Genomic DNA, 110,795 nt, shown 5'->3' on the forward strand with positions numbered 1-110,795 from the left:
ATGTTGCAACCACCCCTAGAAACCGCCGTGTGGCGGGGGAGTTTCGGCTGGTCAGGCCGCCGCCGCGACTTCCGCCTTCGCGCGCTTGTCCTGCCTGCGGATCCACCACAAGGCCGGTCCGGCCACCAGCCACGTGAAGAACACGAAACTCCCCAGCGGCAGCAACGTGTTCGTCGCCGAGCGGCCGGCCACCCGGGCCAGTTCCGGGTCCGATGCGTCGTACTCGATGCGGACCAGCTGGCCCGCCGCCAGCCCGTCCGGGTACAGCACGCCGTTCGCCGGGCTGTGGACGATGCCGTCCGGGGTTTCGAAGTGGATGATCGTGCGGTCGAACGCCACCGAGTCGACCGTGGCCGTCGCCGTGCCGAGCTGGGCCGAGATCGCGCCGTCGTTGCGGATCGCCGCGAACAGCAGGCACACACACATCACGGTGAGGAGCGAGGCGACGCCGAGGGTGATCCACCACCCGGCGCGCCTCGCCCGCTCACCTCTCGTGCTCACGCCGCGAGCGTAGCGGTCCCGCCTACCCCGCGTGTGCCGCGGCGAGGAACCGGTGGTTCGCCTGGATCTGGTCGTACGAGTGCGGCTTCACGGAAGCCGAGCGGGCCGACAAAGACGACACAGCGCCGTTCGGGCCCACCGCGGGCTTGCCCGCCGTGTACAGCCAGGTCTGGAACAGGTCGTGCAGCGGCTTGCCCGAGATCTTCTCCGCCAGCGCGATGAACTCGAGGATCCGGCCGTCCTTCCCGCCCTTCTGCACCTGCCACGCCTGCAAAATGGCGAAGAACGCCTGGTCACCCACGGCCGTCCGCAGCGCCTGGAGCGTCAGCGCACCCCGGTCGTACACGGCGTTGTCGAACTGGTTGTCCGCGCCCGGGTCGGCCGGGACGAGCTTCCACAGGTCGCCGTCGGCCGGGTTCGAGTCGTACGTGTACTGCGCCAGCTCGGCGACCGTGCCCTCGCCTTCGTGCTCCGACCACAGCCACTCCGCGTAGGACGCGAAGCCCTCGTTCAGCCAGATGTCGCTCCAGCGGCCGAGCGAGACGTTGTCGCCGAACCACTGGTGGGCGTTCTCGTGCGCGATCAACGTCGTGTTCGAGCCCGCGCGGAAGTTGCGGACGCCGTACGTCGGCCGGGTCTGGTTCTCCAGGGAGAAGCCGATGCCGCTGGTCACGACGCCACCCTCGGCCTCGAACGGGTACGGCCCGAACTGCGTCGCCAGGAACTCGTCGATCTCCGGCGTCCGCTCGACACTGGCCTTCGCCGCGTACAGCGAGTCGCCGAGGTCGGCGCCGTACGCCGTGATGAACGGCTTGCCGTCGGGCGTCGCGGACTCGACGACCTCGTACTTGCCCACGATGAACGACGTCAGGTACGTGGCCTGCGGCTTCGTGCTGCGCCACTGCCAGCGCGTCCAGCCCGCACGGCTCTTCGTCTTGCGGACGAGGGTGCCGTTGGAGATGGCCGCGTTGTCGTCCGGCGCCTCGATGGAGACGTCGTAGGTGGCCTTGTCGGTCGGGTGGTCGTTGGCCGGGAACCACCACGCCGAGCTCTGCGGCTCGTCGATGCCGAGGGCGCCGAAGGAGCCCTTCTTCCACGCGTTGAGGCCGTCCACCGTCTCGGTCGACGGCGTGTCCGCGTAAGCGACGACGACGGTCGCGGTCTGGCCCTTGAGCAGCGGCTGAGCCGGGGTGACGACGAGCTCGCCGTTGCCGGTCTGGTTCGTGAACTGCGCCGGCCGGTTGTTCACCCGCACGCTCGACGCCTTCAGCGCGAAGTCCAGGTCGAACCGCGAGAGGTCCTGCGTGGCGGTGAGCAGCAGCGTCGTCGTGCCCGACAGGAGGTCGGTCGCGGGCCGGTAGGTCAGCCGGATGTCGTAGTGGAGCACGTCCGTGCCGCCGTTGCCGGCGTTCGGGTAGTAGGGGTCGCCGACGCCGGGGGCGCCGGGCGAGGGCGCCGCGCTCGCGGTGCCGGCGAGCAGCACCGAGACGACGCCGGCCGCGAGCGCACCGAAGCCGGTGCGCGTTCTTGCACGCATTCGATTTCCTCCTGCAGGAGTGAGAAGCAGCGCGCTCGAACGTAGCCAGGGCAGCCGGACACAGGAACAGCCAAAGGGAGGTTTCTTGCCTACTGGGATTCCACCCGGAAAGCGGTTGACGTCAGACCGCGGAGACGGCCGAAGACACCGCCGCGCGCAGGCGGGCGTGCAGGTCGCGGTGCCGAGAACGGTCCACCCGCACCTCCACCACCCGCAGCCCCGGCGCGGGCGCCAGCGCCGCCCGGAACTCCGTGAGGGTCTCCGCGACGACGTGCGGGACGCGGTAGCCCGCGCACAGGGCGCCCAGGTCGGCGCCGTGCGGGGTGCCGAAGACGCGCTCGAAGCTCGCCGCGTGCTCCGGCGCTCCCTGCTCGAGCAGGGAGAAGATGCCGCCGCCGTCGTCGTTGAGGATGACGATGGTCAGATCCGGTCGCTGCTCGGCGGGCCCGGTGAGCAGGCCCGACGCGTCGTGCAGGAACGTCAGGTCGCCCAGCAGCGCGTACGACGGGCCGCGGTGCACGTACGCGGCGCCGATGGCGGTCGAGACCGTGCCGTCGATGCCCGCCACACCGCGGTTGCGGTGCACGAGGACGTCCGGACGCAGCCGTCCGGCCAGCGCGACGTCGCGGGTCGGGTTGGACGAGCCGACCACCAGCAGCGAGTCCGGCGGCAGGGCGTCCACCAGCTCGGTGGCCACGCGCAACCCGCTCGGCCACGCCTCCCCGGCCAGCAGCTCGGCGACCGCCGAGGACGCCGCCGCGTCGGCCCGGCGCCAGCTCGCGAGCCACTCCGGGTCGGCGGGCTTGGTCGGCTCGTCGAACCACTGCCCGACCTGCCGGACGTTGTGCGCGGGCGCCGGCCAGTCCGAGTCCGGGCGCACCAGCAGCACCTCGACCGAGGCGTCCGAGAGCACGTTCTGGATCTGCCGGAACACCGTCGGGCGGCCGAGGCAGAGCACCTGCTCCGGCTTGTGCTTCCCGATGAACTCCTCGACGCCGAGCAGCCACGCGCCGGACGAGATCGCCGTGCCGCCGGACAGCCCGAGGCCGCCGGTCTCCGACACGACCGGCCAGCCGTGCTGCTCGGCCCACTCGCTGGCCGCCTGGACGCCGGTGTCGCACGCGATGACCAGGCCGTGGCGCGCCGAAGGCACCACGAACGACGGCAGCGCGCCGAAGTCCGGCAGCTCGGTCCAGCGGGAGCCGTCGGCGCGGCCGTCGAGTGATTCGTACCATTCGTCGTCGTCGTCGAGATCGGGCACGAGCGGCTCGCGGAACGGGATGTTCAGGTGCACCGGCCCGCAGCGCCACTCGCCGTACGCGGCGTTCCAGGCCCGGCAGATCTGGCTGCGCCAGTACGAGTTCTGCCCGGCCCGCCGCTCGGCGACGGCCAGCTCGTCGAAGTAGCGGACGGCGTCGCCGTAGAGCTGGTGCTGGTCGATGACCTGCGACGCGCCGGCCGCGCGCAGCTCGGGCGGCCGGTCGGCGGTCATCACGATCAGCGGGACGCCGGCCCGGTCGGCCTCGAGGACGGCGGGGTGGAAGTTCGCGGCCGCGGTGCCGGAGGTGCAGAGCACGGCCACCGGGCGGCCGGTGCGCGCGGCGATGCCGAGCGCCAGGAAGGCGGCGCCGCGCTCGTCGATCCGGACGTGGAGCTGCAGCTTCCCGGCGGCCGCGGCGTCGTACAGCGCGATCGACAGCGGCGCGTTGCGGGAACCGGGGCAAAGGACGACGTGGGAAACGGTGTTGCGGACGAGTTCGTCGACGATGACCCTGGCCTGCGCGGTGGAAGGGTTCACCGGCACGCCCCTGGTACGCCGGCAGCGTTTGATGCCGCCTCCGCGGGAGGGAGTACGTCGGCGGTGTTCATGTCCACACGTCCTATCCTCGCAAACGTGGATGACGCCCGAGTTTCCGAGCTGTTCGATCCGGCCGCGTGGACCGAGGTCGAAGGTTTCGCCTTCACCGACATCACCTACCACTGCTCCGCCGAGAGCCGGGGCGGCAAACGCGTCGTGCGCATCGCGTTCGACCGTCCCGAGGTCCGCAACGCCTTCCGGCCGCACACCGTCGACGAGCTCTACCGGGCGCTGGACCACGCCCGGATGAGCGCCGACGTCGGCTGTGTCCTGCTCACCGGGAACGGCCCCTCGCCCAAGGACGGCGGGTGGGCGTTCTGCTCCGGTGGTGACCAGCGTATTCGCGGACGGTCCGGGTATCAGTACGCGAGCGGGGAGACCTCCGACACGGTGGACCCCGCGCGGGCCGGCCGGCTGCACATCCTCGAGTGCCAGCGGCTCATCCGGTTCATGCCGAAACCGGTGATCGCGGTGGTGCCGGGCTGGGCCGCGGGTGGCGGGCACTCCCTGCACGTCGTGTGCGATCTCACGCTCGCCTCGGCCGAGCACGCGAAGTTCAAGCAGACCGACGCCGACGTCGGCTCGTTCGACGGTGGCTACGGCTCGGCCTACCTGGCGAAGATGGTCGGCCAGAAGTTCGCCCGGGAAATCTTCTTCCTCGGCCGCGAGTACTCCGCCGAGCAGATGCACCAGATGGGCGCGGTCAACGCCGTCGTCCCGCACGCGGACCTGGAAAAAGAGGCCCTGACCTGGGCGTGGGAGATCACCCGCAAGTCGCCGACGGCGCAGCGGATGCTGAAGTACGCGTTCAACCTCACCGACGACGGCCTGGTCGGCCAGCAGCTGTTCGCCGGCGAGACCACCCGGCTGGCGTACATGCAGGACGAAGCCGTCGAAGGCCGCGACGCGTTCCTCCAGAAGCGCGACCCCGACTTCAAGGACGTCCCCTATTACTACTGAGCTGCGCCCTCTCCACCTCGACGGTTCTCCCGAGGCGCTGGACACGCTGAAGAGGGCCGTCGCGGACGCGCTGGCCGGCGGCCCGGCCGTGCTGCCGTTCACCGATCCCGCGCTGCGCGACGCGATGGCCCCGGACGAGCCCGCCGAGCCGGGCACCGCCGTGGTCATCGCCACTTCCGGCTCGACCGGCGCACCCAAGGGCGTGCTGCTGTCGGCCCGCGCGCTGACCGCGTCGGCCGAGGCCACCCACGCCCGGCTCGGCGGTCCCGGGCACTGGCTGCTGGCCACCCCGGCGCACTACATCGGGGGGCTGCAGGTGCTCGTCCGGTCGCAGCTGGCGGGCACCGAGCCGGCCGTCCTGACCGGCACCGGCTTCCGGCCGGACGACTTCGCCGCCGCGGCCGCGACGCTGAAGGGCACTCGCCGGTACACCGCGCTGGTGCCGACCCAGCTGGTCCGCCTGCTCGACGACGGCGGCGCGGGCCTGGCCGCGGCGAAGACGTTCGACGCGATCGTGGTCGGCGCGGCGGCGACGTCCCCGTCCCTGCGGGAGCGCGCCGCCGACGCCGGCGTGCGGATCGTGCCCGCGTACGGGATGAGCGAGACGGCGAGCGGCTGCGTCTACGACGGCTTCCCCCTCGACGGCGTCCGCGTCGACGTCTCCGGCGACCGGATCCGCATCGCGGGCGACGTCCTCGCGCACGGCTACCGGCGGCGGCCGGACCTGACGGCCGAGGCCTTCCGCGACGGCTGGTTCACCACGTCCGACCGCGGGATCCGGCACGAAGACGGCCGGCTGGAGGTGCTCGGCCGGGCCGACGACATGATCAACACCGGCGGCGTGAAGGTCTCGGCGGCCGCGATCGAGCGGTGCCTCTGCGCGCAGCCGGGCGTGCGAGACGCGTGCGTCGTCGGCCTGCCGGACCCGGAGTGGGGCGAGGCCGTGGTGGCGCTCGTCGTGTCCTCCGGCGAGCCCGGTGACCTGCGGGCCGCGGTCCGGGCGGAGCTGGGGCCCGCGTCGACGCCGAAGCGCGTCGAGTTCACCGGCGCGCTGCCCCTGCGCGGACCTGGGAAGATCGACCGGGCGGCGGTGAAGGCCCGGCTCCAGCCGGGATCGAGCGGCTGAATGGCGGCACTTCGTTGACTTTCACGGGGTGCGCCCGGTTGGCTACCCACCATGACGCGCCTGATTCGCACCGCCTTGATCAGCACCGCCGTCGCCCTGGGGGTCCTCCTTCCCGCGGGGACGGCCCTGGCCGACGGTCCCACCGTGGACCCGAACAGCGGCTCGCTCGTCCTGCAGCAACCGACGACCGACTGACCTCGCCGGCCCCGGAGAAAGCGTCCGGGCTCCTGCCCGGCTACTGATCGACATGGCGTTGAATGGCGCCATGGCGAGCTTGAGCGAGTGGATCGAAGGGGCCCGGCCGCGGACGCTGCCCAACGCGGTGGCGCCGGTGGTGGCGGGCGCCGGCGCGGCGATCGCGCTGGACGCGTTCTCCTGGTGGCGTTCGGTGCTGGCGCTGCTGGTCTCCCTCTCGCTGATCGTCGGCGTCAACTACGCCAACGACTACTCCGACGGCATCCGCGGCACGGACGAAAACCGCGTCGGGCCGCTGCGGCTGGTCGGCTCCGGCGTCGCCGCGCCGAAGGCCGTGCTGGCCGCCGCGCTGGTCTCCCTGGGCCTCGCCGGGGTGCTGGGGCTGGTCCTGGTGGCCGTCAGCGGCCACTGGTGGCTGCTCGCGATGGGCGCGCTGTGCATCCTCGGCGCGTGGTTCTACACCGGCGGCAAGAAGCCCTACGGCTACTACGGCTTCGGCGAGATCGCGGTCTTCGTGTTCTTCGGCCTGGCCGGCGTCCTCGGCACGGTGTACGTCCAAGCGGACCGGGTGAGCTGGCCGGCGCTGGCGTGCGCGATCGCGGTCGGCTGCTTCTCGACGGCGGTCCTGACGGCCAACAACCTGCGTGACATCCCGACCGACATCGAGGCGGGCAAGCGCACCCTGGCCACCCGCCTGGGCGACAAGGGCACGCGACGGCTCTACCTGGTGCTGGTGACGGTGCCGGTCCTGGTGAGCTTGGCCCTGGCGGCCACCGACTACCGGCTGACGCTGCTGGCCGGCCTGACCGTCGGCCTGCTGCTCCCGGCGATCGGCGCGGTCCACGGCGGGAAGACCGGGCGCGAGCTGATCCCCGCCCTGCGCGACACCGGCTTCGCCATGCTCGCCTGGGCCGTGTCCACCGCGGTCCTGATGAACCTCTAGCTCTCCGGGACGAACTTCCCGGTCGTCAGGAACTCCTCGAACAACGCCGTGTGCGGCGCGAGGTCCAAGCCCTGCTTCGCGACCCACTCGTCGTTGTAGTAGGTGTGCGCGTACCGCTCGCCGCCGTCGCACAGCAGCGTGACGATGCTGCCCGCCTGGCCGTCCTCGACCATGCGCGAGATGAGCCGGAACGCGCCGTAGAGGTTGGTGCCGGTCGAGCCGCCCGCCCAGTGGCCGGTCCGCTCGCGGAGCAGCCGGATGGCCGCCAGCGAGCCCGCGTCGGGGATCCGGAACATCTCGTCGATGACGCCGGGGACGAACGACGGCTCGCACCGCGGGCGTCCGATCCCCTCGATCCGCGACGGCATGCCGGTGGCGTAGTCCAGGGCTCCGGTCTCCCAGGCGCCGTAGAACGACGAGTTCTCCGGGTCGACGACGCAGACCTTCGTCGTGTGCCGCTTGTAGCGGACGTACCGGCCGAAGGTCGCGCTCGTACCGCCGGTGCCGGCGCCGACGACGATCCACGTCGGGATCGGGTGGCGCTCCGAACGCATCTGCGCGAAGACCGACTCGGCGATGTTGTTGTTGCCGCGCCAGTCCGTCGCGCGCTCGGCGTAGGTGAACTGGTCGAGGTAGTGCCCACCGCATTCCGCCGCGAGCCGCTCCGCCTCGGGGTACATCGCCGGGGCCGCGTCGACGAAGTGGCATTCGCCACCGTAGAACTCGATGAGCGCGACCTTCTCCTGCGACGTGCGCCGCGGCACGACGGTGATGAACCGCAGCCCGAGCATCCGCGCGAAGTAGGCCTCGGACACCGCGGTCGACCCGCTGGAGGCCTCGACCAGCACGGTGTCCGGGCCGATCTGGCCGTTGACCAGCCCGTAGAGGAACAGCGACCGGGCCAGCCGGTGCTTCAGGGAGCCGGTCGGGTGGACGGACTCGTCCTTCAGGTACAGGTCGATGCCCCACTCCGGGGGCAGCGGGAAGACGTGCAGGTGCGTGTCGGCGCTGCGGTTGGCGTCGGCCTCGATGATCCGGACGGCCTCGCGGACCCAGCTGCGGCTGTGCAGGCGGCTCATTCCGGCTGACCGGCCGCGTCGCCGCGCAGCTGCGCGCGCAGCTCGGCACGGGCGCGGGCCCGCTTCTCGTTGCGCTTCGCCAGCCCGGCGGTCACGCGGGCGTTGAGGCCGCGGAAGAGCAGCAGGCCGAGCGGCAGCCCGACGACCAGGCCGATGAGCAGAGCGACCAGCAGCGGCACGGTCGCCAGCGTCAGCGCCCACGCGATCACCGCGACCAGCACGAACCGCGCCAGGAGGTACAGCGTCAGGTCACGGGCCAGGTTCGGGGCCTTCTCGTCGCTCACATCAACGCAGGCTACGCCCCGCCTTGCCGGTCCCTCTGCAGCCCCGCGTTGTTCGGCCGGCCTTCGAAGCGCGTCGAGAGCACCACGGTGGTGTTCGTCCGCCCGACGCCGGGAATGCGGCGGAGCCTGCCGAGGGTCCGCTCCAGCTCGTCGACGGTCGGCACGCGCACCTTGACGACGAACGCCTCGTCCCCGGCCACCGCGTAGCAGCTCTCGACCTCGTCGAGCTCGGCGAGCGCGTCGGCGACGTCGTCCTCCGTGGCGGTGTCGGTCGGGTGGATGCTGACGAGGGCGGTGACGCCGAGGCCGACCGAGCTGGGGTCGACGACCGCGTGGTAGCCGGTGATCACGCCGGCCGCTTCCAGCTTGCCCACCCGCTCGTGCACCGAGGACGCGGACAACCCGACGGCTCGTCCGAGGTCCGCGTAAGTGGCCCGTCCGTTGATGCGCAACGCTGCGATGATCTTCCGGTCCAACTGATCCACAGGATCACTCTATGCGGTCGGACAATCCCCCATTGGCACCACGCCCCACGCCCGGTACCGCGCCGAGATGGCGTCCTGGCACGTCACGTCACCGCACAGTGGTTGCTGACGCCAAACAACGTGTCCGTTTTGACCTTTAAGGGCTCTTTACTCGCGGACAACCGTTCGAGTACCCGACGGGTGAAGTGCAACGATTGCCGTGTTGGCTACCCCGGCGCGACGAGCAGAAGGGCTCGGACGCCTCCGGTATAGCAGTGAGTTCGTTAAGGAGGCGGAAAATGACCGCGACGATGGGCGGACGCCTGCTCACCCCTGGCGAGGTGGCAGCGCTGTTCCGAGTGGACCCCAAGACGGTGACCCGGTGGGCGACCGCGGGCCGGATCGGCTCGATCCGCACCCCCGGCGGACACCGGCGGTTCCGGGAGTCCGAGGTGAACGAGCTCCTCGCCGAGCTGACCACCGACGCGAGCGAACCGGCGCGCAACGCCTGAACCATCTCCGGCGCGGGGCCGTGTCGGGTACGGGGGAACCACCCCGTCCCGCACGGCCCCTCGTGTATTGCCGACCCGGCTTGAGCCCATCACACGGCCGGAGAGGTTAACCTCGGGGGACTGGCAGCCATACGGAAGGATCCGGCATGCTCGCTCTGCTCGCGGCGGTCGGCGCGCTGGTCGTCGCCCTGCTCCTGTGGCGGTCGTTCGCCGGCCAGCGGATCGGGGTCCCGTCGACCGCCCGCCGCGCGCCCCTCGCCCCGGACGACGACCCCGACTTCCTGCGCCAGCTGGCCGAACAGCAGCGCAAGCGCCGGGACGAAGACCTCTAGGCAGTCCTTTACCTTCACCGCCGGCTCGTGAGTGAGAAACGGTGTTCTAACACTGTTTCTCACTCACGACCGGTCAGCGGTAGCCCTGGGAGAGCGGGGTCGCGAAGCCGTCGGCGACGGTCGCCGCCAGGTCCAGCAGGGCCAGGCGGGTTTCGCCGGACAGGCGGTCCAGCTCGATCTCGGCGCCTTCCTCCAGGTGCGGGTCGAACGGCACCTTGCACACCGCCCTGACCTTCGCGCCGAAGTGCGCCGACAGCTTGTCGAGGTCGACCGAGCCACCCTTGGGCCGGACCGAGTTGATCACCGCCACCGAGCGTTTCACCAGCTCGCCGTAGCCGTGGGCTTCGAGCCAGTCCAGCGTCGCCGAAGCGCTGCGGGCGCCGTCGACCGAACCGGACGACACCACGACCAGCGCGTCCGCGACGTCCAGGACGCCCTTCATCGCCGAGTGCATCAGCCCGGTCCCGCAGTCGGTGAGCACGATGTTGTAGAAGTGCTCCAGCAGGTTGATCGTGCGCCGGTAGTCGCCCTCGGAGAAGGCCTCCGACACGGCCGGGTCCTGCTCGCTGGCCAGGATCTCCAGCCGGCTCGAGCCCTGGGACGTGTAGGACCGGACGTCGCTGTAGCGCGTGATGCGGGCCGCGTCGCGCAGCAGGTGGCGGACCGTCGCGGTGGTCTCCAGCGGGATCTTCTGCGACAGCGTGCCGCGGTCCGGGTTGGCGTCCACGGCGACGACGCGGTCGCCGCGCAGGGACGCGAACGTCGAGCCCAGCGTCGTCGTCACGGTGGTCTTGCCGACGCCGCCCTTCAGCGACAGCATCGCGATCTTGTAGCACCCGCGCAGCGGCTGGTTGACGCGCGCGATGAGCTCGCGGCGCTGGGTGTCCGCCGGGCTCTCCCCGGGGTTGACCAGCTTCCCGGTGCCGACGTAGAGCGCCTTGCGCCAGCCGGACTGCGGTGGCCGCTTGGTCTGCTTGACCAGGTGCGCGGTCGACAGGTCATGGCCGTGGCCGGGCTGCTGCGGCGCCGCGTGGCGGCCGCCCTGGGGCTGCGGCAAACCCGACGGCTGCTGAGGCTGCTGCGGGTACTGCGCCTGCGCGTACTGCTGGGCCGGGTCGTACTGGGGCTGCAGCGGCGGCAGGTTCTGGTCGTAGCCGTAGGGCATCTGGTGCGGACCGGACACGGCGGGGTTGGGCACCTGGTGCGGGCCCGAAACCGCCGGGTTGGGCGGCGGCGCCACCGCCTGCGTGGGCTGCAAGTCGTACGCGCCCGACGTCTCGGGGTGCGGGTGCGAGTCCGTCCGGTCGTCGGCGAACAGCCCCGGCTGCTGCGGGGCAGCGGCCTGGTCGGGGTGGCCAGGAGCCGATTCTTCGCTGGGTCCGGTCACCGGTGAAAACCTCCGCGCGCTCCGCCTGACACATCAGTCCCCCGATGTCGACGGTAGTCGGCGGACGCGCGCGATGCTCAGCCCACCCCGGCGTAGGAGTGCAGGCCGACCGAGACGAGGTTCACGAAGAACAGGTTGAAGATCATCGCCGCGAACCCGACGATGTTGATGACCGCGGCCCGCGCCCCGCGCCACCCCGCGGTCGCCCGTGAGTGCAGGTAGGCCGCGTAGACCACCCAGGCGATGAACGCGCAGGTCTCCTTGGGGTCCCAGCCCCAGAACCGGCCCCACGCCGACTCGGCCCAGACGGCGCCGCAGAGCACGCCGAAGGTGAACACCGGGAAGGCGAAGATGGTGGTCCGGTAGGCGATCCGGTCGAGGACCTCGGCCGCGGGCAGCTTCGAGGCGAACCGGGCGAACTTCGTGGCGTCCTTTTCGTAGGCCGCGCGGAACAGGAAGAGCACGCTCGCGACACCCGGCACGAGGAAGACGCCGGAGCCGATGATGGCCGCCGAGACGTGGATGACCAGCCAGTACGACTGCAGCGCGGGCTGCACCGGCGCCGCGATCGTGTACAGCAGCGTGCCGTTGATGAACATCAGGATCACGACGGGCAGCAGCAGGAAGCCGGTGAGGTGCCGGACCGGGAACTTCGTCATCACGACGATCCAGGTGACCACCGCGATGAAGGTGACGGCCATGCCGTACTCGTACATGTTGCCCCACGGCGCGCGGTGCACGGCGAGCCCGCGCAGCACGATCGCCGACAGCTGCAGCAGCGCGCCGAGCACGAGCAGCGCCGCGCCCATCCGGCCGATCCGCTCGGGGCGGCCGACCTCGCGCTGCGCGGCCGGGACCTCCTCGACCGGCGGCCCGCCGGCGCCGACGAGCTCGCGCGCCCGCAGCTTGGCGCGCTCGGTCGCGAGCCTGCCCTTGGCGCCGAAGCCCTGCTCGATCAGGGTGAACATCAGCGCGACGACGTAGATCGCCGCGGCGGTGGTGTACAGCCAGTCGCTGTAGGTCGACAGCGTCTCGTTGATCGGCATGCCTCAGCCCTTCTGCCCACTGATCAGGCGTTCGCTGACCCGGTGGAACTCTTCGCCGTACCCGGCCTGGTCGGTGCGGGCCAGCCCGGCGACCTCGATCACGGTACCCGGCTCGTCTTCGGTTCCCGGCTTCACCCGCACCCACAGCCGACGGCGCTTGACCAGCAGGGACGCGCCGAGGCCGACGAACATCGCGACGGCGAAACCGAGCACGAACCCCTGCGTCGGGTCGTGGGAGACCTGCAGCGACACCCACTGGCCGACGCCGTCGAAGCGGACCTTCGTGCCGTCGTCGAGCTTGATCTCCTGGCCGACCTTCAGGTTCTCGCGGGCGATCTTCTTCAGCCTGCCGTCGTCGACGAGCGACTGGTCGACCTCGAACACGGACTGGCCGCGCCCGGCGTCGAGGCCGAGGTCACCCCGCAGGATGTCGACGGCGACGGCGGGGTCGTCCGGCTCGGGCGCCGACGACGTCAGGACGTTCCCGTGCAGGAAGGCGGTCGGCGCGAAGAGGCCGGTGACGGCCAGCTGGCGGGTCCGCCGCTGCACCTCGTCGGTGATGCCGGGCTGGTCGAACTTCGTCGCGCCTTCGGCGAGCATCGTGCTCGGGTCGACCGTGCGCCACTGGGTGTTCAGCGTCCGCCGGGTGCCGTCCGGGAAGGTGACCGTGAACTTCGGCGAGTAGCCGTGGCCGAGCAGGTAGACGCGGTCGCCGGCGGTGCGCAGCGGCGAGTTGACCTCGAGGCCGTACGGGCGCCAGGTGTTCGTCTCGAGGTCCTGGCCGGACTGGTACTCGATGTTCGAGTGGTAGTAGTCGGGCTGGCCGGACTGGGTGTAGCGCGCGGTGAAGTCGTTCACCTTCACGCAGAACGGGTCGAGGTCGGTGCCGTCGACGCGCAGGCCCGCGTTGAAGGAGTCGTAGTTGTAGATGCCCGCGTTGCAGAACGTGCTGCCGTCGGCCTGGACGATGACCTGGCCCTCGTAGCCGTAGAGCTTGCCGAGGGCGAAGAACACGATCAGGCCGAGCATGCTGAAGTGGAAGATCAGGTTGCCGGTCTCGCGGAGGAAGCCGCGTTCGGCGGAGATCGTGCGGACACCGCCGTCCTCTTCGCGCTCGATGCGGCGCCAGCCGGAGAGCTGCTTGTGGACGGCGGCGATCTCGGCGGCAGCGTCTGACACGTCGGCCTTGCCGCGGCCGAGCCGGTAGTGCGGCATCCGGGACAGGTTGCGCGGCGTCAGCACCGGCTTGGCGCGCATCGCCCGGACGTACTCGAAGCTGCGCGGGGTCAGGCACCCGATGAGCGAGATCATCAGCAGCAGGTAGATCGCCGAGAACCAGATGCTGGAGTAGACGTCGTAGAACTCGAGCTTGTCGAGCAGGGTCCCCCACCAGCCGTGGGCGGCGATGTAGTCGTCGACCTTGGGGGCGTTGAGCTTCCGCTGCGGCAGGAGCGCGCCGGGCAGGGCGGCCAGGGCGAGCAGGAACAGCAGGACGAGCGCGGTCCGCATCGACGTCAGGCCGCGCCAGGTGTTGCGCAGGAAGGCGAAGGTGCGCTTGGCGGGCGTCGGGCCCTGCGGTGCCTTGGGCGGCGCTTCGGTGGTCGTCACAGCGGCAGCCTCAGGTCGACGGCGAGTTCGTTGCGGAGCCAGCCCATCAGATCGCCCCAGACGCCGGTGACCAGCAGGAGGCCGACGATCAGCAGCAGCACGCCGCCGAAGATCTGCACCTGGCGGCCGTGCCGGCGGACCCAGTCGGTGGCGCGCACGGCCCACCGGGCGCCGAGGGCGATGAGCAGGAACGGCAGCCCGAGGCCGAGGCAGTAGACGGCGATCAGCACGTACCCGCGAACCTCGGCACCGCCGGTCGCGCTGGCCAGGGTGGTGACGGCCGACAGCGTCGGGCCGATGCAGGGCGTCCAGCCGAGCCCGAAGATGGCGCCGAGCAGCGGGGCACCCCAGATGCCGCCGCGCGGGACGCGGTGGGAGCGGACCTCGCGCTGCAGGCCGGGGATCCAGCCGAGGAACACCAGCGCCATGGCGATGGTGAGCACGCCGCCGAGGCGCTGCAGCAGGTCCTGGTTGAGGGTGAGGGTGGCAGTCAGCCAGACGAGGGTGCCGAACGTGCCGACGAAGACGACGGTGAACCCGAGCACGAACAGCAGGGCGGCCCCGACGACGGCCCACCGGCCCTTCTTGCGCCCCTCGTCGGCCCGGACGGCCGGAGCATCCGCACCGACGAGCGCGGCGAGGTACGCGAGGTACCCCGGCACGAGCGGCACGACGCACGGCGAGGCGAAGGAGATGGCGCCGGCCAGCAGTGCGACGCCCGCGGCGAGCAGCAGCGGTCCGGAGATCGCCAGCTCGGTCACGGAGTTCACCCCGTTGAGGGTAGGCAGTGAGGTCCTGGTGAGAACGCCGGGGCCGCTTCACAGGACCTCGGTCACAGCAGATCAGGACCTTGGTCCTGGTGGTACCCGCCACCCCGAAGCCGGATTGTGACTACGGCCGGAGCACCGCGTCAAGGCGGGAAAGCGTGCCTTGACCCGGCACTACCGGCCGTGTTTCGGCTTCGTATCGGGGTGGGGGAGGGTCTGGGTGGAGTGCTGGTCATGCCATCAGCCTGCCGGTTTTGTCCCCGGTCGCGTTCAGGCTTCCGCGTTCAGCCGCTGCGTCACCGGGAGCAGGTCCTGGGCCAGCACCGGCCGCAGGAACACCGCCGCCACGCGGTGCTGTTTGTCCAGCACGATCGTCGACGGGATGATGTTCCGCGGGTAGCCCGTCAGCTTGAGCAGGACCCGGCCGTCCGGGTCGTAGATCGACGGGTACGTCAGCCCGCGGTCCCGGACGAAGTCCTGGGCCACGTCCCGCGCCGGGTCGCGGACGTCGATGCCCACCACCTGGACGCCGGTCGCCTGCTTCGCCAGCGACTCCATCTCCGGGGCCTCCGTGCGGCACGGGCCGCACCACTGGCCCCACAGGTTGAGCACCACGACCTTGCCGGGGAAGTCCGCCAGCGACAGCTGCTTGCCCTCGGTCATCAGGTCTTCGCCCGCCAGGACCGGGGCCGTCTGGCGCTGGGCGACGTCGTAGGTGATGTCGACCTTGCCGCCCGGGGAGACGAAGCTGAAGCTGCTCCCCTGCACCACCGCGTCCTTGCCCGCGCTGCACCCGGCCAGCGCCAGCACGGCGAGGACCGCCCAGACCAGCCTCATGCCCCGGTCACCTTCGGGTCCGTGGCGCCCGCGGGCTCGCTGTAGACGATCTCCCGCAGCTCGTCGCCGTCGAACACCAGCGACGTCAGCGACGCCAGCGAGCACTGGCGGCGCCGGGGGTCGTGCCACAGGCGCTTGCCCTCGAGGAACCGCCGCAACGTCCAGATCGGCAGCTGGTGCGACACGCACAGCGCCTCGTGACCGACCGCCGCCTCGCGGGCCCGGTGGACCGCGCCCAGCATCCGGTGCGCGATCTCGAGGTACGGCTCGCCCCACGACGGCTTGAACGGGTTGACCAGCTTCGGCCAGTGGCGCGGCTCCCGCAGCGCGCCGTCGCCGACCGCCACGTGCAGGCCCTCGAACTGGTTGCCCGCCTCGATCAGGCCCTCGTCGGTCGCGATGTCGAGCCGGTGCGCCGCGGCGATCGGCGCCGCCGTCTCCTGGGCCCGCTGCAGCGGCGACGCCACGACGTGCACGAGGTCGTGGCCCGCGACGGCCTCGGCGACCGTCAGCGCCTGCCGCTGCCCGCGCTCGGAGAGCCGGTAGCCCGGCAGACGGCCGTACAGGACCTTCTCGGGGTTGTGCACTTCGCCGTGACGCAGCATGTGGACGACGGTGGTCACTGGACGGCTCCAGCCGCCGCGCGCGCCGCCGCGGGCAGGGCCGCTTCGATCACCGAGAACGCTTCGTCGTCCATCGCCGCGTTGACGAACCAAGCCTCGTACGCGCTCGGGGGCGCGTACACGCCTCCGTCGAGCAACGCGTGGAAGAACGGCGGGAACCGCCACGTCTCGGACGCCTGTGCGCCGGCGTAGTCGCGTACGGGCTCTTCGCCGAAGAACACGCTCACCAAGTTGCCCGCGTACTGGACGTTGTGCGCAACGCCGGCTTCGCTCAAAGCGGCGCGGAAGAGGTTGCCGAGGCGCTTCGCGTTGGCGTCGAGAGCCGCGTACACGGCGTGGTCGGCCGCGCGCAGCGTCGCCAGGCCCGCGGCCACCGCGACGGGGTTCCCGGAGAGCGTCCCGGCCTGGTAGACCGGCCCACCCGGGGCGAGCTTGGCCATCACGTCGGCGCGGCCGCCGAAGGCCGCCGCCGGCAAGCCACCGGACATCACCTTGCCGAACGTGTAGAGGTCGCCGGCCACGCCTTCGAGGCCGAACCAGCCCGCGGCCGAGACACGGAAGCCGGTCATCACCTCGTCCATGATCAGCAGCGCGCCGTGCTCGTGGGCGATCTCACGCAGGCCCGCGTTGAAGCCGTCGGCCGGCGCGACCGCGCCCATGTTGCCCGCCGCCGCCTCGGTGATCACCGCGGCGATCTCCCCCGGATTGTCCACAAAGGACTTCCGGACGGCGTCGAGGTCGTTGTAGGGCAGCACCAGCGTGTCGGCGGCCTGCGCCCCGGTGACACCCGGCGACGTCGGCAGCCCGAGCGTCGCGACGCCGGAGCCGGCCTGGGCGAGCAGCGCGTCGACGTGACCGTGGTAACACCCGGCGAACTTCACGATCTTCGACCGGCCGGTGAACCCCCTGGCCAGCCGGATCGCGCTCATCGTGGCCTCGGTGCCCGAGTTGACCAGCCGCACCTGCTCGACCGGCTCGACGCGGCCGATGATCTCCTCGGCCAGCTCGACCTCGCCGATGGTCGGCGTGCCGAACGAAAGCCCGGACGTCGCCGCCGCGCGCGCCGCCTCGACGACCGCCGGGTGCGCGTGGCCCAGGATCATCGGCCCCCACGACGACACCAGGTCGACGTAGCGGTTGCCGTCGGCGTCCCACAGGTGCGGGCCCTCGCCGCGGACCATGAACCGCGGGGTGCCGCCGACCGAGTTGAACGCCCGGACCGGCGAGTTCACCCCGCCCGGGGTGGCCGCCTTCGCGCGTTCGAACCATGCCTTGGACTGCTCGGTTCCACTGTTCACGGGGTTCAGTCTCGCAAACCCGCCTAGGATGGCGGGACGCCGCCCGGGGAGGGGAACAGCCGGTGACCGAACGCGTGCCGCACCGCAACCCGTGGCTGATGCTGGCCGGCTTCCTGGGCGTCGTCGCCGTGGTCGCGGTGGTCGGCGCACTGGCCGCGACGTCGGCGAAGGACGTCTACGCCCGCCTCGAACAGCCGCCGTGGGCGCCACCCGCGGCCGTGTTCGGTCCGGTGTGGACCGTGTTGTACGTCATGATCGCGGTGTCCGGCTGGCTGTACTGGCGCACCGACGGCGAGACGCGCGGGTTCGCCGCGTACGGCATCGGCCTGCTGTTCAACCTGCTCTGGACGCCGCTGTTCTTCGAAGGCGGCGCGGCGCGGGTGGCGCTGGCCGACATCGTGGTGCTGGACGTCGTGGTGGTCGTGACGATCGTCCTGTTCGCCCGCCGGTCGAAGCTCGCCGCCGCGTTGCTGGTGCCCTACCTGGGCTGGATCCTCTACGCGACGGCGCTCAACACCGCGGTCGTCGTGCTCAACTAGCGCGCGGCCTGCTGGGTGATGGCCTGCGCGGTCACCGTGCCGTCGTCGCCCGCCTGGCCCTGGACGACGACCGTCGCGCCCGGCTTGAGGTCCGACAGCTTGCCCGGCTGGGTCACCCCGACCGTCGTGGAGTCCGATGTGGACACCTTGACGTCGGTGCCCTGCGCGGTCTTCACGTACACCGTGGTGCCGTCGACGTGGTCCACCGTGCCGGTGGTCCCGCGGCCGCCGCGGAATCCGCCACCCTGCTGACCGGTGCTGGCCTGCTGGCCACCTTGGGTACCACCGGCCTGCCGCGCGGGCGTCGACGGCGAAGACGAGCCGAACGCCGCGTGCGTCCAGGCGCCGCCGGCGAACGCGATCGCGAGGACGACGAGCCCGGCGAGCACCACCGTGGTGCGCGAAAACGGCTTCGCGGCGTAGCGCATTTCGGCGTTCAGGTCACCGTCGACCGCCGGGCTGGCGATGATGTCCTCGGCGTTCGGCGGGGTCGTGGTGGACGAAGACATGCGAAGACTCCTTATTCGTGACGCAAGGCGTCGATCGGCCGCAGCTTGGCGGCGCGGTTGGCCGGGAAGCTGCCGAAGAACAGCCCGATCAGGGCGGAGACCGCGAAGGCGAGCAGGATCGACGAGGGCACCACGACGGGTTTGATCCCGGAGATGGTGAACCGGCTGCCGATCAGCCCGATCGCGACGCCGAGCAGCCCGCCGAACAGGCTGAGCATGGTCGCTTCGGCGAGGAACTGGCCGAGGATGGCCGAGCGCGGGGCGCCGATCGCCTTGCGGATGCCGATTTCGCGGATCCGCTCGGTCACCGTGACGAGCATGATGTTGGTGACGCCGATGCCGCCGACGAGCAGGGAGATCGCCGCCACCGCCGCCAGGAGCACGGTGAACGTCTCGGTCGCCGACGTCCTGGTCGCCAGGAGCTGCTCGGAGTTCTGGACCTGGTAGTCGGGGGTGCCGCCGAGCCGGATGCCGTGGCGGGCGTTCAGGATCGCGGTGATCTCGGACTGGGCCAGCGAGACGGAGTCCGCGCTGGTGGCCTGGACGGCGATCTGGCTGAGGCTGCCATAGCCGGACAGGGAGTTCTGGACCGCCGAGATCGGCGCGATGGCGACGTCGTCGGCGTTCTGCAGCCCGGTGCTGCCCTTGGCCTGCAGCACCCCGATGACGGTGAACTGGATGCTGTTGAGCAGCACGTTCTTGCCGACGGGCTCGGCCGTGCCGAAGATCGACTGCGCGGTCGTCGGGCCGAGCACGACGACCTTCCGCGCGGCGGTGACGTCCTCGCCGGTGAACAGCTGCCCGTCGGCGATTTCCCGGTTGGTGGTGGTGAAGTAGGCCGGCTCGGTGCCCGCGACGCTGGAGATGTCGTACGACGTCTGCCCGTAGGTCGCGGTCGCCGTCGTGTTGACCACGGGAGAAGCGGCCTTGACGTCGGGGGCGCCGACGGGGTCGACGAGCGCGTGGGCGTCCTGCACGGTCAGCGGCCGCGCCGACGCGCCCTGCCCGCCGCCGCGTGCCGGGGAGACGTTGACGACGTTGGTGCCGAGGCCCTGGATGCTGGCCGCGATGGCCGCGGACGCGCCGTTGCCCACCGCGACCAGCAGGATCACCGCGGCGACGCCGATGGTGATGCCGAGGGTGGTGAGGGCCGAGCGCAGCTTGTTCGCGGTGAGGCCGCGGACGGCGAAGCGCAGGATTTCCAGCAGGTTCACGAGACCGCCCCCACCGCGCGCGTCACTTCGTCCGAGACGATCAGGCCGTCGTCCACCCGCACCACGCGGTGCGCGTGTTCGGCGACCTCGTCCTCGTGCGTGATGACGACGATGGTGCGGCCGAGGGCGTTGAGCCGGTCGAACACGCCGAGGACGTCCTCGGTGCTGCGCCGGTCGAGGTTGCCCGTCGGCTCGTCGGCGAGCAGCATCGCCGGGCCGGTGACCAGGGCTCGCGCCACGGCGACGCGCTGGATCTGGCCGCCCGAAAGCTCGCTCGGCAGGTGCTTGGCCCGGTCGGACAGCCCGACCATCTCCAGTGCCGCGAGCGCGCGACGGCGGCGCTCCGACCGGCGGAGTCCACTGTAGACGAGTGGCAGCTCTACATTGGACAGAGCGGACGTCCGGGGCACGAGGTTGAACGACTGGAAGATGAAGCCGATCTTCCGGTTGCGCAGCAACGCCAATTGCCGTTCGTTCAGCTTGCCGACGCCGAAGCCGTCCAGGAGGTACTGGCCCGACGTCGGGACGTCGAGGCAGCCCAGCATGTTCAGCAGCGTCGACTTGCCCGAGCCGGACGCGCCCATGATCGCGACGTACTCGCCGGGCCACACGGTGAGTTCGACGCCGCGCAGCGCGTGCACCGCCGTCTCGCCGGCCCCGTAGGTCTTGCGCAGTCCGGAGACCGCGATCACCGGGTTCATCCGCGCCCGCCGAAGCCACCGCCGGTGCCCGTGCCGCGCTGGCCGCCGCCCGGGAACCCGCCGGTCCCGCCGCCGGGGAAGCCACCAGTCCCACCCGTGCCGCCCGTGCGGTTGTTCCCCCCGCCGGTGCCGGTCGTGGCCGTCGCGGTGAGCACGACGTTCTCGCCCTCGGTCAGCCCGGAGGTGATCTGGACCGTCGATTCGCCGCGGAGGCCGACCTGCACCTGGCGCGTGACGTTCTGGCCGTTCTCCTGCACGGTGACGAGGTTGGTGCTGCCCACCGTCTGCACGGCCGCGGCCGGCACGCTCAGCGCGTCCTGCGCCTCGGCCACGGTGATCACGACGCTCGCCGACTGGCCGGGCCGCAGCCCGTCCGGCGGGGACGTCAGTGCCAGCTGCGCACCGTAGGAAACGACGCTGCCGCTCGTCGTCGGGGTCAGGTTGATGCTCGAAACGGTCGCCTGGACTGGCTTGTCCGGCAGCGCGTTGAGCGTCACGGTCGCCTTCTGGCCGGCCTTGACCTTGCTGACGTCGATCTCCGCGACCGAGGTGTTGACGACCAGGCCGGTCAGGTTCGTGATGGTGATGAACCCGCTGCCGGAGCTGCTGCTCGACGACGCGGCGGCGCTGGAGTTCGACGACGAGCCCTGGCCGCCCTGGCCGCTGCCGCTGGAGGACGACTGGGAGCTGCTGCTCGACGAGCCGCTGGAGGACTGCTGCCCGACGGCACCGTTGATCGCGGTGACCGTGCCGGCGCCGGGCGCGTAGAGCGTCGTGTTGTCGAGCGCCTGCTGCGCGGTCTGGACGTCGAGCTGGGCCTGGTCCAGTTTCGCCTGTGCCGAGGTGACGTTGTTCGCCGCGGTCTGCGCGCTGTTCTGGCTGTTCTGGCTGTTCTGGTTGTTCTGCCCCGTGGCCGGGGTGGCTTCGGCCGTCTCGGCGGTGTCCAGGGCGTCCTGGGCGACCGCCAGGTTCGCCTTCGCGACTTGAAGCTGCTTCGCCGCCTGCGTGCTGTCGACGGTGGCCAGCTTCTGCCCGGCACTGACGACATCGCCGACCTTGACGTCGATCGACGTGACCTTGCCGGCCGTCGCGAAGTTCGCCGCGCCGGTGTAGCTGCTGGCGAGGGTGCCGGCGGCGGAGACCGTCTCGGTGACCGTCGCCCGGCGGACCGGGGTGCTGCGCGACTGCGCCTGCGCCGAGCTCGGCGCGGGACTGAACGCCTGGTATATCCCGAATCCCGCCCCGGCCAGCAGTACGACCAGAGCACCGTTGATCACCCATGCCTTCGAGGCACGCACGCGCGTCATGCGGCAACCTTCGTGCCGCTGTTTAGCAATTGACTGTTCGTTACCTGTGCGTCAGCTGTGTATCAGTCCCTGGCTTTGAGGCCCCGCGCACGCACCGCGAGCAGGACCTGACGCACCGCGTCGACCAGCAGCAACGCGGCCACCGTGCCGATCCCGATGGCCGCCGCGAGCAGGCCGCCGAAGTACCGGTGCGACTCGAGCAACGCGCCGTCTTCGGTCCGGGTGACCACGACGGCGGCGGCGTTGTGCCAGCACGCGGAGGCCGCCCAGCCGGCGAGGACGGCGAACACGACCTCCACGACGGCGACCAGCGTCCGCCACGGCTTGTGCAGCCGCGCGCGCGGGCCGGGTTCGTCCGGCGGCCAGAGCTCGGCCCCGGTGGGCTGCGGAAGGTCGATCACGGCGACGATTTTCTCATGCTTCACGCGGTGTCGCCCGGACGAGCCGGTCCAGCGCGTCCCGCAGGGCTTCGACGTCCTTCGCCCACGCGAGCACCACCGTGTCGTCGGCCAGCTTCACCGGCAGGGAGTCGTACTTGCGCGGCACCGACCAGCCGCCGCCGAGCACCCGCGCGCCGACCGGCGTGCCGACGTCGGTCACCGAAGCGATCTGGTCGGCGGGCACCTTCTCCCGGCCCTGCCGCAGCTGCGTCGTGGTGACTTCCAGCGACAGGAACCGGCGCCGCGCGTACACCCAGGGCACGGTGATCACGCACAGCCCGAACCCGACCATCAACCAGCCCACGACGTGGACCGGGCCACCCGTGACGAGCTCCGCCAGCGCGCCGGCCAGTGCGAACACCGGCCCCCACACGATGGCGGCCCAGCTCACGCCGGACTCGGCGTAGAGCCGGTCGCTCACAGCTTCTTGACCGCCTTCGGGAAGTAGTCCGTCACCGACGGCAGGTACATCAGGACCAGCGCGATGACCAGCAGCAGCGTCGCGATGATCGAGGGCACGCTGTAGAAGATGCCCAGCTGGAACAGCACGCAGGCGACCGCGAAGCCGGTCAGCACCGTGCGGGCCGAGCGGGTGCCTTCGCGGGCCTTGTAGGCGAACAGCGCGATGAGCAGCGCGAACACGACCGACCCGCCGAGCAGCAGCCAGAACGCCGTCGTGGCGCCGTGGGCCATCGCGGCCTCGTCGATCTTCTGGCCGCGTTCCCGGCTCTGCCGGATCAGCGCGTCGATCAGCTGCTGCTTGATGGCCAGGGTGAACACCTGGCCGCCGATCAGCACGGCGCCGCCCGCCAGCCACAGCCAGAACGAAGCCCGCACCGCACCGGGCGGGTCGACCTTGGGCGCCGGCTGGCCCGGCAGCAGCGGGTCCGGTGAACGTCCCATTTTGCGCCGTTCGTCGTCGGTGAGCCCGCTGAGATCCTCGGTGTCCTTGTCCGCCACGCGGTGACTCTAGCCGGTCAGTCCAGCCAGCCAGCGGCCTCGGCGGCCCAGTACGTGAGGATCAGGTCGGCGCCCGCCCGGCGGATCGAGGTGAGCACCTCGAGGACCGTCCGCTCGCGGTCCAGCCAGCCGTTCGCCGCGGCGGCCTCGACCATCGCGTACTCGCCCGAGATGTTGTACGCGGCCACCGGCACCGGGGAGATGTCCGCGGCCGCCTTGATGACGTCCAGATAGGACAGCGCGGGTTTGACCATGATCATGTCCGCGCCTTCGGCGAGGTCCAGCTCGATCTCGCGCAGCGCCTCGCGGCCGTTGCCCGGGTCCTGCTGGTAGGTCTTGCGGTCACCCTTGAGCTGCGAGTCGACGGCCTCGCGGAAGGGGCCGTAGAACGCGCTGGCGTACTTCGCGGAGTACGCGAGGATCGCCGCGTCCTTGTGCCCGACCTCGTCGAGCGCCCGGCGGATGACGCCGATCTGGCCGTCCATCATCCCGCTCGGCCCGAGCACGTGCGCCCCGGCTTCGACCTGCGCGATGGCCATCTGGGCGTAGATCCGCAGGGTGGCGTCGTTGTCGACCGCGCCGTCGGCGTCGAGGACGCCGCAGTGGCCGTGGTCGGTGAACTCGTCGAGGCAAGTGTCGGCCATCAGCACGGTGGCGTCGCCCAGCTCCTGCCGCAGGTCGCGCAGGGCGACGTTGAGGATGCCGTTCTCGTCGACCGCCCCGGAGCCCTCGGCGTCACGCGTGGCCGGGATGCCGAACAGCATGAGCCCGCCGACCCCGGCGTTGACCGCGTCGACGGCTGCCTTCCGCAGGGTGTCCCGGGTGTGCTGCACGACGCCCGGCATGCTCGAAATCGGCCGGGGCGCATCGAGCCCTTCGCCGACGAACATCGGGAGGATCAGCTGGCGTGGCCGCAGCGTCGTTTCACCCACCAGCCTGCGCATGGCCGGGGTGGTGCGAAGCCTGCGGGGACGATGCTCGGGGAACACCCTTCCACGTTACTCCCGCGGCTTTCGCCGCAGTTCCGCAAGGGTGCTCAGCGGCGCTTCCGGTCGGTGAGTGACCGCGACTCGACCAGCAGGGCCGAAGCGCCCCAATGTGGCGTTGGGTGCGTTGGACGCACCCAATGTGGCGTTCGGTGCGTTGGACGCACCGAACGCCACATTGGGGCGCTTGGGGACTTAGGAGCGGCGGGCCCGCTTCGCCTTGCGCGGCGGCGGCAGCGCACCCTCGGCGCGCAGCCGGGCGGCGTGCTCGGCGAGCGCGTCCACCAGGTGCGGGACGTCGGCCTTCTCCGGCTGGACGTCGACCCGGAGCCCGAACTCCACCGCGGTCTCGGCGGTCTTCGGGCCGATGCACGCGACCAGCGTGCGGGTGTGCGGCTTGCCGGCGATGCCGACCAGGTTCCGCACGGTCGAGGACGAGGTGAAGCAAACCGCGTCGAAGCCGCCGGTCTTGATCATCTCGCGGGTCTCGGCGGGCGGCGGGGCGGCCCGGACGGTCCGGTAGGCCGTCACGTCGTCGATCTCCCAGCCGCGCTCGCGCAGGCCCGCCGACAGCGTCTCGGTGGCGATGTCCGCCCGCGGCAGCAGCACGCGGTCGACCGGGTCGAGGACGTCGTCGTACGGCGGGAACTCGGCCAGCAGGCCCTCGGACGACTGCTCGCCGGACGGGACCAGCTCCGGAATGATGCCGAACGAACGCACCTTCGCCGCGGTCGACTCACCCACACAGGCGATCTTGACGCCGGAGAACGCGCGGGCGTCCAGGCCGAACTCCTCGAACTTCTCCCACACCGCGCGGACCGCGTTGGTGGACGTGAAGACGATCCACTGGTAGCGGCCGTCGACCAGGCCCTTGACCGAACGCTCCATCTGCGCCGGGCTGCGGGGCGGCTCGACCGAGATGGTCGGGACCTCGTGTGACGTCGCGCCGTGGCCACGCAGGCGCTCGGCCATCTCGCCCGCCTGCTCCTTGGTGCGCGGCACCAGGACCTTCCAGCCATAGAGCGCCCGCGACTCCCACCACGACAGCTTCGAGCGCTGCCCGGCGGCCTGGCCGATCGTGACGATCAGCGGCCCGACGAGCTCGCCGGCGTCGTTCGCGACCTTCTCGAGCGTGGTGTCGAGGGTGCGCTGGGTGTTGATGGTGCCGTTCGCGGTGACCGCGACCGGGGTGGCGGCCGGCACGCCGTTGCCGGTGAGCGCCGACGCGGCCTCGGCCAGGTGCGCCGACGTCGCGTGCAGCACCAGCGGGCCGGGCGCGGCGGCCAGCGCCGCCCAGTCGACGTCCCCGCGGACGTCGACCTCGGTGTGCGTACCGCCCAGCGCGACGCCGGCGTACGCCGGGACGGCCGCGGCCGGGGAGACACCCGGGATGACGTCGAACACGGCGCTCGTGCGCGCGACGGCCTGGACCTCGGCCACCACGGCCGGGGTGGTCAGCGGGTCGCCCGCGATCAGCCGCAGCACCAGCCGGCCGGCCTTGGCCTCGGTGGTGAGGTCCTTGGCGACCTCGGTGGCCTCGCCGACGGCCGGCCGGACCTCGGCGCCCTCGGCGGCCATGGCCAGCACGGCCTGTGGCACGTCGGGGTCGGTCACCACGACCTCGGCCTTGGCGAGCAGTTCCTGGGCACGGACCGTGAGCAGGCCGGCGTCGCCGGGCCCGGAGCCCACGAACGCTACGCGCCCGGTGGTCTTTCGCGCGGGGGTCATCTGTGCGTTTCTCCTCTTGCGGCGTCCGTGCGCGGTCGCACGGACGCAGGTCTCCTACGTCTTCGAAAGCGCTCGCGAGAGCGCTACTGAGCGGGGCCGGAGAGGGCTCCGGCTCCGAGGTCCAGCAGCTCGGCGGCCAGGTCCTTGCCCAGCTGGGCGGCCTGGTCCTTGTCGGCCAGTGCGATGGCCCGGACCATGTCCACCGCACCTTCCTCGCCCTCGACCGCGGCGGTGCCGCGCAGCGAGATCCGTTCCACGACCTTGCCCTCGGCGTCGAGATCTTCGACGATCTCGGCGAGCGCGCCCACCGGCGCGCTGCACCCCGCCTCGAGCGCGGCCAGCAGGGCCCGCTCGGCCGTCACCGCGGCCCGCGTGCCCTCGTCGTCCAAAGTGGACCGGAGCAGCTGCTCGAGGTCCACGTCGGCGGCCCGGCACTCCACCGCCAGCGCACCCTGCGCGGGCGCGGGCAGCATCTGGATCGGGTCGAGGGTCTCGGTGATCGCCTCGACCAGTCCGACCCTGGCCAGTCCGGCACGCGCCAGCACCACGGCATCGAGCTCGCCGTCGGTCACCTTGCGCATGCGGGTGTCGATATTGCCGCGAATCGGCACGATTTCCAAACCGAGGCCCAGCGCGCGCAGCTGCGCGGTGCGCCGCGCGGCGCCCGTGCCCACCGTCGAACCCGGCGGCAGCTCGCCCAGGGTGAGCCCGTCACGCGCGATCAGCGCGTCCCGCGGGTCCTCGCGCGGCGGCACCGCGGCCAGCGTGATGCCCGGCTCCGGCGCGGTCGGCAGGTCCTTGTACGAGTGGACGATGACGTCGACCTCGTTGCGCAGCAAGGCTTCCCGCAGCGCGGAGGTGAACACGCCGACGCCGATCGTCGCGATCGGCGCGAGCGACTTGTCGCCGGGCGTGGTCACCTTGACGATCTCGACCTCGACGCCGGTGGCGCGCAGGGCGTCGGCGACGGTCCCGGTCTGGGTGAGCGCGAGCTTCGAACCGCGCGTGCCCATGCGAATGACTCTGGTCACTACTACTTCTTCTCCGGTGGGGGCTTCGGGCTCGCCACCGCGGCGGGGGCCTGCGGGTCGAGGCAGAACAACTCTCGCAACGCGTTCGCGTAGTCGGTGTCGGCCGTCTCGGCGGCCAGCTGCTTGACCCGCACCGTCGGCGCGTGCAGCAGCTTGTCGACCACCCGGCGGACCGTGCGGCCGACCTCTTCGCGAACGCCGGCGTCGAGTTCGGGCAGGCGGTTGTCGAGCCGCAGCAGCTCGGCGTCAACGACCTCGGCCGCGCGGCGGCGCAGCGCGGTCACGGTCGGCGTCACCTCGGCGCTGCGCTGCCCGGCGAGGTAGTCGCGCACCTCGTCGAGGACGATCCCGGTCGCCTTGGCGGTCTGGCGCTCGGTGGTCGGCGTGCCCGCCTCCCGCATCCGGCGCTGGATGGTGGCCAGGTCGACCACCCGGACGCCGGCCAGCTCGCCGACCGCCGGGTCGACGTCGCGCGGCAGGCCGAGGTCGCAGACGACCAGGTCACGGCCACGCCGGGGCAGCACCTGGTCCGGGCCGAAGACGGCGTCCTGCGCGCCGGTGCAGCAGATCACGATGTCGGCGTCGCGGACCGCCTCGACGACCCCGGACAGCGGGACCGCGCGGGCAGGCACGCCCTGCTCGGTGACGTTCGCGGCGAGCCGCCGGGCGCGGGCGTCGGTGCGGTTGGCCACGGTGATCTCGCCGATCCCGGCCTTGCGCAGCTGAGACGCGCTCAGCGCGCCCATCGAGCCGGCGCCGACGATGACGGCGTGCTTGCCGGTGACGTCACCGGCCGCGGCGAGCGCTTCGGACACGACCGACGCGCCGAGGGCGTCGAGACCGGTCTCGGTGTGGACGCGCTTGCCGACGCGCAGCGTGGTCTGGATCAGCTCGTGGAGCGTGCGGCCGACGGTGCCGACCTCGCGCGCGGTGGCATAGGCGGACCGCACCTGGCCGAGGATCTGCGTCTCGCCGACGACCATCGAGTCCAGGCCCGAGGCGACCGAGAAGAGGTGCTCGACGGCGGCACCGGCGTAGTGCACGTACAGGCTGTCGTAGAGCTCGGCGGGTTCCATGCCGGCCTGCCGGGCCAGCACCTCGGAGACGTCGCCCAGGCCGCCGTGGAAGGTCTCGACGACCGCGTAGACCTCGATGCGGTTGCACGTCGAGACGAGCATGACCTCACTGATGTGCTCGGCCTGCTGCAGCTCGTCGAGCACCTTGCCGATCTCGGGCGCGGGGACCGCGACGCGCTCCAGCGTGCTCAGCTCTGCGCTTCTGTGCGAGAGCCCGACCGCCAAAACGCTCATGAGCGCACCACCATTTCCCGTCCGCCGTCCGGACCCGTGCCGTTCCGCCTGCCCTTGCCATTCTGGGCGGGTGAACCACCGGTCGATAATCCGGAATTGCCCTGATTACCGGCGGCCGGTGCTTCACTGTCCGCCCGGCGGGCCACATGGAACGAGAGTATCTGCAGCTCGACGGCCAAATCCACTTTGCGGACCTCGATGTGAGCAGGAACCTGCAGCACGACGGGAGCAAAGTTGAGGATGCACTGGACACCGCCCGCGACCAGGCGGTCACACACCGACTGCGCCGCGGTGGGCGGGGTGGCGATCACGCCGATGGAGATGCCGCGCTCGGCGCAGATCCGCGGGATGTCGTCCATGTGCGACACCGGGAGGCCGCCGACCGGCACGCCGATCAGGTCCGGGTCCAGGTCGAACAGCGCTTCGACCGGGAAGCCGCGCCCCGGGAAGCCGCCGTAGTTGGCCAGCGCGTGACCGAGGTTGCCGATCCCGACCACGGCGACCTTGTGCTGGCGGGTCAGGCCGAGGATGCGCTCGATCTGGCTGACCAGGACGCCGACCTCGTAACCGACGCCGCGGGTGCCGTACGAACCGAGGTACGAGAGGTCTTTGCGCAGTTTCGCGGAATTGACGCCGGCGGCCTGCGACAGCTCTTCGCTCGAAACGGTCGTCGCACCCTGTTCGGACATTCCGGACAGGACACGAAGGTAGACGGCGAGCCGGGCGACCGCCGCCTCCGGGATCGACTTCGCCCGCACGGCCTCGGGGGCGTCACCGTTGGTCCCGGCGGGTACGGCGGGCATTTCCGCGGTCGGCGCGTTGTCGGCGTCCGGGGTGTCCTGACGGCGGGACCGTCGTGGCGGCCGGCCGGCGGAGTCCGCTCCGTCGCGCCTCCCCCGCTGTGTCACCACGCCGTTGTCTCCTGCCCGCTGTGCGTCTGGCGGCCATCGCCACGGCCGTTCGGAACTGTGTCTTGACCCAGGACCCGGAGTCCGGTTCGATACCGGCCGCCCCGGAGGCGATGGCCCTACGGTAGACCACTTGTGAACGCGCGCACAAAGTCACTGGTCGGAGGCGGTTCCGGGGCACCGGGAGGCAGCGTCGATCACGACACGGCGTCAGAATCCTTGCCCGCCAGGCACTTCCGCCGTCTCAGCCGGAGTTGGTGCCCGGCGTGAGCACCTTCCCGATCACGAACAGGGTGGCGTTCTTCGTCGGGATGTTGCCGCAGAGGACCGGCACGCCGTTGACGGTCAGGGTCCCGCCGGACCCGCCAAACCCCAGCGGGCCCCCGCCGCTGTCGCGGGTTCCCGCCCCGCCCGCGCGTTCGAGGCCCGCGGCGTCGAAACGCTGGTAGAGCACGTGGTAGTTGAGGACCGGCACCCGGCGGGCGGACAGCCCGGCCGCCGCGAAAGCCTCGTCCACGGGCGCGAAGACGGTGACGTCCGGCGCGGCGTCGAACGGGTCGGCGAGGTTGGCCGCCCCGACCGCCTCGACCCAGCCGCCGAGGAGGCCGCTCGCCGCGGCCGCGCGGACGACCGGCAGGCCCGCCATGGCCGCCAGCCTGCCGCGAAAGCCGTCACAGCCCGGCCCGAAGACGCCGGGACCGGTGGCGGCCGCCGTCGTCGTCACCGGGGCGGGCGGCGTGATCGAGGTCGCGCCCGGCCCGGTCGTCGCGGCGCCGGCGTGGTCGCCGTTGCTGCAGGCGGAGAGGGCCAGCGCAGCGGCCGCGCACAGGCCCGCGCAACGGGAGATTCGGCTCATCCGGCGATCTTCGCGGACGGTTTCCGGGTTCTCGCCCGGTCTCACCGGATCGAGCGACGGCGGCTGCGGCCGGAGATGTCATGAACGACTCTTTCCTGTCGTCGGACGACAGGAAAGAGTCGTTCATGACGTTCGGGCGTGTCAGTGGGCGTCGAGGGTGACCGAGTGCCAGCCGGTGGCGCCGTCGGGCACCGGGTCCGCGCGGTTCTCCGTCTGCGTGTAGCCGTCCCGATCGGTGGCCCGGACGAACGCCTGGTGCGTCCCCTTCGGCACGTCGAGCTCGATCCACCACATCCGCCAGGTGTCCTTGCTCACGTCGGCCGAGAGCGTCGCTTCCCGCCACTCCCCCTGGTCCAGCCGGACCTCGACCTTCGCGATGCCGGTGTGCTGGGCCCAGGCGGTGCCGGCCAGCCGGACCTTGCCCGCGGTGACGCCGGCGAACCCCTTCGGCGTGTCGATCCGGGACTCGGTCTTGATCGGCGCCTGCTCGGCCCAGCCCCGGCTGAGCCAGTACGCCTGCCGCGCGTCCCACTTGGTGAATTCGAGCGATTCGACCCACTTGGTGGCCGACACGTAGCCGTACAGGCCGGGGATGACGATCCGCGCCGGGAAGCCGTGCTCGACCGGCAGCGGCTCGCCGTTCATCCCGATCGCCAGCATCGCGCCGCGGGCCGGGTCGAGCGCGACGTTCGCCGGGGTGCCGCACGTCCAGCCGTCGGTGCTGGTGGCGAACATCTGCTCGGCGCCGGCCTGCACGCCGGCCTGGTCGAGGAGGTCGACGAGGTCGACGCCCAGCCAGGTCGCGTTCGAGATCAGCGGGCCGCCCACCTCGTTGGAGACGCAGGTCAGCGTCACCCGGCGTTCGACGAGCGGCCGGTTGCGGATGTCGGCGTAGGAGAAGGTGACCTCGCGGTCGACCATGCCGTGGATCTTCAGGCTCCAGTCCTCGGCGCGGATCTGCGGCACGACCAGCGCGGTGTCGATGCGGTAGAAGTCCGGGTTCGGCGTGAGGAACGGCGGCGAGCCGAGCTTCGCGAAGTCGGCGTCCGCGGGCAGCGGCGGCGCGGTGCGCGCGGGGACGAGCGGCCCCACGGCGGCCCGGGAGTCCTCGGCGTTCGCGCTGGTGCCCGCCACCTGGCCGACGACGGCCGCGACGCCCGAGCCCGCGGCGACCCCGACGCCGGCGCGCAGGAACTTCCGCCGGTCGAAGCCCCGTTCGGGCACGGCTTCGACGGGCAGCGCGGTCCGGTGCAGGAAGGTGAGCACGGCGAGCCCGGCGACCAGGGCGGCGACCGGCGCGAGCAGGGCGACCTGCCCGAGGTCGGTGCGCACGTACACGGCGGCGACCCCGGCGGCGCCGAGCAGGAAGACGAGCACCTGCCCGGCCCGGGGCGTCCGGCGCGACAGCTGCCCGGCCAGCAGCGCGAGGAGGACCAGCACCACGGCCAGCCCGAGCTTCAGCACGGGCTTGTCCCAGGTGCCCAGCGTCCGCTCGGCCCACTTCACGACGGAAGTCGGGCTGTGGTCGATGACGTAGTTGGCCACGGCGATGAACGGAGACGCCGTGTAGCCGACGAACCCGGCGACCAGGTGCCCGACGCCGAGGGCGGCGGCCAGCGCCAGCAGTCCGATCAAAGTCGCGATCGGAAGCGAAAGCCTTCTCGGCGCCTCGGGCGGCGCGTCCTGCAAGGTGCTCACATCTCCATCTTCGGAGCGCACGCCCGTCCGGGTGCCCCGACACGGCTTACGGACGTGTTACGGCTGGGGCGCACACGCCACGAACGTCATGAACGACTCTTTCCTGTCATCGGATGACAGGAAAGAGTCGTTCATGACATCGGCGGCACCGGCTCAGGCGAGCGCGCGGCGCAGCCGGTCCTCTTCGACGCGCCAGTAGCCGTGCTCGGCGCCGTCCACCAGGATCACCGGGACGCGATCGCCGTACTCGGCGCGCCACTCCGGGTCCGTGTCGACGTCCTCGGCCGTCCAGGGGACGCCGAGCTCGCCGCAGATCCGCGCGACCTCGGCCTCCGCGACCTCGCAGAGGTGGCAGCCGTCCCGGCCCATCACCGTCACTTCGTGCACCATGCCGTCCTTACTACCGCAGCTACCGCAACCGCATCCGGCGCAGCTTCCCGGTCGCCGAGTGCGGCAGCGACTCGGCGAACTCGACCGCGTGCGGCACCTTGTACCCGGCCAGGTGCGCGGCGCAGTGGTCGACGACCTGCTGCTCGGACAACGCGGCCCCGGCCGCCGGCACGACGAACGCCTTCACCGCTTCGCCGCTGCGCTCGTCGACCACGCCGACGACGGCGGCTTCGGCCACCTCGGGCAGCTGCCCGATGACCTCCTCGACCTCGCGCGGGAAGACGTTGAAGCCGTTGACGATGACCAGGTCGTTGGCGCGGTCGACCAGGTGCAGGTCGCCGTCGGTGTCGAGGTAGCCGACGTCGCCGGTGCGGAACCAGCCGTCGGCGTCGGGACCGTGGTCGCCGTCGGGCCAGTAGCCCGAAAAGAGGTTCGCGCCGCGGATCGACACCAGCCCGGTCTCGCCTTCGGCCTCGAAGACGTCGTCGACGTCGTCGGGGTCGAGCGGCACGGCCTGGTCGGTGCCGTCGCTGTCCACCAGCCGCAGCTCGATCCCGGGCAGCGGGCGGCCGACCGAGCCGGGCTTCGGGTAGCCGGTGACCAGCGTCGACGTCACCACCGGCGCGCACTCGGTGAGGCCGTAGCCCTCGTAGACGTCGAGGCCACTGGCCTCGCGGATCGCGGTCAGCGTCTTCGGGTGCAGCGGCGCGGCGCCGGACGTCATCTGCCGCACGGTCGCGAGGCCGCGACGGAGCTCGTCGGGGCCGAGCGCGGCGAACTCGGCGTACATCGTCGGGACGCCGGTGATCGAGGTGACGCGCTGTTCGGCGCAGTCGTCGAGCGTGCGCTGGGCTTCGAAGCGCTCGGACAGGACCGCGGTCGCACCGGCGGAGGTCGCCTGCAGCAGCCCGGGCCCGAGGCCGTAGACGTGGAAGAGCGGGATGGTGATCAGCACCCGGTCGTCCTGCCCCAGGACGCCCTCGACGCCGCTGATCTGCTCCAGGTTGGCCAGCAGCGCGCGGTGCGACAGCATCACGCCGCGCGGCGGCCCGGTGGTGCCCGAGGTGTACGAAACGACCGCGATGTCCTCGCCGGCCCGGCCGGCGTCGGGGAACTCGACAGCGTTGTCAGGGTCGGTTACCGGCGTGAGACCGGTCACGCCGTCCGGCAGGTCGTCGTCGGCGTCCCGCTGGACGACGACCCTGGCCCCGCTGTGCGCGAGCAGCTTCCCGAGCTCCGGGCCCGGCACCTGCGGCGACAGCGGCACGACGATCGCCCCGGCGCGCAGCGCGCCGAAGAAGGCGACCACGAAGTCCACCGACGTCGGCAGCCGCAGCGCGACCCGGTCGCCGGGCTCGACACCGGCGTCCGCGAGTCTCCTGGCCTGGGCCTGGGCGGCGGCCTCGGCCTGGCGGTAGGTCAGGCCGCGCCCGGTGCCGGTCTCGCACACGGCCGGGTGCTCCGGCCACGTCGCCGCGGCCCGCGTGAGCAGCCCGCCGACCCCCGGCTGCGTCCCCTCTGGCGCACTCACCCGCGACCCGCCTCTCCTCGTCCGATGCGAACCGTTGCAAGTCTGTCATCTGAAGCGACGTCATGGGTGCTGACCGCGAGCGTCGCGTCTGCGCAACCCCGGAACCACTACCTACTTAGCGGTAACTACACGTATGCTGCACTGCGTCGCCGGCGGGTGTTGATCACCGCCGCGACCGGAGAGAGGGAGTCGCCGTGACGAACTTGCCTGCCCACGAGTTCGTGGGGCACGCGAGCCGGCAGGCCCCTGCTCATCCGGGTTCCGGGGGTACCGTGGCCCATTGGGCCGAACCCGCCGCCGGAGGTGCCGCCCGATGACCGTGCCGACCGCCGTGAGCCGCGGGCCCGTCGCCATGTTCGCCGAGCGCGTCTTCGGGCGCTCGTCGGCCGTGCCGATGAGCAGGCAGGCGTCCGACGACGAGCGCGCCGAGGCGGCGAAGGCCGAGGCCTGGGAGCTGGTGCGCGCCGCGCAGGACGGCGATTCGTCCGCCTTCGGCCGGCTCTACGACCGCTACGTCGACGTCGTCTACCGCTACGTGCTGTTCCGGCTCGGCGACCGCGACCTCGCCGAGGACGTCACGAGCGAGACGTTCCTGCGCGCGCTGCGCCGGATCACGTCGGTGAGCTACCAGGGACGTGACGTCGGCGCCTGGTTCGTCACCATCGCCCGCAACCTCGTGCTCGACCACGTGAAGTCGAGCCGGTTCAAGCTCGAAGTCGTCACCGACGAGGTGACCGAGCCGGGTTCCGCGCCGTTCAGCGTCGGCGCGGCCGCCCAGGCGGGCCCCGAACAGGAGGCGATCAGCCGCGCCACCCGCGCCGAGCTGCTGCGCTGCGTCGCGGAACTGGGCGAGGACCAGCGGGAATGCATCGTCCTGCGGTTCCTGCAGGGACTGTCCGTGGCGGAGACGGCCGAGATCATGAACCGCAACGAGGGCGCCGTGAAGGCGTTGCAGCACCGCGCGGTACGCCGTTTGGCACAACTTTTGCCCACGGGATTGCGCTGAACCCGCGAACTTTTCTGCTCATCGACCGAAACCGGTAACCCTCGTGGCCCCCGGATCGTTACTCCACGCAGACCGGTGTCAGGACCGGCCAAGGCCCGGGATGGAGCAGCGCAGTGAGGTTTGCGCGTGAGCGAGCCGAGATCGAGCGGTTCGCACGTGCCTGCGAGCCGTCCCCGATACCTCGGGACGGCGAGTTCGCCGACGAACTGGCCGTCGTCGGCGCCCTGCGCGAGCTGGGCACGGCCGGCGCCCCGGACCTGGAGACCCGGCAGCGGATCCGCGCGGAGATCGCGGGCCGCCTGGAGACGGCGGCGGCCACCACTCCGGGTCGGAGGTGGCGGCCGCGGACCGCCGACCTGGTGGCCGCCGCGTTGTTCCTCTTCCTCATCCTCTCCGGTCTGGCCCTGGTGCTGTCCCGCAACGCACTGCCGGGCGACCCGCTGTACGGCGTGAAGCGCGCCGGGGAGTCGACGGCGCTGGGCCTGACGTTCGGTGACCAGGCGAAGGCGAAGAAGCACCTCGAGTTCGCCACCAACCGGATCACCGAGCTGCGCGAGCTGGCCCAGGAAGGCGCGAGCGGGAACGGCTACCAGACCGCGTACGACGACTTCGCCGCCGACCTGCGGGCCGGTGTCGCCCAGATGTCCACGGTGGCGACCAGTGACGGCGGTGGCGCGCAGGCGCTGGCCGACGTCCGGCTGTGGGCGCGGAACCAGGAAGCGCGGCTGGGCTCGCTCCCGCTCCCGGCCGACGCGGCCCCGGTGTTCGACGGCGTCCGGGACCTGCTCGGCAAGGTCCAGGCACGCACGAGCGGGCTGGTGGCGCGGATGAACTGCTACCAGATCACCACGGGCACGTCCGACGAGCTGGGCCTGCTCCCGGCGACCGGCGAGTGCACGGCCCGCCCCGCCCCGGCCGCCGGCACCCAGCCGTCGTCGGCTCCGGCTTCTTCGCCCTCCGGCGCGAGCACGGCGCCCGCGCCGACCGGCACGCAGCTGCCGCCGTCGGACGCGGCCGCGACCCCCGGCCTTCCGGCGCCAACCGGCGGGGTGACGCCGCCGCCGGTGTACGGCGGGGTGACGACGACCCCGCCGCCGGCGCCGACCACGACCACGTCGCCGCCGCCGCTGATTTCGCTCCCGCCGTTGCTGCCCGGGTTGCCGCCGATCGTGATCGGCTGAGGTCAGGGCCACACCTGCGACGGCGCGGTGGGCGGCTCGCTACCCTGTGCGAAGGACCCGGACGTTCGCAGGGACGTCGCCAGACGTGGGCAGACGTGGAGGCGGTGTGCGTGTCAGCTTGGCGTGGCAGGGATAAGAGTCAGGAGCTGGAACGGCTCGCCGCGCTCGCGGGCGAGGCGTCGGCCGAGGCCGCCCACGCCCGAGTGGTTTCCGAACCCCCCGTCCCGCCCGCGCCGCCGGACCTCACCGCGGCCGCCTTCTTCGACGTCGACAACACGATGATGATGGGCGCGTCGATCTTCTACTTCGCCCGCGGGCTCGCCGCGCGGAAGTTCTTCACCTCGGCGGACCTCGCCGGGTTCGTCTGGGGTCAGATCAAGTTCCGGCTCGGCGGCCGGGAGAACAAAGAGGACATCAAGACCCACCGCGAGCGCGCACTGTCCTTTGTGGCCGGCCGCACGGTGGCCGAGCTGACGTCGATCAGCGAAGAGATCTACGACGAGCTGATGGCCGACAAGATCTGGTCCGGCACGCGCGCGCTGGCCCAGATGCACCTGGACGCGGGCCAGCGCGTCTGGCTGGTGACGGCGACCCCGATCGAGCTGGCCGCGATCATCTCGCGCCGCCTCGGGCTCACCGGCGCGCTGGGCACGGTGGCGGAGACGAAGGACGGCGTCTACACGGGACGCCTGGTCGGTGACCTCCTGCACGGCCGCGCGAAGGCCCACGCCGTGCGCGCGCTGGCGTCCCGGGAAGGGCTGAACCTCAAGCGCTGCACGGCTTATTCCGACTCGGCCAACGACATCCCGATGCTCTCGGCGGTGGGCACGGCGGTGGCGGTCAACCCCGACGGCGGGCTACGTGACGTGGCCCGGGCCCGCGGCTGGGAGATCCGCGACTTCCGGACCGGGCGCAAGGCCGCGAAGATCGGCGTGCCGTCGGTGCTGGGCGCCGGGGCGCTGGCGGGCGCGGTGGCGGCCGGGATGGCCTACCGCCGCCGCTGACGGCCGAGTCGAATGCGCCCCAATGTGGCGTTCGGTGCGTTGAATCAGCGCCGCGGCGCGAAGCGCCTCCGTTGAGAGCGGCGGTGGGGGCATGGATGGAGCACCCAATGTGGCGTTCGGTGCATCCAACGCACCCAATGTGGCGTTCGGTGCGTTGGACGCAACCAACGCCACATTGGGGCGTTCGGGCCGCCGGTAGCGCCTGCTGTACCACCTCTTCGGGTGTGCGCGGGAATGACCCGACCGCCGCCGGCTGGTGTGCTTTTCCCATCGGAAAAGCGGCTTCGGCGAAGGGGCAGTGCGGTGGCGACCCGAGTGGGCATCGAAGAGCGGACCAGTGACAGCGGCGGCCTGCGGGACAGCATCCGCAGACGTCCGCTCACCTGGTTCTTCGTCCTGGCCAACCTGCTGAGCTGGGTCGCCTGGACGCCCTACATCCTGTCGGAGAACGGACTGGGCGTCCTGCACTTCCGCTTCCCGGAGGTGCTCGGCACCTCGCAGTTCGCCGGCGTCCTGCCGGGCGCCTACCTCGGCCCGATCGGCGCGGCGTTCCTCGTCACCGCGATCGCCGACGGACGCACCGGGCTGCGCCGCTGGACCGCGCGGCTGTTCAAGTGGCGGGTCAACTGGCTCTGGTACGTGGCGGTCGTGCTCAGCGTGCCGGCCGCGCTCACGATCACCACGATCGCGCTGTCGGAGCAGAACCCCGTGTTGCCCGCCGTGGCGACGCTGGTGGCCTACGTGCCGGGCCTGGTGCTGCAGATGCTCACGACCGGGCTCGCGGAGGAACCCGGCTGGCGGGACTTCGCGCTCCCCCGTCTCCAGCAGCGCTTCGGGCCGCTCGGCGGCACGCTGATCCTCGGCCCGCTGTGGGGCTTGTGGCACCTGCCGCTGTTCTTCAGCGAGTGGGGCGGCTGGCCGGACGTGACCTGGCTGACGGCGGTCGAGTTCGTCGCCACCTGCGTCACCTTCAGCATCATCATGACCTGGGTGTTCAACCGCACCGGCCAGAGCCTGCCGCTGGCCATGCTGCTGCACACCAGCGTCAACAACTTCTTCTCGCTCGCGTGGTCGGAAATGTTCCCGGGGCTGTCGATCCGCGACACGACGCACGCGTTCCTGCTCGCCTCGACCGCGATCGCCCTCGTGCTGCTCGTCACGACCCGGGGACGGCTGGGCTACCGGCCGAAAGCCGCCTGACCCCGCAGGTAGTGCAGCACCGCGGTCACCCGCCGGTCCGCCCGGTCGGCGGGGGCGAGATCGAGCTTCGCGAAGATGTTGCGGATGTGCTTGTGCACGGCGCCATCGGTGACGACGAGCCGTTCGGCGATCACGCCGTTGCCCAGCCCTTCGGCCATGAGCGCCAGCACTTCGCGCTCACGCGCGCTGAGCCGGTCGAGCCGGTTGTCCGGACGGTTGCGCGTCAGCAGCTGGGCGACGACCTCCGGGTCGATGGCGGTGCCGCCGTCCGCGACCCGGTGCAGGGCCTCGAGGAACTCCTCCACCCGGCCGACGCGTTCCTTGAGCAGGTAGCCGAGTCCGGCGCCACCGCCGGTGAACAGCTCGGTGGCGAACGCCTGCTCGACGTACGCGGACAGCACGAGCACGGCGAGTCCGGGCTGCCGGCGGCGGGCCTCGACGGCGGCGACGATCCCCTCGTCGGTGTGCGTCGGTGGCATCCGGACGTCCACAATGGCCAGATCCGGCGCGTGCTCGTCCACCGCGGCGAGAAAGTCGTCGGCGTTGGCCACGGTGGCCAGCACGTCGATCCCCTCGGCGCGCAGCAGCATCGCCACGCCTTCGCGCAGCAGGAGGTCGTCCTCGGCGATCACGATCCGCACGGCAGGCTCACCGCCAGGGTCGTCGGTCCGCCGGCGGGACTGGCCAAGGCGAACGTGCCGTCGTGGGCCTCGACGCGGCGCCGGATGCCGGTGAGCCCGGACCCGGTGTCCTCGTCCGCCCCGCCGCGGCCGTCGTCGGTGATCTCGACGTGCAACCGCTCGCGGTCGTGGCGAAGCCGGACCGTCGCACTGGTGGCCTCGCTGTGCTTGGCGATGTTGGTGAGCGCCTCGGCGACGACGAAGTAGGCGGTCGCCTGGACCGAGACCGCGTACCGGCCGGGCAGGTCGGCGTCGATCCGGCAGGCCACCGGGGAGTCGGCGGCCAGCGCGGTGAGCGCGTCGGGAAGGCTGCGTTCGGTCAGCACCGGCGGGAGGATACTGCGGACGACTCCGCGCAGTTCGGCGAGTGCCTGCTCGGCGGCGTCCTGGGCCCGCTCGAGGATCTCCTCGGTGGCCGCGGGATCGCGCTTGAGCGCCCGCTTCGCGGCGCCGAGCAGCACGTTCACCGCGACGAGCCGGTTCTGCGTGCCGTCGTGCAGCGAGCGTTCGATCCGCCGCAGTTCGACGGCGTGGGCGTCCAGCGCGGCCGCGCGGGTGGCGGTGAGCTCGGCGACGCGCAGCGCGAGGTCGGTTTCGCGGCCGGGCGGCAGCAGCCGCCGTCCCGGCCACGCCTGCCACCGGGCCAGCAACGGCGTGACCAGCACCGAGATGACCAGCGTCGCGATGCCGAACAGGCAGACCAGAACCGCGTCACCCCAGTCCTTCGCCGTGAAGAACCCCTGGGCCGGAGTGGCGGCGTCGGGCGAGACGAACCACCACCACAACGGGAACGACGCGTCGTGCATGACGTCGACGGCCAGGGTGAGGGCGGTCAGGCCGAAGAGCAGCCCGAAGGTGCTGTGGCAGACGAGCCAGACCAGTTCACGCCGGACGGCGGCCTGGGCGAGGGCGGCGCGCAGCTTCCGCGGCACGGGTGCCGGGTGGAGGATCTCCAGCCGTGTCCGCTCCCGGTCGGTGACGGTGCGCACGAGGCGCAGGGTGGCGGGCACGAGCAGGATGCCGACTCCGGCGACGCACAGCACCGCCGTCCCGAGCAGCCACAGTGAGGCGGCGACCGCCAGCACGGCGGTACCCGTGCCCGCGACGAGCCGCTCCAGCGCGTCCAGCGCGGCACGGGCGCGGACGACCGGGTGCCACGGACGGGCGTCCTCGGTGGCCATCCCGGAGAGGATAGAGCACCGCTCCGCTCAGCCGCGGAAGACCGACTTCCGCTGCGACAACCGCCGGTACAGCGTCTGCTGGATCGACTCCCGGACCTGGTCGGTCAGCTGGAACACCAGCATCGGGTCCTCGACGGCCTCCGGCTCGAACTCGTCGGTCCGGATCGGCTCGCCGAACTCGATGCTCCACTTCGTCGGGAGCGGGATCGCACCCAGCGGGCCCAGCAGCGGGAAGAACGGCGTCACCGGGAAGTACGGGAGGCCCAGCATCCGGGCCAGCACCTTGATGTCGCCGAGCTTCGGGTAGATCTCCTCGGCGCCGATGACCGACACCGGGATGATCGGCACGCCGGCGCGCAGCGCGGCCGCCACGAAACCGCCGCGGCCGAAGCGCTGCAGCTTGTAGCGCGACGAGAACGGCTTCCCGACGCCCTTGAAGCCCTCCGGCCACACCCCGACCAGCTCGCCCTTGCGCAGCAGGCGTTCCGCGTCCGCGTTGCAGGCCAGCGTCTGGCCCGACTTGCGGGCGAACGAACCCACCAGCGGCAGCTGGAACACCAGGTCCGCGCCGAGGCAGCGCAGGTGACGGCCGCCCGTCTCGTCGTGGACCGCCACCGCCGTCATCAGCGAGTCGAGCGGCACGGTGCCCGAGTGGTTGGACACCAGCAGCGCGCCTCCCGAAGCCGGGAGGTTCTCGACGCCGTGCGTGTCGACGCGGAACCACTTCTTGTAGAGCGCGCGCAGCGGCGGCAGGAAGACGGCGTCGGTCAGCTCGGCGTCGAAGCCGAACTCGTCGACGGTGTAGTCCCCGGTCAGCCGGTCGCGGATGAAGCCGAGCGCGGACCTGGCCACGTCCGAAAGGACTTCGGGGGCCTGCGCTCCCTGGCCGGCACCGGGGAACGCGACGACCGGCGCGGCCCGCTGCGCCTCGGTTTCCCGGGCTGCTTCCTCTTCGCGCAGGTCCTGCTCCGCCGCCACCGCGTCCGGCTTCTCCCGGCCCGGTCCGTGCAGGGGGATGACCTGCGCCTCGGCACCGCCCACCGTCTCCGCCTCGCTTTCGAAGTCGTCCAAATCGTGCGGTCTGCTCACCGGCTCTGCCCGGTCGCCGCGGCGACGAGCACCCTGCCGGCCAGTCCCGCCAGCTTGCCGCCGTCGAGCACCGGCCGGAGCCCGCGTCCCACGATGTAGTCGTCGAACGCCTCACGCGTTGTCCACCGCGGGGTGTACCCGAACTCCTGCTTCAGCTTGGCGATGTCGACGACCCGGCCGAAGTTCAGCAGCCGGACCTGGTCGGCGGAGAAGTCCACGACGCGGGCGCCGCGCAGGACCTTGCCGACCGACGGCACCACGCTCCGCGGCATCGGCAGCTCGACCCGGCCGGCTCGCCGGATCGCCTGCGAGAGGGTGAGTACCCCTTCCGAACCGACGTTGAACACGCCGGGCTTGTCGTTCAACGTCGCCCGTTCCAGCACCGCCAGCGCGTCCGAAGAGTGCAGCAGCTGGATGCGCGCGTCGTAGCCGAACACCGTCGGCACCACCGGCAGCGCGAAGTAGCGGGCGAGGACCGTGTCGGTCTCGGGGCCGATGATGTTGGCGAAGCGGAACAGCGTGGTGGTGATGTCCGGGCGGCGCCGCACCAGGCCGCGGACGTACCCCTCCATCTCGACAGCGTCCTTCGCGTACCCGCTGGTCGACGTCGGGATGAGCTCGGAGTCCTCGGTGAACACCGCCTGCGAACGGGCGCTCGCGCCGTACACCGCCGCCGTCGACTTGACCACCAGCTTGCGGACCAGCGGGGAGCGCTGGCACGCGGCCAGCAGCCGCATGGTGCCGATGACGTTGACTTCCTTGATGGCCGTGCGGCGGCCCGGCCCGGCGGGGTGCGCGGTGCAGGACGCGTGCACCACAGTGTCCACCTTGGCCGTGCTGATCACCTTGGCTATCAACGGGTTCCTGATGTCCGCGCGGACGAACTCCGCGTGGCCCATGCGCTGCAGGACCGCCTTGTCCGGCGGGACCGTGTCGACACCGATGACCCGTTCGAAGTCGGGGTTGTTTCCCAGCCGGGCCAGCAGTTTCCCGCCGAGTTCCCCGGCGACCCCGGTGACGAGCACGATGTTCGACGGCATGCGACTCCCTGCGGCGTAGGGCGTGGGGGGTGGACGGTCACCCGAGGTGCGCGTACCTGCACTCGTTGGAAGCATCGCGCGGACGCCCTTGAGATGTTACCGCTCTTCAGGGGTAGCTCAGGGGTGTCTTACGTGCTATTAACCGCGGTTCCCCCGGAAAGCGACGAACGCCTCACTCGAACGGGCGGAACGGCCCACCACATGGACGTGGCCCGTCCAGAGACTGGACGGGCCACGCTTACGCTCAGCAGGTCTTACTTGCCGGCCTTACGACGCTGCACTCGCGTGCGGCGCAGCAGCTTGCGGTGCTTCTTCTTCGACATGCGCTTACGGCGCTTCTTGATCACAGAGCCCATGGGCGCTCCTTAGGTCGTCGTCGGTCACGCTGCCCGGCGCAGCGTCCAACGGGTGGAGCGCACAGGCACGAGCGGTTTTCCAGGTTACCCGCCACCCGGCGCGGGCCGGTCAGCGGGCACGTTGTAGCGCTGCGCGCAGCAGGCCACGGCGTGCCCGGCGACCGGTTCAACCCACGTCGTAGTAGGCACCCTGGAGGTACTCGTGCACTGCTTTTTCCGGCACCCGGAAGGACTTCCCGACCCTGACGGCGGGCAGCTCACCCGAGTGCACGAGACGGTAGACGGTCATCTTGGAGACCCGCATCAGCGTGGCCACTTCGGCGACCGTCAGGAACTGGACCTGCCCGACTGCGGGCAAATCCTCCTTCTTGTTCGGCGACATGTTTACCGCGTCCTTCGACACGTGTCGCGCCACGAGGCTTCCCCACCTGTGGTATCGACACGCACGTGCTCTATCGAGAGTAGCGGGACTGGTGGGACTAATGCGACGCCTGTCACCGAGATGGGCCCCTACCTGCGCTAACGCACAAGCACCCGCGTGTGCAAGACCCGAGGAATCGCCCTTTCCGGCGAAATCAGGCACGCCGCCCGCGCTGTTGGCAGGTCGCCAGCGCCCCAATGAGGTTTTCTCAGTGGGGCTGGGCGGGGTGGGTGTTGTTGCGAGATGAGGCGTGGGGCCGCTGGTAGGACTGAGTTTGCGAAGACCGAGTCCTGAGGATCCAGAGGCCCCACGTGATTACCTATGGTGCCACGCTCGATGTGGCGCGCGAGTTGACCCTGTTCGTAGCCGGTGTCCTGCAAGCCGAGCGGCGACGGCGCGGCACTCGCCGGGGCCGGCGGGTACTGACCCCCTACCGGCAGGCGGTGCTGGTGCTGCGCTGGTTCCGTGACGCCACCCCCATCCACCGGCTGGCCACCGACCACCACATCAGTGTGGCTACCGCCTACCGCTACCTGCACGAAGCCATCACCGCCCTCGCCGCCTGCGCCCCCGACCTGCACCAAGTCCTGGCCGACCGCTGCGCCCGCGGTGACACGCACGTGATCCTCGACGGCTCCCTGATTCCTTCGGATCGGGTCGCGGCGACCACGATCAAAACCAAAGGCCGCAACCGCGGGGCCACCGTGCATCTGTGGTATTCCGGCAAACACCGCGCCTTCGGCGGCAACGTGCAGTTCCTGGCCAGCGCCGACGGGTTCCCACTCTGGACCTCCCCGGTGCTGCCCGGGTCCCGCAACGACCTCTCCGCCGCCCGCGACCTCGGCATCGTCGGCGCGTTGACCGCCGCCGCGGCCGAGGGTCTGAAAACTTTGGCTGACAAGGCCTACCACTCAGCCGGGATCGGCATCCTCACCCCATACAAGAAAACCGCAGGTCAGCCACCCCTCGGCCCTCGCCAGCGGGTCTACAACCTGCTCCAATCCCGCGCCCGCGCCCTCGGCGAACGCGCCATGGCCCTGCTCAAAACCCGCTGGCGAGCACTCCACCACATCAGCCTCAGCCCCCACCGCATCGGCACCATCGTCCAAGCAGCCCTCGTCCTCACCCACCACGAACGCTACTGAGAAAACCTCAATGTGGCGTTCGGTGCGTTGGACGCACCCAACGCCACATTGGGGCGCTTGGGGCCTCAGGCTTCGTGGGCCTTGCCGAGTTCCACCGAGCGGTCGCGGGCCGCTTCGATGGCGGCGAGCAGGGCCGCGCGGACGCCGTGCTTCTCCAGCTCGCGGATGGCGTTGATGGTGGTCCCGGCCGGCGACGTCACGGCCTCGCGCAGCAGCACCGGGTGCTCCTCCGACTCGGCCAGCATCTTCGCCGCGCCGACGGCCGACTGGATGATCAGCTGGCCGGCCAGCGTGCGCGGCAGGCCGAGCAGGATCCCGGCGTCGATCATGGCCTCGACCAGGTAGAAGAAGTACGCGGGACCGGAGCCGGACAGCGCCGTGACGGCGTCCTGCTGGCCCTCCGGCACCTCGACGACCTGACCGACGTGGGACAGCAGGTCCCGCACCACCGCGAGGTGCTCGCGCGTCGCGTAGCGGCCCGCGGAGATGGCGCTCATGGCCTCGTTGACCAGCATCGGCGTGTTCGGCATCACCCGCACCACCGGCACGCCCGAAGCGAGACGGCGCTCGTACAGCGAAGTCGGCAGGCCCGCGCACAGCGACACCACGAGCGACGACGGGCCGAGCAGCGGTGCCAGCTCGTCGAGCACCGGGTCGATGTCCTGCGGCTTCACCGCGACGACCAGGACGTCGGCGTGCTTCGCCGCTTCTTCGACCTCGACGGCGCGGACGCCGTACCGCGTCGTCAGCTCCTCGGCGCGCGCCGGGTACCGCTCGGTGAAGAGCAGGTCGCCCGGTTCGTGGCCGCCGTGCAGCAGCCCCGAGAGCAACGCCTCGCCGATCTTGCCCGCACCCAGCACCGCGATGACCGTCATGGCGTCAAGCGTGCCAAACGCGGCTCAGGTGCCCGGTGCCGGGGCGAGCCCCAGCTGCCGCGACTGGCACACCAGCCGGCCCTGCGAGTCGACGACGGTGGCGTCGGAGTCGAACCACGACTCGTGCACCGACCTCGACTCGACGACCACCCGCAGCCAGCCCGGGGCCGGGCGGGTGCGCAGCAGCGCCGTCAGCTGCACCGTCGGCGCCCAGCCGAGCCGGCCGAGGTTCATCACCACCGGCGGGTTGACGTCCGAGGCGACCAGCGTGAAGTACGGGTCGACCAGGCCGTGGCGCGGCCGGACCCACAGCCGCATCCGCGGCGGCTCACCCGTCCGGCCGGCCAGGTAGCCCGCGGTGGCCGGGTCGAGCCGGACCTCGCAGCCCTTGGCCAGGTTGAACGGCCCTTCCGCGCTGTCGGCCATGGCGAGCGCGCCCGGCGACGGCTCGGCGGGCATCGAGGGCACGTCCGTCCACTCCGGGCGCCGCATCGGCAGCCGCCCGGTCGTCACGCGCGCCTCGACGCAGCTGCGGCCACGCTGCTCCAGCCGGACCTCGACGACCGTCGCGCGGCGGCCGACCTTGCGGACGTCGGTGCGCAGGAGCACCGGGCCGAGGGCGGGCGCGTGCAGGAACTCGGCGCTGACGACGAGGGGCTCCGCGTGCGGCTCCCCGCGTTCGTGCAGGGCGGCGATCGCCGCCTTCGCCAGCAGGGCCAGGAGGAATCCTCCGTGCGGGTGGGAGCCGATGGCCCATTCCGCACGCAGCACCGCGGTGAAGGTGCCGTCCCCCAGCGACCGCGCCGCACTCGCCGTGTCGAAGGACACGGCGGTGCCGTCCATTCCGCTCACGAACGGTCCGCGCCGATTCGGGAATTCCGGTAGGTGACGATCAACGAGAGCGACGGGTTCACGGTCCGAACTTTACGGGTTCGACCGGCGGAAATGCACTCGGGAGTAGTCGTGTCCTCCCCGGATTGTGCGCGGTTATTGCCCGAGGTGGAACCGGGCGAACAACAGCGCCTCGGCCAGGTCGCGGACGCGCTGGGCCGCGGTGACGGCGTGGCGGGTGTTGATCTCCAGCACGATCTGCCCGGCGAAACCGCTGCTGACCAGCTTCTCCAGCAGTTCGGCGCAGGGCTGGCCGCCCCGCCCGGGCACCAGGTGTTCGTCCTTCGGGACGCCCGTGCCGTCGGCCAGATGGACGTGGGTGAGGCCTTCGCCCATGCGCTGCGCCAGCGCCAGCGCGTCCATCTCGGCTGCCGCTGTGTGGGACAGGTCGAGCGTGTAGTGGCGGAACCCGACGTCCGTCGGATCGATCGACGGCCGGAACGCGGACACCCGCGAATTCTTCGCACCACCGGGCGGCCGGACCTTGAACATGTTTTCGACCGCTATTTCGATCCCGCTCGACGCTTCCAGTTCGGTGACGAGATCGCCGAAGGAGTCGCCGTACCGGCGTTGCCAGCGGAACGGCGGGTGCACCACGACCGTGCGCGCGCCGAGTTCGAGCGCGGCGTCGACGGACATCCGCAGCCGCACGGCCGGGTCCGGTGACCAGATCCGCTGGGTGATCAGCAGCGAGGGCGAGTGCACCGAGAGCACGGGCACACCGGTTCGGCGCGACAGGCGCCGCAGCGCCGTGACGTCCTGGCTGACCGGGTCGGCCCAGACCATCACCTCGACGCCGTCGTAGCCGAGCTCGGCGGCCAGCTCGAAGGCCGTCCCCGCCTTCAGCGGCCACACCGACGCCGTGCTGAGGCCCACGGGGACCGGCTGCTCGTCTGTCACGCGCGCCATCCTGCCTCGTCACCGATGGTGCGCGGAGCCGCCGGGCCGCCAAGGCGACGCGGATCACGAAGACCGCGGGGTCCTCTGGCGCCGCCCGGCGGGCGTCAGCGGCCGACGAGCAGCAGAGCCGCCGGTGACACCGTCACCACCAGGCCGACCAGCACCGCCAGGACCGTGGTCTGCAGGTCTTCGGCCCGGCGGATCTTCCGCACGATCCAGACCAGCGCGACGACCACCAGCAGCGCCGCGACCAGCGCGGCGGCCGGGATGTTCACCCACAGCCAGTTGAAGCCAAGCCAGACGGCGGCGCCGCCGACGACACCCATGGCGAGCTGGCCGGCCAGCGCCAGCCACTGCTTGCCGGGCGACACCGCGGGCGCCGGCTCCGCGGCCGGCTCGGGCGCGTCGTCGTACTCGTCGTCTTCGTAGCCTTCGCCCTGTTCGTAGGCGTAGTCGTCCTGCTCGAAGTCCGGGCCGTCCGGCGGGTACCCGTCGGCGAACTCGCGCTCGTAGGGCTCGAGGTCGTCCGGGATCGGCGCGCGCGAGGCGCGGTCGCCGGGCGCGAACGGCATCGGCGGCGGGTACGCGCCGGTCGGCGGCCCCGCTTCGTAGGCCGCCTGGTAGCCGCTGCTCTCCGGGGCGAAGCCGTCGGGCTCGAAGTCGTCCTCGGGGTAGCCGTCGTCCGGGGCATCGGCGGGCACCGCCGGCATGACGCCGATCTCGGTGTCCTCCATCTGCTCTTTCTGCCGCCGCTTGCGCCAGTTCGCCAGGCCCGCGGGCGACGACGGCTCAGGCGGCTCAGGCTTCTTCTTGCCCTTCTGCGGCCTCGGCGGGGCGGGCGGCTCGTCGTCGGGGACCGCCGAGAACTGCTCGGTGTGGTCCTCACGCTTCGGCTCCGGGCGGCGCGACGGGGCGCGGCGCGGGCGGCCGGGCACGGCCGGCGGCGTCGTGAACGACCCGCTGGCCATCGGGCCCGGCGGCACGTCGATGTCGGCGTCCGGGGTCCCGTTGAGGCCGTCGAGCCGGGCCGAGAGCGGCCCGGACGGCGGCGGTCCCGGCGGGGGCACCGGCAGCTGCTGCGACGGCTGCGGCGGCGTGGGCAGCTGCTGCGACGGCTGCGGCGGGCCTGGGCGGCGCCGGACGGGCGGCACCGCGCGGGTGTCCTCCCCCGACGGCTGCGGTGGCGTCGGCAGCTGCTGCGACGGCTGGGGCGGGGTGGGCAGCTGCTGGGACGGCTGCGGCGGGGGCTGGCGGCGCGGCGCGGCGCGCGGCGGCACGGGCAGCTGGGCCGACTCCTGCCGCGGCGGCACCGGCAGCTGCGCCGACTCCTGCGGGCGCGCGAACTGCCCGGACTCCTGGGGCGGCCGGGGGCGCTGGCCCGGCTCCGGCGGCACCGGACGCGCGTACTGGCCGGACTCGGCACCGCCAGGGGCCGGCCGCGCCGGCGGCGGCACCGGCCGCGGCAGCGGCTGGGAGTCCTGCGGGACCACGCGGGGCGCGGGCGGCGGGGGCGGCTCCGCGCGGCGCCGTCCGGCGGGCCGCGCGGGAGGTGCCGGCGGGGGCGCGGTGCCCTCCGAGGCCACCCGGTCGATGATCGCCTGGGGGCCGGTGTCGGTCACACCCGGCCGCCGGTGCGTGCCGGTGGCTTCCGGGGTGGCGGGTTCGTCGTCGTCATCGGCCGCGCGCCGGCGGCGACGGCGTCCGCCGTCGACCTGGGCGCCGTGCTGGGCGAGCAGCTCAGCCACGGTCTTCTGCGGCTGATCGCCTCCGGTCTGGTCCGTCATACCTGGTAGTCCCCTGCGCGCTCCGGGTTCTCGGCACCTCGCGAGGAGGCACCCGACGGCAGCTCGGTGGCGCAGCGCGCGCTGTACGCCGTCCTCTGCATGTCCGTCACCTCTTCACCGTGCCCGTGCTGCGTGTGCGAAGTCCAGCCGCGTGCTTTCACCGGTCCTCCTGTGCGCCGAAGCGCCCCAGGAGGGCGGCTCCAGTCTCATCCGCGCCGTGGGAATGGTCCAGCCGCCGCAGGATGACACCCTCTCGCAGAGCCCACGGGCAGATCTCGAGTTCGGGCACACCGAGCGCCCGCATCGTGGCCTGCGCGACGAGCGCACCCGCCACCAGCTGGTGCGCTCGGCTCGAGCTGACGCCCTCGAGCTGCGCGAGGTCGGCCGACGGCATCCGCGAGACGAAGGCCAGGAGCTGGCGCAATGCGGTGTCCGTGAGCGTACGTCGGACGCGCGGGCCCGCCGCCGAGGGGGCGGCGCCGGTCAGCCGGGCGAGCGAGCGGAACGTCTTCGACGTCGCGACGACCCGATCGGGTTCGCCCCATTTGGCGACCTTGCGCGTGAGGTCGGTGAGCTGGTCGTCCAGCCACGCCGACGTCGCGACGAGCTCCGAGCGCGTCGGCGGGTCGTGCCGGAAGCGGGTCCGCGTGGTGCGGCCGGCGCCCAGCGGCAGGGATTCGGCCAGCACGGGCTCCTCGTCGCGGCCCATCGCGACCTCCAGCGAGCCGCCGCCGATGTCGAGCACCAGCAGCTGGCCCGCCGACCAGCCGTACCACCGGCGGACGGCGAGGAAGGTGAGCCGCGCTTCGTCGGTGCCCGAGAGGACCTGCAGGTCGACGCCGGTTTCCTCGGCCACCCGGGCGAGCACCTTCGCGGAGTTCTTCGCCTCGCGGACCGCGGAGGTGGCGAAGGCCATGACCTCTTCGCAGCCGAGCCGGGTGGCGGCTTCCTTCGCGGACTGGACCGCGGTGCAGAGCTCGTCGGCACCGGCCTTGCTGAGCTCGCCGCCGCGGGTGATCCGCTCGGCCAGCCGCAGCACGGACTTCTCGGAATGCATCGGGGTCGGGTGGGCGCCACGGTGGGCGTCGACCACGAGCAGGTGGACGGTGTTGGAACCGACGTCGAGTACCCCTAGGCGCACGGGGGTCCAGGGTACCGGCCCCAGCCTCAGGTCTCGAACATGTAACCAACAACACTCGGTGCGGTACCGCCCCGGCGCGCCTCCACCCGGGGCGATACCGCCACGAAACGGACTTACGTCTCGAACTTGTAGCCCAGCCCGCGAACCGTGACGAGGTGCCGCGGCGAGCCGGGGTCCGGTTCGATCTTCGAGCGGAGCCGCTTCACGTGGACGTCGAGCGTCTTGGTGTCGCCGACGTAGTCCGCGCCCCACACCCGGTCGATCAGCTGCCCGCGCGTCAGCACCCGGCCGACGTTGCGGAGCAGGTACTCGAGCAGGTCGAACTCCTTGAGCGGCAGCGACACCTCACCGCCGTCGACGGTCACGACGTGCCGCTCGACGTCCATCCGCACCGGCCCGGCGGAGAGGACCAGCGGGGCCAGCTCGCCGTCCGAGCCGGGCTCGCCGCCGCGGCGCAGCACCGCGCGGACGCGGGCGATGAGCTCACGCGCCGAGTACGGCTTGGTGACGTAGTCGTCCGCGCCCAGCTCCAGGCCCACGACCTTGTCGATCTCGCTGTCCCGCGCGGTCACCATGATCACCGGCACGGCCGAGCGCTGGCGCAGCTGCTTGCAGACGTCGGTGCCGCTCATCCCGGGCAGCATCAGGTCGAGCAGCACGATGTCGGCGCCGTTGCGGTCGAACTCCTCCAGCGCCGCCTGGCCGGTGCCGGCCACGGCCGCGGTGAACCCTTCCTTGCGCAGCAGGAAGGCGAGGGGGTCGGCGAACGACTCCTCGTCCTCGACGATGAGAACCCTGGTCACAGGTTTCCTCCATGATCTGGGCTGTCCTGCCCGGTAACCACGAGCCTCTGGGTGCGCTCGGGGGTCTTCTCCTGCCGAGGTGCCGGCGAGGTCTGTTTCCCGGCCTTCGCCGGTTCGCCGGCCTGCTCCGGCCGGACGTGCGCGGGGATCCGCAGCGTGAACGTCGAGCCGGTGCCGGGACGGCTCCACAGCCCGACCGAGCCGCCGTGGTTGGCCGCGACGTGCTTGACGATCGCCAGGCCGAGGCCGGTGCCGCCGGTGGCGCGGGAGCGGGCCTTGTCGGCGCGGTAGAAGCGCTCGAACACGCGCTGCTGCTCGTCCTCGGCGATGCCGATGCCCCGGTCGGTGACGGCGACCTCGACCACGCCGTCGTTGAGCCGTCGCGAGATCGACACCGGGCTGCCGGCCGGGGAGTACGCGACGGCGTTCTCCAGCAGGTTCGACAGCGCCGTGACCAGCAGCGTGCGATCGCCCTCGACGAGCAGGCCGCTGGCCGCGTCGGTGGTGATCCGGATGTCGGCCGACTCGGCCGAGAGGGTGGTGCGGCCGAGCGCCTCGCGGACGACCGCGTCGACCTCGACGACGTTCAGGTCGGGCAGCCGCTCGGCGCCCTGCAGCCGGGACAGCGCGATCAGCTCGGTGACGAGCTGGCCGAGCCGGGTGGACTCGCGCAGGATCTTGCCGCCGAAGCGGCGGACCTCGTCGACGTCCTCGGCCGCGTCGAGCACGGCCTCGGTGAGCAGCGCGATCGCCCCGACCGGCGTCTTGAGCTCGTGGCTGACGTTGGCGACGAAGTCGCGGCGCACGGCCTCCAGCCGGATGGCCTCGGAGTGGTCGACGGCCTCGACGACGGTGAACCCGTCGCCGAGGGGCCGGACCTGGCCGAGCACCGCCTCCGGCTGGCGGCCGCGCGCTTCGAGCGGCGAGAGATCGATTTCCAGCGGTTCGTCGGTCTCGACGACCTGCTCGGCGGCCTTGCGGGCCCGCGGGTCGGCCTGGTTGACCTTCACCAGGCCCAGCTCGTAGGCCCGCGGGTTGTGCAGCACCATGTCGCCGAACCGGTTGAGCACGACGACGCCGTTGTGGGAGGACCGGACCAGGCGCTCGAGGAGCTCCGCGACGGTCGGGCCCGGCGGCCGGGCGACCTCGCGCCGGCCCCGCGCCCGCGCGGCGAGATAACCGATCACCGCACCGGCCACCAGTGCGCCGATGGCCAGTGCGAGTGAAACAGGCGTGGTCACAGGCCGATCGTAAGCGGTGATGTGGCCCTTCGGCCTAGCGTTGTCCGCCTTGTCGTGAGCACCGCGACACCTGGGGAGGACATGTTCGCCGGGGTGTCAGCCCACGTTCACCCGGCCGATTCCCGAGCGAGACCTTCCGGGTGAATCAGGCATCTCCTTCGAGGGTGGTCAGGTCGTCCTCGGTGAGCTCCAGAGCCGCTGCGGCGACGTTCTGCTCGAGGTGCGCGAGATCGCCGGTGCCCGGGATGGCGAGCACGTTCGGTCCCTGGTGGAGGGTCCACGCGAGCCGCACCTGCGCCGGGGTGACGTCGTGCCGCCGGGCGACTTCGGCGACCCGCGCGTCTTCGCCCGTGCCGCTCGCGACGGCGAAGAACGGCACGAAGGCGATCCCGTGCTCGGCGCACAGCCGGACGAGCTCGTCGTCCTCCCGGCGTGCGGTGAGGCCGTACTGGTTCTGCACGCAGACGACCGGCGCGATGGCCAGTGCCTCGGTGAGGTGCTCCGGGCCGACGTTGGAGATGCCCAGCTCGCGGATCAACCCGGCTTCGCGCAGCTCGGCGAGGACGCCGAAGCCCTCGGCGAGGGAGCCGGTACCGCGGTCGAGGTTCTGGCCGATCCGGTAGTTGACGACGTCGAGGTGGTCGAGGCCCAGCTCGCGCAGGTTCTCCTCGACCTGGGCGCGCAGCTGGTCCGGCCGGGCGGTGTGGAAGGTGCCTTCGAAGTCACGGCCGGGGCCGACCTTGGTGGTGATCGTCAGTCCGGCGTAGGGCGCGAGGGCCCGGTTGATCAGCTCGTTCGCCGAGCGCGGGCCGTGGAAGTAGAACGCGGCGGTGTCGATGTGGTTCACCCCGAGTTCGACGGCCCGGCGGAGCACGGCCAGCGCGGACTCGCGGTCGCGGACCTGCCAGTCCGAAGTGGTCGCCAGGCGCATCGCGCCGAAGCCGAGCCGGTTGACTTCGAACGAGCCGAGCTTCCAGGAGCCCGCCGCGGCGGCGGGGAGGGTGTTCGTGGTCATGGCTCCAGCTTTCCGGCGCAGGCCGCGTGACCTCCGCGTTTGGCAGTTTGCTGCCACACTGGAATACGTGGAGAAGGTGAGTGACGTCGTCGTGGTGCGCGGCGAGGCAGAGCTGTTCGAGCGCACGGCACACCTGTTCGCCGCGGCGACGGAGATCTCGTGCGCCGCCCGCGACCTGCACACGTGGTCGGTGGCGCACCCGAGTGCGCCCCAACGCGAACAGACGGTGCGCGGGCTGACCGTGCGCAAGGTCTACCTGCCCGGCGTGCTGTTCGACCCGGCGCTCGCGGAGCACCTGCGGCAGATGGCCGCGCACGGAGCCCGGATCCGGATCACCGAGCGCGAGATCAACGAGACGATCCTGCTCGACCGCCGGATCGCGATCGTCGCCGGCGAGGAAATCGGCGGGGTCCGCGGCTACACCGTGATCAGCAGTCCCGACCTCGTCCAGGGCATCCAGTCGCTGTTCGAAGCGGCCTGGCACGGCGCCACCGACCTGGAGTCCTACCAGGCCCGGTTCACCGAGCTGGGTGCCAGGGAAATCCTGGAGCAGCTGGCGTCGGGTTCCAAGGACGAGACGGCCGCCCGCTCCCTCGGCGTCAGCCTGCGGACCTACCGGCGCCGGGTGGCGGAGCTGATGGACCTCCTCGGCGCGTCTTCGCGGTTCCAGGCCGGGGCGCGGGCCCGCGAAGCCGGGCTGCTGTGAAGCGAGCGCTTCCGGCGCTCCTCCTGCTGACGTCGGCGTGCACGGTCACCGGCACGGCGGTGCCGGTCGGCGGGAACCTCGCGCTGGTCGACGCCGGCCGGACGGGTGCGGCCCTCGACGCGGTCAAGGCGGCGGCCGAGGCGGTGTTCAGCTACGACTCCGACAACTCCGGCGCGTTCGACCAGGCCGTCGCGGCCAACGTCACGGGAACGGCGAAAGACCAGCTCACGCGGTTGTTCGCCGAGGTCAGGAAGAGCCCGTCGCCGGTGCACCTGGTCACGCGGGTGCGGGAGGCGGCCGCGCTCGAGTTCACCGGCGACCGGGTCCGGGACCTGGCCGTGCTCGAGCAGGTCAACGGCGCCTCGAAGGGCCTGGCCACGGTCGCGTTCACCGCGGTCCGGGAAGGCGGGCGCTGGCGGCTCTCCGACATCGCGGTGAACCCGGCTCAGCCGCCACCCTCGCCGCAGCCGGACGACGGCAGCCCTGGCGGGGTGCGCGACTCGGCGCTGGCCGGGGCCCGTGCGGCGGCCGGCGGGCTGTTCACGACCGACAGCGGCGACCCCGAGGGCAGTTACACACGCGCCGAAGCCACCCTCGGCGAGCCGTTGTTGAGCGACTACCGCGCGAAGAAGGCCGGCTACGTCGAGGCGATCCGCCGGAGCGGCACGAAGGTCGCGCTCGGCCCGGACCCGATGGCCGGGGCCGTCGCGCTCACCGGCGGGCGCGGGATTGTGCTGTTCTTCACGAACCTGCAGGTCACCGACGCGGCGGGCAAGGTGACCAGCCGCCCCTTCACGACCGAACTCGACGTCGTCCGCGAAGGGGCGGGCTGGAAGGTGACGGCCGTCCGGCCGGTCACCGTGTCCTGAAAGCGGTCAGCGGCCCTGGTTGGCGACCGCGGCGGCGGCTTCCTTGGCGGCTTCGGGGTCGAGGTACTCGCCGCCCGGCTTCAGCGGCTTCAGCTCTTCGGTGAGGTCGTAGCGCAGCGGGATGCCGGTCGGGATGTTGAGGCCGGCGATGTCGGCGTCGGAGATCCCGTCGAGGTGCTTGACGAGCGCGCGCAGCGAATTGCCGTGCGCGGCGACCAGGACCGTCTTGCCCGCGCGCAGGTCCGGCACGATCTCGGACTCCCAGTACGGCAGCAGCCGCTCGACGACGTCCTTCAGGCACTCGGTCAGCGGGGCCTGGTCGCCGAGGTTCGCGTAGCGGGCGTCGCCCGCCTGGCTCCACTCGTCCTTCGGGTCGATCGCCGGCGGCGGCGTGTCGTACGAGCGGCGCCAGAGCATGAACTGCTCCTCGCCGAACTCGTTCAGGGTCTGCTTCTTGTCCTTGCCCTGCAGCGCGCCGTAGTGGCGCTCGTTGAGGCGCCAGTCGCGCTTCACCGGGATCCAGTGCCGGTCGGCGGCGTCCAGCGCGATGTTCGCGGTGGAGATCGCGCGGCGCAGCAGCGAGGTGTGCACCACGTCCGGCAGCAGGCCGGCGTCGGCCAGCAGCTGACCGCCCTGGCGGGCTTCGCCCTCGCCCTGTTCCGAAAGCGGTACGTCCACCCAGCCGGTGAACAGGTTTTCCGCGTTCCACGTGCTCTGCCCGTGCCGCAGCAGCACCAACGTCCCAATCTCGGCCATGGGTCACAGCCTGCCAGAACGCACCGTGTGGCCCGCCGGTGACCTCCGTCGCACGGGCCGCTTTACCCAGAGTGTGTTACCGCAAAGTAACACCTCACCCTTCGACATGTTCGGCCGCCAACAGCGCGCAAAAACTCCCCAGCGGGCTGCGCACCGTTATCGATCGTTCCAAAAATCACTCGAACGGGTTAGCCAGTAGCCTTGTGATTACCCATCGGTATCTGACAGGTTGACTACGTCCCGAGCGGCCGGATTCCACGCACTCCCCGGCCGGTTTCGGGCTTTGACCGCGGCTCGTCTCCCCCCTGCCGAGCCGCGGCCCGCCGGCCCCGTTGGCACCCCCCTCGTCACCGGGTCCTGATCGGCGGGAACTTCAGCGGGGCGGCTCGAGATCGCGACTCCCCCCTCCCTCGAGCCGTCCCGCCTGTTCCGCTCAGCCTTCGCTCGGCTCCGGCACCGGCTCCGGCAGCCCCGTCCGGCGACGGCGGTGCAGCCACCAGCCGAGCCAGCCCAGCGGCACGATGAACAGCAGGAACGGCGCGATCGCCCCGAGCACCGTCAGCAGGCCACCGCCGAAGACGAGGAACGCCTGCCAGCCGCCGGCCAGCCCGCCGAGGAACCCGCTGTGGTCCTCTTCCGCGGGCGGCGGTGCGGCCACGCTGCGGATGCTCATCGCCACGGTCGCCATCGCGACGCTGCCCGCCAGGGAGTTCCGCTGCTGCTCGAGGGATTCGAGCGCCGACTCGCGGCTCGTCAGCTCGGCCTCGATCGACGTGATGTCCGACACCGAGGTCGCCTGCGAAAGCAGCACGCGAATCCGCTCGACCGACTTCCGCTGCGTCGCCAGCCGCGCTTCGACGTCGACGACCTGGCCGGTCACGTCCTGGGTGTTCAGCTCCCGCTTCACCAGGCTGGTGCCGAGGTGCGAAAGCTGGTCGAGCACGCCGTCGAGCTTGTCGGCCGGCACGGCGAGGCTGAGCGTCGCCGTCTCGTCGCCGGTGCTCTCCTGGCCGGTGTAGCCGCCGGCGCCCTGCGCGATCCCGCGGGCCTGCGCGACGACGTCGACGACCTTGGTGGCGGTCAGCTCGAGCCGGGCACTGCGCGAAAGCTTGCGGTCGGTGGCCCCGGGCTGCGGCGGGGTCACCTTGTCCTGCCCGGCTTTTCCGGCACCTTGCTGCGGGACGGCGGGCGCGACACCCGCACTGTCCGCCGTGGACGATGCCCCGTTTTCCGACGCCGAGCAGCCGGCCAGCGCGAACGCCACGGCCGCGAGCGCGAGCCCGGCTCTCCATCGAGTCCGCATCCTGCGTCTCCCTCCAGTTTCGACTGACAGGGAGACGGATGTCCGGTTCAGGGCCGTTGCACGGCCCGGGTCACGACTCGGTCAAGCCCGGCTCGTGCGGCTTCTCGGGCGCCACGAGGTGCTTGAACGCCTGGAGGTTGGCCAGCGATTCACCGCGGGAGACGCGCCAGTCCCACTCACGCTTGATCGACGTCGCGAAGCCGATCTCCAGCAGGGTGTTGAAGTCGCCGTCGGCCGCTTCGAGCACCTGGCCGAGCACCTTGTCGAGCTCGTCGGCGGTCATCGTGTCCTTGCCGAACCGGCCGACCAGGTAGATGTCGCCGAGACTGTCCACTGTGTAGTGCACGCCGTAGAGCTTCGCATTGCGCCGCAACAGGAACCGGTAAACGTCCTCATGGGACTCGTCGGGACGGCGGCAGACGAAGGCCTCCACCGAAAACGCGTGGTCGCCGTCGACGAGCCACGCGTTCGTCTGCAGCTTCTTCGTCCCCGGCAGCGTGACGAAGTACTTGCCGGGACCGCGCTTGTCGTACTTCAGCTCCGCGGAGTCCAAAGTAGACTGGATCAGCTCGTCCAGGCTCACACCGCCACCTCCGTGCGCAGGTCCAGCGCACGGGAGAAGGCACTGGTGGCCTGAGCATAGATGTCGAGCAGCGCGTCCGTGGTGCGGCGCCAGGAGAACCGCCGGGCGTGCACGACGGCGTTCGCGGCCAGCTCGGCCCGCCGGTCCGGGCGCAGCGCGACCGCGGCCAGCGCGTCCGCCCACTCCTCGGCACCGTGGCCGGGGACCAGCAGCCCGGAGACGCCGTGCGGCACCGCCACCGGCAGCCCGCCGACCTCGGCCGCGACCACCGGCGTCCCGCAGGCCTGCGCCTCCAGCGCGACCAGGCCGAACGACTCGTTGTAGCTCGGCACCGCGACGACGTCGGCGGCGCGGAAGACCCGGGCGAGCGCCTCGCCCGGCTGGGGCGGCAGAAACCGGACCTGCGGCTCGATACCGAGGGACAAGGCGAGCTCGCGCAGGGCCTGCGGCTGCTCCAGCCCGGTGCCGGACGGCCCGCCGACGATCAGCACGACCAGCTTCGGCGCCAGCTCGGGCCGGCGGTGCAGCATCGCAGCGGCGGCGTACAGCAGCACGTCCGGCGCCTTCAGCGGCTGGATACGGCCCGCGAAGGCGAGCACGATGTCGTCGTCGGCCAGGCCGAGGAAAGCACGGGCCTCGTGCTGGGAGCCCGGCGTGAAGCGTTCGAGATCGACGCCCGGCGGCACGGCGTGCACGGCGTGCGGCTCGGCGTCGTAGAGCTCGATGAGCTGGCGGGCCTCGACCGCGGTGTTGGCGACCAGCTTGTCGGCCTCCGCGACCACCTGCTCCTCCCCGATCACGCGGGTGCGCGGCTCGGGCTTGTCGCCCTCGGCGAGCGCGGCGTTCTTCACCTTGGCCAGAGTGTGCGCGGTGTGCACCAGCGGGACGGACCACCGGTCGCGGGCGAGCCAGCCGACCTGGCCCGACAGCCAGTAGTGCGAGTGGATGAGGTCGTAGTGGCCGGGCTCGTGGAACGCCTCGGTCCGCAGCACGCCGGAGGTGAACGCGCACAGCTGGGCGGGCAGCTCGTCACGGGCCAGCGGCTCGAAGGGACCGGCCTGGACGTGCCGGACGGTCACCCCCGGCGCCAGTTCGGCCACCGGCGGCTGGTCGGACGCGGTCGCGCGGGTGAACACCTCGACTTCGACGCCGCGGCGGGCCATTTCGGTCGCCGTCTGGCTGACGTAGACGTTCATCCCCCCGGCGTCGCCGGTTCCGGGCTGTTCTAGCGGGGAGGTGTGCACCGACAGAACCGCGATCCGGCGCGGCACAGCGCGGAACCTCCGGTGGGAGCTGGTCACCTGGTCACGTCTCCTGCGTACTTCAGCATTCCTCGGCGAACTGCCGCAGCACCGCGTCGAACTCGGCCGCGGACTCGGCGAAGGGCGCGTGCCCCCCATCAACAACCCAACGCCCGCGGGCACCCGGAATCTTCCCGATGGCGTGCTCGGCCGCCGAGGGCTCGATCACGCGGTCGGCCGTGCCGTGCACGACCAGGGCGGGTTTGTCGATGCTGACCAGCACGTCTTCGCTGCCGATGTCGCGGCGGAACAGCGCCGCGCGGACCGCGGGCGGCACGCTCAAAGATGCGCCGAGCAGGGCTTGGGCCTGCGCGCCGGGCACCGGCCCGGCGACCATCCCTCGGGTGAACGCGGTGAACGCCGGGACCGCGATGTCCGGATCGTCCGAAAGCATCGCCCGCATGTGCTCGCGCATCAGCGGGCCGACCCGCCCGCCCGGCCGGTCGCGGCCGATCTCGGTGATCGCCCCGACGAGCACGATGCCACCCAGCCGTGCGGTGCCGTGCACGCGGATGTGGTCAACCAGCACCAGGCCGCCGTAGGACCAGGCGACGACGATGGCGTCCGGGCCGGCGAAGTCCAGGACCGCGGCGAGATCGTCGGCCCAGACCCGCGGGTCGTCGTAGCCCGTGGCGGGGACGTCGGACGCGCCGTGGCCGCGCAGGTCCATCGCGACCAGCCGGAACCGCTCGGTGAGGGCGGGGTCGGCCAGCTGCGCGGCCCAGCAGCCGGACGACTGCGCCCAGCCGTGCACGAACACGATCGGCCTGGTGTTCGTCGTCCCCTCGACGCGCAAGCCGAGCCGGACCCCGCCGTGCCCGACGACTTCGGTGCGCACCGGTTACTTGGCGCCCAGCGACTGCCAGGTCTTCCAGTCGTAGTTCCAGTTCTTGACGTCCGAGGCCATCGGCGGCGCCAGCTTCGAACCGGTGATCTCGACCGGGTCACCGATCAGCGCGGAGTCGAAGTAGTCCTTGGCGTCGGCCTCGAGGAGGTTCACACAGCCGTGGGAGTTGTTGTCCCGCCCGATGTGGGCCGCGTTGTCCTGGTTCTCGTGGATGTACTCGCCGTGGTTGGAGAACCGGCAGGCCCACTTCTTGTTGATGTTCGTGTAGCCGTAGCGGGCGTTGTCGAACACCGCGGTCGGCTCCTTGGTCATGATGATGTAGGTGCCGTTCGGGGTGTTGCGGTCGACCTCGGCGTCCAGTCCGTTGGCGCACGGGTAGCTCTTGACCTGGGCGCCGTTGCGGTAGACGCGCATCTGGTGGTCCGGGGTGTTGACCTTGACCACCTGGTTGCGGCCGATCTTGAACTTCGTCGTGACGTCGGCCTTGCCGTACGCGCCGCCGCCCAGCTCGACGCCGTAGAGCTTCGCCTCGACGCTCACGGTGATGTTCTGCGGCCAGTACTCCTTCGGCCGGTAGTCGACCTGCTTGTCGGACAGCCAGCCCCACGCGCCTTCGACCTCTTTGTCCGTCTTCACGGAGAGGGCCTTCTCGACGGCCTTGCGGTCCTTGACCGGCGAAGCGAACTTGACGCTGATCGGCATGGCCACGCCGACCTGGGCGTTGTCGGCCGGGTTGAGCGTGGCGCGGACCTGCGTGGCCGGGTTGATCGTGGTGAAGCTGCCGGTGAACTGGACGGGCTTGCCGTCGTTGCCGGTGGCCTTGGCCGCGTAGGTGTAGGTCTTGCCGTAGCCGAGGGGTTCGGAGCTGGTCCAGGTGAGGCCGTCCGGCGCGGTGTCGCCCTTGAGCTCCTTGCCGCCGGCGGTGACCTTGCACTCGGTGAGCTTGCCGTCGGCGACCTTGAGCACGACCGGTTTGAGGACGGAGACGTCCTTGGCGTCGGCGGCGGGTTCGGCTGTGACCTTCGCCACGGGCTGGGCGCCACCTTCGCCATCCGCGTTCGCCGCGCCGGTCGGCAGCGCCGTGCCGCCGTTCTCGCTCGAACACGCCGCGGCGACCAGTGCGGCCCCGGCCGCGAGAGCAGCCTTGAAGACCGTACGCCGTTCGATCACCGATACCTCCCGAAATCCCCCCGCGACCAGCGGGCACACGCCTTTAGCGCCGGCGACCCGGCGGACGTTACCGACCGGAATGTCCGCGATCATCCGATCAGGTGGCGACGCCTTATGTCGACATGACGTCCTATACACGTCCGGGTTGCCCGGTTCGGCTCAAATCACACAGTTGATCAGCAGTGGTTCGGGGTGCAACTGGACGCCGAACCGCTCGTACACGCCGTCGCGGACCTCGCGGGCGAGGGCGAGGAGGTCCTCCGTCGTCGCGTCGCCGCGGTTGGTCAGCGCGAGGGTGTGCTTGGTCGACAGCGAGACGCGGCCCCCCGGCCCGGGGTGCCCCTTGGCGAAGCCGGCGCGCTCGATCAGCCAGGCCGCGGACAGCTTGACGCCGCCGTCGGCCGGGTACTGGGGCGCCTCCGAGCCGACGGCCGACCTGATCCGCTCGAGCACCCCTTCGGCCTCGGCGCCCGGGAGGATCGGGTTGGTGAAGAACGAGCCCGCGCTCCACGTGTCGTGGTCGTCCGGGTCGAGCACCATGCCCTTGCCGCGACGCAGCTTGAGCACGGCTTCGCGGGCTTCGGCGGCCGGGACGCGCGCGCCGATCTCGACGCCGAGCGTGCGCGCCAGCTCGGCGTAGCGGATGGGCGCGGACAGGCCGTCTTCGCGGACCTCGAAGCGGACCGTGAGGACGACGCCGGTGTCGGTGCCCTTGAGGATGCTGGTGCGGTAGGCGAAGCCGAGTTCGCCTGCCTTGAGCGTGCGCACTTCGCGCGTCACGCGGTCGTACAGCTCGAGCGAGACGATCGACTCGGCGACCTCGCAGCCGTACGCGCCGACGTTCTGGATCGGCGTCGCGCCGACGCTGCCCGGGATGCCGGAGAGGCATTCGAGCCCGCCGAGCCCGGCGTCGACCAGCGCGGCGACGAACGCGTCCCAGTTCTGGCCCGCCTCCACCTCGACCACGGCACCGTCGCGGCGCCACCCGGTGTTCGCCACCTCGACGAGCGTGCCGTCGAACCCCGCGTCGCCGACCACCAGGTTGGAGCCGCCGCCGAGCAGCAGCACCGGCTCGCCCGCCGCGTCCGCCTCGCGGACCGCCGCGACGAGGTCTTCGCCGGTCACGGCGCTGACGAACCGGCGAGCCGGGCCGCCCAGGCGCAGCGTGGTGTACGCGGCGAGCTTCGGGAGTTCGGAAGTACGGGTGTCCACACGCCTGACGGTACTGTTCGGTCCATGGCATCCCCGATCGAGCACCGCGCTGAGTTCGCCGCCGACGTCGCGTCGACGTACGCGGCCGTCGCCGGCGAGGACGCGCTGCGGGCCCGCCTCGAGCAGCTCGGCGGCCACGGCGCGGCCCTGCTCTCGTACGAGGTGTCCGGTACGGACCTGCGGTACGAGCTGCGGCAGGGCATCAGCGCGGACAAGCTGCCGCAGGCGGTCCGGACGCTGCACAAGGGTGACCTGCTGGTGACGCGGACGCAGACCTGGCGCGTGAGCAAGGACGGCACCGGACGGCAGGGCAACGCGACCGTCGAGGTCGGCGGCGTCCCGGGCGACATCACCGCACGGACGGCACTGCTGGCCAACGGGGACCAGACCGTGCTGCGGATCAGCGGCGAGGTGACGGTCCGGATCCCGCTGTTCGGCGGGAAGCTGGAGAGCGTGATCGCCGAGCAGGTCACCAAGCTGCTGGAGCGCGAAGCCGAATTCACCGCGAAGTGGCTGGCCGAGGCCGCCTGAGCCCGGTCGGCGCGCCGACCCGCGGCACGACCAACCCGAACCGCCTGCGCCGGGTCGACCGGTGGATCGCTTCCGCGCCGGTCACTTCCCGGCTGTTGCGCTCGGCCGTCTCCCCGCTGGTCGTCGATCTCGGCTATGGCGCTTCGCCGGTGACGACGGTCGAGCTGGCGCGGTGGCTGCGCCGGGTCCGGCCGGACGTCCGGGTGCTGGGCCTGGAACTGGATCCGGTGCGGGTGGCCGCCGCTTTGCCTGCCGCGGCGCCGCCGTTGCTGGACTTCCGCCGCGGCGGGTTCGAGCTGGCCGGGACGCGGCCGGTGCTGGTGCGGGCGTTCAACGTGCTGCGGCAGTACGCGGAGGACGAAGTCGCGGGCGCGTGGGGCCTGATGCTGGACTCGATGCCCGCCGAGGGCCTCCTGGTCGAGGGCACGTGCGACGAGATCGGCCGGCTGTCGACGTGGGTGCTGGTCTCGCGGGCCGGGCCGGTCTCGCTGACGCTGTCGATGCGGCTGGCCGGGCTGGACCGCCCGTCGACGGTGGCCGAGCGGCTGCCGAAGGCGCTGATCCACCGGAACGTGCCCGGCGAGCGCGTCCACGAGCTGGTGTCCGCGTTGGACGCCTGCTGGGCCACGGCGGCGCCGCACCAGGCGTTCGGCGTGCGCTCGCGCTGGCTGGAAACGGTCCGGCTGCTGGTTTCCCGCGGCTGGCCGGTGCTGGGCCCGCCGTCACGGATCCGGCTCGGCGAGCTGACGGTCCCCTGGCCGGCGGTCGCCCCCGGCTGAACGTTCACCAGGCCACCCCCGCTGCGTCATCCGCAGGTGACCTTCGGTGATCACCATTGAGACGTGGAACTCCTGGGGCAGGTCACCGAGCTGCTGCGCGACGCGCTAGGTTCGCCGTGGCTGTGGCTGGCCGTCTTCGCCGTAGCCGGGCTGGACGCGCTGCTGCCGTTCATGCCCAGCGAGACGACCGTCGTCACCGTCGCCGTCCTGCTCGGGCCCGACCCCGCGCAGCTCACCCTGCTCGCCGCGGTGGCCGCCGGAGGCGCGTGGGCGGGCGACTGCCTCGGGTACGCCGTCGGCCGGTACGCGGGGCCGCGGGCGATCGCGCGGCTGCGGCGCGGGCCGGACGGCCGCCGTCGTTATGAGTGGGCCCGCGACCAGGTGCGGCACCACGGCGGGCTGCTGATCATCGCCGCCCGCTACCTGCCGGGCGGGCGGGTCGCCAGCGCCCTCGCGAACGGCAGCCTCGGCTACCCGCCGGGCCGGTTCGTGACGCTCGACGTCGCCGGAGCGGCGATCTGGGCGGTGTACAGCGTCCTGATCGGCTTCGCGGGCGGAGCCGCTTTCGCCGACGAGCCAGGCAAGGGCCTGTTGCTGTCCTTCAGCCTCGGGCTGGGCTTGGTTTTCGCCATCGAAGCCGGGCGACGGCTACGGTCGGCTCATGCAGCTGCTCGAAGCGATCGACGTCCACGCCGACGGGCTCAAGCGGGCGGCATGTGCGGCCGGACCGGCGGCCCCGGTGCCGAACTGTCCGAAGTGGACTGTCGATGAGCTGGTGACGCACGTCGCGTTCGTGCACTGCTTCGTCGTCGGCCTGGCGGTGAACCGGCCCGCGAAGCCGGCACCCCCGCCAGGCTGGGACGACGTCCTCGGGTGGTGGGACGGCCAGCGCCTCGCCCTGCGCGAAGCGTTGAGCCGCGACCCGGAAGCCCTGGCCTTCTCGCCGTACCCGGGCTTCGCGTCGACAGTCGGCGACTGGACGCGGCGCATGGCCCACGAGACGGCGATCCACCGCCTCGACGCCGAATCGGCGCTCGAGGACGGCCCGAAGACGCGCTTCTCGCCGGAGTTCGCGAACGACGGGATCGACGAATTCCTGACCTACCTCACCCCACGCCTGGGCAACCGGGCCGACGTGCGCGTCACGACACCGGAGCGCACGTGGACCCTCGGCGAGCCGGCCGCCGAAGTCGACGGCGCCGCCGACGACGTCTACCGGGCGCTGTGGGGCCGTCCGCACCGGGCGTCCGTCACGGGTGACCTCGCACCGCTCGCGGCGCCCTGACCAGCGCAAGGGACAATGTCCGGCGTGACCGCTCCCGAACGCCGCTACGTCATCACCTTCGGCTGCCCCGACCGCACCGGCATCATCGCCCGGATCTCCGGGTTCCTCGCCGAGCACGGCGGCTGGATCGTCGAGGCGGCCTACCACACCGACCCGGACACGGGCTGGTTCTTCACCCGCCAGGTGGTCCGGGCCGACTCGCTCCCCTTCGACGCCGCCGAGCTGCGCGTCCGCTTCGGCGAGGTGGCCGCGGACCTGTCCGCCGACTCGAGCTGGCAGGTCAGCGACACCGGCGAACGGCGCCGCGCGGTGATCCTCGTCTCGAAGGCCGGGCACTGCCTGTACGACCTGCTCGGCCGCGTCGCCTCGGGCGAACTGGACGTCGACATCGCCGCGGTGATCGGCAACCACGAGAGCCTCGGCGACATCACCCGTGCGCACGGCATCCCGTTCCACCACGTGCCGTTCCCGGCCGGTGGCAAGGAAGCGGCGTTCGAGCAGGTGCGCAAGCTGGTCGACGAGCACGAGCCGCACGCGGTGGTGCTGGCGCGGTTCATGCAGATCCTGCCCGCCGACCTGTGCCGCGAGTGGGCGGGCCGGGCGATCAACATCCACCACAGCTTCCTGCCGTCGTTCATCGGCGCGAAGCCGTACCACCAGGCGCACACGCGCGGCGTGAAGCTGGTCGGCGCGACCTGCCACTACGTGACGGCCGACCTCGACGCGGGCCCGATCATCGAGCAGGACGTCATCCGCGTGGACCACGGCGACTCGGTCGAGGACATGGTCCGCAAGGGCCGGGACATCGAGAAGGTGACGCTGGCCCGCGGCCTGCGCTGGCACCTGGAGAACCGGGTGCTGGTGCACGGCAACCGGACGGTCGTGTTCTGACGCGGTCGTGAGTGCGTAACAGTGTTAGAACACTGTTACGCACTCACGAGGGTCACGCGCCGATGGTCGAGGCGTCGATGACGAACCGGTAGCGCACGTCGGAGTTCTCGACGCGCTCGTAGGCCTCGTTGACCTTGTCGGCCGAGATCGTCTCGATCTCCGCGCCGATGCCGTGCTTCGCGCAGAAGTCCAGCATCTCCTGCGTCTCGGCGATGCCGCCGATCATCGAGCCGGCCAGCACCTTGTTGCCGCCGATCAGCGAGAAGGCGTTGTACGCCAGCGGTTCGCCGGGCGCGCCGACGTTGACCATCGCGCCGCCGACGCGCAGCAGGCCGAGGTAGGCGTCCACCGGCAGCTTGGCCGACACGGTGTTGAGGATGATGTCGAACTTGCCGCGGAGGACGTCGAACGTCGACTCGTCGCTGGTCGCGTAGTACTCGGAAGCGCCCAGCTTGAGGCCGTCCTCCTGCTTCTTGAGGCTCTGGCTCAGGACCGTCACCTCGGCGCCCATCGCGGCGGCGATCTTGACGGCCATGTGGCCGAGCCCGCCGAGGCCGATCACGGCGACCTTCTTGCCGGGGCCGGCACCCCAGTGGTGCAGCGGCGAGTAGGTGGTGATGCCCGCGCACAGCAGCGGCGCGGCGACGTCGAGGTCGATGCCCTCCGGGATGCGGCAGACGAAGGCGTCCTTCACGACGATCTGGTTGCTGTAGCCGCCATAGGTGTTCTCGCCGTCCAAGCCGACGCTGTTGTACGTCTGGACGTTGCCGTTGACGCAGAACTGCTCGGTGCCGGCCAGGCAGTACTCGCACTCGCCGCAGGAGTCGACCATGCAGCCGACGCCGACGCGGTCGCCGACCTGGTACTTCGTCACGGCCGAGCCGACCGCGGCGACGACGCCGGCGATCTCGTGGCCCGGGACCATCGGGAAGATCGCCTGACCCCAGTCCTCCTTGGCCTGGTGGAGGTCGCTGTGGCAGATGCCGGCGTAGGCGATGTCGATCAGCACGTCTTCGGGACGCAGGTCACGGCGCTCGATCGTGGTCGGCGCCAGCGGCGCGCCCGGCGCCGGGGCGGCGATGGCGTGCGTGGTCGTGCTCATGGAACCCTCCAAGTTCAAGTACCGTCGTAAGAGGTCTCATACATCAACGACGTAAGAGGTCTCTTACATATTCCGAGCGAGAGATGTGAGCCAGGTCATGGGCGGCAAGTACCACCACGGCGACCTCCGCGGCGAGCTCGTGCGCGTCTCACTCGACCTGATCGCGGAGCAGGGGCTCGAAGGCTTCTCGGTCGCGGAGGTCGCGCGGCGGGCGAAGGTCAGTCCCGGTGCGCCCTACCGGCACTTCGCTTCCCGGGAAAGCCTGCTGGCCGAGGTGGCGGGCAACATCGCCTGCCAGCTCGCCGACCGAGTCACCGCGGCGGCCGCCGAACACGAGGACCCGGTGGACGCCCTGGCCGCGGCGGCGGGCGCGTACACCCGCTACCTCATCGAGCGCCGGGCCGGGATGAACGTGATCTACGCCGACGGGCTCCACGGCCCGCAGCACACCGGCCTGCACGACCAGACCCGGCGGCTGACCGACGAGTTCCTGCTGCGCTGCCTGGTGGTCGCCCCGGACCCGGCGACCGCGCTGGAGCTGATGGAGCAGCTGTTCACCCAGGCCCACGGCTACGGCACGTTCCAGCTCGACGGGGTCTTCGTGAAGCACGGCTATTCGACGGACCTGGTGGTGAAGAAGTCCTCGGAGGCCGCGCGGGCCGCGATCATGGGCCGGATCGTCGGTGGTGCCCGCTAGCTTGGGGGCATGGGGATCATCGACTCACACGAAGCACTGCGCGCGATCGTCGGCGAGGCCGCCGAACTGACGCAGAAGAAGGTCATCGACCGGATCGACGAGCACGCGCGCACCCTGATCGAGCACTCACCGTTCGTCCTGCTGGCGACGTCGGCGCCGGACGGCAGCTGCGACGTCTCACCGCGCGGCGACCCGGCGGGCTCGGTGCTGGTGCTCGACGAGAAGACTCTGGTGCTCGCGGACCGGCCGGGCAACAAGCTGATCGACAGCTTCCGCAACATCGTCGACAACCCGCACGCGGGCCTGCTGTTCCTGGTGCCGGGCATGAACGAGACGCTGCGCGTCAACGGCCGCGCGACGCTGGTGTCGGAGGCGCCGTTCTTCGACTCGCTGGTGGTGAAGGGAAAGCGGCCGAAGCTCGCGGTGGTCGTCGAGGTCCGGGAGCTGTACATGCACTGCGCGAAGGCGTTCCTGCGGTCGTCGCTGTGGGACCCGTCGACGTGGCCGGACCGTTCGGCGCTGCCGTCGATGGGCACGATCATGCGGGACCAGCTGTCGCTGCCGACGTCCGCGGAGGAGCTGGACGCGCGGCTCGACGAACGGGCGATGACCCAGCAGTACTGATCTCGGCGACCACGTCGAGCAGGCCGGGGAACCGCGCGTCGAACTCGTCCCTCCCGCAGGCGGACGAACGTGCCGTTCCCCGCGTCGCGCTGCCGCACCAGACCCGCCTGGCGCAGCACCTTCCAGTGGTGCGTGCGGGTCGACTTGGCGAGCGGCAACGGGAAAGACGAGCAGGCCCGCTCGCCGGCGTCGCCGCCGAGCTGTCGTACCTTCGGTCAGGTACGACAACCTTCGAACCTCCGGAGCGCCGCATGCTGTGCGTGTTCGACGTCAACGAGACCCTGCTCGACCTCGCCCCGATGGACGCCCTCGTCGGCGGCCCCGAGCTGCGGCGCGAGTGGTTCGGGCTGGCCATCCACACCGTCCTGACCGTGACGGCGACCGGCGGGTACCAGGACTTCGCCGGCATCGCGGGCGCGGCCGCCGTCGAGGTGGCCGCCCGGCACGGGCGCGAGGTCGACCTCAAGAAGATCGGCGAAGGACTGCGGACCCTTCCCGCCCATCCGGACGTCGAAGCGGGCCTGGCGAAGCTGCGGGAGGCCGGCCACACCGTCGTCGCGCTCACGAACTCGCCGCTCGCCACCGCCGAGGCGCAGCTGCAGAACGCCGGGCTCGCTCCACTGTTCGACCGGATCTTCTCGGCCGAGCAGGCCGGCAGGCTCAAGCCCGCCCCGGAGCCGTACCACCAGGTCGTGGCCGCCTATCCCGGGAAGGAGGCGGTGATGATCGCCGCGCACGACTGGGACATCGCGGGCGCGCAGGCGGCCGGGCTGCGGACGGCGTTGCTCGCCCGCCGCGGCGTCCGCCCGCTGCCCGGCTCACCCGAGCCGACGTACACGATCTCGGCCCTGCCGGAGCTGGCCGAGCTCCTCTAGTCCGCGATGCGGACGAGCATCTTGCCGGTGTTGGCGCCGGACAGCAGGCCGAGGAACGCCTCGGGCGCGTTGCGGATGCCGTCGACGAAGGTCTCGGAGTACTTGATCTCGCCGGAGCTCACCAGCGGCGCGACCTCGCTGACGAACTGCTGCTGCAGGTGCCAGTGGTCGATCACCAGCAGGCCGCGGATGGTGAGCCGCTTGGCGATGACCTGCGCGAGGTTGCGCGGCGCCGGGGTCGGCTCGGTCGCGTTGTACGTGGAGATCATCCCGCAGATGGCGATCCGGCCGTGCACGGAGATGGCGTCGATGGCCGCTTCCAGGTGCTCGCCGCCGACGTTGTCGAAGTAGACGTCGATGCCTTCGGGAGCCGCCTTGTGCAGCTGCTCGGCGACCGGGCCGTCCTTGTAGTTGAAGGCGGCGTCGAAGCCGAGGTCGTCGATCAGGTGGCGGACCTTCTCCGCCGAACCGGCCGAGCCGATGACGCGCTTGGCGCCCTTCAGCTTCGCGAGCTGGCCGACCAGCGAGCCGACGGCACCGGCCGCGCCGGACACGAACACCGTGTCGCCCGGCTTGAACTCGGCCGACTCCAGCAGGCCCGAGTACGCGGTCAGGCCCGGCATGCCGAGCACGCCGAGGTACGTCGACAGCGGCGCCGCGGCGCCGTCGACCTTGACGTACCGGCCCGCGTCGAGCACGGCGTGGGTGCGCCAGCCGGCCTGGTGCAGCACGTGGTCACCCGGCTTGACATCGTCCACATGGGACTCGACGACCTCGCCGACCGCGCCACCGGACATGACCTCGCCGACCTGGAACGGCGGCGCGTAGGACTTGACGTCCTTCATGCGGCCGCGCATCGCGGGGTCGACGCTCATGATCAGGTTGCGCACCAGGATCTGGCCGTCGCCCGCCGCCGGCACCTCGGTGTCGACGATTTCGAAGTTGTCGTGCGTCGGAACGCCTTCCGGACGCGAAGCCAGCCGGATTTCGGTCGCCGTGGTCATCGTCGAATCTCCTCCAAGTCTCGAAGCGGGGCAGACGCCCCGGATTCCACCCGATGTAACCAGCTAACCGGGGCGCAGATTCCGATTGTGATCGGTTACACGATCTCCGCAAGCTTGGCCAGCACACCGTCGTAGATCTTCTTCAGGCCACCGGGCGCGAAGGTCTTCTCGAAGAAGCCGCCGATGCCGCCCGCACCATCCCACGTGGTCTCGATCTTCACGACACTGCGTTCACCGGCTTCGGTGACCGTCCACGTGGTGACCATGCTGGAGTTCGCGTCGGTCTCGACCAGCGTGCCGGGCTTCGGCTCGGTGACGGTGGCCTTGACGTCGCGCACCCGCTTCGACGTCGCCTGCAGCTTCCACCCGGCCTTGGTCCCGGCGCCGACGCCGCCCTCGGTCACCTCGTAGTCGCGGTAATGCTCGGTGAGCAGCTTCGGACGCGTTTCGGCGTAGTCGGCGACGAGCGCGCGGACCTTGTCGGCCGGAGCGTCGATCGTGCGCTCCGCGGTGGCCGTGACCTTACCCATTTCACTCCTTCTTCGAAGTTCGCGAACAGGCTCCACGATTTCACCGCCACGCGCACGTCCGGCGGGCGGCCTCGGCGGTTAGGCTGCCCGTAGTCCAGATGATACGAGGGCCGTATGAGTTCGCGAGCGGGCCGCCGCCGGTCGACCGTGGTGGTGAAGGAGTCGTTGCGGGAGCTGCGCAACCAGCTTTCGCTGCTGAACCACCAGGTCAGCGCGCACCTGGGCCTCAAGGACGTCGACCTGGACTGCCTCGAGCTGATCGCCCGGCACGGTCCGCTGAGCCCGAGCGCGCTCGCCCGCCGCGCGGGCCTGCACCCGGCGACGATGACCGGCATCCTCGACCGGCTCCAGAAGGGCGGCTGGATCGTCCGCGAACGCGACCCCGAGGCGGCCGACCGGCGCGCGGTCGCCGTGCGCGCGGTCCGCGGCCGCAACGCCGAGCTCTTCCGGCTCTACGCGGGGATGAACACCGCGATGGACGAGCTCTGCGCCGGCTACAGCGAGGACGAACTGGCGCTGATCGCCGGTTTCCTCCGCCGCGCGACGTCGGCGGGGCACACCGCGACCGGTGACCTGGCTAACGGCTGACCAGCGGTTTTTGTGCTGTACTCCTCGTCGTGACCAGCGATCTGTGGATGACGGGCGACGCGTACGAGGCGTACATCGGGCGGTGGAGCCGGCGCGTCGCCGAGAGGTTCGTGCGGCAGCTCGGTGTGCCGGCGAGCCGGCGCTGGCTCGACGTCGGCTGCGGCACCGGAGCGCTGACGTCGGCCGTGCTGGCCGCGGCCGACCCCGCGGAAGTCGTCGGCGTCGACCCGTCCGAAGGATTCTTGACGACCGCCCGCGCCGCGGTGACCGACCCGCGCGCGTCGTTCGAGACCGCCGACGCGCGATCGTTGCCGTTTCCCGACGACCGCTTCGACGTCGTCGTGACCGGCCTGGTCCTCAACTTCGTGCCCGAACCGGCGAAGGCCGCGGCGGAGATCGCGCGCGTGACCGCGCCCGGCGGGCTGGCCGCCGCCTACCTCTGGGACCTGGCCGAAGGCATGCAGCTGATCCGCCACTTCTGGGAGGCGGCCGCCGAACTGGACCCCGCCACGGTCGCCGAGCTGGACGAGGGCCGCCGGTTCACACTGTGCCGCCCGGAACCACTCGGCCGGCTGTGGACGGAAGCGGGCCTGACCGCGGTGTCCGTCGGCGAGATCAAGGTCCCGACGGTGTTCACCGGCTTCGACGACTACTGGACGCCGTTCCTCGGTGCCCAGGGCCCGGCACCGGCGTACCTGGCGACGCTGCCCGAGGCCCGCCGCACCCAGATCCGCGAGCTGCTGCGCAGCCGCCTGCCGACGAACCCGGACGGCTCGATCCCGCTGACGGCCCGCGCGTGGGTCGTGCGCGGGACCGCCTGACCGCCGCGGGCCGCCCCCTTCCCCGGGGACGGCCCGCGGGGGCGCTCAGAGACCGGCCTGGGACAGCCAGTCCTTGGCGACGTCTTCGGCCCGCTCGTTGTCGGAGTCGACGCGCTTGTTGAGGTCCCGCATGACGTCGGTCGTCAGCTTCGCGCTGACCGCGTTCACGGCGTTCGCGAAGTCGGCGCCGCGCTCGTCGAGCACCTTCTTGTTCACCGCGGGCACGACGTTCTCGGTCGGCACGATGTTGAGGTCGTCCTTGAGCACCGTGTAGGCCGGGTCACCGGTCAGCGGGCTGACCGAGTCGACCGGGATGACCGTGACCGCCCCGGACTTGAGCTGCTGGACGCGCGGCCCGGCTTCCTGGATGGTCTGGAAGGTGATGTTGGTCAGCTTGTAGACGTCCGTGAAGCCCTTGAAGCACGGAAGCCGCTTCTCGCACTCCGGGGGGCCCGCCATGACGACCTTGTCCAGCTTCTTCAGGTCGCTGATCGACGCGATGCCCTTGTCCTTGGCCAGGTCGGACTTGACGATGTAGGTGTTCTTGTCCTCGGCGGCCGCGAAGTTCAGCAGCGCGACACCGCTGGGCTCGAACAGCTTGGCCAGCTGGTCGTGCTCCTCCTGCGCGGTCTTGCCGGCTTCCTTGCCGAAGCCGGTGGTGATCGCCGCGCCCTGGTACTCCGGGACGAACTGAAGGTCACCGGACTTCAGCGACGGGTAGATCAGCTCCCGCGAGCCGAGGTTCAGCTTGCGGGTCACCGGGTAGCCCTTGGCCTCCAGCGCCTGCGCGTAGATCTCGGCGAGGATCTGGCTGTCGGTGAAGTTGAAGGAGGCGACGACGATCGGCGCCCCGCCCTTGCTCTGCGCGGCGGGCTTGTCACCGCTGCCGCTGCCGCCGCAGGCGGCCAAACCGAGCGTCGCCGCGACGGCCACCGCCACCACGGACGCGTTCCGGAACCAGCGCACGAATCCCCACTCCCTCGTCACTCGAACAGACGAAAGGACCCTAGCGCCGTGCACCGACAAGAATCCACATGTTGGGAGGAACCGCGCCAAATTCCCAGCCTGCGGAATTTGACCGCCCGATCGGGGTAGGGTCGGCCGGTGCACGTGACCGCGGTGACGCCACTGGCCGCTGACAGCGGACCCCCGATCTTCCAGTGGAGGTGGGTGGACCGCAACGCCGACGTCATCGTCCAGCGACTGCTCGAGCACATCTCGCTGACGGCCGCGGCGCTCGGCATCGGCCTGGTCGTTTCGATCGCGCTGGCGGTGGTTTCGCTGCGCTACCGCTGGTCGTACGGGTTCATCCTCAGCACCGCGGGCGCGCTGTACGTGATCCCGAGCCTGGGCGCGTTCGCCGTGCTGGTGCCGTTCTTCGGCCTGACGTTCGTCAACGCGATGATCCCGCTGGCGACGTACACGCTGCTCATCCTGGTCCGCAACATCGTCACCGGCGTCGACCAGGTGCCGAACGAGGTCCGCGAAGCCGCGATCGGCATGGGCTACACACGCGGCAGGCTGCTGTGGCAGATCGAGCTGCCGCTGGCGCTGCCGGTGGTGATCGCGGGCCTGCGCGTCGCCGCCGTGACGACGATCGGCCTGGTGACGGTCACCTCCATGCTCGGCCTCGGCGGCTTGGGTTATTTCATCCGCCACGGCATCCAGACGGCGACACCCAACCCGACGGAGATCATCGTCGGCATGGGCTTGTCGGTGGTCCTGGCGGTGGCCGTCGACCTCTTCCTCTGGCTCGGCGAGCGCCTGTTGACGCCCTGGACCCGGAGGACACGATGAGCTTCCTCGACCAGCTGAACGCCTGGCTCGCCGAGCCGCACCGCTGGAGCTGGACCGACCGGGCGGGCATCCCCTACCGGACGCTGGAGCACCTCAGGTTTTCCCTCCTGGCGCTGGTGATCGCGGCAGTGCTGACGATCCCGGCGGCGTTGTGGCTGGCCCACTACCGCCGCGGCGCGTTCCTCGCGAGCAGCGCGGTGAACATCGGCCGCGCGGTCCCGAGCTTCGGGCTGATCATCCTGTTCTGGTTCCTGGCGAGCCGCTGGGAGCTGGACACGACGTTCTGGCCGCTGCTGCTGGCCCTGGTCGCCCTGGCGATGCCACCGCTGTTCACCAACACCTACGCCGGCGTGGTGTCCCTGGAGCAGGACACAGTGGACGCCGCCCGCGGCACGGGCTACCGCGAGTGGCAGATCATGCTGCGTCTCGAGTTCCCCCTGGCATCCCCGGTGATCCTGGCGGGCGCGCGGGTGTCGTTCCTCCAGCTGATCGCGACGGTGGCGATCGGAGCGATCGTCAACGACGGAGGCGGCCTGGGCCGCTACATAGTCGACGGCTTCGCCCTCGGCGCCCAGGGCTACGGCGAGATCTTCGCCGGCGGCCTGGCGGCCGTGGTGCTGGCTCTCCTGTGCGACGGCATCTTCGCGCTGCTCGTCCGCGCGGCGACCCCTCGGGGTCTCGCCCTGCAGAACGCCCGGCGCGGGTAATCCCGCTCGGCGGGGACGGTCCGCGCCCCCTTCGGGGCCCCACCCCCACCCCTCCCAGCCAGGTTTCCGGCGAAATCGATCGCCGGTGCGGTGCTCCACGTGCGAAACGCGCACGCGGGCTGCCCGCTGGTGTCGCGGATGACTCATTCCGGACGTACAAGGTCCCCCATGACTCATTCGCGACACTCCGAACCACGGGCCGCCGACGGCGACCAGCGGCAGCGTGGCGAGTCGGACGACGGCGGCCGCCACGCACTCCGGCCAGCCGGCAGCCGCTCCGAAGTCCTGGTTCCGGCGACTTCGCAGGCGCCGAGTCTCGCAAGCCGGTGCCGGCCACATCGCGCTAGAACGCGCCGAGCAGGATCAGCACGCCGAGCGCGATCAGCACCGCCGGTAGCACCACGTGCCCCCACCGCGCGAGCACCTGGGCGACGCCCGGACGGGTCGCGAGGAACCGCCCGGCGACGCACCACACCGCGACGCCCACCAGGAACACCACCACGTAACCGGCCAGGCCCGAGGGCCCGGTCGCGGCGAACGCGGGGACGTACACGCCGACGTTGTCACCGCCGTTGGCGAAGCACACCGTCGCGATCCCGAGCAGTCCGGTCGCCGGCGCGGGCCCGTCGTCGTCCTGACGCCGTGCCTGCCAGGCCGCCCGGATCCCGAGCAGCACCGGCAGCACGCCCAGCCAGCGGACGGCACCGTCCGGCAGCAGCCCGGCCCCCAGCGCTCCCGCGACCGACACGGCGAGGATCGCCGCGAAGCCGAGGAACTGCCCGGCCACGACCTTGAGCCGGCCACGCCGTCCGGCCGCCTGGCCGAAGAACACCGCGAGCAGCACCAGGTCGTCGACGTTCGTCACCGCGAACATCGCGGCCGCGCGTCCGAGCAGTCCGCCGTCCAACCCCACCCTCCCGGTAAACCGCTTGGCGAAGGCCGGCGCGGCACAGGACGATTCTGCCCATGCCCGCCACCACGCGCCGCGGTTACTCCGGTCCGGAGGACCTGCGGGCCATGCAGAGCCTGGCCCGGCGGATCTGGTCGAAGGCGAGTTCGGTGCACGTCGGGGATCTCGCGTGGCAGCGGTTCCAGCACGTCGGCCGTGAAGCCGAGTGGCCGACTGTGCTGTGGGAAGCGGGCGGCGAAGTCGTCGCGTGGGGCTGGCTTTCGCTACCCGGTGAACTGGCGCTGCTCGTCGATCCGGCGCGCCCTGAGCTCGCGTCCGAAGTGCTCGGCTGGTTCGAAGACACCGCCTCCGCCGCCGAGCTCACTGTCACTGTGCTCGACGCCGAAAAGCATGTCGTCGCCGCGCTGGAGCGAAGCGGTTACGCGCTTCAGGAGAGTCCTGTTTTCCAGTCGTATATGTCTCGCCTCCTCGTGGATCTGCCCGAGCCCAAGGTGCCCGGTGGGTTCACCGTCCGGCCGGTCGGCCCGGACGATCTCGAACGGCGCGTGGCCGTGCACCGCGCGGTCTGGCACCCGTCACGGGTGACCGGACCGAGCTACCGGAACGTCATGGCCGCCTGGCCGTATCGCGCCGAACTGGATTGGGTCGCAGAAGCACCCGACGGCCGGTTCGCCGCTCAGTGCCTGATCTGGCTCGACGAGCGCAATGCCGTCGGCGAGCTGGAGCCCGTCGGAACTTTGCCGGAGTTCCGTCGCACCGGGCTCGCCCGCGCGGTGTGCCTCGCCGCGCTGCGCGCGGCCCACCACGCCGGCGCTCGCGAAGCCGTCGTATATCCGGTGATCGGTCATCCGAAATCCGTTGCTGCCCTCCCGTTGTATCGAGATCTGGGCTTCCGCCCGTATGCCCGCACCCTCACCTTCACGCGGACCCGCCGTCGTATCCCTCCTTCCCCGGGGTCCGCGTCCCCGGAGGGCGCCTACCAACGAACGTAGCGCGGCGGCCGGCCCGCCTGTCCGTTTCGGCGGCCTCCGGCGGCAGGTTGTCCACATCGGGGCAGCCCTGTGGACAACTCGGTGGATTCCTTTGCTGCGGCCCGAAACGTCGGTGTCGCGCGATAGCGTCGAGACGGGGGGGGCGCCCCCGCGGGCCGAGGGGTGAACAGCGGCGAAACGCGCGGACCAACGAGGCAGAAAGCCTTCGTAGCAAAGGAGAATTGGCCCAGCGGATTCAGGTGAGCGTGAACAGGTCGTCGAAGTAAGCCGCCCGGCAAGCAGCGATCAACCGTGAGACTTCGGGGCCGAGCGAACGGTCCTCGTCGACCGGCGGCACCACCGACCGCACCCACTCGTACGCCGCGCGAAGACCCGGAACGCCATCGCCGCCGGCCAAGTACCGAGCCTGCGAGCCCGTGATCAGCTCGCACGCCGTGATCGCGAAGAGGTGCGAAGCGGCCTCGCGCAGTTGCTCACCGGCGGCCGCCGCAAAGGCTTGCACGTCCTCCTGACCGGCCGAAGTGTCGATCGAGCCGAGGGTCGCCGGTGTCGCGAGCCGGCGCAGTGCCTGCAGTTCGCCGACCGCTCGCTTGTGCAGCGGCGCCAATCCCGCCCGCGGCCCCGGATCCGCCGTGAGCTGCGCCGGGAGACCGCTGAACCGCTCGTCGAGCAGCCGGTGCGTCCGCTGCACCGAAATCTCGCCCAGGTGCACCAGCGCGGCCGTCACCGCGTCCATCCGCAGGCTCAGGTCCACCGCGTGATAGCCGGTCCCCGGCAGGAACGCACCGTCGACGAAAGACGGCGAATCGCCGGGCATCGTCTCCCAGCGCCGCCAGGTCTCGTGCAGGTCGGTGTTGACGCGGGACGCGTGGGCGAGCGCTCGCGGCGCGACCCGCACCGAAAGCGGGGCCTGGACGACGCCGGGCCGTACGGGACCGATTCCGGCCAGGGAATTCAGCTCGTGCAGCAGCGTTCGCAGGTGGTCGTCACCGCCCGCCATGACCGGTGAGAAGACCTCGCGCGGCGCGCCGAGGACGTCGATCGCCATCGCTTCGGTGAGCGTCTGCAAGTCGATGAGCTGCTGGGTTTCGGTCCAGCCGCGTTGCGCGTGCGTCATCGCTAGCGGAGATCCCTGCAGCAGGGAAGCACCTTCCTTCGGCCCGAGGACGTACGGCTCGGCGCCGCGCGCGGCGAGCGCCGAAGCGGCCGGGACCTCCACGCCGTCCTCCAGCACCGTGCCGATGCCGAGGAACGTCTGGAAGGCGTGCGCCAGCGGGATGATCTCGCCCGAGCTGCCGAGGCCGGAGCGCGGGACCGCCGGCGTGAAGCCGTCGTTCAGGCGGTCCACCAGGAACTGCACCAGCTCCGGGCTCACCCCCGACCACGGCCGCAGGAAGTCGCGCAGCCGGACGACGAGCAGCGCGCGGACGTCCTCGGACGGGAGCCACGGCGGCCCGCCGACGGCGCGGCCGACCAGCAGGTTGCGCTGGTGCTCGGCCTGTTGCCCCGCGTCGAGGACGACGCCCGCGAGGCGGCCCATCCCGGTGGTGACGCCGTAGACCGGATTCTCTCGCTCCGCAAGCGCCGTCAAGAGCACTTCCCGGCGTCGCTTCAACGTCTCCACCAGCGGTTTGTCCAGAACCAACCGTTCACTGTCGGCGAACTCGCTGTCGGAGACGATCATCGGTAGGGCAGCATGGTGCCGACGCCGGAAGCCTCGGCACGGGCGAGGATCATGTCCGCCACCGCGATGTCCGTTGTGGACAGTCCGCGGTGCCAGAACAGGATCCGTTCGGCGTCGTGCTCGCGGCCAGGCCTCTTCCCGGCCACGATGTCGCCGATCTCGGCGTGGACCTTGTCCTCGGTGAGGAGGCCGGCGTTGAGCTGCGGGCGCAGGGCGCCGAACCGTGGGTTGCCGGACCGCGATTCGCGCCAGTCGTCGACGACGAGCTTGTCGATGTCGTCGAGCAGCGTGAGTTCGAGCGCGCTGATCGTGCCGTAGGGCACCAGGAAGGTGCCCGGCCGGAGGAACTCGCGGCGCACCAGCGCCTCGGGCTCGACGAGCCGGGACGCCTCGACCTGGATGTCCGCGCCGTCCAGGGTCTCCTCGGCCGTGGCACAGACGCGGACGTCCTTGCCGAGCCGCTCGGACAGCCGGCGGCCGAAGTCCTCCCGCGACCCCGGACGCTTGCTGGTCACGCGGATCTCGGCGAAGTCGAACAACGAGTCCAGCAGCACGACGTTCCACCAGGCGGTACCGCGGGCGCCGATGTGCCCAAGCACCCGTGAATCCGGGCGGGCCAGGTACTTCGCGCCGACGGCGGTCATCGCGCCGGTGCGGGCCTCGGTGATCATCGTGCCGTCGACGATCGCCCGCGGCATGCCGGTGTCCGGGTCGAGCAGCAGGATCAACGCCATTTCCGAAGGGAGGCCCCGTTCGAAGTTCCCCACGAAGTCACCGACGACCTTCACACCACTGACCTGCTTCGAGGACAGGTGGCCGCGGAGGATGTTGAAGTGGCCCTTGCCGCCGTTGTCCGGCACGAGGTGCGTACGCGGCTCGAAGACGACCTGACCACGGCCGTGGTCGGCGAGCACGTCCTCGACCGCGCCGACGATGTCCGCGTCCGTGACGCCGAGCGCGTCGATGTCGGCACCGGTCAGGTACCGGAGCCAGACGGACGTCACCGGGCGAGGTCCTCGACGACCTCCGCCCCGGGCAACGCGGCCAGCGCGGCGCCGGAGATCAGCAGCTTGCTGCCGCGGATCCCGCTGCCGATGACGAGCTCGGGTGCGTCGGCGACCCGCCGGTCGATCAGGATGGGCCATTCGGCGGGCAGGCCGACCGGCGTGATGCCGCCGTACTCCATCCCGGTCAGCGCGACGGCTTCGTCCATCGGTGCGAACGACGCCTTGCGGACGTCGAGGCGGCGCTTGATCACGCCGTTGACGTCGGCGCGGGTGGTCGCGAGCACGAGCGCGGCCGCGAAGCGGACTTCGCCCGCTCGCTTGCCGGCGACGACGACGCAGTTCGCGGACGCCTCGAGCGACGAGCCGTACGCCTCGCAGAAGGCGGCGGTGTCGGCGAGCGACGGGTCGATCTCGGTGACACCGACGGCGTCCGGGTCGGCGAGCGCGGCCAGGGCCTTGGCGACGGGCTCGGCGAGCAGATCAGTGCGCGTGGGGGCGGGAACGACGGTGAGGCTCCCGGCGATCGTCCAGGTCATGACCCCATTAAAGCGTCCCCGCCCGATGTGGCGGGGACGGGAAGGAACTCACCAGCTGGAGCCGCCGCGCTGGACCTCGATCAGCTTCGGGCGGACGTCCACGATGTAGACGAGGGCCGCGGCCATGGCGGGCACGTAGAAGATCATCCCGGGGCCCATCACGGGGAAAAGCACCATGGCGAGCGTCGCGCCACCGGTGATCAGCATCCAGATGGGCTTGGTCTTGCGGTCGGCCGCCGAGTAGGCGTCGGCACGCTGGAGCAGCGCGTGCACGAAGGCGAAGAGCCCGACCAGCGCGCTGCCCCAGTGGATGACATTGAGGATCCAGATGGCGACTAGCACAGCGACAGCTTACGGCAAACCACCCGAACGACCCCGGCCCCGCCACCGGGGACGCGGTGGCGGGGCCGGGTGTTCACGGCGTTTTTACTTGTCGGTCTTCGGCGCGGCCGGCTTCTTCGCGGCGGCGCTCGTCGTCGTCCGGCGGGCCGGGGCGGCCGTCTTCGGGGCCGTCTTGTTCGCGACCTTGCGGCTCGCGGAGCGGGTCTCGTGGGCGACGTCGTCACCCAGCTCCTCGATGGCGTCGGCGGCCTCGCCGGCGACCTCGGTCACCTTGCGGGCGGTCTTCTCGCCGGCCGAGCGGGTGCGCTTGGTCACCTTGGCCAGCACGCCGTCGACGCGCTCGCGGACCTCGCCCCCGACGACCTCGACCTGGCCCTGCGCGGTGGTCAGGGCCTCTTCGAGCTGCTCGATGGCCTTCTTGACCTGCGGCTGCGCGGCGATCTTGTCCCACGCCTGCTCGCCCGACTCGGCCAGCTTGTTGTACAGCTTGAGCGCGGCCTCGGTGTACTCGTCGATGACCTTGCGCAGCTCGGCCGGGTCCAGCTTCTCGCGGAGGCTCTCGACGTCGGTCGGCAGCTCCTGCAGGTTCTTGCGGGCGACCTCGCCGCTCTTGGTCACGTTCTCCTTGGCCTTCGCCACGGCGTCGGTGACGGCGTGGGTGGCCAGGTTGCCGGCGCCGAGTGCGGCGAGCAGCGGGGTGCGGACCTGGTCGAGGGCGGTGGTGACGGCCTTCTTGACGTCTTCGGTCTTGGGGGTGGTCATGCTGGCTCCTTGGTGTCTGCGGCTGGAGTGGTGTCTGGGGTGTCCGGGGTGGGAGCGGACTCGGCGGCCGGCCGTGCCGCGGCGTTCTCCCGGCGGAAGGACTCGTAGACGTCGAGCAGGACCTGCTTCTGCCGTTCGGTCAGCTCGGCGTCGGCGCGAATCGCGTCGCCCACCGGACCACCCGTCGGCAGATCGAGGATCCCGGCCTGCACGTACAGCGCTTCCGCCGATATGCGCAGGCCCTTGGCGATCTGCTGCAGGATCTCCGCGCTGGGCTTGCGCACCCCGCGCTCGATCTGGCTCAGGTACGGGTTGGACACGCCGGCGAGCTTCGACAGCTGGCGCAACGAGATCTTCGCGGTGTTGCGCTGCTGGCGGATGTACTCGCCGATGTCGGAAGCGATGTCCGCGACCTTCTCCATGGGACTGCCGGATCCTGACGTCCCACCGGTCTCCGTCATCCGGTCACCTCCTCGCGACACCTTCGACGGTACGCGCGAGTGCTAGCTATTGCAAGCACTCTGCTTGCAACTATCGGGTGTGGTGGTGCTCACCGCTAACGTTGGTCCCATGACGCGCTCGGCCCGGCTGCGGCGGCGCCTCGTCGAGCTGCTGCTCGACGAGGACGTCCTGCACGCCCCGGAGTGGGTCGCCGCCTTCCGCGCGGTGCCCCGCCACGTGTTCCTGCCGCGGTTCTTCGTGCCCGCGGGTGGGCTGTGGGCGGCGGTCGAGCGCGGCGATCCGGGCTGGCTGGAGACCGTCTACTCCCGCGACGTGCTGGTGACCCAGCTGGACGACGACCCGGACCGCTGGGAGCTCGCCCGGCGCGACGGGCCGGTGGCGGGCACGCCGACGAGCTCGTCGAGCATGCCGTCGATCATGGCGATCATGCTGGAGGAGCTGCGGGTGCGCGACGGGCAGCGCGTGCTCGAGATCGGCACCGGCACCGGGTACAACGCCGCGCTGCTGAGCCACCGCTGCGGCGCCGGCTTGGTGTCCACAGTGGACATCGACCCGGGGATCGTCGAGACGGCGCGCGAGCGGCTGGCCACGGCGGGCTACCGGCCGGCGTGCGCGGTGGGCGACGGCGCGCTCGGCTTCCCGGCCGGCATGGTCTTCGACCGGGTGCTGTGCACCGCTTCGGTGTCTTCGATCCCGGTGGCGTGGCTGGCGCAGACCGCGCCGGGCGGGCTGATCGTGACGACGCTGAACCGGCCGATCGGCGCCGGGCTCGTCCGGCTCGTCGCCGGCGAGGACGGCACCGCGCAGGGCCGCGTCCTCGCGCGCGACGGCCGCTTCATGCCGCTTCGCGCGCACCGGCTGCCGGAATACGACCCACTGCCGACGCCGTCGCGGGACGACTGGGAGCAGACGCGGCTCCCGATGGTGATGGTGATCCAGCCGCGCAGGCAGTTCGAGTTCTTCGCCGGGCTGGCCCTGCCGGGTGTACGGGCGATTCGCGTGAGCACCGACGACGAGGCCCCGAGCTTCGCGCTGGTGCACCCGGACGGCTCGTGGGTCCGCCAGCGCAGGCGCGCAGGCGCGAACGAGGTGGCGCAAGGCGGCCCGCGCGCGCTGTGGGACCTCGCCGAAGCCGCCTACGTCGAGTGGTGCGAGCTGGGCAAGCCGGAACGCGACCGGTTCGGTCTGACGGTGACCGCGGACCGCCAGGAGTTCTGGCTCGACGCGCCGGACGGCCGCACCTGGCCGCTGGACTAGGGCAACCGGGCGCGGATCCACTTCTCGACGTGGTCGGCCGTGACCTCCGGCGGCACCTCCGTCGTGTCGAAGAGGTCGACGCCCAGTTCCGGCGCCGTCTTTTGGAGCCAGGCGTTGAACACCAGCATCTCCTCGATCCGCGGCTCGTCCCACTCCCGCCACGCCGGACGCGCCCGCAGCCGCGCCCGCAACGACTCCGCCGACCCGACCAGCGCCAGGTAGTGGATGTCGCTGAAGAAGGCGCGCTCCGGCAGCGGCTCGAACTCCGGAGGCGCCACCGTCCCGCACAGCACGACCGGACGGCCGCTCTGGTGCAGCATCGCCGCCATCCGCAGCCAGACCGAGCGGAACGCCGTGACGTCGTCGCGCAGCGCATCGATCCAGAGGACGTCCTGCTCCAGCACGACGACGTCGCCGGCGAGCCGCGCCGCCAGCAGCGGGCCCATCGTCGACTTCCCGGCGCCGCTCGGGCCGGTCAGCGCGAACAGCGGCAGCTTCCGGAACGGCCACTCGTGCCCGCACCGCGCGCACCGCAGCAGGTCACCGGAGACGACCGGGCGGTCCGCCAGGTCACCGCACGCCGGGCAGATCCGCAGGTCGAGACCCACTTCAGTCGAAGAGGTTCTCGAGGAAGCTGCGCTTGCGGTGACCATGCCCGCCGTACGGGCGCGGTGAGTCCGAGTACCCGCGGTGCGGCCGGGGCGAGTCCGGGTAGCCCCCGCGGTACGCCTTGGGCGAGTCCGGGTGGCCGCGATAGGGGCGCGGCGAGTCGGGGCGGCCGTGCCCGCCCTGGTACGGCGGCGGCTGGTGGCCGTAGAACGAGCTTTCCGCACCGACGATCGCCTCGAGCTCACCGCGGTCCAGGAAGATCCCGCGGCAGCCGTCGCACTGGTCGATGTGGACGCCGTTCTTGGCCACGGTCCGCATCTGGTTCTGACACTTCGGACAAATCACCCCGCCGAGCCTACCCAGAAAACGTCAGCAGGCGCACAGGCAGAACGGGTGCCCCACCGGGTCGGCGTAGACGCGGAACGTCTTGGGCTGGTCGTCCAGCAGCTTCGCCCCCAGACCGAGCACGCGCTCGTGCGCCGCCTCCAGGTCCGTGACGTTCAGGTCCAGGTGCAGCTGCTGCGGGTTCTCCGCCGACGGCCACGCCGGCGGCCGGTAGTCGGGCACCCGCTGGAACGCGAGGCCCGCGCCGCCCGCGGGGTTGCGCAATGTCGCCCAGTGCCCGTCGTCGACGACTTCGGGCGCCTCCCACTCCAGCACCGCCCGGTAGAACTCGGCCAGCGCCACCGGGTCGGGGCAGTCGAGGGCCACCACACCCAGCGTCGGTACCGCACTCATCGTCGCTCCCTTCGATTATGACTAACCAGCGAAAGCATTATGTGGGTTAGCGCAGACCAGGGCAACCACCCTCCGCCGTACACTGGTTTCGTGCACACCGACGCCTCCCTCGTGGTGGAGTTCCTCAACACGGTCAACGTCGAAGAGGGCACTGACCTGCTCGAAGATCCCGGGGAGTGGCACGGGTGGGCGGCGAAACACGCGTTGACGGCCAATCCGGCCGCCGAGGCACGCTCGGCGCGGGACGCTCTGCGCGCCGCGATCGGCGACCCGCGGCTGCCCGGCGGCAGCGTCGACGTCGGCACCCGGATCTCCCTGACCGCCGACGGGCCGGCACTGGTCGCGGACGACGTCGTCGGCGCGGTGTTCGCCGCCTGCGCGCGGCTCGTCGTGCGCGGGGACTGGATCCGGCTCAAGATCTGCCCCGCCGACACCTGCCTGTGGGCGTTCTACGACGAGTCCCGCAACCGCTCGCGCACGTGGTGCTCGATGCGCGTCTGCGGCAACCGCGAGAAGGCGCGTGGCTGGCGGGCCCGCGCCGCCGCGGGCTGAAAAGGCTCAGCCGAGCGGATGACCCTCGAACGGCTGTGGACAACTCGGACGCAAGGCACCACATATCCACGCCCCGGACCGGCTCGGCCCCATACGTTGTGGACAGCCGTTAGGCCATCACCGTGAAAACCTGTGGATAACCCGGGGGATAACTCAGCTTCCTGTGGACAACTGGTTTGAAGGTCCCCCAGATGTGGTATAGCACCTGGTTGGTCAGAACAGCAGCTCGGCGACCGCGTAGATGACGAGCCCGGCCAGCGCGCCCACCACCGTGCCGTTGATCCGGATGAACTGCAGGTCGCGCCCCACCTGGAGCTCGATCTTGCGGGACGTCTCCTCGGCGTCCCAGCGCTCGACCGTGTCGGTGATGATCGTGGTGATCTCGCGCGAGTAGTTCTTCACCAGGTACGCCGCCGCGCCCTCGACCCAGCCGTCGGCCTTCGAGCGCAGCTGGTCGTCGGAAACCAGCCGCTCCCCGAGCGACGTGAGACCGAGCCGGACGCGCCGGCGCAGCTCGCTCGACGGGTCCTCGGCCGCGGTCAGGAGCATTTCCTTCGCGGTGCTCCACGCCGAGCCGATCAGCCGCTGCACCTCCTCGTGGTGCACGATCTGGCCCTTGACCTGCTCGGCGCGTGCCATCACGTCCGGGTTGGTCTGCAGGTCCTGGGCGAACTCGCCGAGGAACTTGTCCAGCGCGAGCCGCATCGGGTGGTTGACGTCGGTCTTGACCGCCCACGCGAAGGACAGCACCTCGCCGTAGACCTTGTCCGCGAGCATCTCGTCGACGAACTTCGGCGACCAGCTCGGGGCCCGGTCGGACACCACGCGCAGCATCGTCGTGTGGTTGTCGCGCACCCACTCGTAGGCGCGGTCGCACATCAGGTCCACGAGCTTGTGGTGCGCGCCGTCGGCGAAGACGCCCTGGAGGATCTTGCCCAGCGGCGGGCCCCACGGCTTGTCGATGATCCGGCGGGCGACGGCCTGCTCCATGATCGCCTGGATGTCCTCGTCGCGGAGCACCTTCACGGCGGCCCGGACCGCCGTGGCCAGCTCGGACGTCACGCGCTCGGCGTTGTCCGGCTCCGCGAGCCAGCCGCCGAGCCGCCGCGCGATCTCGACGCGCTTGAGCTTGTCGCGCACGACCTCCTCGGACAGGAAGTTGGAGCCGACGAAGTCGCCGAGGCTGTTGCCCAGCGCGTCCTTCTTGTTCGGGATGATCGCCGTGTGCGGGATCTTCAGCCCGAGCGGGTGCCGGAACAGCGCCGTGACGGCAAACCAGTCGGCCAGCGCGCCGACCATGCCCGCCTCGGCCGCGGCCCGGACGTAGCCGACCCAGCCCGGCCAGCCGCTCGCCTGCGCCCAGCTCGTCAGCAGGAAGACGACCGTGGCGCCGAGCAGGAACGAGAGCGCGACGAGCTTCATCTTGCGCAGCGCGCGCCGCTTTTCCTCTTCGCCGGCCAAGCCGCCCGGGGGGTCGGCGGGCAGCACCTTCGCGGGGGTCAGTTGCTCCACATCCCCATTGTCCGTGAGGATGGCTGATCGTGCGCGAACCTGCTCTCGTCCCCCGCCTCCGGCCGTTCACCTCGACCATCTTCGCCGAGATGACGGCGCTCGCGGTCAAGCACGACGCGGTCAACCTCGGCCAGGGCTTCCCGGACACCGACGGCCCGGCCGGGATGCTCGAAGCGGCGAAGAACGCGCTGTTCGGCGGGGCCAACCAGTACCCGCCGGGACCCGGGCGGCCCGAGCTGCGGGCCGCCATCGCGCGGCACCGGCTGCGGTACGGCACCGAGTACGACCCGGACACGGAGATCCTCGTCACCGCGGGCGCCACCGAAGCCATTGCGGCAGCGTTGTTGGCGCTGACCGAGCCCGGTGACGAGGTCATCGTCATCGAGCCGTACTACGACTCCTACGCCGCCGCGGTCGCCATGGCGGGCGCCCAGCGCCGGGTCGTCGGGCTCGTCGAAGGCCCCGACGGCCGGTTCGGGCTCGACATCGCCGGGCTGCGCGCCGCCGTCACCCCGCGGACCAGGGCGATCCTCGTCAACTCGCCGCACAACCCGACCGGGACCGTGTTCACCCGTGCCGAGCTGGAGGCGCTGGCGGCGCTCTGCGTCGAGCACGACCTGATCGCCATCTGCGACGAGGTCTACGAGCACCTCGTGTTCGATGACGCGGAACACATCCCGCTGGTCACCCTGCCCGGGATGCGGCCGCGGACGGTGAGCATCTCCAGCGCCGGGAAGACGTTCAACTGCACCGGCTGGAAGATCGGCTGGGTCTGCTCGACACCGGAGCTGGTCGCCGCGGTGAAGGCGGCGAAGCAGTTCATCACCTTCGTCTCCGGCGGGCCGCTGCAGCCGGCCGTCGCGTACGCGCTCGACCACGAGCTGCCCTGGGTCGACGGCCTCCGCGCGAGCCTGCAGGAGAAGCGCGACCGGCTTTCGGCCGGGCTCGCCGACGCCGGGTTCGCCGTGCGGCCGACGGCGGGCACCTACTTCGTCTGCGTCGACGTGCGGCCGCTGGGCTTCACCGACGCCGCCGACCTGGCCTGGGAACTGCCCGCCAGGGCGGGTGTCGCCGCGGTGCCCGTGAAGGTGTTCACCGATCACCCGGACGAGTGGAACCACCTGCTGCGTTTCGCGTTCTGCAAGCGCAACGAAGTCATCGACGAGGCCATCACCCGATTGCGCAAACTGGTCTGACGACCGGACGCCCGCGCCGCGCCCCTTCCGACAGCCGATCGGGGTGCGGCGAAGGCTTCACGTCGGTCACCGCTGTCACGCTCCGCGACCGTCAGGATGCGCTCGCGCGACGACGGACCGCGGCCATGATCACGGAAAGAAACGGGTTTCCGGGTCTCGGCGCGGTGCCGGTGCCCTCTCGCGGACGGCTCGCCGAAATCGTGATACGAGCACCTAACGCGACCGTTCCGGCACGGACGGCGATGCGCCGGCAGGAAACATCAGGTCAACCGCGGAGGTGGCAATTTGCAGTACTCCTCCGAATGGCCGCAGACAAGCACCCGAACGGCACTGAGAGTGATCAACTCCTCGGCCGCAGATACCTTGCCCGGTAGGGCCGTTCCGCCTTACGGGCTGGATCGAAGGCGGCAGAGATGAAAGACTCCCGAGCGGTGCTAGAAAGAGTGCAGCCCCGGGGGAACTGCGACCTGGCCGGAGAAAGACCCCAGCAACAACAGACTCGAGCGTGCATCGCGAGAGCAACAGGCGCGGACGGTGGTGGTGGCGGTGAGCAGCACGGCGAACGTGCGCCGCGGCGCCCCCCTTCAGCCTGCGCTCACAGCGGGTGAAACCGGCCTCGGCGAAGCCCCGCACGCGCGCGTACGCGCGCCGCGCCCGTGGACGGCGTCGCTGCAGCGGCCCGCCGCCAAGATCCTGGTCGCGGGCGGCCTGACCCTCGCGGGCTGGCTGCTCGGCGCGGCCCTCTCCGGCAGCACCGCCTCGGCGGCCGAACAGCCGGCGTGCCCCCAGGCGCCCGCCGTTTCCACTGTGGACCATTCCGCGAAGCCGTTCGCGCACGGCAGGCACCGCAAGAGCCACCGCGAAACCGGCGCCGACGCGTGCACGGCGCAGCCGAAGAGGGACACCGGCAGCAGCGCCGACCCGGACGAAACACCGTCCACAGCCGAAACGCCGCCTCCAAGCGAAACCCAGCCGGCGGTCAAGACCTCGCCCCTCGCCGAAACGACACAGCCCGTCGGCGAGGCGCCGGAGCAGCAGGCCGACGAGACGCCGGCCGCGCCCCTGAAGAACACAAAGGACACTGCGGCGGCCGAAGAGCCGGCGGTCACCATGAAGGCGACGTCGTCCGGCGGCGACCTGCTCGGCGGGCTCGTCGGCGGCGTCCTGAACGTGGTCGGCGGGACGCTCACGACCGTCACGAGCACGGTCGGCGCCGTCACGAACACGCTGTCCCACACGGTTCTCGCGCCGCTCACCCAGCCGATCGGGGGCAACCCGAACGCGCCCGTGCTGCTGCCCCTCGACGACGTGCTGGCCCCGGTGTTCGGCGGCAGCTCGAACTCCGGTGGCGTCACGGCGATCGTGCCCGGCCTGGTGACCGGCACCGCCACCCAGGCCGCCGGCGCGGTCCTGACCGAAACCGCGCCCGTCGCGGCCCCGGCGACAGCGGCCGTCCCGCAGCAGTCCACGAGCCGGGTCGCGGTCGCGCGCCCGGTCGTCCTCCGGCACCAGGACCAGCTCCCGGTGGTCCAGGAACGGCCGCGCGACTCCGGCGTCCACGCCACCACCGGCGGTGGCGGCGACTCCACTCCCGGCCTGCCGGGCGGCAGCACCGCACCCAGCGCTCCGGCGCCGGTGGCCGCGCCCGGCCACGACGGCCCCGGCGGCGCTCGTCACGCGTTCGCCGTCCACACCGACGACGTCACCACCACTCAGCTCAAGCTGATCGGCACCAGCCGCGACCACGAGGTCGACGGCGCGGGGCGGGAAGCCGCCCTGCCCACCACCTCCCCCGACTGACCCCGCACCGGGCAGCCGGGGACAAGTGCGTCCAAAACAAGATCAACTCGGCGCACGTCCACGCCGCTGAGGCGTGACGAATCCCCTGCTCCAGTAGGCAATCCGTGGCCTTTTCACGTCTCGTGACGCCGTGGCGCGTCCGACGTACCCCAGGGGCGAAAACCATGCCGAACCCCAGTCTTTCCGACCGGCCGACCGCGCCCGGCCGGGTCGGATCCCGGTCCCGGCGCCGCGCTGCCCCCGCGGCGCCGGGACCCACACCGGGCGCGCTCCGGGAGTCCTCGCTCACCGCGCCGAACGAGGACTCGCAGTACCGAGAGCGCACCTGAGCCGCCGGCTTCCCGGCACGTCGAGGGGCTGTGCCGGGAAGCCGCGGCACCCGCGAACGGGGTCACGTCCGTGAGCGGGAGTGTGGAACGACGAACCGGTGCGCTGGATGCACATGAACGCCGCCCATCCCTGGGAGCAGGCTCGCATCCAGCGCACCGGTTCGTTTCGTTCAGGCGAGCGGAGCGTCCAGTGACGCCGGGGTTCCCCGTACCGACGCCGCCGCGGCGCTCAGCCTGCGGATCGCCTCGTGGATCTTCTCCGGTGGCAACGAAAACGGCAGCCGGATCCAGCGCTCCAGGCCGCCGTGGACGCCGAAGCGGGACCCCGGCGTCACCTGGAGACCGTGGCTCGCCGACGCCACCGCGAGCCGCGAGCTGACCGGCTCCGGGATGCGGCACCACAGCGACAGGCCACCCTTTGGCGGCGTGAACGTCCAGTCCGGCAGCTGCTGGCGCACCGCGCCCGCCAGCGCCTCGCGGTTGCGGCGCAGCTCCTCGCGACGACGTGCCAGCGCCGCCCAGCCGTCGGCCTCGAGCAGCTCCGAGAACACCACCTGCTCGAAGACCGGCGAGCCGAGGTCCACGGCGTAGCGCGCCGAAATCAGGCGGCCGAGCAGGTCCTCCGACGCCCGGATCCAGCCCAGGCGCAGCCCGCCCCAGTGCGACTTCGACGCCGAGCCGACGCAGATCGCCAGGTCGCCCGCGAAGGCCGCCAGCGGCGGCGGCCCGTCGAGCGGGTCGCCTTCGAGGTCCAGTTCGACCAGGGTTTCGTCCACCACCACCGGCGTCCGGGCCCGGGTGAGCACCGTGCCGAGCCGTTCGCGGCCTTCGGCGTCCAGGCGCAGGCCGGTCGGGTTCTGGAAGTCGACCACGAGGTACGCCAGGCGCGGGGACGCCTGGCGCAGCGCCGCGTCGACGCCGGCGATGTCCCAGCCGCGGGCGCCGGTCGGGTCGAGCGCCACCGGCACCGGGATGGCGTGCGCGGCCCGGATCGCCTCCAGGGCGTTCGGGTACGTCGGCTGCTCGACCAGCACGCGGTCGCCCGGCCCGGTCAGCATCCGCAGGACCAGCACGAACGCGTGGTGCGCCCCGTTGGTGACCATGATCTGCGCGGCCGTCGTCGGCAGCCCGCGCTCGGTGTACCGCCGGGCGATCTTCTCGCGCAGAACCGCCAGGCCTCGCTCCTCGTAGCCGTGCTGCCCGAGGTGGTCGACGAGGGCGCAGCGCGCGGCGTCGACCGCCGCGACCATGCCCGGCGTGGCCTGCGGGGACGCGTGGGCGAAGTCGATCAGGTCGCCGCCGTCCGGGACGATCGCGTCGCGGCGGCGCCGTCCGGGTGCGGTGATCCACGAACCGGCGCCCCGGCGGCTGGCGACGAACCCGTTCTCCCGCAGCCGGTCCAGTGCCGAGCCGATCAGCGTCCGGCTGGCACCGAGCGCGTCGGCCAGCTCGCGTTCGGCGGGCAGCCGGGTGCCGAGCGGGAGCTGGCCGTCCAGCACCTGCAGTTCGATGGCCGCGGCCAGGTCCGCGGCGCCCTGGCGGGAGCCACCTTGTCGCCACGAGCCCAGCAAGACGGCCAATCGCGGACCGGAGACGCGCCCACCTGGCGGGATCACGGGTTCCATAAGGCCAATATCCGGCAATTGGCTATGGTTTACAAGGCCACTCAGCGCGGATAGTGGTCACGTGGCTCAGATCGATCTCCGGCCCGTCCGGATCTCCCGTGACCCCGCCCGGCGCAGCGTCCAGCTCCTGTTCGGCCTCACCCTCTACGGCATCAGCTCCGCCATGCTCACCCGCGCCCACCTGGGCCTCGAACCCTGGGGCGTGCTGGCCGAAGGCGTCACGAAGCACACCGGGCTGACCTTCGGCACGGCGACCGGCCTGATCTCGCTGGCCGTGCTCCTGCTGTGGATCCCGCTACGCCAGCGCCCCGGCATCGGCACCGTGGCGAACGTCGTGGTCGTCGCGGTGGTCGTCGACCTGGCCCGCGCGGTTCTCCCGGACCAGCACGACCTGAGCTGGCGAATCGTCCTCCTGGTCGGCGGCGTCGCGCTGAACGGCTTGGCGACCGCCACCTACGTCGGCGCGCGGCTCGGCCCCGGCGCCCGCGACGGCCTGATGACCGGGCTCGCGGCGCGCACCGGCCGGTCGGTCCGGCTGGTGCGCACCTGCCTCGAGATCTCCGTGGTCGCCGCCGGGTTCGCCCTCGGCGGCACCGTCGGGTTCGGCACCGTGCTCTACGCCCTCGCCATCGGCCCGCTCACTCAGGCAGTACTGCCGCTGACCACCTGGCGCGAAGAGCGCGAGCCTCAGCAGCGTCACTAGCCCGCCCGCCGCCGCACCACCGCGCCGCGCAGCGTCTCGTAGTCGACGCCGCGCCGCGCGAGCAGTTCGTCCGTGCTTTGCTGCCGGACCAGCGCGAGCAGGATGTGTTCCGCACCCAGGAAGTCGTCCCCCAGCCGCCGGGCCTCCTCGAGGCTCAGTTCCAAGGTCTTCTTCGCCCGGTCGGAAAAGGGAATGTGCCCGCGCCGGGGCCGCGCCCGGCCGACGGCGAGGGCGCCCTGACCATGGGTCTCCTCCACGCGTTCGACGATCCGGTCGACGTCGATGCCGAACTCGGTCAGCGCGGCCGCGTCCGCGTCGCTGACCCCGCCCCGGCGCCGGATCCGGTCGAGGTCGGCGTCGAGGTCGGCGCGCGAGACCCCGAGCTCGGTCAGCAACCGGGCACCGTCACCGGGGTCGACGGTGGCGATCCCGGCCAGCAGGTGCGGAGTGTCGATCTCGTCGGCGTTCGTCGCGCGCGCCCGGATCTGGGCCTCGACGACGGCCATCCGGGCGTCCTGGGTGAACTTCTCGAACATCAGTGCCTCCCGTACTTCTTGTGCACGGCCTGCCGGCTGACCCCCAGCTCGGCGGCGATCTCCTGCCACGACCAGCCGTGCACCCGCGCACTGCGGACCTGCACGGCCTCCAGTTGTTCCAACAGCCGCCGGAGCGCGGCGACCGCGCGCAGTCCCACCCGGGGATCGCGGTCGCCGGCCCGGGCGGCCAGGTCCGTCGCTTCCGTCATGCCCGTCAACCTACGTTGACATTCCCGGTCTTGTCAACCGAAGTTGACACGCTCAGCGCGAACCGTCCGGACCGGCGACGTACAGTCGGGTGATGCCCGAGATCGCGTTCGCCGAACGGGCCGGGGTGGGCGCCGACGGCCACCCACGCCCCACCGAAGACCACATCGTCGTGCTGGACAACGCGGTCCTGGTCCTCGACGGCGCCACCTCGTCGGACCCCTCGCAACCCCCCGGAGGCTGGTACGCGGAACGGCTGGCCCGGCGCCTCGCCGACGACCTCCGCGCGCACCCCGACACCGACCTGACCGAGCTGCTGACCTCGGCGATCGCCGAGGTCACGGCGGCGAACCGGCTGCGGCCGCAGCAGTCGCCGTCGAGCACGGTCGCGGCCGTGCGCTGGCTCGAAGACCGCGTCGACGCGTTGGTGCTGGCCGACAGCCCGGTGATCGGCTTCGGCGGCTTCGGCGTCGACGTCGTATCGGACGACCGGCTGGCCCGGCTGCGGCGGCGCGGGATGCTCCAGACCGGCGCCGACGTCCGGCGCCGTCGCAACGCCCACGACGGCTTCTGGGTCGCCGAAGCCGACCCGGGCGCCGCCGCGCACGCGGTCCGGCGCAGCTGGCGGCGAGCCGACGTCGACGCGGTGCTGCTCGCCAGCGACGGCGTGTCCATCGGCGTCGACCAGTACGCGTTGTTCGGCTGGCGCGAGGTCCTGGCGATCACCCGTGCCGACGGCCCGGACGCGGTGCTGGACGCCATTCGCACCGCGGAGAAGCAGGATCCGGACGGCGAACGCTGGCCCCGCCCGAAGCGGCACGACGACCAGGCACTCGTCCTGGTCGATTTCGAATCCGGGGGTTAATCAGGGTCTTCCCTGATCACGGCGGTGGCGTTTCCGGCGACCCTGGACGCATGGGGATGGAAGCGGGAAAGCGGACGAGACCGTGGCGGCTCGTCGCGCTGGGCGCGATCGGGTGGGGACTGTTCACGGCCGTGGTGCTGCACGTGGTCAGCTCACGCAATCCGGTGTACGACACGCTGTCGAGCTACACCGTGACCGACCGCGGCGAAGGGATGCTCGCGGCGAGCGTGCTCTCGCTGGCCATCGGGTCGCTCGCGGTGCTCGGCGCGCTGCAGGTCGCCGGCGTTCCGCTGTCACGGACGACCCGGCTGCTGCTCGCCCTCTGGGCGCTCGGGCTGGCCGCGGCCGCGATCTTCCCGGCGAGCTACCCCGAGGCACCGGACCCGGTGAGCGGCGAGATCCACCTCTACGCGTGCCTGGTCGCGTTCTGCAGCCTGCCCGGCGCGGCGATCTCGCTGCTGGAGCCGCTGAAGGACCGGCCGGAGCGCGTCGCGGTGGTGCGGGCGATCCGGCTGACCGCGGGCGCGTTCGCGCTGTTCGCCCTGAGTTTCGTGTTCGTGCGGCTGAGCGAGGCCGGGGTCTCGCCGTTCCCGGAGATTTCCGCGGTCTTCCCGATCGGCGTCATGCAGCGGCTGCTGCTGCTCGCCGACGTCGTGCTGCTCGGCACGCTGCTGTGGCTGGCGACCCGGCTGGAGTCAGCCTTCGACGGCCGCCGTGAATTCGGGCGCGTAGCCGTACAGGCCGGGCATGCCGCCGGTGTGCAGGAACACCACGTGGTCGTCCGGGGCGAAGTGGCCGGCCCATTCGATCAGCGCGGCGGCCACCTTGCCCGTGTAGACCGGGTCGAGCACGACGCCCTCAGTGCTCCCGAAGAGGCGTAGCGCGTTCCAGACCGCGTCGGTCGGGATGCCGTAGCCGGGGCCGAGCGTGGAGTCGCCCAGCCGGACGTGGTTCAGCGACGGCGGGTCGACGCCGAGCAGCTTCGCCGCTCCGGACGTGAGTTCGCGCAGGTTTTCCGTGGCCTCGTCGAGCGGGTGGCTGACGCAGGCGATGCCGACACCGAGGCCGCCGAGCAGCCCGGCGGCCAAAGCCACGCCGGCGGCCGTGCCGCCGCTGGCGTGCGGGACGACGAGGTGGGCGCGCTCGATGCCGCGTTCCGCCAGCTGCGTCGCGAGTTCGTGCGTGGCGCGGACGTACCCGAGTGCGCCCAGGTCGTTCGAGCCGCCGACGGGGATCGTCGCGACCTTCCGGCCGTCCTGGGCGGCTTCGGCGACCAGGCGGTCGTAGGTGCGGCCGGTCTCCTCGCCGTCGGCGCAGACGTGGACGGTCGCGCCGAACAGCTTGTCCAGCGGGATGTTGCCGGACCGCTCGTACGCGTCGCCGTCACGCGGGACCTTGGCGGTGAGGACGAGTTCGCAGCGCAGGCCGAGCTTCGCGCACGCGGCGGCGGTCTGGCGGCCGTGGTTGGTCTGGAGCGCGCCGAACGTGACCACGGTGTCCGCGCCCGCTTCCCTCGCGGCACCGAGGTGGTATTCCAGCTTGCGGAGCTTGTTGCCGCCCGCGCCGAGCGGGTGGACGTCGTCGCGCTTGAGCCACAGGTTCGCCAGGCCGAGTGCTTCGCCGAGCCGGGGCGCCGCCTGCAGCGGCGTCGGCCAGCCGCCCAGGTCGACGCGGGGGATCGCGGCCAGCGCGGCATCCGGGAATCCGGCGAAGTCGAACGTCATCGGCCCTCCAGGCTCGGCTACCCGCCCACTCTAGAGCGCCCCAATGTGGCGTTCGGTGCATCTGACGCACCGAACGCCACATTGGGTGCGTTGGACGCAACCAACGCCACATTGGGGCGTTCGGGAGTGGCGGGAAGACGGCGATATCCGGTAACGTTCGTTCGAACGAACGAGAACTTTCGGGGGCCGCCATGACCGTTACGAGCCTCGATTTCACGGGCCTCGCCGCCCAGGCCGCGCAGCTCGCCGCGGGTGAGATCACCTCGGCCGAACTCACCGCGGCGGCACTCGGCCGGGCGCACGCGAGCCAGCCCACGCTCAACGCCTTCCGCCACCTGCGCGACGACGAAGCCCTCGCCGAAGCCGCCGACGCGGACCGGCGCCTGGCTGCCGGCGAGCGCGCGCCGCTGCTGGGCGTGCCGGTCGCGATCAAGGACGACGTCGATCTGACCGGCCTGCCCACTTCGTTCGGCTGCGTCGGCGAATTCCCGTGCGCGACATCCGACGCGCCCGCCGTCGCGCTGCTGCGCGAAGCCGGAGCTGTGATCATCGGCAAGACGAACACCCCCGAGCTGGGCCAGTGGCCGTTCACCGAGGGCCCGGCCTTCGGCGTGACACGGAACCCGTGGCACCCCGGCCACACCCCCGGGGGTTCTTCGGGCGGGAGCGCGGCCGCGGTGGCGTCGGGGGCCATCGCGGCCGCGCTCGGGTCCGACGGCGCCGGTTCGGTGCGCATCCCCGCCGCGTGGACCGGGCTGGTCGGCATCAAGACCCAGCGCGGGCGGATCCCGACCGGCGGCGAGCTGTTCCACGGCCTGACCGTGCTCGGCCCGCTCGCCCGGACCGTCGAAGACGCCGCCCTGCTGCTCGACGTCGCCGCCGCCACCGGCACGACGTTCCAGGCTGCCGCGGCGCGTGAACCCGGCCGGCTGCGGATCGGCCTGTCGACGCGGATCCCCTTCACCGCCACCAAGACCCGGCTCGACCCGGTCGTCGAAGCGAGCGTGCGGCGGCTCGCCGAGTCCCTCGCCGGGCTGGGCCACGAGATCGTCGAGGTCGAACCGGACTACGGGTTGATCGGCCTGACGTTCCTGCCGCGCTCGCTCACCGGTGTCCGCGACTGGACCCTGCGGGTGCCCGACCGGGCCGGGCTCGACCCGCGCACGCGCAGCAACGCCGGCCACGGCCGTCTGCTGGCCGGGCCCGCGCTGCGGCTGGCACGCGCCCTCGAGCCGGGCCTGCACCGGCGGATCGGCTCGGTGTTCGGCCGCGTCGACGTCCTGCTCACCCCGACCACCGCGACCCCGCCGCCGCCGATCGGCACGTTCGACGGGCTGTCCGGCTGGGAGACCGACCAGGCCATGATCGCCGCCTGCCCGTACGCTTGGCCGTGGAACGTGCTGGGCTGGCCGGGGGTCAACGTCCCGGCCGGGCTGACGGACGGCGGGCTCCCGCTCGGCGCGCAGCTGCTCGGCCCGTCGCACGCCGAGGAGCGGCTGATCTCCCTCGCCGCGCAACTGGAAGAGGTCGAACGGTGGCCGGAGCGGCATCCCGCGACAAGGTGGTGAGCACGCGGGAGGCCATCCTGCGCGGCGCGCTGACCGTCGTCGGCGAACACGGCGTCGGCGGGCTGACGAACCGCCGGATCGTCGCCGCCGCGGGTGTCTCACTCGGCACGCTGACCTACCACTTCCCCAGCCAGACGGCGTTGCTGCGCGAAGCGATGCTGTTGTTCGTCGAGGACGAGACGGCGAAGCTCGGCGCGATCGTCGACGGCTACCGCGCGGACGGCTTGAGCGTGGAGCAGGCGGCTTCGGTCGTCGAGCACGTGATCGCGCAGCTGCCCTTCGGCGCCGACGAGCTCGGCGCGCACGAGCTGTACCTCCAGTCCGCGCGGGATCCCGAGCTGCACGAAGCTTCTTCGCGCTGCTTCGCGGCGTACGACGAACTGGCCGTGACGATCCTGGAAGCCCTGGGCGTGCCGCAGGCGCGGCGGCTGGCCGGTCCGGTGGTCGCGCTGATCGCGGGGTTGCAGCTGCGGCGGCTGGCCACCGGCGAGACCGACACCCCGGTCGCCGAACCGCTGATGATGCTGCTCCGCGGGGCTTGATGGCCCCGCCGGTCGTCCGCGGCACGGCGGCGTGGAAGTACTTCGGCGACTTCCGCGACGTGCTGCTGGCCGGGCAGGTGCTGGTGCTGCAGGTGGCGCACCCGGTCGTCGCGGCCGGCGTGCGGGACCATTCGGACTACGCCGAAGACCCGTGGACCCGGCTGATGCGGACGGGCGCGTCGCTGTCGATCTACGTCTACGGCGGTCCGGCCGGAGCCCGGGTCGAGGCCACCCGCCTACGCGAGCTGCACCGCACGTTCACCGGAGTTGCGGACGGGCAGCGGTACAGCGCGCTCGACCCCGGGGCGTATGCGTGGGTGCACGCGACGCTGGTGAAGGTTCCCGTTGACGTGCAACGGTTTTTCGGACGGCCACTCGGGCAGTCCGAACTGGACGAGTACTACGCGCAGATGTGCGACATCGGGCGGTTGCTCGGGGTGCGTGAGCGCGAACTGCCGCCGGACTGGGCGGCTTTCGAGCGCTACTACGACTCGATGGTGGCCGGTTTCGGCGGGAATCCGGCGATCGACACGCTCTTCGAGACGATCCGGACGGTGCGGAAACCGGCGGCGTGGCTGCGGGATCCGTGGTGGCGGCCGGTGCGGGACCTGCAGGCGCGCGGGCAGCGGTTCCTGATCCGGGCGACGCTGCCACCGGAGTTCCGCGAGCGGCTCGGTCTCCCGTGGACGGACCGGGACCAGCGGCGGTTCACCCGCTTCGCGACCGCCGTGCGGCTCGTGAGCACGCCGATCCCGGCTTCGCTGCGGACGTCGTACATGCGGTGGATCGGGAAGCTCAACGTCTGGTTCCGCGCGCACCCGCAGGCGTATCGGTTGCTGGTCCGCGGCGGGGGTCGTGAGTGAAAAACAGTGTTCTCACCCGCCTTTTCACTCACGACCGCTGATCCGCGCGTAGTGCGCCCGGGCCTTCGCCCGGTTCCCGCACCGCGCCATCGAGCACCACTGGCGGTTCCGCCGCGGTGACGCGTCGCAGAACCGGAGGCCGCAGTCGTCCGCCGCGCAGATCCGCACCTCCGCGCCGCTCGTCGCCAAGTCGATCGCGTCGGCCGCCAGGACGGCGAACGCCGCCGCCACCGGGTCCTTCGGGGCCGGGACCTCGCGCCTCAGCACGCCGTCGGCAAGCACCAGGCGCGGCGGGGGCGCCGGTGCCGCGGCCGCCGCGTTGTTGACCAGCTCGAGGTCCATCTTCTCCGGCACCTCGGGCGGCAGCAGGACGCGGTCGATCGCCTCCCGCAACGCCTTCGCCGCCAGCACGTTCCCCGCCGTCACCGGCACCGGCCCCGCCGTGAACCCGGCGAGCGAAAGCCACTCGGCCAGCGCGTCGGGCCCGGTCAGCATCTCGACACCCTCGGCGTACCGGGAGCGCAGCGTGTTGACCAGGTCGAGGCACGGCCGTCCGCCGTCGAAGGCCCACTCCATGCGGCCAGTCTAACCCTTGAAGATAGTTAGAAGCAGGGCTATCGTCTAACCCCATGAACCGGTTAGAACGCATGGCCACCGTCAACGGGATCCGGATGCACTACCGCACGGCCGGGGACGGCCCGCCGCTGTTCCTGCTGCACGGCTGGCCGCAGACGTCGCACTGCTGGCACAAGGTCATCGGGCCGCTCGCCGAGACGCACACGGTGATCGCCCCCGACCTGCGCGGCTACGGCCGTACTGACAAACCGAAGGGCGGCTACGACAAGCGCACGATGGCCGCCGACGTCGCCGCGCTGGCCGACCACCTCGGGTTCGCGAGGACTGCCGTCGCCGGGCACGACCGCGGCGGCCGCGTCGCCCACCGCTGGGCCCTCGACCGCCCGGACCAGGTCGAACGCCTCGCCGTGCTCGACATCGCCCCGACCCGCGCGATGTGGCAACGGCTCGACACCGGCGTCGCGAAGGCGTACTGGCACTGGCTCTTCCACCTCCAGCCCGACCTCCCGGAACTGCTCGCCGGCCAGAACATCGCCGCCTACCTCGGCTACTTCTTCGAGCGCTGGACCTACCAGCGGCAAGGGCTCGGCGCCGACGCGCAGGCCGAGTACGTCCGCGCGTTCTCCCAGCCCGGAGCGCTCAGGGCCGGCTTCGACGACTACCGCGCCTCCTTCCCGGACGACGCCGAACTCGACGACGCCGACTACGAAGCCGGCAAGCGCGTCACCCAGCCACTCCTCGCGTTGTGGGGCGCGAACGGCCTGCTCGGCACGCTCCCGACGCTCGAAATCTGGCAGGAGTACGCGAACGACGTCACCGGCGCGGCCCTCGCCGAATGCGGCCACTTCCTGCCCGAGGAACAGCCGGACGAAGTCGTCGCGCACCTGCGGAAGTTCCTGAACCCCTGAGTTCCCCGGGTGCTCCGGTCCCCCGAACTGGGGACCGGAGTTCCCTCGCCGCCGTGACGCCCGCCACGCCGCGGCCTGGCTAGGTTCGAAGCACGATGGGGAGCAAACCGAAACTCGCGTTACTGCTGCTGCTGGCCGCACTGGGGATCGCCGCCGGCGGCGGGACCGCGCACGCCGACGGGGCGCCGTCCGGCGCCGACATCCAGGTCGCGCAGACGCTGGGTGCGCGGGAACTGACCGTGATCATCCGCCGGGTCGACGTGACTCCGTCGCCGCTGCGGGTCGACGTCGTGACGCACCGGGGCACCGCGCCCGGCACGCTGCACCTGACCGTCGCGGCCGACGGCGTCGTGACGTCGCGGGCCGACGTCGTCCTCGGCGCCGAACCGGGCGTCTACGCGGGGGATCTGCGCGTCGACAAGCCGGGACCGTGGGAGCTCTCGCTGAGCGACGGCACCGGCCCGGCCGCCACGATCCCGTTCATCGTGCCGGCTCGCGTGGTCCCGCCGTGGGAGAAGGCGACCTACGGCGGGTTCGTCGCCGCCGGCGCGTTCCTGCTGCTCGCCCTGATCGTCGGGGTCAGAGCGAGGCGCACCGCCTTCGCGCTGATCCCGGCGGGCGGCGTGGTCGCCGCGATCGCCGTCGCCGTCACGGGAGCCCTGCTGTCGGCGAGCACTCCCCCGCCGCCCGCGCCGGGCAGCCAGCTCGACCCGACGTTCGACAACGTCACCGACCCGTACGCCAACGCTCGTCTGTCCACCGTGGACTACTCGCGGCCGCCGGTGAACCTGGCCGTCCGCGCCGAACGCGGCGAGCTGCGGCTGAGCCTCACCGACGGCGCCACCGGACGTCCGGTCGACGACCTGCTCATCCACGACAACGCCCTCGTGCACCTCGTCGTGGTCTCGCCGTCCGGCCGGATGAGCCACCTGCACCCGGTGCGCGTCGGCCCCGGCGACTACCGCGTCGGCCTCGCCGATCCGGAAGCGGGCACGTACGCCGTCGCCGCGGAACTCGTCCGGCGCGGCGGCGGAGTCCAGCTCGCACGGTCCACTGTGGACATGACGGGCACCGCGGCACCCGCTCCCGAACCCGCGGGCACCGGGCCGCGGACGGTCGACGGAACCCCCGTGGACCTCACGATCAGCCCGGGCACGCCGTCGACGATCACCGCGCACTTCCGGACCCAGGACCTCCAGCCGTGGCTGGGCATGCTCGGTCACCTCATCGTCGCGGGGCCGATCACCGGGCCGGTCGGGGAAAGCGCCGCGAAGGCACCCACCTGGGCGCACGTCCACGCCATGATCCCGCCGGTCGCGGGGCAGCTCGACCGCCCCGACGAGACCGTGGCCGCGTACGGCCCGGACGTCAGCTTCACCTACACCTTCGCCGCGCCGGGCCGGTACCGGATCTGGCTGCAGGCCGAACGCGGCTACCGCGTGCTCACGATCCCCGCCGTGGTGGACGTCCCGACGACGGGAGCCGTCCGATGAAACGCCCAACCGTGCTCATCGCCATCGTCGCGCTGGTCGTCGCCGCCGGGGCCGCGTGGCTGCTTTGGGGCGGCAGCGGGACGAAACCCACTACCCAGCAAGCGGTTTCGGGGCCGTACACCGTGCAGTTCTCCGCGGACGAGCCACGCATTGGCGGCAACACGTTCGCGCTCGGCGTCACCGGGCCCGCGCCCGACGCCGTCACGGTCGCGCCGGTCATGGCGCAGATGGGGCACGCGTTCGCGCCGGTGCCCGCCGGGCCGGACGGGCCCGGCCGATTCCGCGCCGTGGACGTCGGGCTGCCGATGGCCGGGCAGTGGGAGATCACCGTGTCGCTGCGCGGCCCCGGTGGGCCCGCGCAGGTCGTCTTTCCGTTACTGGTCAAATAAAGGAGGGTCGGGGGAATGGATCTCACCGCATCCGGCGTCCACACGGCGTCGGTCGCGAAACAAGCGCGAACGGGGTTGCTGCCCGCGAACGTCGTGCTCGGCGGGTCGCTGCTGTCACTGGTCGGGCTCACCTGGGACATCCAGTGGCACAGCGACGTCGGGCCGGACACGTTCTTCACGCTGCCGCACCTGTTCCTGTACGCGGGCAGCGCGGTCGTCGGCCTGGCGAGCCTCGCCGTCGTGCTGCTGACGACGGCGGCGCGGCGCGCGGGACGGCCGGCCGACCCGCGGGTCGGCGGGCGCGTGGTCAACGTCTTCGGCCGGACGTTCGCGGCACCGCTGGGCTACCTGGTCTCCGGCGTCGGCGCGGCGACGTTCCTGCTGTACGGGCTGTGGGACCAGTGGTGGCACGGGCTCTACGGCTTCGACGCGGTCATCGACTCGCCGCCGCACATCGGGCTGCTGCTGTCGATCACGGTGTCGCTGATCGGCACGACCGCGGTGTTCGCCGCGGCCCGTGAGCACCGCTGGGGCCGGCTCGGCACGCTCGCTTCGCTGACCGTGCTGCTGACCTTCGCGCCCGTGCTGGCACTGGGACTGCAGCAGGTGCCGGACGACTACGCCGACGCCGTCGCGATCGGCACGTCGATGATGGCGGTGCTGCTGGTCGCCGTCGGCGCCGGGTTCCTCCGCCGTCCGGGCGGCGCGATCGGCACGGCGGCGATGGTCGCGGCGGTGCAAGGCGTCTTCTGGTGGTTCTCGCCGTGGGCGGCGAAGGCGTACGCCGACCTGGTCGACCTGCCGCTGCGGGACACGATCTCGGGCGTGCCGGAGATGCCGTCGCTGGCGCCGCTCGCGCTGCTGCCGGTGGCCGGGCTGATGGAGCTGGTGTACCTCGCCGGCCGGCGCCGGGGGTGGCGCGCGGGCCGGGTGTCCGTGGTCGCCGGCGGGATCGCCGGGCTGCTGCTCGGGCTGAGCCTGCCGGTGCAGCGCGTCCTGCTCTACACCTACGCGCACCTGCCGCCGGCCTGGTACCTGACGACGACCGCCGTGCTCAGCGCGGCTTTCGGGCTGCTCGGCGGGTTCGCCGGGTGGCGGTTCGGCGGGATGCTCTGCCTGCTGGCGCCCGCGAAGAAGGGGGAAACCGCTGATGCGTAAGACGTTGTCAATCGGGGCTCCGCCCCGGCCGGGGGCTCCGCCACCCGGAACCCCCATAAGGCGGACTGTGCTCGCCCTAGCTGCCGTCGCCGGCCTGCTGTTCGCCACCGCGGCACCGGCGAACGCCTACGAGCCGGTCAACATCGTGCACACCGAGCGGGTGCAGGCCGGGCCGTACGGCCTGACGATCGGGTTCAGCACCTGGCCGGTGAAAGCCATGCAGTCACTGGACTTCACGTTCATCCCCGACGGCGGGATCGAGGGGAAGTCCGGCACGCTCACGCTGATCAACCCGGAGGGCGGGAAGAACCGCGCCCAGCCCCTGGTCCGCCACCCGCGCAAACGCGACGTCTGGGGGCTCGACGTCCGCTCGATGCCGCGGCCGGGTGCCTGGACGTTCCACTTCACCGTCAACGGGCCCGCCGGGTCCGGCACCGGCGAGCTGCGCGCGTTGCCGGTGCAGGAACAGCCGGGGCCGCCGATGGGCGTGAGCTGGGCGATCAGCACGCTGCCGCTGATCGGGCTGGTGGTGCTCGTCGTGGTCGCCTGGCGCCGGACCCGCGGCCGGCTGCGGGGTGGGGAGCTTCCGGCAATCGGGTGAGACTTCGCTCACATCCGGCGCTCAGGCGTATCCAAGGCGTCGCGAAGGCCTCCTTCACCGCAGAGGACGGGGAAGGGGGCCTTCACCATTTTTGCGCGGACAGCCGGGAACAAGCCGGTGATCATGATCACCGGCGCGGCAGCGGGCTCAGGCGGGCAGGTCGAACTGCCCCGCCTTGACGGCGATCAGGAACGCTTCCCACTCGGCGGTGTCGAACACGAAGACCGGGCTGCTCGCGAGCTTGGTGTCCCGCACGCCGATCATGCCTTCGCGACCCAGGTTGACCTCGACGCAGCTGCCGCCGTTGGGCTCGCTGGCGAACGACTTCTCCCAGGCGGCCTCTTGGAACAGGGACACGGCCGTGTTCGGATCGTAATCCGCGAACGACGGATAATCCGCCATGGGTCGTACCTCCGAGGATCGTTGGGGGGCGCGGCCGTGACCTGGTCGAAGGTACCCGCTCCCGGTTACTCAGTGTCTCAATGGAGTACGCCACAGGGCCAAGCGGGTGATCAACTGGATCCGGCCTCGACATGAAGATTATTCCAGGAGTAGGATTAATCGCATCGGCCGGGGCGCCGGCGTCGGCGAACGACAGCCTGCCCGCGACGGGCGGTCGTCGACACAGGACGAATGCCGGAACCGAACCGATCCAAGCCACGGCCACGACCTCATGGGGGATCAGCGTGATCGTCGAGGACAGTGCGCCACCCGGCGTGCGGATCGTGGGCAGGCTCGCCAGGGGAACCGCCGGCGAGACCCGCCGGGTCGTCCACGTCTTCGAGCTGGACGCCGCCCGTGGGACGAATGACCAGCGTCGTTCAGGGGGTCCGGGTGGCGAAGCCCCCGGCCGGGGCGAAGCCCCGAATGACACAGTCGGAGCCAAGTGCGGGGAAGCGCTTACGCGCTCCGATGTCGAATGGCTGGTCCCCGGGGCCGGCATGCCGTGCGAACCCTGTCTCGGACTGATCGGCGGCGAACGGGCCCGGTCACCGCGACGAGAGCTGGGGGTGTAGACGATGGCCGTCCGGCTGAACTCGCTGTTGCGCCGCGAGGAAGAGCAGCACCGTGGCCGCCGCGGAATCGGGAACGAACTGAGGAACCGCTTCGGTTTCAGCCTGATCCAGGCGCCGCTGCGCAAGACCACGACGTGGGCGACGGACCAGGACCTCCCGCTGCAGCGCCACTCCGACGGGGTCCGCACCACCCGGCCGCTCGAGGCCTCGATCGACCTGACGCCCCTGCTGCGCGGCCGCATCGGTTCGCGCGCCTGAAGCCCTGAACTGCCGTACCACCACAAAGAGCCCCGGTTCCCTGCGGAACCGGGGCTCTCGTCTTGGGCAGGCTAGGGCTTTCGCAGGAAGAGGCGGCCCTGACGGAAGGGGCGCTCCCCTTCCGCGTGGGCGCGGTACATCCGCCCGGCTTCGGTGAGGCCCGCGGTGGCGGCCATCGACGCCAGTTCGTCCAGGGGCCAGCGGTAGGCCGTCGTGACCTTGTGATCGAACTCCGTCACCGGCCCGCCGTCGGATTCGAAGCAGCCCAACAGAACGTGACCACCCGGGGCCAACGTCCGGGTGAACTCGGCGAAGACGCCCGGCACCTCCGCCGGCGGCATGTGGATCACCGAGTACCACGTCAGGATCCCGGCCAGCGACGCGTCGGGGACGTCCAGCGCCGTCATGGAACCGACTTCGAACCGCAGCGCGGGCTCCGCGGCGCGGGCCAGCTCGATCATCGCCGGGGACAAGTCGACGCCGAACACGTCGAGCCCCAGTGCACGCAGGTGCGCGGTGAGGTGCCCGGGGCCGCAGCCGAGGTCGGCGACCGGGCCGCGGCCGCGCACGGAATCCGCGAACGCCGTCCACGCGGCGCGGTCCAGCGGGTGGTCGTCCCAGATGTCCCGGACGAACTCGGCGTACTGGACCGCAACCGTGTCATAGGGGGCGGCGGGGTCATAGGCAGCCGTCACGGCTTGCGGCCGAGGCCGCACAGGTGCCCGACGAACGCCGGGTCGTTCGCGAGCTTCTTCGTGGCCCTCGACTCGATCTCCTCCGGGTGCCACTCCGGGAGGTACACGATGCCCGGCTCCACCAGCTCCAGCCCGGCGAAGAACGACGTGAACTCCGCGCGCGTCCGCAGGTGCAGCGGGGTGCTGGACCGGTCGTACTGCTTCATGATCGACTCGCGGCTCTCCGCGTCGGCCATCCCTTCCAAGCCGTCGCTCGTCAGGTGCGAGGACAGGAAGTACGAGCCCGACGGCAGCAGGGACAGGTACTTCTGGATGGTCTCGGCCACCGGCTCGTCTTCGCCGAGGAAGTAGAGGACGCCGACCATGATCAGGCCGATCGGGCGGTTCTGGTCGAGCACTCCGGTGTCGAGCGCGCGCTTCCAGATGTCGGCCGGGTCGCGCAGGTCACCGTGCAGCACCGCGTGCCGGTCCGCGACGCCTTCGCGCTCCAGCAGGATCTGGGAGTGGGCCACCGCCACCGGCTCGTTGTCGACGTACACGCACCGCGCGTCCGGGTTCACCTCCGCCGCGACCTCGTGGACGTTGCCGACCGTCGGGACACCCGACCCCAGGTCGAGGAACTGGTCGACGCCGTTGCGCGCCAGGTACCGGACGCCGCGGCCGAGGAAGTCGCGGCCGACCCTGGCGACCGTCTTGATCATCGGGAACGTCTTGACGGCCTGCTCGCCGAACTGCCGGTCGATGGCCCAGTTGGCGGTGCCGCCGAGGAACCAGTCGTAGATGCGCGCCGCGTTCGGCCGCTCCAGGTCGACGCCTTCAGGCGCTTCGGGATCCTTCGTCATCTTGTCCTCCAGGCTTGCGGCCGACACCGCCGACCACGCTCGCGAGGGGGACCGTGGCGGCGCCGGGCTCGGGGCGCCACTCTCCCACAGGCACGATTCCCGGCTCGACCACCTCGAAGTTACCGAAGAACGCGGCGATCTCGTCGAGCGACCGGGAAACCGCGGGCGAGCTCGACCGCTCCGACAGCTTGACCAGCCGCCGGATCTGCTCCAGCTCTTCGCCTTCGACGCCGGTTTCGGTCGCGTGCGAAAGGACGTACGCCGATCCGGGCGCCAGCAGCCTCCGGTAGTCGCGGACGGCTTCGCGCACGCCCGTGACGTCCGGCAGGAAGTGCAGCACCGCCACGGTCAGCAGGCAGATCGGCCGGTCGGGGTCGAGGACGCCGGTGGCCAGCGCGCCTTCCCAGACGTCTTCGACGTCGCGCAGGTCGGCGTGCAGCACGGCGTGCCGGTCGGGATCCCCCGCTTCCTCCAGCAGCATCCGCCCGTGCGCGACGGCCACCGGCTCGTGGTCGACGTACACGCACCGGCTGTCGTCGGCGTAGTCGTCGGCCACCTCGTGCACGTTGCCCGCCGTGGGAATGCCGCTGCCGAGGTCGAGGAACTGCGTGATGCCGTGGGAGAGGCAGTAGCGGACGGCCCGGCCGAGGAAGTCGCGGTTGCTGCGGGCGAGGGTTTTCGCGAGCGGGAACGCCTGCACCGCCTGCTCGCCGTACTGCCGGTCGATCGCCCAGTTCGCGGTGCCGCCGAGGGCCCAGTCGTAGATGCGCGCGATGTTCGGCCGGTCGAGGTCGATGGCATCGGGAAGGAAGTCGGGGTCCACGACGTCCCCTTCGGGCGAGCACTTCCGGTGGTTTCAAGCGCAACAGACCCACTCTACCGACAGTTGTTCACCGTTCGGGACGGCTCACACTCTTTTGGGGGCTCCGGGTGGCGGAGCCCCCGGCCCGGGGCGAAGACCCGGATGTCACCGCCATTCGCCCTATTGGATCTGCTGCATCTGGGCGCGGTAACCCTCCGCAAGCTCCTTGAGGAACTGCCGGGTCTCCTGGCGCTCGAGCGCGGCTCCGCGCAGCCTGTCCCACGAGTCGACGAAGATGTTGAAGTCCTTGACGTCGTCGAGGTAGAGCCCGCCGGCGGAGTGCTCGATGTAGACGAAGTCCCGCGTGCGGTCCGGGAAGCGCATGATCGTGAAGTCGTTGGGCACCGCGGCCAGCCGTGCCCCGAACGGCAGTACGTGCACGTACACCCGCGGGTGCTTCTCGAGCGAGAGCAGGTGCTCGACCTGGTCGAGCATCACCGCGGGCGCGTACCCGCCGGGCGCCCGGCGCAGCGCGCCCTCGCTGATGATGAACCGGTAGTACGGCGGCTGCTGCTGCTCGAACACGGCCTTGCGGTCGAGCCGGTTGCGCACCAGCGACGTCACGTCCGTCGCGCCGGCCTCGGTGAACTGCTTGAGCATGTAGTGCTCGGACTGCAGCGGGCCGGGGATGCGCTCACCGTGCCAGGTGAGGATCTCGGCGGCCGCGGGCTCCAGGTCCGTGAAGGTGCGGAACCAGTGCGGCACCACCGAGCGGTAGCCCGACCAGTGGCCGCGCTGCCCGGCGGCGGCCCGCGCCAGGTTCATCAGCGTGTCGGCCTCTTCGCCGTTGATCCCGAACGCGTTCAGCATCGATCGCACATCCCCGAGCTTCACCCCGACGGCACCGGACTCGATCTTGTTGACCTTGCCCTGGGTGCAGCCGAGGACCTCGGCGACCTGCTGCTGTGTCATCCGCGCCGCGGTGCGGGCATGCCGGAGCTCGTTCCCGAGCTGCTTCCGGCGCGAGGTGACGGTGCTGGCCATCGCCCTGCTCTCCCGGACCACTACCAAGCAACGGCGGCCACCGGCCGCCGTCGCACGCGAACTATCGAACCCACCCAGGCTAGTGCTTCACCTTGCGGATCTCGATGATGACATCGCGCAGCGTTCCAGGAAACGCCGCGGAACGCCAGTCACCTGCGTTGTCACTCTCCTGGACCAGTGAAATTCGGAATTATTCCGCCAACCGGCGGAGCCCCGTCTGGGGCATAGTGGCCGCGTGACCGATCGTTCGCCCTCCGCCGCCGGAGTCACCCGGCTGGCCGACCAGGTCCACGGCTACGTCCAGCCCGACGGCTCCTGGTACATCAACAACTGCGGGTTCGTCGACGCCGGCGACCACACCGTGCTCATCGACACGTGCTCGACCGAGCGCCGCACGCGCGCGCTGCTGGAGACGGTCGGAGCCGCGACCGGCGGCCCGGTGACGACGCTGGTGAACACCCATCACCACGGCGACCACACCAACGGCAACTACCTGGTCGAGGGCGCGACGATCATCGGCCACCGCAAGACGCGCGAGCTGATGGTCGCCGAGGGCATCCAGACGTTCGAGGGCGTCTTCGTCGGCAGCGACTGGGGCGAGCTGCGGTCACGCCCGCCCGAAGTCGTGTTCGACGACCGGCTCACGCTGTACGCCGGGGACGTCGAGATCCAGCTGATCCACCCCGGACACGCGGCCCACACCACCAACGACGTCCTGGTCTGGCTGCCCGGCCCGCGCGTCCTCTACGCCGGTGACCTGGTGTTCAACGGCGGCAGCCCGTTCGCGCTGATGGGCTCGGTGGCGGGCTGGCGCGCCGGGCTCGACGTGATCCGGGAACTCGAGCCGGAGGTGATCCTCCCCGGCCACGGCGGCCCGTGCGACCTGTCGGTGGTCGACGGCGTCGACCGGTACCTGCAGTTCGTCCAGGAAACCGCCGAGCGGGGCAAGGCCGCTGGGCTGTCGCCGCTAGAAGTGGCCAAGGAGACGGACCTCGGCGAGTTCGCGTCGCTGAGCGAGCAGGAGCGGCTGCCGGGGAACCTGCACCGGGCGTACGCCGAGCTGGACGGCGCCGAGTGGGGCGCGGACATCGACCTAGTGGCGGCCATCACGGACATGCTCGCCTTCAACAAGGGCCCGATCCGCTGCTTCTCCTGAACTGAGTGAGCCACCGCTCCGTGGCCTTCCTTGAGGCGTCGATCGGACTACTGTCTGAATCGAGAGAGACTTCGGAAGGATTCGGATGAGCAAGAAGGCGAGCATCGGGGTCACCGGCCTGGCGGTCATGGGCCGCAACCTGGCCCGCAACCTGGCCCGGCACGGCCACACGGTGGCCCTGCACAACCGGTCCGAGGAGCGGACCCGCGCGCTGGTGGAGCAGTTCGGCGACGAGGGCGACTTCATCCCGGCGTACTCCGCGCAGGACTTCGTCGACGCGCTGGAGCGGCCCCGGCAGGTCGTGATCATGGTCAAGGCGGGCGGTCCGACGGACGCCGTCATCGAGGAGTTCGCGCCGCTGCTCGAAGAGGGCGACGTCATCATCGACGCCGGCAACGCGCACTTCGCCGACACGCGCCGCCGCGAGAAGGCGCTGCGCGAACGCGGGCTGCACTTCGTCGGCAGCGGCGTCTCCGGTGGTGAGGAGGGCGCGCTGCACGGGCCGAGCATTATGCCCGGCGGCTCGAAGGAGTCGTACGAGTCGCTCGGCCCGCTGTTCGAGGACATCTCGGCGAAGGTCGACGGCGAGCCGTGCTGCACGCACATCGGCGCGGACGGTGCCGGCCACTTCGTCAAGATGGTCCACAACGGCATCGAGTACGCCGACATGCAGCTGATCGCGGAGTCGTTCGACCTGCTCCGCCACGCGGGCGGCTACGCGCCGGCCGAGATCGCCGACGTGTTCCGCACGTGGAACACCGGGCGGCTCGACTCCTACCTGATCGAGATCACCGCCGACGTGCTCGCGCACGTCGACAAGGCGTCCGGCAAGCCGTTCGTCGACATCGTCGAGGACGCCGCCGAGCAGAAGGGCACCGGCCGCTGGACCGTGCAGATCGGCCTCGATCTGGGTGTCCCGATCTCGGGCATCGCCGAGGCCGTCTTCGCGCGTTCGCTGTCCGGGTCCAAGTCGCTGCGCGCGGCGGCCCGCGGGCTCGGCGGTCCTTCGGCGGCGCCGCTGTCGGGCTCCTCGCTGGAGCGCTTCGCCGACGACGTCGAGCAGGCGCTGTACGCGTCGAAGGTCGTGGCGTACGCGCAGGGCTTCAACCAGATCCAGGCGGGCGCGACGGAGTACGGCTGGGACATCGACCTCGGCAAGGTCGCCTCGATCTGGCGCGGCGGCTGCATCATCCGCGCGAAGTTCCTCAACGACATCACCGCGGCCTACGCCGACGAGCCGGAGCTGCCGACGCTGCTCACCTCGGGCGGCTTCCGCAAGGCGGTCGAGGACGCGCAGGACTCGTGGCGCTCGGTGATCTCGACGGCGGTCAAGCTCGGCATCCCGACGCCGGGCTTCTCGACGGCGCTGGCGTACTACGACGGCCTCCGCGCCGACCGCCTGCCGGCGGCGCTGGTCCAGGGCCAGCGGGACTTCTTCGGTGCCCACACCTACCGCCGGGTGGACCGCGAGGGCTCGTTCCACACGGCCTGGGCCGCCGACGGCCGCCCGGAGTCCGACGCCTGACCAGTCGCTGCTCCGACCGGGTGGACCCCCTGGTCCCACCCGGTCAGAGCAGCGTCACCAGGAGCAGCGCGAGAAGCACGGCGACCAGCAGGAGTCTCACTGGCCCCGGGCGGCCAGAATCTCCGCCAGCACCTCCTGGATCTTCGCCTCCGCCTTGTCCTTCTTGACGCCCACGCCGTCGAGCACCTCGAAACCGGCGCCTTCGCCCTGTTCAAGCAGTGCCAGCAGGATGTGCTCGGTGCCGATGTAGTTGTGCCCGAGCCGCAGGCCCTCGCGCATGGTCAGTTCGAGGGTCTTCTTGGCGGCCCCGGAGAACGGGACCGGGTTCGGCGCCGGGTCGGCCCGCTCGGGCAGCCGCGCCTCGGCGGCTTCGCGGACGGCGTCCAACTGCACACCTTGGGCCAGGATCGCGCCCGCCGCCAGCGCGGCCGGTTCGGTGAGCAGGCCCAGAACGAGGTGCACGGTGTCGATGTGCGGGCTGCCGTGCTCGACGGCCGACTTCTGGGCTTCGACGACGACGTGGCGAGCCCGGTCGGTGTAGCGGCCGTAGAGGCGTTCGATGTTGCCGCTCGGGTCACCGCCCGGGTCGATCCTGGGCACGAACCGCTTCTGCGCGGCCTGCTTGGTGACGCCCATGCTCGCGCCGATTTCGGTCCAGGACGCCCCGGACCGCCGGGCCTGGTCGACGAAGTGGCCGATCAGGTGGTCGGCCACTTCGCCGAGGTGCTGACCCACGTAGACCGCGTCGGTCAACTGGGCCAGGGCGTCCTGGTCGTGGTTGCTCTTGATGGCGTTGATGAGGTCGTCGAGCTTGATGTTCATCGGGAGGTCCATGTCGTCAACTGTAGGTTGACGTATCCCCGTCGTCAACCTTGAGTTGACGATCTAGACGAACGGCAGCCCGACGTAGTTTTCGGCGAGGCTGGTCGCCGCCGCCCGTGACGACGTGGTGTAACGCAGTTGCGACAGCTGGAGCTGCCGCGCGAAGCCATCCGCGTGCGGATCGGTGTGCAGCATCGTCGTCATGAACCACGAGAAGTGCTCCGCCCGCCACACCCGGCGAAGGCAGGTGTCGGAGTAGGCCGAAGCGAGCGACTCGTCCCCGCGCAGCAACGCTTCCAGCGCCCGGGACAACACCCGGACGTCGGCGATCGCCAGGTTCATGCCCTTGGCGCCGGTCGGCGGGACGATGTGGGCGGCGTCGCCGGCGAGGAACAGCCGTCCGTGGCGTAGCGGTTCCGCGACGAAGCTGCGCATCGGCGTGATGCCCTTGTCGAGGATCGGGCCTTCCCTGAGGGTGAACTCGCCCTCGCCCTCGACTTCGAGCCGGGCGGTCAGCTCGGCCCAGATCCGGTCGTCGGACCAGGCTTCCAGGGACTCGGCCGGGTCGACCTGGAGGTAGAGCCGCGTGATCTCCGGCGTCCGCATGCTGTGCAGCGCGAACCCGCGTTCGTGGTGGGCGTAGATCAGCTCGTGGTGCGACGGCGGCGTCCGCGCGAGGACACCCAGCCACGCGAACGGGTATTCGCGCTCGTACACCGTGAGCGCACTGTCCGGAATGGACGGACGACAGATGCCGTGGAACCCGTCGCAGCCCGCCACGGCGTCGCACTCG

The 110,795-nt window shown here is 71.4% G+C and carries 121 protein-coding genes and 1 pseudogene (1 of these 122 running past the window's edge); 45 read left to right on the forward strand and 77 right to left on the reverse strand.

The window, feature by feature from the left end:
• Positions 1-51 precede the first annotated feature (51 nt).
• The 3 genes from CF165_RS00005 to menD all read right to left on the reverse strand — a co-directional run bounded on the left by CF165_RS00005 (position 52) and on the right by menD (position 3,836).
• Positions 52-501 carry a DUF3592 domain-containing protein gene (locus CF165_RS00005; protein ID WP_093945313.1) on the reverse strand — a complete coding sequence of 150 codons (450 nt, stop codon included), beginning with the start codon at positions 499-501 and terminating at the stop codon, positions 52-54.
• Positions 502-523: 22 nt separating this feature from the next.
• Positions 524-2,038 (reverse strand): M1 family metallopeptidase, encoded by a 1,515-nt coding sequence (locus tag CF165_RS00010; RefSeq protein ID WP_093945314.1) that lies wholly within the window; start codon positions 2,036-2,038, stop codon positions 524-526.
• 121 nt (positions 2,039-2,159) lie between these two features.
• The gene (gene menD / locus CF165_RS00015) at positions 2,160-3,836 is read right to left on the reverse strand and encodes a 2-succinyl-5-enolpyruvyl-6-hydroxy-3-cyclohexene-1-carboxylic-acid synthase (protein ID WP_167441287.1); all 1,677 of its coding nucleotides are present in this window, start codon (positions 3,834-3,836) and stop codon (positions 2,160-2,162) included.
• Between the two features lie 96 nt (positions 3,837-3,932).
• Here menD and CF165_RS00020 point away from each other — a divergent pair, with 96 nt between their 5' ends.
• From CF165_RS00020 to CF165_RS00030, 4 genes are all read left to right on the forward strand, one after another.
• Entirely contained in the window at positions 3,933-4,856 is a 924-nt protein-coding gene (locus tag CF165_RS00020) for a 1,4-dihydroxy-2-naphthoyl-CoA synthase (protein ID WP_093945316.1), read from the forward strand.
• Position 4,857: 1 nt separating this feature from the next.
• Positions 4,858-5,982: an o-succinylbenzoate--CoA ligase gene (menE, locus tag CF165_RS00025; RefSeq protein WP_167441299.1), complete on the forward strand. Its 1,125-nt coding sequence runs from the start codon at positions 4,858-4,860 to the stop codon at positions 5,980-5,982.
• Positions 5,983-6,033: 51 nt separating this feature from the next.
• Positions 6,034-6,177 (forward strand): hypothetical protein, encoded by a 144-nt coding sequence (locus tag CF165_RS51660; protein WP_167441288.1) that lies wholly within the window; start codon positions 6,034-6,036, stop codon positions 6,175-6,177.
• Positions 6,178-6,247: 70 nt separating this feature from the next.
• Positions 6,248-7,120, forward strand: a complete 873-nt coding sequence (locus CF165_RS00030; RefSeq protein WP_167441289.1) for a 1,4-dihydroxy-2-naphthoate polyprenyltransferase — start codon at positions 6,248-6,250, stop codon at positions 7,118-7,120.
• Here CF165_RS00030 and cds1 read toward each other — a convergent pair.
• The 3 genes from cds1 to CF165_RS00045 are packed head-to-tail and all read right to left on the reverse strand — an operon-like array spanning position 7,117 to position 8,968.
• Positions 7,117-8,199 (reverse strand): L-cysteine desulfhydrase Cds1, encoded by a 1,083-nt coding sequence (cds1, locus tag CF165_RS00035; protein WP_093945318.1) that lies wholly within the window; start codon positions 8,197-8,199, stop codon positions 7,117-7,119. The genes CF165_RS00030 and cds1 overlap by 4 nt on opposite strands.
• Entirely contained in the window at positions 8,196-8,483 is a 288-nt protein-coding gene (locus CF165_RS00040; protein ID WP_093945319.1) for a DUF4229 domain-containing protein, read from the reverse strand. The genes cds1 and CF165_RS00040 overlap by 4 nt, the downstream gene beginning before the upstream one ends.
• Before the next feature lie 11 nt (positions 8,484-8,494).
• The gene (locus tag CF165_RS00045; protein ID WP_167441290.1) at positions 8,495-8,968 is read right to left on the reverse strand and encodes an Lrp/AsnC family transcriptional regulator; all 474 of its coding nucleotides are present in this window, start codon (positions 8,966-8,968) and stop codon (positions 8,495-8,497) included.
• A 278-nt stretch (positions 8,969-9,246) separates the two neighbouring features.
• Between CF165_RS00045 and CF165_RS00050 the strand changes: the two genes are divergently transcribed.
• Both CF165_RS00050 and CF165_RS00055 read left to right on the forward strand, forming a co-directional pair.
• The gene (locus tag CF165_RS00050) at positions 9,247-9,459 is read left to right on the forward strand and encodes a BldC family transcriptional regulator (protein WP_003081896.1); all 213 of its coding nucleotides are present in this window, start codon (positions 9,247-9,249) and stop codon (positions 9,457-9,459) included.
• Between the two features lie 146 nt (positions 9,460-9,605).
• Positions 9,606-9,791, forward strand: a complete 186-nt coding sequence (locus tag CF165_RS00055; protein WP_020643080.1) for a hypothetical protein — start codon at positions 9,606-9,608, stop codon at positions 9,789-9,791.
• A 73-nt stretch (positions 9,792-9,864) separates the two neighbouring features.
• Here the strand turns inward: CF165_RS00055 and CF165_RS00060 are convergent, their stop codons facing one another.
• The 7 genes from CF165_RS00060 to hemL form a co-directional block, all read right to left on the reverse strand.
• Positions 9,865-11,178: a MinD/ParA family ATP-binding protein gene (locus CF165_RS00060; protein ID WP_093945321.1), complete on the reverse strand. Its 1,314-nt coding sequence runs from the start codon at positions 11,176-11,178 to the stop codon at positions 9,865-9,867.
• 77 nt (positions 11,179-11,255) lie between these two features.
• Positions 11,256-12,224: a c-type cytochrome biogenesis protein CcsB gene (gene ccsB, locus CF165_RS00065; RefSeq protein ID WP_093945322.1), complete on the reverse strand. Its 969-nt coding sequence runs from the start codon at positions 12,222-12,224 to the stop codon at positions 11,256-11,258.
• Positions 12,225-12,227: 3 nt separating this feature from the next.
• Entirely contained in the window at positions 12,228-13,832 is a 1,605-nt protein-coding gene (gene resB / locus CF165_RS00070; protein ID WP_093945323.1) for a cytochrome c biogenesis protein ResB, read from the reverse strand.
• Positions 13,829-14,602, reverse strand: coding sequence for a cytochrome c biogenesis CcdA family protein (locus CF165_RS00075; protein WP_093945324.1), 774 nt, complete (start codon positions 14,600-14,602; stop codon positions 13,829-13,831). Before CF165_RS00075 ends, resB begins: the two co-directional genes overlap by 4 nt.
• A 267-nt stretch (positions 14,603-14,869) precedes the next feature.
• Complete coding sequence (locus CF165_RS00080) at positions 14,870-15,436, reverse strand: TlpA family protein disulfide reductase (RefSeq protein ID WP_093945325.1); 567 nt, start codon at positions 15,434-15,436, stop codon at positions 14,870-14,872.
• Entirely contained in the window at positions 15,433-16,059 is a 627-nt protein-coding gene (locus tag CF165_RS00085; RefSeq protein WP_093945326.1) for a histidine phosphatase family protein, read from the reverse strand. The genes CF165_RS00080 and CF165_RS00085 overlap by 4 nt, the downstream gene beginning before the upstream one ends.
• Complete coding sequence (gene hemL / locus CF165_RS00090) at positions 16,056-17,357, reverse strand: glutamate-1-semialdehyde 2,1-aminomutase (RefSeq protein ID WP_093945327.1); 1,302 nt, start codon at positions 17,355-17,357, stop codon at positions 16,056-16,058. The genes CF165_RS00085 and hemL overlap by 4 nt, the downstream gene beginning before the upstream one ends.
• Positions 17,358-17,419: 62 nt before the next feature.
• On the opposite strand from hemL, the gene CF165_RS00095 reads away from it, so the two are divergent.
• A complete protein-coding gene (locus tag CF165_RS00095) occupies positions 17,420-17,896 on the forward strand; it encodes a TspO/MBR family protein (RefSeq protein ID WP_093945328.1) in 477 nt (158 codons plus the stop codon).
• Here the strand turns inward: CF165_RS00095 and CF165_RS00100 are convergent.
• The 16 genes from CF165_RS00100 to CF165_RS00175 all read right to left on the reverse strand — a co-directional run bounded on the left by CF165_RS00100 (position 17,893) and on the right by CF165_RS00175 (position 33,465).
• Complete coding sequence (locus tag CF165_RS00100; protein ID WP_093945329.1) at positions 17,893-18,405, reverse strand: hypothetical protein; 513 nt, start codon at positions 18,403-18,405, stop codon at positions 17,893-17,895. The two genes, CF165_RS00095 and CF165_RS00100, sit on opposite strands and share 4 nt — an antisense overlap.
• An 11-nt stretch (positions 18,406-18,416) precedes the next feature.
• Positions 18,417-19,619 carry an ABC transporter permease gene (locus tag CF165_RS00105; protein ID WP_093945330.1) on the reverse strand — a complete coding sequence of 401 codons (1,203 nt, stop codon included), beginning with the start codon at positions 19,617-19,619 and terminating at the stop codon, positions 18,417-18,419.
• Positions 19,616-20,320 (reverse strand): ABC transporter ATP-binding protein, encoded by a 705-nt coding sequence (locus tag CF165_RS00110; protein WP_093945331.1) that lies wholly within the window; start codon positions 20,318-20,320, stop codon positions 19,616-19,618. Before CF165_RS00110 ends, CF165_RS00105 begins: the two co-directional genes overlap by 4 nt.
• Positions 20,317-21,627: an efflux RND transporter periplasmic adaptor subunit gene (locus tag CF165_RS00115; protein WP_093945332.1), complete on the reverse strand. Its 1,311-nt coding sequence runs from the start codon at positions 21,625-21,627 to the stop codon at positions 20,317-20,319. The genes CF165_RS00110 and CF165_RS00115 overlap by 4 nt, the downstream gene beginning before the upstream one ends.
• 62 nt (positions 21,628-21,689) lie before the next feature.
• Positions 21,690-22,028, reverse strand: coding sequence for a hypothetical protein (locus CF165_RS00120; RefSeq protein WP_093945536.1), 339 nt, complete (start codon positions 22,026-22,028; stop codon positions 21,690-21,692).
• Between the two features lie 13 nt (positions 22,029-22,041).
• The gene (gene mce1N, locus CF165_RS00125) at positions 22,042-22,488 is read right to left on the reverse strand and encodes a transport-regulating membrane protein Mce1N (protein ID WP_093945333.1); all 447 of its coding nucleotides are present in this window, start codon (positions 22,486-22,488) and stop codon (positions 22,042-22,044) included.
• Positions 22,485-23,027 carry a hypothetical protein gene (locus CF165_RS00130; RefSeq protein ID WP_093945334.1) on the reverse strand — a complete coding sequence of 181 codons (543 nt, stop codon included), beginning with the start codon at positions 23,025-23,027 and terminating at the stop codon, positions 22,485-22,487. The genes mce1N and CF165_RS00130 overlap by 4 nt, the downstream gene beginning before the upstream one ends.
• A gap of 17 nt (positions 23,028-23,044) precedes the next feature.
• Complete coding sequence (gene hemB, locus CF165_RS00135) at positions 23,045-24,016, reverse strand: porphobilinogen synthase (RefSeq protein ID WP_093945335.1); 972 nt, start codon at positions 24,014-24,016, stop codon at positions 23,045-23,047.
• 192 nt (positions 24,017-24,208) lie between these two features.
• Positions 24,209-25,741, reverse strand: a complete 1,533-nt coding sequence (locus CF165_RS00140) for a bifunctional uroporphyrinogen-III C-methyltransferase/uroporphyrinogen-III synthase (RefSeq protein ID WP_093945336.1) — start codon at positions 25,739-25,741, stop codon at positions 24,209-24,211.
• Positions 25,742-25,824: 83 nt separating this feature from the next.
• Positions 25,825-26,754, reverse strand: coding sequence for a hydroxymethylbilane synthase (gene hemC, locus CF165_RS00145; protein WP_093945337.1), 930 nt, complete (start codon positions 26,752-26,754; stop codon positions 25,825-25,827).
• 20 nt (positions 26,755-26,774) lie between these two features.
• A complete protein-coding gene (locus tag CF165_RS00150; protein WP_093945338.1) occupies positions 26,775-28,082 on the reverse strand; it encodes a glutamyl-tRNA reductase in 1,308 nt (435 codons plus the stop codon).
• The gene (locus tag CF165_RS00155) at positions 28,079-28,993 is read right to left on the reverse strand and encodes a redox-sensing transcriptional repressor Rex (RefSeq protein WP_093945339.1); all 915 of its coding nucleotides are present in this window, start codon (positions 28,991-28,993) and stop codon (positions 28,079-28,081) included. The genes CF165_RS00150 and CF165_RS00155 overlap by 4 nt, the downstream gene beginning before the upstream one ends.
• Before the next feature lie 241 nt (positions 28,994-29,234).
• Entirely contained in the window at positions 29,235-29,846 is a 612-nt protein-coding gene (locus tag CF165_RS00160) for a fasciclin domain-containing protein (RefSeq protein WP_093945340.1), read from the reverse strand.
• A gap of 141 nt (positions 29,847-29,987) precedes the next feature.
• Positions 29,988-31,544 carry a molybdopterin-dependent oxidoreductase gene (locus CF165_RS00165; protein WP_093945341.1) on the reverse strand — a complete coding sequence of 519 codons (1,557 nt, stop codon included), beginning with the start codon at positions 31,542-31,544 and terminating at the stop codon, positions 29,988-29,990.
• A gap of 153 nt (positions 31,545-31,697) precedes the next feature.
• Complete coding sequence (locus tag CF165_RS00170) at positions 31,698-31,934, reverse strand: glutaredoxin family protein (protein WP_093945342.1); 237 nt, start codon at positions 31,932-31,934, stop codon at positions 31,698-31,700.
• Between the two features lie 19 nt (positions 31,935-31,953).
• Positions 31,954-33,465, reverse strand: coding sequence for an AMP-binding protein (locus CF165_RS00175; RefSeq protein WP_093945343.1), 1,512 nt, complete (start codon positions 33,463-33,465; stop codon positions 31,954-31,956).
• Positions 33,466-33,778: 313 nt separating this feature from the next.
• On the opposite strand from CF165_RS00175, the gene CF165_RS00180 reads away from it, so the two are divergent.
• The 4 genes from CF165_RS00180 (at position 33,779) to CF165_RS00195 (ending at position 37,856) form a co-directional block, all read left to right on the forward strand.
• Positions 33,779-34,471 carry a sigma-70 family RNA polymerase sigma factor gene (locus CF165_RS00180; protein WP_093945344.1) on the forward strand — a complete coding sequence of 231 codons (693 nt, stop codon included), beginning with the start codon at positions 33,779-33,781 and terminating at the stop codon, positions 34,469-34,471.
• Positions 34,472-34,584: 113 nt separating this feature from the next.
• Positions 34,585-35,652, forward strand: coding sequence for a DUF5667 domain-containing protein (locus tag CF165_RS00185; protein ID WP_093945345.1), 1,068 nt, complete (start codon positions 34,585-34,587; stop codon positions 35,650-35,652).
• A gap of 110 nt (positions 35,653-35,762) precedes the next feature.
• Positions 35,763-36,656 (forward strand): HAD family hydrolase, encoded by an 894-nt coding sequence (locus tag CF165_RS00190; protein ID WP_240521404.1) that lies wholly within the window; start codon positions 35,763-35,765, stop codon positions 36,654-36,656.
• A 303-nt stretch (positions 36,657-36,959) separates the two neighbouring features.
• On the forward strand, positions 36,960-37,856 hold the full coding sequence (locus tag CF165_RS00195; RefSeq protein ID WP_240521405.1) for a type II CAAX endopeptidase family protein: 897 nt from the start codon (positions 36,960-36,962) through the stop codon (positions 37,854-37,856).
• Here CF165_RS00195 and CF165_RS00200 read toward each other — a convergent pair.
• The 6 genes from CF165_RS00200 to CF165_RS00225 form a co-directional block, all read right to left on the reverse strand.
• Entirely contained in the window at positions 37,835-38,497 is a 663-nt protein-coding gene (locus CF165_RS00200; RefSeq protein ID WP_093945348.1) for a response regulator transcription factor, read from the reverse strand. The genes CF165_RS00195 and CF165_RS00200 overlap by 22 nt on opposite strands.
• On the reverse strand, positions 38,485-39,717 hold the full coding sequence (locus CF165_RS00205) for a sensor histidine kinase (protein ID WP_093945349.1): 1,233 nt from the start codon (positions 39,715-39,717) through the stop codon (positions 38,485-38,487). The genes CF165_RS00200 and CF165_RS00205 overlap by 13 nt, the downstream gene beginning before the upstream one ends.
• A 27-nt stretch (positions 39,718-39,744) precedes the next feature.
• Positions 39,745-40,788, reverse strand: coding sequence for a lysophospholipid acyltransferase family protein (locus CF165_RS00210; RefSeq protein WP_093945350.1), 1,044 nt, complete (start codon positions 40,786-40,788; stop codon positions 39,745-39,747).
• 14 nt (positions 40,789-40,802) lie between these two features.
• Complete coding sequence (locus CF165_RS00215; RefSeq protein ID WP_093945351.1) at positions 40,803-41,846, reverse strand: NAD-dependent epimerase/dehydratase family protein; 1,044 nt, start codon at positions 41,844-41,846, stop codon at positions 40,803-40,805.
• Between the two features lie 254 nt (positions 41,847-42,100).
• Entirely contained in the window at positions 42,101-42,202 is a 102-nt protein-coding gene (locus tag CF165_RS00220) for a 30S ribosomal protein bS22 (protein WP_007030867.1), read from the reverse strand.
• Positions 42,203-42,368: 166 nt separating this feature from the next.
• On the reverse strand, positions 42,369-42,584 hold the full coding sequence (locus CF165_RS00225; protein WP_013222402.1) for a helix-turn-helix domain-containing protein: 216 nt from the start codon (positions 42,582-42,584) through the stop codon (positions 42,369-42,371).
• Between the two features lie 350 nt (positions 42,585-42,934).
• Here CF165_RS00225 and CF165_RS00230 point away from each other — a divergent pair, with 350 nt between their 5' ends.
• The gene (locus CF165_RS00230; RefSeq protein WP_093945352.1) at positions 42,935-43,768 is read left to right on the forward strand and encodes a transposase family protein; all 834 of its coding nucleotides are present in this window, start codon (positions 42,935-42,937) and stop codon (positions 43,766-43,768) included.
• Positions 43,769-43,833: 65 nt separating this feature from the next.
• On the opposite strand, the gene proC is transcribed toward CF165_RS00230, so the two are convergent.
• From proC to CF165_RS00270, 8 genes are all read right to left on the reverse strand, one after another.
• The gene (proC, locus tag CF165_RS00235; RefSeq protein ID WP_093945353.1) at positions 43,834-44,643 is read right to left on the reverse strand and encodes a pyrroline-5-carboxylate reductase; all 810 of its coding nucleotides are present in this window, start codon (positions 44,641-44,643) and stop codon (positions 43,834-43,836) included.
• A gap of 24 nt (positions 44,644-44,667) precedes the next feature.
• Positions 44,668-45,486, reverse strand: coding sequence for a thioesterase family protein (locus CF165_RS00240; RefSeq protein WP_093945354.1), 819 nt, complete (start codon positions 45,484-45,486; stop codon positions 44,668-44,670).
• A 144-nt stretch (positions 45,487-45,630) separates the two neighbouring features.
• Positions 45,631-46,443, reverse strand: coding sequence for a sugar phosphate isomerase/epimerase family protein (locus CF165_RS00245; RefSeq protein WP_205660731.1), 813 nt, complete (start codon positions 46,441-46,443; stop codon positions 45,631-45,633).
• Positions 46,444-46,538: 95 nt separating this feature from the next.
• Positions 46,539-48,218: an Rv0497 family membrane protein gene (locus CF165_RS00250; protein WP_205660732.1), complete on the reverse strand. Its 1,680-nt coding sequence runs from the start codon at positions 48,216-48,218 to the stop codon at positions 46,539-46,541.
• A gap of 157 nt (positions 48,219-48,375) precedes the next feature.
• Positions 48,376-49,359, reverse strand: coding sequence for a Ppx/GppA phosphatase family protein (locus tag CF165_RS00255; RefSeq protein WP_093945355.1), 984 nt, complete (start codon positions 49,357-49,359; stop codon positions 48,376-48,378).
• Between the two features lie 113 nt (positions 49,360-49,472).
• Positions 49,473-50,162 (reverse strand): response regulator, encoded by a 690-nt coding sequence (locus CF165_RS00260; RefSeq protein WP_093945356.1) that lies wholly within the window; start codon positions 50,160-50,162, stop codon positions 49,473-49,475.
• Positions 50,159-51,403, reverse strand: coding sequence for a sensor histidine kinase (locus CF165_RS00265; protein ID WP_167441292.1), 1,245 nt, complete (start codon positions 51,401-51,403; stop codon positions 50,159-50,161). Before CF165_RS00265 ends, CF165_RS00260 begins: the two co-directional genes overlap by 4 nt.
• 145 nt (positions 51,404-51,548) lie before the next feature.
• Entirely contained in the window at positions 51,549-52,418 is an 870-nt protein-coding gene (locus CF165_RS00270) for an oxidoreductase (protein WP_093945357.1), read from the reverse strand.
• A 67-nt stretch (positions 52,419-52,485) separates the two neighbouring features.
• On the opposite strand from CF165_RS00270, the gene CF165_RS00275 reads away from it, so the two are divergent.
• A complete protein-coding gene (locus CF165_RS00275; RefSeq protein ID WP_093945358.1) occupies positions 52,486-53,124 on the forward strand; it encodes a helix-turn-helix domain-containing protein in 639 nt (212 codons plus the stop codon).
• Positions 53,121-53,993: a hypothetical protein gene (locus CF165_RS00280; RefSeq protein ID WP_093945359.1), complete on the forward strand. Its 873-nt coding sequence runs from the start codon at positions 53,121-53,123 to the stop codon at positions 53,991-53,993. The genes CF165_RS00275 and CF165_RS00280 overlap by 4 nt, the downstream gene beginning before the upstream one ends.
• A gap of 6 nt (positions 53,994-53,999) precedes the next feature.
• Here the strand turns inward: CF165_RS00280 and CF165_RS00285 are convergent, their stop codons facing one another.
• From CF165_RS00285 to CF165_RS00315, 7 genes are all read right to left on the reverse strand, one after another.
• A complete protein-coding gene (locus CF165_RS00285) occupies positions 54,000-54,749 on the reverse strand; it encodes a phosphoglyceromutase (protein ID WP_093945360.1) in 750 nt (249 codons plus the stop codon).
• 433 nt (positions 54,750-55,182) lie between these two features.
• Complete coding sequence (locus tag CF165_RS00290; RefSeq protein ID WP_093945361.1) at positions 55,183-56,052, reverse strand: DUF4349 domain-containing protein; 870 nt, start codon at positions 56,050-56,052, stop codon at positions 55,183-55,185.
• A 70-nt stretch (positions 56,053-56,122) separates the two neighbouring features.
• Entirely contained in the window at positions 56,123-56,635 is a 513-nt protein-coding gene (locus CF165_RS00295) for a type III secretion system chaperone family protein (RefSeq protein ID WP_093945362.1), read from the reverse strand.
• Positions 56,632-57,936: a D-inositol-3-phosphate glycosyltransferase gene (gene mshA, locus CF165_RS00300; RefSeq protein ID WP_205660733.1), complete on the reverse strand. Its 1,305-nt coding sequence runs from the start codon at positions 57,934-57,936 to the stop codon at positions 56,632-56,634. The genes CF165_RS00295 and mshA overlap by 4 nt, the downstream gene beginning before the upstream one ends.
• A gap of 22 nt (positions 57,937-57,958) precedes the next feature.
• Positions 57,959-58,774 (reverse strand): alpha/beta fold hydrolase, encoded by an 816-nt coding sequence (locus CF165_RS00305; protein WP_093945363.1) that lies wholly within the window; start codon positions 58,772-58,774, stop codon positions 57,959-57,961.
• Positions 58,775-58,777: 3 nt separating this feature from the next.
• On the reverse strand, positions 58,778-59,953 hold the full coding sequence (locus CF165_RS00310) for a L,D-transpeptidase (protein WP_093945364.1): 1,176 nt from the start codon (positions 59,951-59,953) through the stop codon (positions 58,778-58,780).
• Positions 59,954-60,112: 159 nt separating this feature from the next.
• Complete coding sequence (locus tag CF165_RS00315) at positions 60,113-61,165, reverse strand: UDP-N-acetylmuramate dehydrogenase (RefSeq protein ID WP_093945365.1); 1,053 nt, start codon at positions 61,163-61,165, stop codon at positions 60,113-60,115.
• A gap of 24 nt (positions 61,166-61,189) precedes the next feature.
• On the opposite strand from CF165_RS00315, the gene CF165_RS00320 reads away from it, so the two are divergent.
• From CF165_RS00320 to purU, 5 genes are all read left to right on the forward strand, one after another.
• Complete coding sequence (locus tag CF165_RS00320; RefSeq protein WP_093945366.1) at positions 61,190-61,696, forward strand: DUF2505 domain-containing protein; 507 nt, start codon at positions 61,190-61,192, stop codon at positions 61,694-61,696.
• Positions 61,675-62,475 (forward strand): SAM-dependent methyltransferase, encoded by an 801-nt coding sequence (locus CF165_RS00325; protein ID WP_093945367.1) that lies wholly within the window; start codon positions 61,675-61,677, stop codon positions 62,473-62,475. The genes CF165_RS00320 and CF165_RS00325 overlap by 22 nt, the downstream gene beginning before the upstream one ends.
• A 63-nt stretch (positions 62,476-62,538) precedes the next feature.
• Positions 62,539-63,246, forward strand: a complete 708-nt coding sequence (locus CF165_RS00330) for a DedA family protein (protein ID WP_093945368.1) — start codon at positions 62,539-62,541, stop codon at positions 63,244-63,246.
• On the forward strand, positions 63,137-63,760 hold the full coding sequence (locus tag CF165_RS00335) for a maleylpyruvate isomerase family mycothiol-dependent enzyme (RefSeq protein WP_093945369.1): 624 nt from the start codon (positions 63,137-63,139) through the stop codon (positions 63,758-63,760). The genes CF165_RS00330 and CF165_RS00335 overlap by 110 nt, the downstream gene beginning before the upstream one ends.
• 15 nt (positions 63,761-63,775) lie before the next feature.
• Positions 63,776-64,651 (forward strand): formyltetrahydrofolate deformylase, encoded by an 876-nt coding sequence (gene purU / locus CF165_RS00340; RefSeq protein ID WP_205660734.1) that lies wholly within the window; start codon positions 63,776-63,778, stop codon positions 64,649-64,651.
• A 52-nt stretch (positions 64,652-64,703) separates the two neighbouring features.
• On the opposite strand, the gene CF165_RS00345 is transcribed toward purU, so the two are convergent.
• On the reverse strand, positions 64,704-65,753 hold the full coding sequence (locus tag CF165_RS00345) for an NAD(P)-dependent alcohol dehydrogenase (RefSeq protein ID WP_093945370.1): 1,050 nt from the start codon (positions 65,751-65,753) through the stop codon (positions 64,704-64,706).
• A 97-nt stretch (positions 65,754-65,850) separates the two neighbouring features.
• On the opposite strand from CF165_RS00345, the gene CF165_RS00350 reads away from it, so the two are divergent.
• From CF165_RS00350 to CF165_RS00365, 3 genes are all read left to right on the forward strand, one after another.
• The gene (locus tag CF165_RS00350; protein ID WP_439098483.1) at positions 65,851-66,450 is read left to right on the forward strand and encodes a TetR/AcrR family transcriptional regulator; all 600 of its coding nucleotides are present in this window, start codon (positions 65,851-65,853) and stop codon (positions 66,448-66,450) included.
• A gap of 9 nt (positions 66,451-66,459) precedes the next feature.
• Complete coding sequence (locus CF165_RS00355; RefSeq protein WP_093945372.1) at positions 66,460-67,074, forward strand: pyridoxamine 5'-phosphate oxidase family protein; 615 nt, start codon at positions 66,460-66,462, stop codon at positions 67,072-67,074.
• Between the two features lie 251 nt (positions 67,075-67,325).
• Positions 67,326-67,949, forward strand: coding sequence for a haloacid dehalogenase type II (locus tag CF165_RS00365; protein ID WP_093945373.1), 624 nt, complete (start codon positions 67,326-67,328; stop codon positions 67,947-67,949).
• Here the strand turns inward: CF165_RS00365 and CF165_RS00370 are convergent.
• Positions 67,946-68,953 carry an NADP-dependent oxidoreductase gene (locus tag CF165_RS00370; RefSeq protein ID WP_093945374.1) on the reverse strand — a complete coding sequence of 336 codons (1,008 nt, stop codon included), beginning with the start codon at positions 68,951-68,953 and terminating at the stop codon, positions 67,946-67,948. The genes CF165_RS00365 and CF165_RS00370 overlap by 4 nt on opposite strands.
• Before the next feature lie 95 nt (positions 68,954-69,048).
• The gene (locus CF165_RS00375; RefSeq protein WP_093945375.1) at positions 69,049-69,483 is read right to left on the reverse strand and encodes an SRPBCC family protein; all 435 of its coding nucleotides are present in this window, start codon (positions 69,481-69,483) and stop codon (positions 69,049-69,051) included.
• 114 nt (positions 69,484-69,597) lie between these two features.
• Between CF165_RS00375 and CF165_RS00380 the strand changes: the two genes are divergently transcribed.
• Positions 69,598-70,071 carry a MarR family transcriptional regulator gene (locus tag CF165_RS00380; RefSeq protein WP_093945376.1) on the forward strand — a complete coding sequence of 158 codons (474 nt, stop codon included), beginning with the start codon at positions 69,598-69,600 and terminating at the stop codon, positions 70,069-70,071.
• Between the two features lie 29 nt (positions 70,072-70,100).
• Complete coding sequence (locus tag CF165_RS00385) at positions 70,101-70,892, forward strand: class I SAM-dependent methyltransferase (protein WP_240521406.1); 792 nt, start codon at positions 70,101-70,103, stop codon at positions 70,890-70,892.
• 45 nt (positions 70,893-70,937) lie between these two features.
• Here CF165_RS00385 and CF165_RS00390 read toward each other — a convergent pair whose 3' ends face one another.
• Entirely contained in the window at positions 70,938-71,858 is a 921-nt protein-coding gene (locus CF165_RS00390) for an ABC transporter substrate-binding protein (protein ID WP_093945377.1), read from the reverse strand.
• A gap of 138 nt (positions 71,859-71,996) precedes the next feature.
• On the opposite strand from CF165_RS00390, the gene CF165_RS00395 reads away from it, so the two are divergent.
• Together CF165_RS00395 and CF165_RS00400 are read left to right on the forward strand one after the other, a co-directional pair.
• Entirely contained in the window at positions 71,997-72,689 is a 693-nt protein-coding gene (locus tag CF165_RS00395) for an ABC transporter permease (RefSeq protein ID WP_093945378.1), read from the forward strand.
• Positions 72,686-73,396 carry an ABC transporter permease gene (locus tag CF165_RS00400; RefSeq protein WP_093945379.1) on the forward strand — a complete coding sequence of 237 codons (711 nt, stop codon included), beginning with the start codon at positions 72,686-72,688 and terminating at the stop codon, positions 73,394-73,396. The genes CF165_RS00395 and CF165_RS00400 overlap by 4 nt, the downstream gene beginning before the upstream one ends.
• A gap of 343 nt (positions 73,397-73,739) precedes the next feature.
• On the opposite strand, the gene CF165_RS00405 is transcribed toward CF165_RS00400, so the two are convergent.
• Entirely contained in the window at positions 73,740-74,303 is a 564-nt protein-coding gene (locus CF165_RS00405; protein WP_093945380.1) for a cadmium resistance transporter, read from the reverse strand.
• 59 nt (positions 74,304-74,362) lie between these two features.
• On the opposite strand from CF165_RS00405, the gene CF165_RS00410 reads away from it, so the two are divergent.
• Positions 74,363-75,298 carry a GNAT family N-acetyltransferase gene (locus CF165_RS00410; RefSeq protein WP_093945381.1) on the forward strand — a complete coding sequence of 312 codons (936 nt, stop codon included), beginning with the start codon at positions 74,363-74,365 and terminating at the stop codon, positions 75,296-75,298.
• 235 nt (positions 75,299-75,533) lie between these two features.
• On the opposite strand, the gene CF165_RS00415 is transcribed toward CF165_RS00410, so the two are convergent.
• From CF165_RS00415 to CF165_RS00440, 6 genes are all read right to left on the reverse strand, one after another.
• Positions 75,534-76,982 (reverse strand): aromatic amino acid lyase, encoded by a 1,449-nt coding sequence (locus CF165_RS00415; protein ID WP_093945382.1) that lies wholly within the window; start codon positions 76,980-76,982, stop codon positions 75,534-75,536.
• Positions 76,979-77,986 (reverse strand): ornithine cyclodeaminase family protein, encoded by a 1,008-nt coding sequence (locus CF165_RS00420; RefSeq protein WP_093945383.1) that lies wholly within the window; start codon positions 77,984-77,986, stop codon positions 76,979-76,981. Before CF165_RS00420 ends, CF165_RS00415 begins: the two co-directional genes overlap by 4 nt.
• On the reverse strand, positions 77,983-78,525 hold the full coding sequence (locus tag CF165_RS00425) for a YbaK/EbsC family protein (RefSeq protein ID WP_093945384.1): 543 nt from the start codon (positions 78,523-78,525) through the stop codon (positions 77,983-77,985). Before CF165_RS00425 ends, CF165_RS00420 begins: the two co-directional genes overlap by 4 nt.
• 48 nt (positions 78,526-78,573) lie before the next feature.
• Positions 78,574-78,867 (reverse strand): DUF2516 family protein, encoded by a 294-nt coding sequence (locus CF165_RS00430; RefSeq protein WP_013222364.1) that lies wholly within the window; start codon positions 78,865-78,867, stop codon positions 78,574-78,576.
• Positions 78,868-78,951: 84 nt separating this feature from the next.
• Positions 78,952-79,629: a hypothetical protein gene (locus tag CF165_RS00435; protein ID WP_093945385.1), complete on the reverse strand. Its 678-nt coding sequence runs from the start codon at positions 79,627-79,629 to the stop codon at positions 78,952-78,954.
• Entirely contained in the window at positions 79,626-80,051 is a 426-nt protein-coding gene (locus CF165_RS00440; protein WP_020643011.1) for a helix-turn-helix domain-containing protein, read from the reverse strand. Before CF165_RS00440 ends, CF165_RS00435 begins: the two co-directional genes overlap by 4 nt.
• A 148-nt stretch (positions 80,052-80,199) precedes the next feature.
• On the opposite strand from CF165_RS00440, the gene CF165_RS00445 reads away from it, so the two are divergent.
• Positions 80,200-81,348 carry a methyltransferase domain-containing protein gene (locus CF165_RS00445; protein WP_093945386.1) on the forward strand — a complete coding sequence of 383 codons (1,149 nt, stop codon included), beginning with the start codon at positions 80,200-80,202 and terminating at the stop codon, positions 81,346-81,348.
• Here the strand turns inward: CF165_RS00445 and CF165_RS00450 are convergent.
• From CF165_RS00450 to CF165_RS00460, 3 genes are read right to left on the reverse strand one after another with little or no spacing between them, the layout of a single operon-like run.
• Positions 81,345-81,956: a P-loop nucleotide/nucleoside kinase family protein gene (locus CF165_RS00450; RefSeq protein WP_093945387.1), complete on the reverse strand. Its 612-nt coding sequence runs from the start codon at positions 81,954-81,956 to the stop codon at positions 81,345-81,347. The genes CF165_RS00445 and CF165_RS00450 overlap by 4 nt on opposite strands.
• Before the next feature lies 1 nt (position 81,957).
• A complete protein-coding gene (locus CF165_RS00455) occupies positions 81,958-82,299 on the reverse strand; it encodes a TFIIB-type zinc ribbon-containing protein (protein ID WP_276209714.1) in 342 nt (113 codons plus the stop codon).
• A 27-nt stretch (positions 82,300-82,326) separates the two neighbouring features.
• Positions 82,327-82,695, reverse strand: coding sequence for a VOC family protein (locus CF165_RS00460; RefSeq protein WP_093945389.1), 369 nt, complete (start codon positions 82,693-82,695; stop codon positions 82,327-82,329).
• Between the two features lie 90 nt (positions 82,696-82,785).
• Here CF165_RS00460 and CF165_RS00465 point away from each other — a divergent pair, with 90 nt between their 5' ends.
• On the forward strand, positions 82,786-83,247 hold the full coding sequence (locus CF165_RS00465) for a CGNR zinc finger domain-containing protein (protein WP_093945390.1): 462 nt from the start codon (positions 82,786-82,788) through the stop codon (positions 83,245-83,247).
• A gap of 213 nt (positions 83,248-83,460) precedes the next feature.
• Here CF165_RS00465 and CF165_RS00470 read toward each other — a convergent pair whose 3' ends face one another.
• Positions 83,461-84,759 (reverse strand): DUF445 domain-containing protein, encoded by a 1,299-nt coding sequence (locus CF165_RS00470; RefSeq protein WP_093945391.1) that lies wholly within the window; start codon positions 84,757-84,759, stop codon positions 83,461-83,463.
• A 29-nt stretch (positions 84,760-84,788) separates the two neighbouring features.
• On the opposite strand from CF165_RS00470, the gene CF165_RS00475 reads away from it, so the two are divergent.
• Both CF165_RS00475 and CF165_RS00480 read left to right on the forward strand, forming a co-directional pair.
• On the forward strand, positions 84,789-85,955 hold the full coding sequence (locus CF165_RS00475; RefSeq protein WP_093945392.1) for a pyridoxal phosphate-dependent aminotransferase: 1,167 nt from the start codon (positions 84,789-84,791) through the stop codon (positions 85,953-85,955).
• 546 nt (positions 85,956-86,501) lie between these two features.
• Entirely contained in the window at positions 86,502-87,755 is a 1,254-nt protein-coding gene (locus CF165_RS00480) for a hypothetical protein (protein ID WP_240521407.1), read from the forward strand.
• 499 nt (positions 87,756-88,254) lie between these two features.
• On the opposite strand, the gene yczR is transcribed toward CF165_RS00480, so the two are convergent.
• Entirely contained in the window at positions 88,255-89,709 is a 1,455-nt protein-coding gene (gene yczR, locus CF165_RS00485; RefSeq protein WP_167441293.1) for a MocR-like transcription factor YczR, read from the reverse strand.
• 61 nt (positions 89,710-89,770) lie between these two features.
• Here yczR and yczE point away from each other — a divergent pair, with 61 nt between their 5' ends.
• On the forward strand, positions 89,771-90,412 hold the full coding sequence (gene yczE / locus CF165_RS00490; RefSeq protein WP_093945395.1) for a membrane protein YczE: 642 nt from the start codon (positions 89,771-89,773) through the stop codon (positions 90,410-90,412).
• On the opposite strand, the gene CF165_RS00495 is transcribed toward yczE, so the two are convergent.
• Both CF165_RS00495 and CF165_RS00500 read right to left on the reverse strand, forming a co-directional pair.
• A complete protein-coding gene (locus tag CF165_RS00495; RefSeq protein WP_093945396.1) occupies positions 90,409-90,948 on the reverse strand; it encodes a Clp protease N-terminal domain-containing protein in 540 nt (179 codons plus the stop codon). The two genes, yczE and CF165_RS00495, sit on opposite strands and share 4 nt — an antisense overlap.
• Positions 90,948-91,157 (reverse strand): sigma factor-like helix-turn-helix DNA-binding protein, encoded by a 210-nt coding sequence (locus CF165_RS00500; RefSeq protein WP_004559389.1) that lies wholly within the window; start codon positions 91,155-91,157, stop codon positions 90,948-90,950. Before CF165_RS00500 ends, CF165_RS00495 begins: the two co-directional genes overlap by 1 nt.
• 92 nt (positions 91,158-91,249) lie before the next feature.
• On the opposite strand from CF165_RS00500, the gene CF165_RS00505 reads away from it, so the two are divergent.
• Together CF165_RS00505 and CF165_RS00510 are read left to right on the forward strand one after the other, a co-directional pair.
• Complete coding sequence (locus tag CF165_RS00505) at positions 91,250-92,020, forward strand: protein phosphatase 2C domain-containing protein (RefSeq protein WP_167441294.1); 771 nt, start codon at positions 91,250-91,252, stop codon at positions 92,018-92,020.
• 56 nt (positions 92,021-92,076) lie between these two features.
• Positions 92,077-92,637 (forward strand): annotated as a pseudogene (locus CF165_RS00510) (DUF998 domain-containing protein); the annotation flags it as partial.
• A gap of 78 nt (positions 92,638-92,715) precedes the next feature.
• Here the strand turns inward: CF165_RS00510 and CF165_RS00515 are convergent.
• Positions 92,716-93,744 carry a D-cysteine desulfhydrase family protein gene (locus tag CF165_RS00515; protein WP_093945398.1) on the reverse strand — a complete coding sequence of 343 codons (1,029 nt, stop codon included), beginning with the start codon at positions 93,742-93,744 and terminating at the stop codon, positions 92,716-92,718.
• A 191-nt stretch (positions 93,745-93,935) separates the two neighbouring features.
• Between CF165_RS00515 and CF165_RS00520 the strand changes: the two genes are divergently transcribed.
• Genes CF165_RS00520 through CF165_RS00530 form a run of 3 tightly spaced genes read left to right on the forward strand, consistent with a single transcriptional unit; the run spans position 93,936 to position 96,717 of the window.
• Positions 93,936-95,312 carry an amidase gene (locus tag CF165_RS00520; RefSeq protein WP_093945399.1) on the forward strand — a complete coding sequence of 459 codons (1,377 nt, stop codon included), beginning with the start codon at positions 93,936-93,938 and terminating at the stop codon, positions 95,310-95,312.
• Positions 95,279-95,854 carry a TetR/AcrR family transcriptional regulator gene (locus CF165_RS00525; RefSeq protein WP_093945400.1) on the forward strand — a complete coding sequence of 192 codons (576 nt, stop codon included), beginning with the start codon at positions 95,279-95,281 and terminating at the stop codon, positions 95,852-95,854. Before CF165_RS00520 ends, CF165_RS00525 begins: the two co-directional genes overlap by 34 nt.
• A complete protein-coding gene (locus CF165_RS00530) occupies positions 95,854-96,717 on the forward strand; it encodes an oxygenase MpaB family protein (RefSeq protein WP_093945401.1) in 864 nt (287 codons plus the stop codon). The genes CF165_RS00525 and CF165_RS00530 overlap by 1 nt, the downstream gene beginning before the upstream one ends.
• A 24-nt stretch (positions 96,718-96,741) precedes the next feature.
• Here CF165_RS00530 and CF165_RS00535 read toward each other — a convergent pair whose 3' ends face one another.
• Positions 96,742-97,293, reverse strand: coding sequence for a CGNR zinc finger domain-containing protein (locus CF165_RS00535; protein WP_093945402.1), 552 nt, complete (start codon positions 97,291-97,293; stop codon positions 96,742-96,744).
• A 53-nt stretch (positions 97,294-97,346) separates the two neighbouring features.
• Here CF165_RS00535 and CF165_RS00540 point away from each other — a divergent pair, with 53 nt between their 5' ends.
• From CF165_RS00540 to CF165_RS00560, 5 genes are all read left to right on the forward strand, one after another.
• Entirely contained in the window at positions 97,347-98,201 is an 855-nt protein-coding gene (locus tag CF165_RS00540; RefSeq protein ID WP_093945403.1) for an alpha/beta fold hydrolase, read from the forward strand.
• Between the two features lie 95 nt (positions 98,202-98,296).
• Positions 98,297-99,694: a DUF8832 domain-containing protein gene (locus tag CF165_RS00545; RefSeq protein ID WP_205660735.1), complete on the forward strand. Its 1,398-nt coding sequence runs from the start codon at positions 98,297-98,299 to the stop codon at positions 99,692-99,694.
• Positions 99,691-100,083 (forward strand): FixH family protein, encoded by a 393-nt coding sequence (locus CF165_RS00550; RefSeq protein ID WP_093945404.1) that lies wholly within the window; start codon positions 99,691-99,693, stop codon positions 100,081-100,083. The genes CF165_RS00545 and CF165_RS00550 overlap by 4 nt, the downstream gene beginning before the upstream one ends.
• A gap of 15 nt (positions 100,084-100,098) precedes the next feature.
• The gene (locus tag CF165_RS00555) at positions 100,099-101,241 is read left to right on the forward strand and encodes a hypothetical protein (RefSeq protein ID WP_093945405.1); all 1,143 of its coding nucleotides are present in this window, start codon (positions 100,099-100,101) and stop codon (positions 101,239-101,241) included.
• Between the two features lie 55 nt (positions 101,242-101,296).
• Positions 101,297-101,842: a hypothetical protein gene (locus tag CF165_RS00560; RefSeq protein ID WP_093945544.1), complete on the forward strand. Its 546-nt coding sequence runs from the start codon at positions 101,297-101,299 to the stop codon at positions 101,840-101,842.
• A gap of 147 nt (positions 101,843-101,989) precedes the next feature.
• Here the strand turns inward: CF165_RS00560 and CF165_RS00565 are convergent, their stop codons facing one another.
• Positions 101,990-102,244: a DUF397 domain-containing protein gene (locus CF165_RS00565; protein ID WP_093945406.1), complete on the reverse strand. Its 255-nt coding sequence runs from the start codon at positions 102,242-102,244 to the stop codon at positions 101,990-101,992.
• 617 nt (positions 102,245-102,861) lie between these two features.
• Between CF165_RS00565 and CF165_RS00570 the strand changes: the two genes are divergently transcribed.
• Positions 102,862-103,116, forward strand: coding sequence for a hypothetical protein (locus CF165_RS00570; protein ID WP_093945407.1), 255 nt, complete (start codon positions 102,862-102,864; stop codon positions 103,114-103,116).
• A 71-nt stretch (positions 103,117-103,187) separates the two neighbouring features.
• Here the strand turns inward: CF165_RS00570 and CF165_RS00575 are convergent, their stop codons facing one another.
• From CF165_RS00575 to CF165_RS00590, 4 genes are all read right to left on the reverse strand, one after another.
• Entirely contained in the window at positions 103,188-103,811 is a 624-nt protein-coding gene (locus CF165_RS00575) for a class I SAM-dependent DNA methyltransferase (protein ID WP_093945545.1), read from the reverse strand.
• Complete coding sequence (locus tag CF165_RS00580; RefSeq protein ID WP_093945408.1) at positions 103,808-104,653, reverse strand: SAM-dependent methyltransferase; 846 nt, start codon at positions 104,651-104,653, stop codon at positions 103,808-103,810. The genes CF165_RS00575 and CF165_RS00580 overlap by 4 nt, the downstream gene beginning before the upstream one ends.
• Complete coding sequence (locus CF165_RS00585) at positions 104,628-105,476, reverse strand: SAM-dependent methyltransferase (RefSeq protein ID WP_093945409.1); 849 nt, start codon at positions 105,474-105,476, stop codon at positions 104,628-104,630. The genes CF165_RS00580 and CF165_RS00585 overlap by 26 nt, the downstream gene beginning before the upstream one ends.
• Positions 105,477-105,635: 159 nt before the next feature.
• Positions 105,636-106,499, reverse strand: coding sequence for a helix-turn-helix domain-containing protein (locus CF165_RS00590; RefSeq protein ID WP_086860877.1), 864 nt, complete (start codon positions 106,497-106,499; stop codon positions 105,636-105,638).
• 235 nt (positions 106,500-106,734) lie between these two features.
• Between CF165_RS00590 and CF165_RS00595 the strand changes: the two genes are divergently transcribed.
• Positions 106,735-107,655, forward strand: coding sequence for an MBL fold metallo-hydrolase (locus CF165_RS00595; protein WP_093945410.1), 921 nt, complete (start codon positions 106,735-106,737; stop codon positions 107,653-107,655).
• Positions 107,656-107,740: 85 nt separating this feature from the next.
• Positions 107,741-109,180, forward strand: coding sequence for an NADP-dependent phosphogluconate dehydrogenase (gene gnd / locus CF165_RS00600; RefSeq protein WP_093945411.1), 1,440 nt, complete (start codon positions 107,741-107,743; stop codon positions 109,178-109,180).
• 96 nt (positions 109,181-109,276) lie between these two features.
• Here the strand turns inward: gnd and CF165_RS00605 are convergent, their stop codons facing one another.
• Complete coding sequence (locus tag CF165_RS00605; protein WP_093945412.1) at positions 109,277-110,014, reverse strand: Clp protease N-terminal domain-containing protein; 738 nt, start codon at positions 110,012-110,014, stop codon at positions 109,277-109,279.
• Positions 110,015-110,065: 51 nt separating this feature from the next.
• Positions 110,066-110,795: the 3' portion of a 4-hydroxybenzoate 3-monooxygenase gene (locus tag CF165_RS00610; RefSeq protein WP_093945413.1), read on the reverse strand. Its footprint extends 449 nt past the window's final position; 730 of the gene's 1,179 nt are visible here — the last part of the coding sequence; its start codon lies beyond the right edge, outside the window — the gene reads right to left on this strand; it ends in the stop codon at positions 110,066-110,068.

Source organism: Amycolatopsis vastitatis (assembly GCF_002234595.1).
Taxonomy (GTDB): domain Bacteria; phylum Actinomycetota; class Actinomycetes; order Mycobacteriales; family Pseudonocardiaceae; genus Amycolatopsis; species Amycolatopsis vastitatis.

What these genes read in the sequence shown, in the direction of transcription:
- CF165_RS00365 (WP_093945373.1), top strand. Translation starts at nt 67,326, where the DNA reads ATGCTGTGCGTGTTCGACGTCAACGAGACCCTGCTCGACCTCGCCCCG.
- CF165_RS00415 (WP_093945382.1), bottom strand. Translation starts at nt 76,982, where the DNA reads ATGATCGTCTCCGACAGCGAGTTCGCCGACAGTGAACGGTTGGTTCTG.
- CF165_RS00535 (WP_093945402.1), bottom strand. Translation starts at nt 97,293, where the DNA reads ATGGAGTGGGCCTTCGACGGCGGACGGCCGTGCCTCGACCTGGTCAAC.
- CF165_RS00605 (WP_093945412.1), bottom strand. Translation starts at nt 110,014, where the DNA reads ATGGACCTCCCGATGAACATCAAGCTCGACGACCTCATCAACGCCATC.
- gnd (WP_093945411.1), top strand. Translation starts at nt 107,741, where the DNA reads ATGAGCAAGAAGGCGAGCATCGGGGTCACCGGCCTGGCGGTCATGGGC.
- CF165_RS00140 (WP_093945336.1), bottom strand. Translation starts at nt 25,741, where the DNA reads ATGACCCCCGCGCGAAAGACCACCGGGCGCGTAGCGTTCGTGGGCTCC.
- CF165_RS00555 (WP_093945405.1), top strand. Translation starts at nt 100,099, where the DNA reads ATGGATCTCACCGCATCCGGCGTCCACACGGCGTCGGTCGCGAAACAA.
- CF165_RS00520 (WP_093945399.1), top strand. Translation starts at nt 93,936, where the DNA reads ATGACCGTTACGAGCCTCGATTTCACGGGCCTCGCCGCCCAGGCCGCG.
- CF165_RS00440 (WP_020643011.1), bottom strand. Translation starts at nt 80,051, where the DNA reads ATGGAGAAGGTCGCGGACATCGCTTCCGACATCGGCGAGTACATCCGC.
- CF165_RS00515 (WP_093945398.1), bottom strand. Translation starts at nt 93,744, where the DNA reads ATGACGTTCGACTTCGCCGGATTCCCGGATGCCGCGCTGGCCGCGATC.
- hemC (WP_093945337.1), bottom strand. Translation starts at nt 26,754, where the DNA reads ATGGGCACGCGCGGTTCGAAGCTCGCGCTCACCCAGACCGGGACCGTC.
- CF165_RS00460 (WP_093945389.1), bottom strand. Translation starts at nt 82,695, where the DNA reads ATGAGTGCGGTACCGACGCTGGGTGTGGTGGCCCTCGACTGCCCCGAC.
- CF165_RS00240 (WP_093945354.1), bottom strand. Translation starts at nt 45,486, where the DNA reads ATGGACGGCACCGCCGTGTCCTTCGACACGGCGAGTGCGGCGCGGTCG.
- CF165_RS00370 (WP_093945374.1), bottom strand. Translation starts at nt 68,953, where the DNA reads ATGACCACGGCGACCGAAATCCGGCTGGCTTCGCGTCCGGAAGGCGTT.
- CF165_RS00545 (WP_205660735.1), top strand. Translation starts at nt 98,297, where the DNA reads ATGGGGAGCAAACCGAAACTCGCGTTACTGCTGCTGCTGGCCGCACTG.
- CF165_RS00250 (WP_205660732.1), bottom strand. Translation starts at nt 48,218, where the DNA reads ATGACGGACCAGACCGGAGGCGATCAGCCGCAGAAGACCGTGGCTGAG.
- CF165_RS00215 (WP_093945351.1), bottom strand. Translation starts at nt 41,846, where the DNA reads ATGCCGTCGAACATCGTGCTCGTCACCGGGGTCGCCGGGGAACTCGGC.
- CF165_RS00335 (WP_093945369.1), top strand. Translation starts at nt 63,137, where the DNA reads ATGCAGCTGCTCGAAGCGATCGACGTCCACGCCGACGGGCTCAAGCGG.
- CF165_RS00590 (WP_086860877.1), bottom strand. Translation starts at nt 106,499, where the DNA reads ATGGCCAGCACCGTCACCTCGCGCCGGAAGCAGCTCGGGAACGAGCTC.
- purU (WP_205660734.1), top strand. Translation starts at nt 63,776, where the DNA reads ATGTCCGGCGTGACCGCTCCCGAACGCCGCTACGTCATCACCTTCGGC.
- CF165_RS00350 (WP_439098483.1), top strand. Translation starts at nt 65,851, where the DNA reads ATGGGCGGCAAGTACCACCACGGCGACCTCCGCGGCGAGCTCGTGCGC.
- CF165_RS00435 (WP_093945385.1), bottom strand. Translation starts at nt 79,629, where the DNA reads ATGACCACCCCCAAGACCGAAGACGTCAAGAAGGCCGTCACCACCGCC.
- proC (WP_093945353.1), bottom strand. Translation starts at nt 44,643, where the DNA reads ATGACGGTCATCGCGGTGCTGGGTGCGGGCAAGATCGGCGAGGCGTTG.
- CF165_RS00160 (WP_093945340.1), bottom strand. Translation starts at nt 29,846, where the DNA reads ATGAGCCGAATCTCCCGTTGCGCGGGCCTGTGCGCGGCCGCTGCGCTG.
- CF165_RS00010 (WP_093945314.1), bottom strand. Translation starts at nt 2,038, where the DNA reads ATGCGTGCAAGAACGCGCACCGGCTTCGGTGCGCTCGCGGCCGGCGTC.
- CF165_RS00375 (WP_093945375.1), bottom strand. Translation starts at nt 69,483, where the DNA reads ATGGGTAAGGTCACGGCCACCGCGGAGCGCACGATCGACGCTCCGGCC.
- CF165_RS00345 (WP_093945370.1), bottom strand. Translation starts at nt 65,753, where the DNA reads ATGAGCACGACCACGCACGCCATCGCCGCCCCGGCGCCGGGCGCGCCG.
- CF165_RS00355 (WP_093945372.1), top strand. Translation starts at nt 66,460, where the DNA reads ATGGGGATCATCGACTCACACGAAGCACTGCGCGCGATCGTCGGCGAG.
- CF165_RS00425 (WP_093945384.1), bottom strand. Translation starts at nt 78,525, where the DNA reads ATGACCTGGACGATCGCCGGGAGCCTCACCGTCGTTCCCGCCCCCACG.
- CF165_RS00565 (WP_093945406.1), bottom strand. Translation starts at nt 102,244, where the DNA reads ATGGCGGATTATCCGTCGTTCGCGGATTACGATCCGAACACGGCCGTG.
- CF165_RS00445 (WP_093945386.1), top strand. Translation starts at nt 80,200, where the DNA reads ATGACGCGCTCGGCCCGGCTGCGGCGGCGCCTCGTCGAGCTGCTGCTC.
- CF165_RS00380 (WP_093945376.1), top strand. Translation starts at nt 69,598, where the DNA reads ATGAGTTCGCGAGCGGGCCGCCGCCGGTCGACCGTGGTGGTGAAGGAG.
- CF165_RS00580 (WP_093945408.1), bottom strand. Translation starts at nt 104,653, where the DNA reads ATGACGAAGGATCCCGAAGCGCCTGAAGGCGTCGACCTGGAGCGGCCG.
- CF165_RS00245 (WP_205660731.1), bottom strand. Translation starts at nt 46,443, where the DNA reads ATGGCGCGCGTGACAGACGAGCAGCCGGTCCCCGTGGGCCTCAGCACG.
- CF165_RS00550 (WP_093945404.1), top strand. Translation starts at nt 99,691, where the DNA reads ATGAAACGCCCAACCGTGCTCATCGCCATCGTCGCGCTGGTCGTCGCC.
- CF165_RS00030 (WP_167441289.1), top strand. Translation starts at nt 6,248, where the DNA reads ATGGCGAGCTTGAGCGAGTGGATCGAAGGGGCCCGGCCGCGGACGCTG.
- CF165_RS00290 (WP_093945361.1), bottom strand. Translation starts at nt 56,052, where the DNA reads ATGCGGACTCGATGGAGAGCCGGGCTCGCGCTCGCGGCCGTGGCGTTC.
- CF165_RS00110 (WP_093945331.1), bottom strand. Translation starts at nt 20,320, where the DNA reads ATGAACCCGGTGATCGCGGTCTCCGGACTGCGCAAGACCTACGGGGCC.
- CF165_RS00115 (WP_093945332.1), bottom strand. Translation starts at nt 21,627, where the DNA reads ATGACGCGCGTGCGTGCCTCGAAGGCATGGGTGATCAACGGTGCTCTG.
- ccsB (WP_093945322.1), bottom strand. Translation starts at nt 12,224, where the DNA reads ATGCCGATCAACGAGACGCTGTCGACCTACAGCGACTGGCTGTACACC.
- CF165_RS00220 (WP_007030867.1), bottom strand. Translation starts at nt 42,202, where the DNA reads ATGGGCTCTGTGATCAAGAAGCGCCGTAAGCGCATGTCGAAGAAGAAG.
- CF165_RS00170 (WP_093945342.1), bottom strand. Translation starts at nt 31,934, where the DNA reads ATGGTGCACGAAGTGACGGTGATGGGCCGGGACGGCTGCCACCTCTGC.
- CF165_RS00320 (WP_093945366.1), top strand. Translation starts at nt 61,190, where the DNA reads ATGGCATCCCCGATCGAGCACCGCGCTGAGTTCGCCGCCGACGTCGCG.
- CF165_RS00495 (WP_093945396.1), bottom strand. Translation starts at nt 90,948, where the DNA reads ATGTTCGAGAAGTTCACCCAGGACGCCCGGATGGCCGTCGTCGAGGCC.
- CF165_RS00570 (WP_093945407.1), top strand. Translation starts at nt 102,862, where the DNA reads ATGGCCGTCCGGCTGAACTCGCTGTTGCGCCGCGAGGAAGAGCAGCAC.
- CF165_RS00225 (WP_013222402.1), bottom strand. Translation starts at nt 42,584, where the DNA reads ATGTCGCCGAACAAGAAGGAGGATTTGCCCGCAGTCGGGCAGGTCCAG.
- CF165_RS00080 (WP_093945325.1), bottom strand. Translation starts at nt 15,436, where the DNA reads ATGAGGCTGGTCTGGGCGGTCCTCGCCGTGCTGGCGCTGGCCGGGTGC.
- CF165_RS00055 (WP_020643080.1), top strand. Translation starts at nt 9,606, where the DNA reads ATGCTCGCTCTGCTCGCGGCGGTCGGCGCGCTGGTCGTCGCCCTGCTC.
- CF165_RS00285 (WP_093945360.1), bottom strand. Translation starts at nt 54,749, where the DNA reads ATGGCCGAGATTGGGACGTTGGTGCTGCTGCGGCACGGGCAGAGCACG.
- CF165_RS00100 (WP_093945329.1), bottom strand. Translation starts at nt 18,405, where the DNA reads ATGTCTTCGTCCACCACGACCCCGCCGAACGCCGAGGACATCATCGCC.
- CF165_RS00500 (WP_004559389.1), bottom strand. Translation starts at nt 91,157, where the DNA reads ATGACGGAAGCGACGGACCTGGCCGCCCGGGCCGGCGACCGCGATCCC.
- CF165_RS00180 (WP_093945344.1), top strand. Translation starts at nt 33,779, where the DNA reads ATGACCGTGCCGACCGCCGTGAGCCGCGGGCCCGTCGCCATGTTCGCC.
- CF165_RS00205 (WP_093945349.1), bottom strand. Translation starts at nt 39,717, where the DNA reads ATGGCCACCGAGGACGCCCGTCCGTGGCACCCGGTCGTCCGCGCCCGT.
- CF165_RS00050 (WP_003081896.1), top strand. Translation starts at nt 9,247, where the DNA reads ATGACCGCGACGATGGGCGGACGCCTGCTCACCCCTGGCGAGGTGGCA.
- CF165_RS00505 (WP_167441294.1), top strand. Translation starts at nt 91,250, where the DNA reads ATGCCCGAGATCGCGTTCGCCGAACGGGCCGGGGTGGGCGCCGACGGC.
- CF165_RS00530 (WP_093945401.1), top strand. Translation starts at nt 95,854, where the DNA reads ATGGCCCCGCCGGTCGTCCGCGGCACGGCGGCGTGGAAGTACTTCGGC.
- CF165_RS00400 (WP_093945379.1), top strand. Translation starts at nt 72,686, where the DNA reads ATGAGCTTCCTCGACCAGCTGAACGCCTGGCTCGCCGAGCCGCACCGC.
- cds1 (WP_093945318.1), bottom strand. Translation starts at nt 8,199, where the DNA reads ATGAGCCGCCTGCACAGCCGCAGCTGGGTCCGCGAGGCCGTCCGGATC.
- CF165_RS00150 (WP_093945338.1), bottom strand. Translation starts at nt 28,082, where the DNA reads ATGAGCGTTTTGGCGGTCGGGCTCTCGCACAGAAGCGCAGAGCTGAGC.
- CF165_RS51660 (WP_167441288.1), top strand. Translation starts at nt 6,034, where the DNA reads ATGACGCGCCTGATTCGCACCGCCTTGATCAGCACCGCCGTCGCCCTG.
- CF165_RS00270 (WP_093945357.1), bottom strand. Translation starts at nt 52,418, where the DNA reads ATGACCACGAACACCCTCCCCGCCGCCGCGGCGGGCTCCTGGAAGCTC.
- CF165_RS00540 (WP_093945403.1), top strand. Translation starts at nt 97,347, where the DNA reads ATGAACCGGTTAGAACGCATGGCCACCGTCAACGGGATCCGGATGCAC.
- yczR (WP_167441293.1), bottom strand. Translation starts at nt 89,709, where the DNA reads ATGGAACCCGTGATCCCGCCAGGTGGGCGCGTCTCCGGTCCGCGATTG.
- CF165_RS00410 (WP_093945381.1), top strand. Translation starts at nt 74,363, where the DNA reads ATGCCCGCCACCACGCGCCGCGGTTACTCCGGTCCGGAGGACCTGCGG.